104 protein-coding genes (1 of these 104 cut by a window edge) are annotated in these 115,343 nt (G+C 31.6%); 41 read left to right on the top strand and 63 right to left on the bottom strand.

The genetic code is table 11. From position 1 onward, the window contains the following. The 3 genes from Q0829_RS03585 to Q0829_RS03575 all read left to right on the top strand — a co-directional run. Window positions 1–1,221, top strand: the 3' portion of a protein-coding gene (locus Q0829_RS03585; RefSeq protein WP_298540017.1) for a hypothetical protein. Its footprint begins 879 nt before the window's first position; 1,221 of the gene's 2,100 nt are visible here — the last part of the coding sequence; its start codon lies off the left edge, out of view; it ends in the stop codon at window positions 1,219–1,221. A gap of 42 nt (window positions 1,222–1,263) precedes the next feature. Next, the gene (locus tag Q0829_RS03580; RefSeq protein WP_298540015.1) at window positions 1,264–2,550 is read left to right on the top strand and encodes a peroxidase, FMP-type; all 1,287 of its coding nucleotides are present in this window, start codon (window positions 1,264–1,266) and stop codon (window positions 2,548–2,550) included. 153 nt (window positions 2,551–2,703) lie between these two features. Further along, entirely contained in the window at window positions 2,704–3,789 is a 1,086-nt protein-coding gene (locus Q0829_RS03575) for a hypothetical protein (protein ID WP_298540012.1), read from the top strand. Window positions 3,790–4,010: 221 nt separating this feature from the next. Here Q0829_RS03575 and Q0829_RS03570 read toward each other — a convergent pair whose 3' ends face one another. Beyond that, complete coding sequence (locus tag Q0829_RS03570) at window positions 4,011–4,682, bottom strand: helix-turn-helix domain-containing protein (RefSeq protein ID WP_298540009.1); 672 nt, start codon at window positions 4,680–4,682, stop codon at window positions 4,011–4,013. Window positions 4,683–5,346: 664 nt separating this feature from the next. On the opposite strand from Q0829_RS03570, the gene Q0829_RS03565 reads away from it, so the two are divergent. After that, entirely contained in the window at window positions 5,347–6,990 is a 1,644-nt protein-coding gene (locus Q0829_RS03565; RefSeq protein ID WP_298540007.1) for a serine hydrolase, read from the top strand. A 145-nt stretch (window positions 6,991–7,135) separates the two neighbouring features. Here the strand turns inward: Q0829_RS03565 and Q0829_RS03560 are convergent, their stop codons facing one another. Together Q0829_RS03560 and Q0829_RS03555 are read right to left on the bottom strand one after the other, a co-directional pair. Then, window positions 7,136–7,831: a LytTR family DNA-binding domain-containing protein gene (locus tag Q0829_RS03560; RefSeq protein ID WP_298540005.1), complete on the bottom strand. Its 696-nt coding sequence runs from the start codon at window positions 7,829–7,831 to the stop codon at window positions 7,136–7,138. A gap of 1 nt (window position 7,832) precedes the next feature. Then, entirely contained in the window at window positions 7,833–8,825 is a 993-nt protein-coding gene (locus Q0829_RS03555) for a histidine kinase (RefSeq protein WP_298540003.1), read from the bottom strand. A gap of 182 nt (window positions 8,826–9,007) precedes the next feature. On the opposite strand from Q0829_RS03555, the gene Q0829_RS03550 reads away from it, so the two are divergent. From Q0829_RS03550 to Q0829_RS03525, 6 genes are all read left to right on the top strand, one after another. Beyond that, a complete protein-coding gene (locus Q0829_RS03550) occupies window positions 9,008–10,174 on the top strand; it encodes an alpha/beta hydrolase-fold protein (RefSeq protein WP_298540001.1) in 1,167 nt (388 codons plus the stop codon). 107 nt (window positions 10,175–10,281) lie between these two features. Then, the gene (locus Q0829_RS03545) at window positions 10,282–12,267 is read left to right on the top strand and encodes a serine hydrolase (protein WP_298539999.1); all 1,986 of its coding nucleotides are present in this window, start codon (window positions 10,282–10,284) and stop codon (window positions 12,265–12,267) included. A gap of 183 nt (window positions 12,268–12,450) precedes the next feature. Further along, window positions 12,451–13,050, top strand: coding sequence for a DUF6642 family protein (locus Q0829_RS03540; protein WP_298539998.1), 600 nt, complete (start codon window positions 12,451–12,453; stop codon window positions 13,048–13,050). Window positions 13,051–13,484: 434 nt separating this feature from the next. Beyond that, complete coding sequence (locus tag Q0829_RS03535; RefSeq protein WP_298539995.1) at window positions 13,485–13,742, top strand: type II toxin-antitoxin system ParD family antitoxin; 258 nt, start codon at window positions 13,485–13,487, stop codon at window positions 13,740–13,742. Beyond that, a complete protein-coding gene (locus tag Q0829_RS03530; protein WP_298539993.1) occupies window positions 13,729–14,019 on the top strand; it encodes a type II toxin-antitoxin system RelE/ParE family toxin in 291 nt (96 codons plus the stop codon). Before Q0829_RS03535 ends, Q0829_RS03530 begins: the two co-directional genes overlap by 14 nt. A gap of 593 nt (window positions 14,020–14,612) precedes the next feature. Next, the gene (locus tag Q0829_RS03525) at window positions 14,613–17,237 is read left to right on the top strand and encodes a hypothetical protein (protein WP_298539992.1); all 2,625 of its coding nucleotides are present in this window, start codon (window positions 14,613–14,615) and stop codon (window positions 17,235–17,237) included. 643 nt (window positions 17,238–17,880) lie between these two features. On the opposite strand, the gene Q0829_RS03520 is transcribed toward Q0829_RS03525, so the two are convergent. Continuing rightward, window positions 17,881–18,225, bottom strand: coding sequence for a helix-turn-helix transcriptional regulator (locus Q0829_RS03520; protein WP_298539989.1), 345 nt, complete (start codon window positions 18,223–18,225; stop codon window positions 17,881–17,883). A 351-nt stretch (window positions 18,226–18,576) separates the two neighbouring features. Between Q0829_RS03520 and Q0829_RS03515 the strand changes: the two genes are divergently transcribed. Both Q0829_RS03515 and Q0829_RS03510 read left to right on the top strand, forming a co-directional pair. Next, the gene (locus Q0829_RS03515) at window positions 18,577–20,403 is read left to right on the top strand and encodes a hypothetical protein (RefSeq protein ID WP_298539986.1); all 1,827 of its coding nucleotides are present in this window, start codon (window positions 18,577–18,579) and stop codon (window positions 20,401–20,403) included. A 6-nt stretch (window positions 20,404–20,409) separates the two neighbouring features. Then, window positions 20,410–21,081, top strand: a complete 672-nt coding sequence (locus Q0829_RS03510) for an ATP-binding protein (RefSeq protein WP_298539982.1) — start codon at window positions 20,410–20,412, stop codon at window positions 21,079–21,081. Here the strand turns inward: Q0829_RS03510 and Q0829_RS03505 are convergent. Further along, window positions 21,078–21,659, bottom strand: a complete 582-nt coding sequence (locus Q0829_RS03505) for a hypothetical protein (protein ID WP_298539980.1) — start codon at window positions 21,657–21,659, stop codon at window positions 21,078–21,080. The genes Q0829_RS03510 and Q0829_RS03505 overlap by 4 nt on opposite strands. A gap of 61 nt (window positions 21,660–21,720) precedes the next feature. Here Q0829_RS03505 and Q0829_RS03500 point away from each other — a divergent pair, with 61 nt between their 5' ends. Next, complete coding sequence (locus tag Q0829_RS03500) at window positions 21,721–21,957, top strand: helix-turn-helix transcriptional regulator (RefSeq protein ID WP_298539978.1); 237 nt, start codon at window positions 21,721–21,723, stop codon at window positions 21,955–21,957. A gap of 147 nt (window positions 21,958–22,104) precedes the next feature. On the opposite strand, the gene Q0829_RS03495 is transcribed toward Q0829_RS03500, so the two are convergent. Further along, window positions 22,105–23,013 (bottom strand): hypothetical protein, encoded by a 909-nt coding sequence (locus tag Q0829_RS03495; RefSeq protein WP_298539976.1) that lies wholly within the window; start codon window positions 23,011–23,013, stop codon window positions 22,105–22,107. Between the two features lie 316 nt (window positions 23,014–23,329). On the opposite strand from Q0829_RS03495, the gene Q0829_RS03490 reads away from it, so the two are divergent. Then, window positions 23,330–26,767 carry a caspase family protein gene (locus Q0829_RS03490; protein WP_298539973.1) on the top strand — a complete coding sequence of 1,146 codons (3,438 nt, stop codon included), beginning with the start codon at window positions 23,330–23,332 and terminating at the stop codon, window positions 26,765–26,767. A gap of 154 nt (window positions 26,768–26,921) precedes the next feature. Here the strand turns inward: Q0829_RS03490 and Q0829_RS03485 are convergent, their stop codons facing one another. Together Q0829_RS03485 and Q0829_RS03480 are read right to left on the bottom strand one after the other, a co-directional pair. Next, window positions 26,922–28,883, bottom strand: coding sequence for a caspase family protein (locus tag Q0829_RS03485; protein WP_298539971.1), 1,962 nt, complete (start codon window positions 28,881–28,883; stop codon window positions 26,922–26,924). Window positions 28,884–29,064: 181 nt separating this feature from the next. Next, window positions 29,065–29,754 (bottom strand): DUF4230 domain-containing protein, encoded by a 690-nt coding sequence (locus Q0829_RS03480; RefSeq protein ID WP_298539969.1) that lies wholly within the window; start codon window positions 29,752–29,754, stop codon window positions 29,065–29,067. A gap of 591 nt (window positions 29,755–30,345) precedes the next feature. Here Q0829_RS03480 and Q0829_RS03475 point away from each other — a divergent pair. The 6 genes from Q0829_RS03475 to Q0829_RS03450 all read left to right on the top strand — a co-directional run bounded on the left by Q0829_RS03475 (window position 30,346) and on the right by Q0829_RS03450 (window position 37,342). Further along, window positions 30,346–30,921, top strand: coding sequence for a recombinase family protein (locus Q0829_RS03475; protein WP_298539967.1), 576 nt, complete (start codon window positions 30,346–30,348; stop codon window positions 30,919–30,921). 144 nt (window positions 30,922–31,065) lie between these two features. Then, window positions 31,066–31,266, top strand: coding sequence for a helix-turn-helix transcriptional regulator (locus tag Q0829_RS03470; RefSeq protein WP_298539965.1), 201 nt, complete (start codon window positions 31,066–31,068; stop codon window positions 31,264–31,266). Window position 31,267: 1 nt separating this feature from the next. After that, window positions 31,268–33,532, top strand: a complete 2,265-nt coding sequence (locus tag Q0829_RS03465; RefSeq protein ID WP_298539963.1) for an ATP-binding protein — start codon at window positions 31,268–31,270, stop codon at window positions 33,530–33,532. After that, on the top strand, window positions 33,525–34,646 hold the full coding sequence (locus Q0829_RS03460) for a hypothetical protein (protein WP_298539961.1): 1,122 nt from the start codon (window positions 33,525–33,527) through the stop codon (window positions 34,644–34,646). Before Q0829_RS03465 ends, Q0829_RS03460 begins: the two co-directional genes overlap by 8 nt. Then, on the top strand, window positions 34,647–35,444 hold the full coding sequence (locus Q0829_RS03455) for a hypothetical protein (protein WP_298539959.1): 798 nt from the start codon (window positions 34,647–34,649) through the stop codon (window positions 35,442–35,444). It begins immediately after the preceding gene. After that, window positions 35,441–37,342: an N-6 DNA methylase gene (locus Q0829_RS03450; RefSeq protein WP_298539956.1), complete on the top strand. Its 1,902-nt coding sequence runs from the start codon at window positions 35,441–35,443 to the stop codon at window positions 37,340–37,342. The genes Q0829_RS03455 and Q0829_RS03450 overlap by 4 nt, the downstream gene beginning before the upstream one ends. An 825-nt stretch (window positions 37,343–38,167) precedes the next feature. Here Q0829_RS03450 and Q0829_RS03445 read toward each other — a convergent pair. The 5 genes from Q0829_RS03445 to Q0829_RS03425 form a co-directional block, all read right to left on the bottom strand. Further along, window positions 38,168–38,569 (bottom strand): antibiotic biosynthesis monooxygenase family protein, encoded by a 402-nt coding sequence (locus tag Q0829_RS03445; RefSeq protein ID WP_298539954.1) that lies wholly within the window; start codon window positions 38,567–38,569, stop codon window positions 38,168–38,170. 59 nt (window positions 38,570–38,628) lie between these two features. Next, window positions 38,629–39,063: a MarR family transcriptional regulator gene (locus tag Q0829_RS03440; RefSeq protein WP_298539952.1), complete on the bottom strand. Its 435-nt coding sequence runs from the start codon at window positions 39,061–39,063 to the stop codon at window positions 38,629–38,631. Window positions 39,064–39,204: 141 nt separating this feature from the next. Further along, window positions 39,205–40,893: a serine hydrolase domain-containing protein gene (locus Q0829_RS03435; RefSeq protein ID WP_298539951.1), complete on the bottom strand. Its 1,689-nt coding sequence runs from the start codon at window positions 40,891–40,893 to the stop codon at window positions 39,205–39,207. A gap of 48 nt (window positions 40,894–40,941) precedes the next feature. Then, window positions 40,942–41,355: a nuclear transport factor 2 family protein gene (locus Q0829_RS03430; protein WP_298539949.1), complete on the bottom strand. Its 414-nt coding sequence runs from the start codon at window positions 41,353–41,355 to the stop codon at window positions 40,942–40,944. A gap of 116 nt (window positions 41,356–41,471) precedes the next feature. Beyond that, window positions 41,472–42,530, bottom strand: a complete 1,059-nt coding sequence (locus Q0829_RS03425) for a helix-turn-helix transcriptional regulator (protein WP_298539947.1) — start codon at window positions 42,528–42,530, stop codon at window positions 41,472–41,474. Between the two features lie 171 nt (window positions 42,531–42,701). Here Q0829_RS03425 and Q0829_RS03420 point away from each other — a divergent pair, with 171 nt between their 5' ends. Then, entirely contained in the window at window positions 42,702–43,688 is a 987-nt protein-coding gene (locus Q0829_RS03420) for a hypothetical protein (RefSeq protein WP_298539945.1), read from the top strand. Between the two features lie 110 nt (window positions 43,689–43,798). Here the strand turns inward: Q0829_RS03420 and Q0829_RS03415 are convergent, their stop codons facing one another. Then, complete coding sequence (locus Q0829_RS03415; protein WP_298539943.1) at window positions 43,799–45,991, bottom strand: T9SS type A sorting domain-containing protein; 2,193 nt, start codon at window positions 45,989–45,991, stop codon at window positions 43,799–43,801. 452 nt (window positions 45,992–46,443) lie between these two features. On the opposite strand from Q0829_RS03415, the gene Q0829_RS03410 reads away from it, so the two are divergent. Then, window positions 46,444–47,019, top strand: a complete 576-nt coding sequence (locus Q0829_RS03410; protein WP_298539941.1) for a DEAD/DEAH box helicase — start codon at window positions 46,444–46,446, stop codon at window positions 47,017–47,019. Window positions 47,020–47,055: 36 nt separating this feature from the next. Continuing rightward, complete coding sequence (thiE, locus tag Q0829_RS03405; RefSeq protein WP_298539939.1) at window positions 47,056–47,700, top strand: thiamine phosphate synthase; 645 nt, start codon at window positions 47,056–47,058, stop codon at window positions 47,698–47,700. 66 nt (window positions 47,701–47,766) lie between these two features. On the opposite strand, the gene Q0829_RS03400 is transcribed toward thiE, so the two are convergent. From Q0829_RS03400 to Q0829_RS03390, 3 genes are all read right to left on the bottom strand, one after another. After that, on the bottom strand, window positions 47,767–49,926 hold the full coding sequence (locus tag Q0829_RS03400; RefSeq protein WP_298539937.1) for a DUF5916 domain-containing protein: 2,160 nt from the start codon (window positions 49,924–49,926) through the stop codon (window positions 47,767–47,769). Between the two features lies 1 nt (window position 49,927). Then, window positions 49,928–50,359: a nuclear transport factor 2 family protein gene (locus Q0829_RS03395; protein WP_298539935.1), complete on the bottom strand. Its 432-nt coding sequence runs from the start codon at window positions 50,357–50,359 to the stop codon at window positions 49,928–49,930. A 97-nt stretch (window positions 50,360–50,456) separates the two neighbouring features. Further along, complete coding sequence (locus Q0829_RS03390; protein ID WP_298539933.1) at window positions 50,457–51,512, bottom strand: AraC family transcriptional regulator; 1,056 nt, start codon at window positions 51,510–51,512, stop codon at window positions 50,457–50,459. 169 nt (window positions 51,513–51,681) lie between these two features. Between Q0829_RS03390 and Q0829_RS03385 the strand changes: the two genes are divergently transcribed. Genes Q0829_RS03385 through Q0829_RS03375 form a run of 3 tightly spaced genes read left to right on the top strand, consistent with a single transcriptional unit; the run spans window position 51,682 to window position 54,564 of the window. Continuing rightward, window positions 51,682–52,581 carry an EamA family transporter gene (locus tag Q0829_RS03385; RefSeq protein WP_298539931.1) on the top strand — a complete coding sequence of 300 codons (900 nt, stop codon included), beginning with the start codon at window positions 51,682–51,684 and terminating at the stop codon, window positions 52,579–52,581. 38 nt (window positions 52,582–52,619) lie between these two features. Further along, a complete protein-coding gene (locus Q0829_RS03380) occupies window positions 52,620–53,747 on the top strand; it encodes a hypothetical protein (protein WP_298539929.1) in 1,128 nt (375 codons plus the stop codon). Then, complete coding sequence (locus tag Q0829_RS03375; RefSeq protein ID WP_298539927.1) at window positions 53,719–54,564, top strand: hypothetical protein; 846 nt, start codon at window positions 53,719–53,721, stop codon at window positions 54,562–54,564. Before Q0829_RS03380 ends, Q0829_RS03375 begins: the two co-directional genes overlap by 29 nt. An 88-nt stretch (window positions 54,565–54,652) precedes the next feature. On the opposite strand, the gene Q0829_RS03370 is transcribed toward Q0829_RS03375, so the two are convergent. Continuing rightward, window positions 54,653–55,225 carry a DUF4251 domain-containing protein gene (locus Q0829_RS03370; protein ID WP_298539925.1) on the bottom strand — a complete coding sequence of 191 codons (573 nt, stop codon included), beginning with the start codon at window positions 55,223–55,225 and terminating at the stop codon, window positions 54,653–54,655. 257 nt (window positions 55,226–55,482) lie between these two features. Here Q0829_RS03370 and Q0829_RS03365 point away from each other — a divergent pair, with 257 nt between their 5' ends. Together Q0829_RS03365 and Q0829_RS03360 are read left to right on the top strand one after the other, a co-directional pair. Continuing rightward, window positions 55,483–58,485, top strand: coding sequence for a carbohydrate-binding protein (locus Q0829_RS03365; RefSeq protein WP_298539923.1), 3,003 nt, complete (start codon window positions 55,483–55,485; stop codon window positions 58,483–58,485). Window positions 58,486–58,620: 135 nt separating this feature from the next. Then, window positions 58,621–59,844: a multidrug effflux MFS transporter gene (locus Q0829_RS03360; protein WP_298539921.1), complete on the top strand. Its 1,224-nt coding sequence runs from the start codon at window positions 58,621–58,623 to the stop codon at window positions 59,842–59,844. Between the two features lie 3 nt (window positions 59,845–59,847). Here Q0829_RS03360 and Q0829_RS03355 read toward each other — a convergent pair whose 3' ends face one another. Next, the gene (locus Q0829_RS03355) at window positions 59,848–60,030 is read right to left on the bottom strand and encodes a hypothetical protein (protein WP_298539919.1); all 183 of its coding nucleotides are present in this window, start codon (window positions 60,028–60,030) and stop codon (window positions 59,848–59,850) included. Window positions 60,031–60,227: 197 nt separating this feature from the next. Between Q0829_RS03355 and Q0829_RS03350 the strand changes: the two genes are divergently transcribed. Further along, the gene (locus tag Q0829_RS03350; protein ID WP_298539917.1) at window positions 60,228–60,833 is read left to right on the top strand and encodes a YceI family protein; all 606 of its coding nucleotides are present in this window, start codon (window positions 60,228–60,230) and stop codon (window positions 60,831–60,833) included. A 73-nt stretch (window positions 60,834–60,906) separates the two neighbouring features. On the opposite strand, the gene Q0829_RS03345 is transcribed toward Q0829_RS03350, so the two are convergent. From Q0829_RS03345 to Q0829_RS03220, 26 genes are all read right to left on the bottom strand, one after another. Then, window positions 60,907–61,050: a hypothetical protein gene (locus Q0829_RS03345; protein WP_298539915.1), complete on the bottom strand. Its 144-nt coding sequence runs from the start codon at window positions 61,048–61,050 to the stop codon at window positions 60,907–60,909. Between the two features lie 155 nt (window positions 61,051–61,205). After that, a complete protein-coding gene (locus tag Q0829_RS03340) occupies window positions 61,206–61,748 on the bottom strand; it encodes a 4'-phosphopantetheinyl transferase superfamily protein (protein WP_298539914.1) in 543 nt (180 codons plus the stop codon). Next, window positions 61,745–61,999 (bottom strand): phosphopantetheine-binding protein, encoded by a 255-nt coding sequence (locus Q0829_RS03335; RefSeq protein ID WP_298539912.1) that lies wholly within the window; start codon window positions 61,997–61,999, stop codon window positions 61,745–61,747. The genes Q0829_RS03340 and Q0829_RS03335 overlap by 4 nt, the downstream gene beginning before the upstream one ends. A gap of 10 nt (window positions 62,000–62,009) precedes the next feature. After that, window positions 62,010–63,287: a beta-ketoacyl-[acyl-carrier-protein] synthase family protein gene (locus tag Q0829_RS03330; RefSeq protein ID WP_298539910.1), complete on the bottom strand. Its 1,278-nt coding sequence runs from the start codon at window positions 63,285–63,287 to the stop codon at window positions 62,010–62,012. After that, window positions 63,280–63,432, bottom strand: a complete 153-nt coding sequence (locus Q0829_RS03325) for a hypothetical protein (protein ID WP_298539908.1) — start codon at window positions 63,430–63,432, stop codon at window positions 63,280–63,282. The genes Q0829_RS03330 and Q0829_RS03325 overlap by 8 nt, the downstream gene beginning before the upstream one ends. 1 nt (window position 63,433) lies before the next feature. Continuing rightward, a complete protein-coding gene (locus Q0829_RS03320; protein WP_298539905.1) occupies window positions 63,434–63,865 on the bottom strand; it encodes a 3-hydroxyacyl-ACP dehydratase FabZ family protein in 432 nt (143 codons plus the stop codon). A 12-nt stretch (window positions 63,866–63,877) separates the two neighbouring features. Further along, complete coding sequence (locus Q0829_RS03315) at window positions 63,878–64,360, bottom strand: hypothetical protein (RefSeq protein ID WP_298539903.1); 483 nt, start codon at window positions 64,358–64,360, stop codon at window positions 63,878–63,880. A gap of 44 nt (window positions 64,361–64,404) precedes the next feature. Then, complete coding sequence (locus tag Q0829_RS03310; RefSeq protein WP_298539900.1) at window positions 64,405–65,457, bottom strand: type III polyketide synthase; 1,053 nt, start codon at window positions 65,455–65,457, stop codon at window positions 64,405–64,407. A gap of 19 nt (window positions 65,458–65,476) precedes the next feature. Then, window positions 65,477–66,187 (bottom strand): methyltransferase domain-containing protein, encoded by a 711-nt coding sequence (locus tag Q0829_RS03305; protein WP_298539898.1) that lies wholly within the window; start codon window positions 66,185–66,187, stop codon window positions 65,477–65,479. Beyond that, window positions 66,181–67,308, bottom strand: a complete 1,128-nt coding sequence (locus Q0829_RS03300) for an NAD(P)/FAD-dependent oxidoreductase (RefSeq protein ID WP_298539895.1) — start codon at window positions 67,306–67,308, stop codon at window positions 66,181–66,183. Before Q0829_RS03300 ends, Q0829_RS03305 begins: the two co-directional genes overlap by 7 nt. A gap of 79 nt (window positions 67,309–67,387) precedes the next feature. Continuing rightward, complete coding sequence (locus tag Q0829_RS03295) at window positions 67,388–67,999, bottom strand: OmpA family protein (protein WP_298539893.1); 612 nt, start codon at window positions 67,997–67,999, stop codon at window positions 67,388–67,390. 119 nt (window positions 68,000–68,118) lie between these two features. Then, the gene (locus tag Q0829_RS03290; protein ID WP_298539891.1) at window positions 68,119–68,601 is read right to left on the bottom strand and encodes a lipocalin; all 483 of its coding nucleotides are present in this window, start codon (window positions 68,599–68,601) and stop codon (window positions 68,119–68,121) included. 188 nt (window positions 68,602–68,789) lie between these two features. Then, window positions 68,790–69,482 (bottom strand): OmpA family protein, encoded by a 693-nt coding sequence (locus tag Q0829_RS03285; RefSeq protein WP_298539888.1) that lies wholly within the window; start codon window positions 69,480–69,482, stop codon window positions 68,790–68,792. Window positions 69,483–69,501: 19 nt separating this feature from the next. Further along, window positions 69,502–69,978, bottom strand: coding sequence for a lipocalin family protein (locus Q0829_RS03280; protein ID WP_298539885.1), 477 nt, complete (start codon window positions 69,976–69,978; stop codon window positions 69,502–69,504). 297 nt (window positions 69,979–70,275) lie between these two features. After that, complete coding sequence (locus Q0829_RS03275) at window positions 70,276–71,598, bottom strand: MFS transporter (protein WP_298539883.1); 1,323 nt, start codon at window positions 71,596–71,598, stop codon at window positions 70,276–70,278. 85 nt (window positions 71,599–71,683) lie between these two features. After that, window positions 71,684–72,505 carry a M48 family metallopeptidase gene (locus Q0829_RS03270; protein WP_298539881.1) on the bottom strand — a complete coding sequence of 274 codons (822 nt, stop codon included), beginning with the start codon at window positions 72,503–72,505 and terminating at the stop codon, window positions 71,684–71,686. A gap of 125 nt (window positions 72,506–72,630) precedes the next feature. After that, window positions 72,631–75,036 (bottom strand): glycoside hydrolase family 31 protein, encoded by a 2,406-nt coding sequence (locus tag Q0829_RS03265; protein ID WP_298539878.1) that lies wholly within the window; start codon window positions 75,034–75,036, stop codon window positions 72,631–72,633. A 197-nt stretch (window positions 75,037–75,233) separates the two neighbouring features. Further along, complete coding sequence (glgB, locus tag Q0829_RS03260; RefSeq protein WP_298539876.1) at window positions 75,234–77,144, bottom strand: 1,4-alpha-glucan branching protein GlgB; 1,911 nt, start codon at window positions 77,142–77,144, stop codon at window positions 75,234–75,236. 8 nt (window positions 77,145–77,152) lie between these two features. Further along, complete coding sequence (locus Q0829_RS03255) at window positions 77,153–78,781, bottom strand: phosphotransferase (RefSeq protein ID WP_298539874.1); 1,629 nt, start codon at window positions 78,779–78,781, stop codon at window positions 77,153–77,155. Window positions 78,782–78,789: 8 nt separating this feature from the next. After that, a complete protein-coding gene (locus tag Q0829_RS03250) occupies window positions 78,790–80,730 on the bottom strand; it encodes an alpha-1,4-glucan--maltose-1-phosphate maltosyltransferase (RefSeq protein ID WP_298539872.1) in 1,941 nt (646 codons plus the stop codon). Window positions 80,731–80,963: 233 nt separating this feature from the next. Next, the gene (locus Q0829_RS03245) at window positions 80,964–82,235 is read right to left on the bottom strand and encodes a glucose-1-phosphate adenylyltransferase (protein WP_298539870.1); all 1,272 of its coding nucleotides are present in this window, start codon (window positions 82,233–82,235) and stop codon (window positions 80,964–80,966) included. Window positions 82,236–82,240: 5 nt separating this feature from the next. Then, on the bottom strand, window positions 82,241–83,647 hold the full coding sequence (locus Q0829_RS03240) for a glycogen synthase (RefSeq protein WP_298539867.1): 1,407 nt from the start codon (window positions 83,645–83,647) through the stop codon (window positions 82,241–82,243). 216 nt (window positions 83,648–83,863) lie between these two features. Beyond that, entirely contained in the window at window positions 83,864–84,706 is an 843-nt protein-coding gene (locus Q0829_RS03235; RefSeq protein ID WP_298539864.1) for a DNA alkylation repair protein, read from the bottom strand. A gap of 24 nt (window positions 84,707–84,730) precedes the next feature. Further along, on the bottom strand, window positions 84,731–85,045 hold the full coding sequence (locus tag Q0829_RS03230; RefSeq protein WP_298539862.1) for a hypothetical protein: 315 nt from the start codon (window positions 85,043–85,045) through the stop codon (window positions 84,731–84,733). Window positions 85,046–85,183: 138 nt separating this feature from the next. Then, entirely contained in the window at window positions 85,184–85,864 is a 681-nt protein-coding gene (locus Q0829_RS03225) for a YafY family protein (RefSeq protein ID WP_298539860.1), read from the bottom strand. Between the two features lie 9 nt (window positions 85,865–85,873). Beyond that, a complete protein-coding gene (locus Q0829_RS03220; RefSeq protein WP_298539858.1) occupies window positions 85,874–87,193 on the bottom strand; it encodes a cation:proton antiporter in 1,320 nt (439 codons plus the stop codon). Window positions 87,194–87,354: 161 nt separating this feature from the next. Here Q0829_RS03220 and Q0829_RS03215 point away from each other — a divergent pair, with 161 nt between their 5' ends. Then, window positions 87,355–88,227, top strand: a complete 873-nt coding sequence (locus Q0829_RS03215) for a pirin family protein (protein ID WP_298539856.1) — start codon at window positions 87,355–87,357, stop codon at window positions 88,225–88,227. Window positions 88,228–88,233: 6 nt separating this feature from the next. On the opposite strand, the gene Q0829_RS03210 is transcribed toward Q0829_RS03215, so the two are convergent. The 3 genes from Q0829_RS03210 to Q0829_RS03200 form a co-directional block, all read right to left on the bottom strand. Then, window positions 88,234–88,803, bottom strand: a complete 570-nt coding sequence (locus tag Q0829_RS03210; RefSeq protein WP_298539853.1) for a hypothetical protein — start codon at window positions 88,801–88,803, stop codon at window positions 88,234–88,236. 247 nt (window positions 88,804–89,050) lie between these two features. Beyond that, complete coding sequence (locus tag Q0829_RS03205) at window positions 89,051–90,274, bottom strand: radical SAM protein (RefSeq protein WP_298539852.1); 1,224 nt, start codon at window positions 90,272–90,274, stop codon at window positions 89,051–89,053. Window positions 90,275–90,483: 209 nt separating this feature from the next. Continuing rightward, window positions 90,484–90,699: a hypothetical protein gene (locus Q0829_RS03200; protein WP_298539850.1), complete on the bottom strand. Its 216-nt coding sequence runs from the start codon at window positions 90,697–90,699 to the stop codon at window positions 90,484–90,486. 417 nt (window positions 90,700–91,116) lie between these two features. Between Q0829_RS03200 and Q0829_RS03195 the strand changes: the two genes are divergently transcribed. Continuing rightward, complete coding sequence (locus Q0829_RS03195; protein WP_298539848.1) at window positions 91,117–91,677, top strand: hypothetical protein; 561 nt, start codon at window positions 91,117–91,119, stop codon at window positions 91,675–91,677. 148 nt (window positions 91,678–91,825) lie between these two features. Here the strand turns inward: Q0829_RS03195 and Q0829_RS03190 are convergent, their stop codons facing one another. Together Q0829_RS03190 and Q0829_RS03185 are read right to left on the bottom strand one after the other, a co-directional pair. After that, window positions 91,826–92,116 (bottom strand): YchJ family metal-binding protein, encoded by a 291-nt coding sequence (locus Q0829_RS03190; protein ID WP_366892763.1) that lies wholly within the window; start codon window positions 92,114–92,116, stop codon window positions 91,826–91,828. Between the two features lie 319 nt (window positions 92,117–92,435). After that, window positions 92,436–93,104 carry a DUF2293 domain-containing protein gene (locus Q0829_RS03185; RefSeq protein WP_298539844.1) on the bottom strand — a complete coding sequence of 223 codons (669 nt, stop codon included), beginning with the start codon at window positions 93,102–93,104 and terminating at the stop codon, window positions 92,436–92,438. Between the two features lie 194 nt (window positions 93,105–93,298). Here Q0829_RS03185 and Q0829_RS03180 point away from each other — a divergent pair, with 194 nt between their 5' ends. Continuing rightward, a complete protein-coding gene (locus Q0829_RS03180) occupies window positions 93,299–93,550 on the top strand; it encodes a hypothetical protein (protein ID WP_298539842.1) in 252 nt (83 codons plus the stop codon). Between the two features lie 143 nt (window positions 93,551–93,693). Here Q0829_RS03180 and Q0829_RS03175 read toward each other — a convergent pair whose 3' ends face one another. The 3 genes from Q0829_RS03175 to Q0829_RS03165 are packed head-to-tail and all read right to left on the bottom strand — an operon-like array spanning window position 93,694 to window position 95,937. Beyond that, window positions 93,694–94,296 (bottom strand): hypothetical protein, encoded by a 603-nt coding sequence (locus tag Q0829_RS03175; RefSeq protein ID WP_298539840.1) that lies wholly within the window; start codon window positions 94,294–94,296, stop codon window positions 93,694–93,696. Window positions 94,297–94,327: 31 nt separating this feature from the next. Then, a complete protein-coding gene (locus tag Q0829_RS03170) occupies window positions 94,328–95,614 on the bottom strand; it encodes a type II toxin-antitoxin system HipA family toxin (RefSeq protein WP_298539838.1) in 1,287 nt (428 codons plus the stop codon). Beyond that, window positions 95,608–95,937, bottom strand: a complete 330-nt coding sequence (locus Q0829_RS03165; protein WP_298539835.1) for a helix-turn-helix transcriptional regulator — start codon at window positions 95,935–95,937, stop codon at window positions 95,608–95,610. Before Q0829_RS03165 ends, Q0829_RS03170 begins: the two co-directional genes overlap by 7 nt. A gap of 326 nt (window positions 95,938–96,263) precedes the next feature. Between Q0829_RS03165 and Q0829_RS03160 the strand changes: the two genes are divergently transcribed. Together Q0829_RS03160 and Q0829_RS03155 are read left to right on the top strand one after the other, a co-directional pair. Beyond that, window positions 96,264–96,587 (top strand): hypothetical protein, encoded by a 324-nt coding sequence (locus tag Q0829_RS03160; protein ID WP_298539833.1) that lies wholly within the window; start codon window positions 96,264–96,266, stop codon window positions 96,585–96,587. 25 nt (window positions 96,588–96,612) lie between these two features. Further along, the gene (locus tag Q0829_RS03155; protein WP_298539831.1) at window positions 96,613–98,226 is read left to right on the top strand and encodes an FAD-binding protein; all 1,614 of its coding nucleotides are present in this window, start codon (window positions 96,613–96,615) and stop codon (window positions 98,224–98,226) included. Between the two features lie 40 nt (window positions 98,227–98,266). Here Q0829_RS03155 and Q0829_RS03150 read toward each other — a convergent pair whose 3' ends face one another. After that, a complete protein-coding gene (locus tag Q0829_RS03150) occupies window positions 98,267–99,100 on the bottom strand; it encodes a DMT family transporter (protein ID WP_298539829.1) in 834 nt (277 codons plus the stop codon). 270 nt (window positions 99,101–99,370) lie between these two features. Here Q0829_RS03150 and Q0829_RS03145 point away from each other — a divergent pair, with 270 nt between their 5' ends. Then, on the top strand, window positions 99,371–100,336 hold the full coding sequence (locus Q0829_RS03145) for a hypothetical protein (protein WP_298539827.1): 966 nt from the start codon (window positions 99,371–99,373) through the stop codon (window positions 100,334–100,336). Window positions 100,337–100,355: 19 nt separating this feature from the next. Next, entirely contained in the window at window positions 100,356–100,760 is a 405-nt protein-coding gene (locus Q0829_RS03140; protein WP_298539825.1) for a hypothetical protein, read from the top strand. A 35-nt stretch (window positions 100,761–100,795) separates the two neighbouring features. Here Q0829_RS03140 and sulP read toward each other — a convergent pair whose 3' ends face one another. Beyond that, on the bottom strand, window positions 100,796–102,529 hold the full coding sequence (gene sulP / locus Q0829_RS03135; RefSeq protein WP_298539823.1) for a SulP family inorganic anion transporter: 1,734 nt from the start codon (window positions 102,527–102,529) through the stop codon (window positions 100,796–100,798). A gap of 131 nt (window positions 102,530–102,660) precedes the next feature. Between sulP and Q0829_RS03130 the strand changes: the two genes are divergently transcribed. Then, window positions 102,661–103,416, top strand: coding sequence for a TSUP family transporter (locus tag Q0829_RS03130; RefSeq protein WP_298539821.1), 756 nt, complete (start codon window positions 102,661–102,663; stop codon window positions 103,414–103,416). Between the two features lie 69 nt (window positions 103,417–103,485). Continuing rightward, the gene (locus Q0829_RS03125; protein ID WP_298539819.1) at window positions 103,486–104,289 is read left to right on the top strand and encodes an MBL fold metallo-hydrolase; all 804 of its coding nucleotides are present in this window, start codon (window positions 103,486–103,488) and stop codon (window positions 104,287–104,289) included. Between the two features lie 66 nt (window positions 104,290–104,355). Here the strand turns inward: Q0829_RS03125 and Q0829_RS03120 are convergent, their stop codons facing one another. Next, entirely contained in the window at window positions 104,356–104,805 is a 450-nt protein-coding gene (locus tag Q0829_RS03120) for a cold-shock protein (RefSeq protein WP_298539817.1), read from the bottom strand. 259 nt (window positions 104,806–105,064) lie between these two features. Beyond that, window positions 105,065–105,856: a hypothetical protein gene (locus tag Q0829_RS03115; RefSeq protein WP_298539815.1), complete on the bottom strand. Its 792-nt coding sequence runs from the start codon at window positions 105,854–105,856 to the stop codon at window positions 105,065–105,067. Window positions 105,857–106,048: 192 nt separating this feature from the next. Between Q0829_RS03115 and Q0829_RS03110 the strand changes: the two genes are divergently transcribed. After that, complete coding sequence (locus Q0829_RS03110) at window positions 106,049–106,642, top strand: pseudouridine synthase (protein WP_298539813.1); 594 nt, start codon at window positions 106,049–106,051, stop codon at window positions 106,640–106,642. A gap of 172 nt (window positions 106,643–106,814) precedes the next feature. Further along, window positions 106,815–107,405, top strand: coding sequence for a hypothetical protein (locus Q0829_RS03105; RefSeq protein ID WP_298539811.1), 591 nt, complete (start codon window positions 106,815–106,817; stop codon window positions 107,403–107,405). Window positions 107,406–107,552: 147 nt separating this feature from the next. Here the strand turns inward: Q0829_RS03105 and Q0829_RS03100 are convergent, their stop codons facing one another. The 6 genes from Q0829_RS03100 to Q0829_RS03075 all read right to left on the bottom strand — a co-directional run bounded on the left by Q0829_RS03100 (window position 107,553) and on the right by Q0829_RS03075 (window position 113,466). Then, on the bottom strand, window positions 107,553–108,455 hold the full coding sequence (locus Q0829_RS03100) for a DUF6268 family outer membrane beta-barrel protein (RefSeq protein ID WP_298539809.1): 903 nt from the start codon (window positions 108,453–108,455) through the stop codon (window positions 107,553–107,555). 41 nt (window positions 108,456–108,496) lie between these two features. Beyond that, window positions 108,497–109,135, bottom strand: a complete 639-nt coding sequence (locus tag Q0829_RS03095) for a chloramphenicol acetyltransferase (protein ID WP_298539807.1) — start codon at window positions 109,133–109,135, stop codon at window positions 108,497–108,499. Further along, complete coding sequence (locus Q0829_RS03090) at window positions 109,135–109,827, bottom strand: HAD family hydrolase (RefSeq protein ID WP_298539805.1); 693 nt, start codon at window positions 109,825–109,827, stop codon at window positions 109,135–109,137. The genes Q0829_RS03095 and Q0829_RS03090 overlap by 1 nt, the downstream gene beginning before the upstream one ends. An 84-nt stretch (window positions 109,828–109,911) precedes the next feature. Next, on the bottom strand, window positions 109,912–111,603 hold the full coding sequence (ettA, locus tag Q0829_RS03085; protein WP_298539803.1) for an energy-dependent translational throttle protein EttA: 1,692 nt from the start codon (window positions 111,601–111,603) through the stop codon (window positions 109,912–109,914). Between the two features lie 55 nt (window positions 111,604–111,658). After that, complete coding sequence (locus Q0829_RS03080; RefSeq protein ID WP_211073417.1) at window positions 111,659–111,841, bottom strand: CAL67264 family membrane protein; 183 nt, start codon at window positions 111,839–111,841, stop codon at window positions 111,659–111,661. A gap of 206 nt (window positions 111,842–112,047) precedes the next feature. Continuing rightward, entirely contained in the window at window positions 112,048–113,466 is a 1,419-nt protein-coding gene (locus Q0829_RS03075) for a DNA/RNA non-specific endonuclease (RefSeq protein WP_298539799.1), read from the bottom strand. 244 nt (window positions 113,467–113,710) lie between these two features. On the opposite strand from Q0829_RS03075, the gene Q0829_RS03070 reads away from it, so the two are divergent. Continuing rightward, complete coding sequence (locus Q0829_RS03070; RefSeq protein WP_298539797.1) at window positions 113,711–115,339, top strand: carboxyl transferase domain-containing protein; 1,629 nt, start codon at window positions 113,711–113,713, stop codon at window positions 115,337–115,339. Window positions 115,340–115,343: the final 4 nt, after the last annotated feature.

The raw sequence follows: 115,343 nt of genomic DNA, 5'->3' as shown, positions 1-115,343 counted from the left end.
GAAGAGACAGGCATCTGTTTTGAGTACTATCCAAATACAAGACTACGTTCTATTTTAGAGAATAAAAACGTAATTCATTATACAACAGCAAGTAGAAAAGAACCTACTAAAGAATTGGATTCAAAAACCTGTGATGCTGCATTTTTAGCCATGGGAAGGTATGCGATCGATTTAGTAGCGCAGGCTACACGTTACATGAACAAGAAAAGAGGTGATTTTGATGTTTTAAATGACAATAAAGTACAATTGTATTTAGAATCTGTTTTAATGCAACCTTCTTATAAAATTGGGATGTTTTTTGAATCTCCCTGGTGGAGAGACGATATTCCTTCCCCACCCAAATATCCTGCAAAATTAAATAGTTATTTTTTAACGCAGGAAGGGATTAAAGCGCTTAAGAAAGATAAATTTCCTGCTAAATACTTAAAAGCAATAGAAAAAGCAGCTTCAGAGGCTGCAAAGGCAAAGCAATTAGCAGAAAAAGAAAATAAAGCGTATGATAATTCAGTGACCTCCCTTATTGATGTTACTTATGATACTGAAGCTTCTTTTTTAAATGCAGCAGAAACAATTGTAGCAGCTAACTTTAGCTATAAAGAAGCACAACAAATTACAGGAGTAGCGCATTTAGATACGATCGGACCAAGTGCTACAGATATGCCTATTAGACAAGTAGTTTATTTTGGGGACAATGCACGTAATAAAAAAGGAAAGAAAATCTACGGTATTTTGGCCAGTTATGACGATATACAATACACTACTTTCTGGAAAGCCTTAGAAATTGGACCCAACAGAGAACGTAAAGTAGCGGAGTCTCAGAATACGCAACCCTTAGAAGGTCCCCGTAAAGCACCACCTATCATGGTAAAAATGTTGCGCAAACAATTAGCAAGCTTACATTTTGGCGATCAAGCAAGTTACACAGCGGTTCCAGAGCCTTTAGAAACTAAATATATGGATTGGTCTTTACCACCATTTAATGCAGGATATCATGCTTATTTTTCTCATTATAATATTGGAGATGTACAGCAAAAAATACGAAAACCATCATCCTTAGTAAAAGGTAAAGACAGTAACCTCTTTATTGTTGGATCCACATACTCTAACGATCAGGCCTGGGTAGAAGGTGCTTTTTGTACTGCAGAATCCGTTTTGAACGATTTCTTCAATATAGAAAAATTAATAGATGATAAGGAGTACCCTTTTATTTGTCCGAAGTAAACACAATATCAGAAAAGTAGTAATCTTATAAAGTAAATTATTATGAAAAAACCACAACAATCTTCGGTAAGACCTTACAAAGAGTGGGAGGAAGGACTCCCAAAAGGAAAGAACAATGGGACGCAATTCGGTATTTTGTCGAAACTTCATGGCACTTGGGTAAACTGGAAAGACGGTCCGACAGGATTGCATACAACACCTATGCCTTCACCTGGTTCATCATCAGAGACCATTTTTGGAGTATTCCACTTTAAATCTCAGGAGTACAGAGAGCAGCTCAAGTTCACTCAAGTTAATGCACCTGTCCGTAACCGTGCAGGATCTAATGAGCAGTTTAATGGAGCTGTTAAGTATGAAACTGCAATTATAGACAACGATAACGATCTTCAGCACTTTGAGGACGGAATGTACTTATGGCTGGGCGATCACCAGATGCCTTGGAGTGAAGAAAGTCCGTACCAAAACCCTACAACGATGTTCAAACATACAGCAGATGCTGAATCCGTGAAAACAGATGGTGCAGAACCTGTATTCGGACCAGGAGAATTGGGACCTCAATTTGTACCTCCATATCAAATTTCTCGTTCAGGTGTGATTCCTCATGGTACAACCATCCACTTAACAGGGAATATCACCGAGTCTGGAGAAGGAAAGGCTCCACATATTGCCGACCTCTGGGAGCAACAATATTTATCTGTATCACCAAGTATGGGAATCAATCCTGAGAAGGACTTAATCCCAGGATCTCTGGAGAAGCCAAAATGGACAGAACTCCCTCGCGAAGAACAAAATCCTGACGGAGGTATAGGTAACAGTGGCGTAAATAGTGGACGTGCTTACTTTGAAAAGATTTTTAACTATGACCAATTTGGTGCGAAGTTCCCATACACAGTACAACCTAATCTGAAGTTAAGTGAAGCCAATGAAAGGTTAGAGTTTAAAAAGTATGATATGATCGAGTTGGACTCGTTCCACAACACCGGTGTTCAAGGTGCTACTATAAACAACGTGATGATTGAGCGCTACTGTAGGGTTACCAGAATGCGCTATCGCATGTGGATTGAAGAGGTTTATGATGAAGATTTTGGAGGCGTGATCGAACAGCTACAGTACGAGCAGATCGTGGACTTTGAGTTCCAGTTTGGATCAAATGGAGGAACAACGCTATGGCCTCATATCCAGGTGAACACCTTACGTCGTGAGAAAGATATTCCTGTAGACAGACGCCTACCATCAATTAAATTACCAACAGAAGTACATGATGAGGAAGTACTTAAAAAATCTAATGCTGCTAGCATTTGTCCAGTGATGAGACATACTCGTCATTAAAAGTAAACCTTACTTATGTTAAAATGAGCTTCCTCCTTAGGCGGAAGCTCTGTTAAATATTAGTTGTTAATATAAAGTGGAGTCCGAAAATCACATTAAAAACGGGGCGTATTCTGAAAAGCCAAAAGAGTAGGAGTAATTAATTAAAAAATTATGGCAAAAAGTAAAACTAATGCAATAGAGAGAGTATTAAGTGGAGAGGTAATAGCTACTGTTAATGTAGGAGTAAGCCCCGCTGCAATGGCGGTAACATCCGATTCTACTAGTCTGTATGTCACGAATAGTAATAACTATAGTATAGGAGGTAGTGATACTGTGACTCTGATCGACTTAAACAGTATGATGCCAGCAAAGACTATTAGCCACGAATCATTCAATCAACCTTATACGGTTACCTTGTCAAGAAATGAAAAGAAAGCCTATGTAACCAATTCTAATAGTACAACCATTAGTATTATCGATACAAAATCAAATGAAGTTATTGGTGTAATTGACGGGTTTAACGGACCATCCGGAATGGTTATTTCTCCTAATGGAAAAAAGGCCTATGTAAATAATTATGGAGCTATAAGCACCATGCCTTCTGGTGAAGGTAATACTGTTACCGTAGTTGATTTAGAAAATGAAACAATTATTGAACATATACGACTCAGTGAATATGGAGAATTTCCAGCAGCTCCAGCAGCAATTGCCATAACCCCAAAAGGAGATTTTGTGTATACGGGCAATTATGTAACAGGAAATCCTAATTCAGGTACGGTATCGAAAATTTCTACCCATACAAATAAGGTCGTAGATAGCATTACCGGGTTTTTCGGACCTTTTTCAATAACGATTGATGCTGAAGGGAAACATGCGTATCTAACTAATTTTGGAAGTAATAATTTTGCTCCATATGGTGAAACTGTCGGAGTTTTAAACCTGAAAAACCATAAGATTACGGAGATCAACACCGGAGGAATTCAACCAGCTGGTTTTGCCATTACTACGGATGGCAAGTATGGTTTTGTATCTAATTATAACACATTATATCGTAGTGGAGCTCCTAATTTTACTGGATTAACAGCTGGACAAGGTACCGTAAATATCATTGACTTAAAAACAAATGCATTAGTTGCTATGACGATTAATGTAGGTCAAGCTCCGGGATCTATACTCATGACACCAGATGGTGAGCATGCCATTGTATCAAATTATATCGGTAATACTGTGAGTATTATTCGTGTTTATCAAGATTAATTATTATAAACCTCACCAAATGCACAAAACTGTATAAGCGGTCAATTCTAGTATCGCTTATACAGTTAATAAAAAATCTTTTCAAGATAATAATAGAATGTTTTTAGGAATTGAAACCTTTATATTTATTCCCAGTAATCACTAAGCCGTCTCAATGAGTTTGTTTACACTGAGCTTATTAATGGGGCAAAGAGATGGAGTATAGTTGAACTAAGTATTTATTAATATTCTTTAATATTTTGCAGGTTCTCAATCTTTCTAATATATTCTGTAGGAGTAAAATTTGTTATTTCTTTGAATGCCTTATAAAAAGTAGATTTAGAATTAAATCCAACATCAAACGCTATAGATACAACGGTGTACTCTTTATGTTTATTTTCTTTGATTCTTTGTAAAAAATCTTCAACTCTATATTCATTAACAAGTTCGTAAAAAGTTTTTTTATAGCTATTATTGAGAACCCAAGACAATTTATTGGTTGTAGTACTAATTTCATTGGCTAAAATAGATAAACTTAATTCTGGTCGACGATATCCTTTCTCTGTCTTTAAGAAGCTATCAATCAAATTTCGAATCTCATTTATTTCTTTTTCGTCAAGCCCACTCTTTTTTTTAGATTCATTTTGATTCTTTAGTGGAAACCGAATTTTGAATATTTCTGGATGTTTTAAATTATAAAACCCTACTATATAAATTTGTATACCAAAAATTAAACATGATATGTCCCAGATCATTCTAATATCGATTGGTAATTTAACAATAAAACGTTCTACAATACCTAACAACCAAAAAAACATATAAATAAACAAACAAATGAGCATGATTTTTATATACTTTATGATAGTTTGATTAAAGGATAGCTCTTGTTCTTCATTTTTCTTATAGTAATTCAATAGCCTATTAGATTTGAATAAATAAGCCGAGATAAAAACAAAAAATATAAGGTCGTTGTAAAACAGCAAAGTGTTAAAATAACTCCTTAGATCTTTTATGGAATCATAAATATAAATGTGAAAAAAGCAGTATGCTATGTATAATAGAGCAGGTATATAGTGATAGTATGCTAAGCGATAATGTCCGTTTTTATAAAAAAGTAACCTTCTAATATAGGTATAAACTAGAGGTCCAATAAAAAGATAAAAAGTATTAATGATATTACCATATAGCCTCAAAAAATCTCTTTCAAATTGATGGCCTATAGCCCTTTCGAATAGAAAAAGACTATAAATAGCTAATAAATACTGTATAACCCTGTTTGCTCCGGTATGCTTTTTAGGAATATACTGGATAGCAAAAATCAAAAAAATACACTGACCAATAATTAATACCAGGAAAAGCTCATATAACGATATATTCATCCGATTATAATTTTATCATTACTGCGTTTTAATACAAAAAAATGAGATTACTATTTTTTATCATTTAGTTAGCATGCGATCTTTATTTATGTAAGGACTAAAAAATAGTCTGATACTATAGTTTAGGACATCTAATAATGAAAATAGTTACATCTAATGACAAAAAATAATTTCCTTTACAAGAAATCAAATTACGAATATGAAACCTAATTATTTATTTACCCTTATTTGCTGTCTATTACTATCATGTAAAAACAGTGGTCAATCAAAATCGAGCAATACATCATCAAACGAAATTGAGAACTTATTTTATTCAACAGTAGACTTTACAAAAGGTAAAATTACAAGAGAGAATTATTCAAAAAAATTCAATCTATATAAGGACACTTCCTTAAGTATTGTTTTTAACTTAGATAAACCATTAATACAGAGTCTTCAAGAATTAGCTCCAACTTTATCGGAAGAAGAACTGTTAAGTAAAGGAAATTTTCAATTTACATACATAGTCGATGGGAAAATAATTTATGTAGAGAACCTAAACACAGGAGCGGGACCAAAAACCAGGAAAACAGAAAAACTTAGACAAGTAATACCACTAGTAACACCAGAACGAATAGGTTTTTGGGGTTGGTTTATGTGGCAACGATTTATGAAATTAAATGGTGGGCAAGATGTATTTACAGAAGGAAATCATACGTTAAGTATCGAAGTAAGACCCTATTTAAAAGAAGAAGTATTAAAAGTTGGACCTCTTTTGGCAAAAGGAAATATCGCTGTAGAAGTGCCTAAAATTTATATAGATGAAAATTTAGTTCCTGTTCAGAAAATACAGCCTAATAGTGGTTGGGAAATCTCTAAAGATAATTTTGATGACAATAAAATTGAAGCACTTAATAGAAAAATAGTAGAAGGTAGGTTTGAAGATATTAATGGAATTGTGGTGATAAAAGATGGTAAACTGTTAATAGAGGAATATTTTAACGATGCAACAAGAGATCATTTACACAACCCCAGGTCCGTAGGAAAATCATTTGCTTCTACAATAATGGGGATAGCCATTAAAGAAAAATTTATAAAAAATGAAAACGCTTTATTAAAAGACTTTTATGATTTAAGATTATATAAGAATTATAGTACCAAAAAAGATGCTGTAACCCTAAAATCGCTTTTAACCATGAGTTCTGGATTTCTAGGTGATGATTGGGATGATGAAAGTCCAGGTACTGAAGATAAGATGCAATCTACTGATAACTGGGTGAAGTTTACTTTAGATTTACCCATGCATAAAGACAAAATAATAGGTAAAGATTATAATTATTTTACTGCTGGGTCTAATTTGCTAGGTGATATTATTCATAAATCAGTTCCTGATGGATTGGTTTCATATGCTGATAAAAAATTATTTAAGCCATTAGATATTACCAATTATAAATGGTTTTATACCCCACAAAATGTTGCATATACAGGTGGTGGTATAGAACTACGAGCTATTGATTTTGCCAAATATGGACAATTATATAAAAACAAAGGACTTTGGAACGGGAAACAAATCCTAACTGAAGAATGGGTAGAAAAAAGTTTAGCCAAACAAGTATCTCAGGATTATGGAGGAATAGAAGGCTTGCATTACGGTTACCTTTTCTGGAATAGAGTATATACAGTCAATGATAAAGATTATGAAGTGTCTTTTGCCACAGGAAATGGTGGCAATAAGATTTTTATTTTCAAAGACATTCCTTTTGTTATTGTCATTACGGCTTCAGCATATGGTAAACCAGGTACTCACAGAAACATTGATAAAATGATGATTGATTATATTTTACCAGCTCTGTTAAATCCTTAAAATGTAGTGAATATTTAGGATGATCATACTTAATGCATATCCTTAACTGTCATATTGATTTTGTTTACACTGAGCTTGCAGAAGTGTCAAAGGAATAAGAGAGTAGGGGAACGCTACATAGCGTGAAGAATGGGTATTATCTATTTTATAATTTTGTTAAAACTTCCAGTTTTTCAAATACAATAACCTTATACATAGCACTAACAGGAACTTTATTATTTTCAATTAATAAATGGGTTCTAGTTGCTTTTGAAACTCTATTTAAATTAGCAATGTATGATTTATGTGTGCGTTGGAAATTTTTAGATAATAAAGTAGTGATATTAATTAGTGTCTCAGAAATAAGATACATTCGTGAATCGGTAAAGATTTTCAAATAATTTCCGAAACTCTGAATGTATAGAATTGATTTAAATGAAATGTTAACCGGCACGCCATCATGTTTTATTTGAAGTTCTTCACTTACACTATTTTTTTTAGAGTCTTTTATTTTTGAAGCAGAAACTTTATTTATGGCTTTTATAAAGCGTTCAAGTTTTATGGGTTTCAATAAATAATCCACAACACCATAATTATAACTTTCTAATGCATACTCAGAATAAGCCGTAGTTAAAATCACTTTAGGTGGTTTTAATAGAGAACGCAAAATTTCCATTCCATTAAGTTCTGGCATTTTTATATCAAGAAAAATGAGATCAACGTCATTTTGTTGAATGAAATTGATAAATTCAAGTGGATTCCCAGTACTAAGTACAATATCAAAGTTCTCAATTTTAGAGCAGTATTCTTCTAACACTCTACGTGCTAGTAATTCATCATCAACAATACCAATTTTTATCATCTTATATGGTTAAATCAATAGTTAAGTTAACATGATATTCGTTTCCTTTATCGGCGATATTTAATGTATAAGCATTAGGATATAATAGGCCTAAACGTCTTCTTACATTTTCAAGCCCTAATCCGTTTCTATTTGATGCAATAACCACCGTAGGCTTTGAATTAACCACAACAAAATGTAGCGTAGTATCTTTTATAGTGGCATAAATATCAATTTTACTTTGTTCATTAGTGCTTTGCGCTCCATGTTTAATAGCATTTTCAACAAAAGGAATTAACAACATGGGTGAAATTTTTAGTCCAGAAAGATTACCTTCAATTACTAATTCAACAATGCATCGTTTACTGAGTCTTTTTTCTTCAAGTAAAAGATAGTTTTCTATAAACTCAAGTTCTTCTTTTAATAAAACCGTTTCTTTTTTTGAACTCTCTAATTGATACCGCATTAATTCTGAAAGCTGCATAACAACATCAGGAGTTTCGGGTGATTGTTGCCTAGAAAGTGCATAAATACTATTTAATGAATTGAAAAAAAAATGTGGATTCACTTGCTCTTTTAAATAGTTAAGTTCCATCTCTTTTTGTAACTTTTCTTTGTCTTCTTTTTCTCTTTGAATGATCATATTTCTTCTTAAAAAAAAGACAGCCATTCCGGCTCCTGTAGTATAAATTAAAAAGAAGATCATTTTGTAAACACCATACCAGCCATCCTTCCAATACCCTTTCAAATATGCCACAAAAAACACACTCCCAATAAGAAGTATTGTATATAAAAAGTAGCGTCTCTTATCAAAAACAGATGGAATTAGAACGAAATGATTTATCCATATGATGGCCATAATTGCCATTGTATAATTAAAACCATGTAAGTAAAAATAAAAAGTAGTATCAAATCTATCCTTAATCGCCCACATACTTAATACTTCAAGTGTAAGTACCAATAAAAAGGCTCCAATATTAAGGAGTATTGTATGCTGTAAAGAGGTTTTAATCATAAACTATTTTAATAACTAATAAAGATACTATCTATAAATACAAATCGTCTTTATTTCTTTATGAAAGAGGTATATCAATGACGAAATGGTTTGATCATTTAATTATTGGGTTCATCCTATTAATAGATTTAGACATTGAATATACTATACATTTATTCAACATTTAAGTAAAAAAATAAATAATGACAAAACCACATTTTATTTTGACACTTGTATTTGCACTAGTATTAAATGCGTGCAATACTAAAAAACAGAAAGTAAACGAACCTGATTTCCCTCATTTAACAGAACACAATGAAGCAGCAGTCACCTTAGGTGAAATATCTTCACTTCATTCAAAAGTATTAAACAAAACTATTCCACTATCAATCCATTTACCTGCAAACTACGATAGTTCCAAGAAAACCTATCCCGTGCTGTATATGTTGGGTTCAGATTACCGTGCCCGATTTGCCATGTTAGCTGCTACATTAGATTACATGGGCGAAGGGCAAATTCCGGAGATGATACTCATTGGAATAGATCTACCCGAAGGAAATAGTATTTTGTTGCCAACAAGGGAACATAAGGACACAACTATTCCGGATAATTATATTAAATTCTTTGATACAGAGCTGATGCCGCACGTTGATAATAAATACCGGACTGCTCCGTTCAAAGTACTTTATGGCGCTTCTAACAGTGGGTTTTTTACTGTTTATGCGCTGCTCAATAAGCCCCATCTGTTTAATGGCTATTTTGCAAGCAGTCCATCAATTATGCACATACCAACAGTGCTTCAACAAAAAATAAAATCGGGTCCGTTAAAAACCCTTGCAGAAAACAGATCGCTACACATCATTTATAGCGATGAAGAGGGGTTAACAGATATTGTTTCTGAATTCTCTCTTGTTGTAGAAGATCATAAACCAGAGAGTTTTACCTATAAAGTAGATGAATTGGTGAACCAGGGTCATGTGCCAGCGATGGATTTTATATTGTTTCTTCTTGCGTTATATCCTGACTTCAATCCCTTCAATCCCGGTGAAAACCTGGAATCATTGGATAAAGTGACACAACATTTCGATAGGTTATCAAAACGATACGGGTATGAAATCAAGCCACCTATAGGCGTCATATTTAACCTTGGTTTTCACACGATACTAAGTAAGGATTTAATTGCCGCAGAAGAAATCTTTCAATATTCCATAGAAGTGTATCCTGAAGGGAAGGAATCTTATCTCGGAATGGGACTTGTACGCAGAGCTCAAGGTCAGCTTGAAAGTGCTAAGGTCATGATCGAAAAAGCACTGACAATTGATCCAGAATTTTCACTTGCTAAAAGATGGCTACAAAGACTCGAGAAATGAAACCTGGTTTTATTCATCAAAGATCTATTGGGTGGATTTATTAAATTAAAAATAGAAATAGTCAACTGGTTTAATCACAAATCAATTAGCTAGGAAAAACAGAAAATATGAAAATTATCAAATTATTAATACTGACATGTGCTTTATCGTTAAACACTGTCTTTGCTCAAGAAAATATCACAAACGGAAATTCGCAAATAGAGAATGGATCTGCCTTAGAATCACCTCAAATTAGGGTAATTCCGATAAAAGATTCTAATAATGAAAGAAATTATGAATTGTATATAGAGTTACCAGAAGATTATTCAGAGAATGAAAGCAAAAAATATCCTGTTCTTTATTATACAGATGCTATGTGGCATCTAGAAATGCTATCCGGATCTACAGAATTCATGCTAGAAGACGTTATTCTAGTTGGAATTTCCTGGCAGAAGGACGTTGCAGAAGATTTAAAGCAACAATATGGAGCTCACGCTAGCCGATTTACTGATTATTCTTTCTGGAAAAAATCCAATCCTAATCATCCTAAATTGAAATTTGGCCAAGCTAAAAATCACTTGGCATTTATTCGCAACGATGTTATTCAATATGTAGATGACAACTATCGTACGGATCCAGACAGTCGCACTTATTTTGGTTACTCACTAAGCGGTGCATTCGGGGCTTATATACTATTGACTCAACCTGATACTTTTGATAATTATATTCTTGGTAGTCCATTGAACAAAGGCTTAATTCCATACCTCTCTGAGATTAATACCAAATTAGGAGCTTCCGAGTCAAATGAGAACAATACATTACACGCTAATGTATATATCGCTTATGGTACATTAGAAAAAGAAAAGGACGAACCTATAGACGAATTTATTAAATTACTGGATAGTAGAAAAAATTTAGATTTATCCATTCAAAATAAAGTAATCGAAGGTGATCATCAAACTGCTTTCCCAAGGATTGCTGTACAAAGTGTCGCTTGGTTATCTTCCCTGATGAGTCATGTTTCAAGTGAAACCAATGAGGTGTCATTCTGGGATATTCCACACCTCAATAATCCATTTATTACTACAACTCCAGAGGACAGAAAAGATGGAATATCAGTGGATACATTAGCAGTGAGTAATAACAATCGAAATGCAATCCTTAAACTTTCTAAAGAGATTTTTGATGGCAAATATGGGAATTATGATGCCTTACTCATTTCACACAAAAATAAATTAGTTTTTGAATCCTATTATAAAAAAGGTCGTATCAACTTACCTCACGGACAAGCATCAGCAGTAAAAGCATATACTAGTTTGGTTTTGGGAAGAGCTATTCAAATGGGTTACCTATCTATGGAAGATCTAGACAAACCCTTGATTGGTTTTCTAAAAGATGTTGATCCTAAGAAGTTTACCAAAGGAGCAGAAAAAATTACACTTCATAAAGCATTAACCATGCACGGAGGACTGAATATAGATAGAGATAAGTGGAAAGAAATTGAGAATGATTCAGTTCGATTAAAAGGCCAAGGGCTTGTTCAGACGCTTCTAGAGCAGAGTGAACCTATAACTTCAGAATCTCAGACATATTTGTATGGTAATTTTAATCCTATGCTGGTGATGACGGTCATTGATGCCGTTGTTCCTGGTACGGCTGAGGAATTTATTAAAACTGAGCTTCTTGATAAACTCGGTATTACCAATTATAAATGGTCAAATAATATAAGCGGGTTACCAGAGGCTGGGTGGCGTGTACGTATGATGTCTCGCGACATGATCAAATTGGGTAATTTGGTTATTCATAAAGGAAAATTAAATGGTAAACAACTTATTTCTCAAGAATATCTTACTAAAGCTACCGCTGGCATAGTGAAACCAACTCAAGATTGGATGCCAAAAGACTATCGCTATGGCTATTTTTGGTATCAAACACTCCTAAAAGTAGGTGATGAAAGTTATGACACTACATTAGCTTGGGGAGGTGGTGGACAACGTGTTATAGTGATCGAAGAACTAGATTTGACCATTGTAATTTCTGGTCATGATGGTGAAGATGATAAAATAATGACTCAAATTTCTGAAATCATTATACCTACATTTATTACGAAATAACTCCTAAATCACTTGATTTCTCAGCTGTTACATTGATCTTGTCGAAGTGTTGTGGAATGGGATAGGAGCGAAGTTGACATGTGTATACAAAGGATAATTAAATTCTAGCGCAATATTTTTAAAAAAGAATAAAAGAGTTGCATTATTTTTGCTATTCATATACGTTGCATAAATCCTGAAAGTTTGTTAAAGAAAAGAGAGCAATTACCACAAGAGCAATTAATAGATGCAGATTATTTCATTTACTGTTTAGAAGCAGTTGATGATATAGAAACGAACGATATTACTGAGGCACAAAAAAAATTAGAACAATTGACCTCTCAGTATGGCGTAGCTAGTATTTATAAAACGTGTGATACCATTGAAGGTTTAGAAGCTAGCTTAAATGCATTGGTTTTAGATGATCATAATTTCAAAAACTACGAAATAATATACTTCATTATATCAGGAGGAGCAAATAGTATTTGTTTAAATGATTATTATTATAGTCTACAAGAAATTGCAGAAATTTTTGAAGGAAGGTTACAAGGAAAGATTTTACATTTTTCAAATGCAAAAGTTTTAGATTTAGACGAAGAAGAAGCACAATATTTTTTGGATATCACTGGCGCAAAAGGTGTTTCTGGATATGGTAGTGAATGTAATGGAATGACTAGCTCAAATCTGGATATTGCATTCTTTAACTTATTTAAAGAAGATGAGAATATGTTAGATGTCGTAGAAGAGTTGCATCAAAGACATTACAAAATCTGTAAACTACTTGATTTTAGGTTGTATTATTAAATCTGCGAGATGATGCGGCTAGAATTATGAATTACAATTTTGTATCATAATGTACTTGCGTGCCGCCTATCCGCCGAAATGTAATAGAAGTAATAAATTTTGCTTTGGGATGGTCGAATGAGGAAGGTCTAGTAGACCTTTTGAAGTAGGAGCGAGGTGGTGCGATGGCGTTTATTTGCTCTATAGTTTATTTTAAAAGTTTTCTAACGAAAAGTTTCTTTAAAAAAGGTAATGAAACACTTATTACCCGAAACTACGTGGTTCCTGAGCTGTCACACTGAGCTTGTCGAAGTGTTGTCGAAGGGATAGGAGAGTAGGGGAATGTGTGTGGAATGGGGGTTATTACCTATCACATAAATTGTACTCTTAAATTTTATGCATTTAACTAAATTCACTATATTACACCAATAGTATGATTATTTAAACACATAATAATGGCCACAATTAGAAAAACAATCACATTTACAGAGAAACAAGATAAATGGATAAAGTCTCAAATTAAGGCAGGAGAGTTCACAAATGATAGTGAGTATCTTCGTGATTTAGTAAGACGTGACCAAGCTAAAAAAGCAAAGTTCTCAGCACTTAAAGCTGCTATAACTGAGGGCATGGATAGCGGTATTAGTGATAAAACTGTTCCAGATATTATGAAAGAAGTCGAAGAGCGTATGCGAGCAGATGGGCGTTTATAAAGTATCAAGAAAAGCAGAGATGGATCTTGCCAAAATGTATGAATATGGTATTGAAACATTTGGGTTAAAAGAAGCTAAGGATTACTTATTAGGAATGCATACACTGTTTCAAGTATTAGCGGATAATACTAATCTTGGACGTGATGCATCAGAATTTATTCTATCATTAAAACGATTTTCTTATAAATCCCACACTATTTTCTATTTGTCTACCGATATTGGTATTTTAATTATTCGTGTATTAAACCAAAGCATGGATTATGAAAAGAATTTATAGTCTATAACGCACATCCGTATACAATAAAATGATAATTTTTAAAGTTTAAAGCAATTTTATATGAGTTTAATAAATTGATCCAGTGAATCAATTTATTGAATCTGCGAGAAGATGCGGCTGGGAATCGATATAAAACACCTGACGGTGTCGTTATATCTGCAATTATGTTAATCCGCCGCGGCGGACCGCTGTTGTGCTTCAATAAATACATTTGTACTATAATGTACTTGCGTGCCGCCTGTCCGCCGAAATGTAATGTAGGAGGATCACTTTGCTTTGGGACGGCCGAATGAGAAAGGTCTAGTAGACCTTTTGAAGTAGGAGCTAGATGGTGCGATGGCGTTTATTTCCTCTATAGTTTAATTTAAAAGTTTTCTAACGAAATGTTCCTTTAAAAAAAGGTAATGCAACACTTATTGCCCGTTCGACGATAGGAGAGTAGGGGAATGTGTGTGGAATGGAATTTGCGCCTATTTTTGTTTCAAAATGTTAATATAATTATTAAAAATCCTTATATAGTTTATAATTTAAAGAGGAAATTTACCTTAAATTGAAATTGTATTTTAACAGTAAATTTCAACTTAAAGATTATAATGTATAATAGAAAACTTAAAATATTAAAACAGATTTGGAATAGAAATTATATTGATAAAGAAGATTCTGATTCCACTTTTTTTTTATCATTAATGTACACTGGTGAATTATTAACAAAACTAATATGTTCTGGATTATTAGCTGGCGTCGAAGAGGATCCAAAAAAACAGAAATATACACAAATTTATAATCTTGTCAGAGCAGATGGTATTGGTGAATGGAGTAGGTCGATTGAAGAAATCTTAATTGGCCCAACGTCCCATTTGTTATTGATTCAACTAAAAAATGAACAACGACAACTTACACAGAAACTTAAAACCGGTACTTGGCAACATGATGCATTAACTAGTTTAAATAAATGTTTAAAATTAGTTGGAGAAGATGTAGATGATATTCCTACAAAAGCTGCAATGAAGAATTGGTTTAACTTATTTGCTCAATTAAGAAATAAAACTAGAGGTCATGGAGCCTTACAAAGCAGTATATGTACAAAAATATGTCCAGAATTAGAAAAATCCCTTTTACTTATTTGTAATAATTTTTCTCTTTTTGAATATGAATGGGTTTATTTATCGCAGAATTTATCAGGAAAATATAAGGTAACTAGTATATCAGAAAATAGTACAAGTTTTAACTATTTAAAATCAAATTCTGGAAAAAAAGAAAATCATGATAATGGCGTTTATATTTATTTTAATAGACCTGTTTATGTTGAATTGGTGAAATCCGATTCAGATATTACTGAATTCTTTTTCCCTAATGGTGGGTTTAATGGGAAAAGATACGAAGTTCTATCATATTCAACAGGAAATAGAGACAGTAAGGATAATTCGAAATATTTATTGCCACCAGGTGATCTACCATTAAGTGAAACCGAAGGAAAAAAAACACTTGACGTTATAGATAATTGTTTTACTAATTTACCAAAAGTTGATTCTATTTACATAAAAAGAGAAGAATTAGAATCCGAATTGACAAAAACTCTATTGAATGAGAGACATCCAATGGTAACCCTATTGGGTAGAGGAGGAATAGGTAAAACTTCATTGGCTTTAAGAGTGTTAACAAGATTATGCAAAGAAGAAAGGTATCAAACAATTTTATGGTTTAGTTCTAGAGATATTGATTTATTGGAATATGGAGCTAAATCGGTACAACCTCAAGTATTAGATATCGATGATATAGCAAGAGAATTTGTGAAATTGATTGATCCTGATAAACTAGAAACCAAAGGATTCGATTGTAGAAGTTTTATAGAAAATCAACTAAATGAACAAACGGAAGGAATTTCTCCTATTTTGATTGTCTTTGACAATTTTGAAACGGTAAAAAACCCGGCTGAAATGTTTGTTTGGTTGGATACTTACATAAGAACACCAAATAAAATATTAATTACATCTAGAATAAGCGAATTTAAAGCTGATTATCCGATTACGGTTTCTGGAATGACTGAACGTGAATTTAAAGAATTAGTAGTAACAGTTAGTGATAAATTAAATATTTCCAATATGATTAATGATAAATATTTGGAAAATTTATTTGAAGAATCTGGCGGGCATCCTTATGTAGCAAAAATACTTTTGGGCGTAGTTGCAATCGAAAAAAAAGCCGGAAATATCATAAGAATCGTAGCTAGTCAGGATGAATTATTAACTGCACTTTTTGAAAGAACTTATGGTATGTTATCCAGAGCAGCTAAAAAAATATTTCTCACTTTAGCCAGTTGGAGGTCAACCATTCCTAAAATAGGTCTAGAGGCAGTTTTAACTAAAACAGCTGATTCTTCATTGGATGTAGAATCAGCCATTGAAGAACTTTATAAATTTTCATTTATAGATGTTTATTCATCTAAAAAGGACTCTTCAAAATTTATATCACTTCCGCTATCAGCTTATTTGTTTGGGCAAAATAAACTAACCGTGAGTACCTTTAAACAGCAAGTTTTAGATGATAGGGAAATTTTAATGATGTTAGGGGTAGGTAAAGTGATAGATGTAGATGAAGGTATTGATTTGAGATTAGAAAAATTCTTTCGAAGTGTAGCTACTAAGGTAACAACAAAAAATAATCAGAAATTGGCTTTTTATAAGCCAATACTTGAATATTTATGTCGAAAACACTATCAATCTTGGTTGACTTTTGCTTCATTAATGGAAGAGTTTAATAACTATCCGGGAGCAATCTCAGCTTGTCAACAATTCATTCAAAAGGAAAATGACATTAATAAAACAATTCCCGTTTGGAAAAGGCTATCAATTTTATATAATAAACAAAATGATTTTTTTGGAGAAATTCATTCATTGATTGAGATGTGCGAAATAGAAAATACATCCGAAGCTTCTATGAGTTCTTGTGCCACTAGATTAATTGAATTACTTAGTTCGGGAGAATTAGATAGTAGAGAGGATGAAAGAAATGCCAATACAAATAGAATGATTAAAATAATGAATGATCGGATATCGGATAATTTTGATAACCTTGATGATAGGACAAAATTAGCTTGGTTATATGTTCATTTAGGGAAAATTGGCGAAGCAAAGAAATTAATCAAAATGATCTTTGAAAAAGATAAAAATCATCTTTACACCAAAAAACTAGCTAAAAATATTGGTTATAAACCTTAAACCAATATTTGAAATAATTATATTATGTAAAATAGAAGCGGTGCGTTTTTACCCAGATGAAACGTTGGCAAACCGGCCTCAAAAAGGAATGTTCGGGCGGGTTTTGGTGTGGCCAAGCGTTGGCAAATTGTGTGTAGAGACGAGTGAATATAATTTATCCTGTGGATGAATTATATGAAACTGTGAGATGATGTAGCGGCGAGCATTTTTATTTACAAAACAATAAAGCGGTTGGGCGCGGCAATTTTACATAACGGCAAATTATAGCTACAATTATGAGCAGAATGTTTCAACAATAGTTTTTTTAGAATTATGATGAACCCAGTAGCTAATATTGCTATGAAATAGAATTACTGTGGGATATTTTACACGAGTATTTACAATTGATCATAAAATCAATTTTAAATATCTGCGGGTTGATGCCGTTGAGAACATGATAGCTACGAATGTGGTAGGCGTGTCGCAAATTGACTTTTACATAATTACTGTCAACGTCAATTTAAAATATAGAATTTAGAAGAAATTGAATGTTCCTCAACTATATTGAAAACAAAAGAATCTCTATAAAATGGATTGTGAAACGAATTAATTAAAATGAAGAATTATTAACTTAAAGAGTTGGTTAGATCATTTAGAATATGAATTATTTACTGCTAAATTTTCTACGTGCTTCATTTTTAAAAATGATAGCTTCAAACATCATTTTGATTGTTTTAATTTCACTTTGATCATCAGATACCAGAGTCCTCATTTTCTCATATAATGAATCAATATCTTTTACTTTTATAAGTTCTTCATCTGATTGCAAAAAATCATCAATAGATATTTTTAGTGCATCAGCTAATTTTTTAATAATTCTCGAAGTTGGATTAGCAGTATTATTTTCATACCTCCCTATTTGTACATATGACACTCCAGAAATTTCACCTAATTCACTTTGTGTGAGCCCTTTTTGAGTTCTTATTTTTTTTAACTTATATCCTATCATTAAACTAAATTATACTTGTTAATAGTTTTATAATTAACCAAATAACATTTTATTATTAGTATTATTTAGTTATATTTAAATCCTTGTCGTCCAATATAATTAACTAAATATACTAAAGTTATGTATAATGAACGGCTCTTCTCTCTCGAAGATTTCAATAAAAAAACATTACGAGTTTATCTAGGAAAAATCCACCTATCAATATCTTTTTTAGTAACAAAAGGATTTAATAAGAGAACTTTAGAAAACCAAATTTATCTCGCTAAAAAGTATAATCATTTTAAATTTCAAGTTTTAAAAGTTGATAATGAAAAATGGATCTTATATGAGTCTATACCTATTAGATTACTTATGAAACATAAAATATTTCTAGAAAAACATGAAATTGAAGAAATACTTTTGAGTGATAAAAAATATATCGATGATAAAGAAGCATTTATAACATATAGGAAAATTCGATTTATATTAAATAATGCTTGCACAAATCCTGAATATTGGATGCAGTACAAGCCTTATTATAAAGATTATTTATTTGATAATGATAATTGGAATCTTATTGCTAAGACACACTCTGTATTTAGTGAAATTATTCAGTTAAAAAAGGAGTTAAAAATCATAGATATTCATAATGTATATATAACATTGAAATCTGTTATTTTTCAAACAAAAAATTACAAATATTTTACACAAAAAATACTAAGAGCTGAAAAAGAAGGAATTAACGAGACTTTAATTCATGACTTCAAAAGATTTGGTAGAGAACCATACAAATTAACCCCATTAATTAAGAATAGAATAAAGTATTATTATGCTTTACCAAGGAAATATTCTTATAAAAAAATTTCAGATTTGGTTAATAATGAATTAATCTCCAGGAATATAAAAACAATATCATATTCAACAGTTAAAAGAGTTATTTCAAATCAGGAATTGAAAAACATAGCGGATCCTTTACGGTTTGGGAAACAATATGCCAAAGACAATATTTATTCATATATAACAAGAAAAAAACCTAAAAACTCAGGAGATGTACTGGAAATTGATTCTACAGTATTGAATTTCCTGTTAAAAGATGAAAAAAATGAGTTTTATAAATTATGGCTTTGCGCAGTTATAGATGTTTCTTCTGGAAAAATTTTGGGGTATTCTTTTGATAAGTCTGAAAATACTGGAATGACTTTAAAATGTCTTAAAAAATCTTTTCAAACATTAAAAGTAATCCCTAAAATGATAGTACATGATCGGCATCAATGTTATTTATCAGAAAAATTTAAAACAATACTTTCAAAAATGTCTGATTTCGGAATTATTGCTAGGCAATGTAAATCAAGAAACCCTAGAGATAAGGGACATATTGAAAGATGGTTCGACACATTAAAAGGTGGATATTTAAAATATGAAATTGGTTATATTGGTGATAGTATAACATCAAGTAGAGAAGGAGGTAGGGTAAATTCTGACTTAGAAAAACTATATTCAAAAATACCTTTTATCAAAAATGAAAATGAAGTAAAACGACTAATCAGTCTAAAAGTAAAAGAGTACAATAATAGTATTTTGACAAAAGGAAAATCTCCAAATCAATTGTTTAAGAAACAATTTGATTCTAATCGTATTAAGTTTATTAAAGGGAATCTTTCATATATTTTTTTAGAAGAAAAATTTACTACGGTAAGAAATTCTAAAATTTTTATTAAACAACAAGGTAAAATTCATACATATCCTATAGATAATTCTTATTTATCAAATCGGATTAATAGAACAACAGTAATTATTCGTTATGATAAACTAGATCTATCAAAAATTGATGTATTTGATAAAACAACGGATAAATATCAAGGAACTCTTTATGTAGAAGAGGGTATAAATATCATTCTTGATTCTTCTGATAAATCGAAACTAAAGAAGCATATAGAGGCAAGAAATCAAAGGATAATTCAGAATCTAGATGATTTAAATTCTGATTTAGATGAAGGATGGGAAGAACTTAGATCAATTCCTATTATATCTATGGAAAAAGATTTCGAATCGTTAGAAAAAGCTTCTAGAGTAGAAAATGAAATACTTCTTTCTAATGTGTATCCAATCAAAAAAGTAAAACACAACAAATTCAAAACAAGGAAAAGCTCCAGCTTTTTAAAATTTAAAGGCAAAAATGAATATAAAGAGGTTAACTAGTTGAATATGCAAAAGTTCGAGAAAAGATTAGTTGAATTAGATAACTTTATGTCAATTCAGAAAGCTTGCAATTATGCTTTAGAAAACTCAAAGATGATTGCTGTTTTTGGATATGAAGGTGCTGGCAAAACTATTGCTTTAAGAAAATTTTATAAAGAAAATAGAAATACTCAATTCATTAAAGTTAGAAAATCAATGACAACAATGAATTTCTATAGTGAACTACTAGGTACTCAGTCTATATCAAATCGAGGATATAAATCTCTGTATGGAATAATGAATAGATTAAGAAGTATAAACTATGGTAATGAGAAAAGGTTACTAATAATAGATGAAGTTGGAAAATTTAAATTTTCTGATCTCGAATACCTTCATGAATTTAGAGATTTAACAGAGGAATCTTTAGGTATTATTCTAGCTGGTCCAGAATATTTTCATGATGATCTATTATTTGGTGTAAGAAATAAAGTAAAGGGGATACCTGAGTTTTACAGAAGAATAAATTTTAAAATATGGTTGGATAGACCCAAGAAAAAAGAAATAACAGCAATCTGTAATACGTATGAAATAACAGACAAAAAATTAATCAATAATCGATTTTGTAAAAATGAGAATTTTGCCTCTTTATCAGATGATATTGAATCATTTCTTATGTATGAAAGAGAAGATAGTTTTTAAAAGTTATTATCTTTTATTAGTTTTATAATTTCGGTTGGAAATTGGAATGATTTTATTTTGCAATCATTAGTTCTTTCAATAAAAATAAGACCCTTTTTTTCAAGTCCATTAATTAATTTCCAAAGATCTTTATCCTCTAAATTATTATTGAAGATATGTCTATAAATAAGCATTTTCGATTTTAAACTAACCAACCCTTTTAGAATAAACTTTTCAAATTCTGAAATTTCATCATATTGAGATTTAACATCTAGTTCTTTATTCTCATAATAACCAAGATAATTAGGGGAATATAATTCACAGAGCTCACATATCTTATTATCTGTATTAAGATTTTCAATTAGTACATCTCTTGATTTCGCAAGTATATTAAAAGAAGAATGACATAAGGCACAGTTCACTTTAATTAATGTGCTAGAAAATCTTGCTACGATCTCTTTAAATTTTCTACCATATTCTTCCCTCAGATCCTTTTCACTGTGGATAAATAATTTATTATCATTAATAGACCAGTATTTAGAAATCAAAGAGAAAAATTTCTCAGGAGTATTATTCGATGTAACTATATCAAAGTCCATAGTGAAAAAATAATAAACAAAGATACAGACATTTATGTCATTACGAAAATGATCAAATCTTATGACTTTGCCATTAATGGGAAGTCATTTAAAAAATACAGAATTACTACAGCAAATTACTTCAAAGCTTAAATACCTGAGGCAAGAGAAAGGGCTTACCCAAGAAGATGTATATAACGATACAGGTATACATATATCCCGAATTGAGAGAAGTAAAGTAAATATTACAGTGAGTACTTTATCTGCACTTTGTGATTATTTTGACATTAAGATTTCCGATTTTTTTAAGGGATTATAAATAATTACTATTTGATTTCCTTTTTAACTAAGTAAAACTCTATACAATCATATTACCTGGAGGCAGAAAAATAGTTTGAATAAGATAAATCTAGTTAAATCAGAAACGATATGAAATTTTTAACCCCTTGTTTTTAGAAGAAGTGTGTTATCTGACAGAAAAGTGAATATGGTTATGGTGACCTGGAATGACATAATCATATTCAGTCAATTTTTTTGTTTTTTTATCATATTTAGTATTAAGCAAGGGGCCATAATTTTCTCTTGTGAATTTATGATTTAAGATTGCCTTTTGTAATTTTTCCAATCTATTCCATAAAAAAATCTCGTCAAGATTGTACGGCATCTCTTCAATCAAGAGAAAATACTTGTTCTTGTAATCGTTGTAATTCAACTTATCCATATGGATTTTTAGCTTTTCTTTAATTCTAAAAGAAAAATGGTGATACGCAATCATCTGACCATTAATTCTACTTATATCAAGAGCTTCCTTTCTGTAATGATTACTATTTTTTGAATGCTTTCCATTGCTACTTGCGCTTATGTAGATTCTTTTTATTGGCGGAATAGAATCTTTTAAAAGCTCTTTATTGGCCTCATTCAATATTTCATTCAATGATGTGATAACTATTTTTTTTACTTTTTGATAAGAACTAGTAAAATCCTTTGTTCTACCAAAATCCACAACTACTGAGTCACCATTTTTCAGTTTAATTGGTATTGAAAAGTAATCAAGTTGACTTAAGGCATACTCGTCTGATGTTGTGTCATCTGCATCTTCAATATTATCATAAAAAACATTTTCCCTAATGTCGTAAGTTAAACCTTTTGCTAGGTTTTTATCTATGACATTCCCGAGATATTTTTCATATCCTTGTCTATCTATTATATATTGTTTTGTGAAACTCTCAACGGATGGTCCCCTATGAGAAGTGAAAATGGAATCATTTCGCTTTTCAAATTTTTCTAAGCTCCTGTTAACAATATCCTCATTTTGGGCATTTCCATATAAGCCAATTAGGAGTAGACTTAAGATTAGAGTAGTAGTTTTATTCATTTTATTGATATAATTTAGATTAAGAAAATTTATGAATTTTAGTTGAAATCCTGTTTTTTAAGTTAACTCTAGGTCTACTCATAATAAACACCAAAAAATACTCTTTTCATCATCTCATCATCGTTTCATTAGTTAATCTTATTTAAAACGGTCAATTGATCCCTAAAATGTTTTTGAGGAAGAATTACTATTTATACAAACAAAAACTATGGTCCCTTCTAAATGGAGGATTTTATAACTTAAAAATTTGGATTTCAAATAAATACTGATTGAAAGTATGCTTTTTTCGTTAATTATTGTAATTTAAAGAAAAAATATGGATTTGTCCATTATCCTTACGGCTTTGAGTTTTAAATCTCAATTTAGAAAAATTTTGCTGATCATATCACTTATAACTATTAAATGGGGATATTCTCAAAGTGAAGAGCAGATTATTAGCCAACTTATTGACATGAAAACTCCTCAGATCCAAAGTAATTATCTTCAATCTGCAATCTTAAATCCCGGTAGACCACATTTTCAGAATAAGCTAATGGTAATTACACATGGTACAATTCTAGAAATTTGGAATATTCAGGAAAAGAAAAAACTTCATAATATTAATTTTGAAAATGAAATTGGAGCATTCCTCAGTAAGGACGAATCATATATATTATTATTAGAGGCTAAATCTGGTAATGGTAGCTTTTCAATTGGTAAAATTAATCTTCAAAGTGGAAAATATTCAAGACAGTGGTATAGCTATGATTTGAGATTAAAAAATTGGTATGCTGCAACAGCCACTTTCATTCAAGATCCTGAAGATAATAACAAATGGGTTGGAATTGGAACTAAAGGTGAAATAGTATCTGTAAATTTAAACAGTTTTGAAATCCAAAATATCCAGAATGAAGAAAATGTAAGAACTGATTTTAGAGTTGAAGCAAGGTTAATCGATAATACAAATGAAGTTCTTCTTACATATCGACAATTCAAGACTCCATACGACCTTGTTGCCGTCAATAATGCAAAAATTTATAATTTTCAATCAGATAGAACTCAAGATATTTTATTACCTGAGCACAATGAAATTTTCCCATTATCAAATGGAAATCTGATATTTAGAAAGGATAAGAGCTTATTTGTTTATAACCTTAAAAGTAAATCCAAATATCTTGTAACTAATATTTTAGAAAATCAACTACTCGAAAATGCCTTAGTTTCTAATAATAAGTACTTGGTAGTACTTAGAACCACAATGTCAATAAAGGAAAATGAAATTTTAACACTAAACAAGGATAATTTTGAATTGATTTCAAAAAAAAAATATGAAGGAGGTAACTCTTACGGGGCCAAGAATAACAAGATTTACTTCTACGATAGTTTCAGATTCTATGAAATCAGCATCAGTAATATTAAAGATCTTATGGGAGATAAAATCACTTTCCCAAATTTGAACCGGAAAAGTGTATTTGCGGTTGAAAATAATGTAAGAGTTCGTTCAGATGGCCTTATAATGTTGCTAAAAACTTACTTATATGATTTGAAAAATCTTCAACTAAAAAAGGTATTTAATACCTACAACACTCAATTTCTTACATCAAAAGGTATAGTAATGCTAAAACAAGTTGATGGAACGGGAAATAACATTGAAATCTCCCTTGAAACCTACGATAACCCTTTAAATAGTAAACCATCAAAATCAAAAACTTTTAGGTTAAGTTATGTTCCTATTTTTTACAAGTTGAGTAGAAGTGAAAACTTTATTTGCGCTTACAGTAGAGAAAAATTAAATGAAATATATCTTTTCAATCATGCGGAGAATACATTAAAAACCTTTATGGTTGATAAGTGGAAAGAATTTGGAGTTCAGAATGTCGAATTATCTTCAGATGATAAAACTTTAATTATTTATAGGTATAAAAATGCACTAAATGATTCTCATCTAATCCAACACTATGATTTGGAATCAGGTCAACTTATCAGGGAGGTTTATCAAAACGATAATCGTTATAAACGTAACTCAGATTTTGGTGACTTGCATTACAAATTTGATTTTAGTGAAACGTATCTACTTTTTCATAGCAAACCAAATCAATTAAAACTTACTGATAAAATTACTGGTAGTGTACATTATTATTTATCCGGTAAGAATTTAACTCACGGAAGGTTGTTAGATTATAAGCAATTAATTCTTGGCTACTCTACCAACGATGGTTTTGTGCAATTTTGGAAAAAAAATCAATCAGTCCCAGAAGTAATAGAAATAGGGATTGGGCCAATTAGTGAAGTTCGAGAAGTTGATAACAAGTTATTTGTTTTTTCTAATTCAGGACAAATAGCCTTGATTAATCTTGACACATTAAAAATCGAAACTTTTATAAATATTTTTGCAAAAGGATCAGAAATGATATCTCTAATGTTCAGAACAGTAAACAACCATTTTTATTCTTCAAAAAGAGATTTAAGACAATTTTATTTTGTTAAAGGTTTAAGTACCTATTCTCTATTGAATTATGAAATATTTTTGAATAGACCAGACATCATACTTGAACGATTAGGGTTTTCGGACCAAACTACAATCGATATATATAAAAAGGCTTACCAGAAAAGATTACGACGAAATGGTCTGTCAGAGGAAATTGATATTTTAAGTTTACCTATTCCAGAGATTCAACTGATTAATTCGAATGAACTAAGCTCTTCTTCTAAGACAGGAGATGTCCAAGTGAAATTAAAACACTCTTCAGGCGCGAAAATAATTACTATTTATGTCAATGGTGTTCCTATATCCATAATTGAAACTACTCAAGGAAAAAACATTATTGAGCAAACTTTCAAACTTAGCAAGGGCAAGAATAATATATCCATAGTAGCAAAGAATAAAAACAGCGTTGAAAGCGATCCTATTTCTTTTGAAATTGTTAATACTAAAACTAAACAGAAAAACAAGACCTATTTTGTTGGAATTGGTGTGTCAAAATATCAAGATAGTACTATGAACCTTAAATATGCAGACAAAGATGTAGTTTCATTAACAAAGCTATTTAAGCAGCAATATGGTCAAAATTTAGTCGTAGATACTTTAACCAATGCTTCAGTCACCAAAACTAACTTGGCAAGAATTAAAGATAAATTACTAAAGACCGATATAGACGATACAGTTATTATATCTTTTTCTGGTCATGGACTAATTGATGATAATCTTAGTTTTTATTTTGCTCCTCATGATATGGACTTTTCATATCCATCGCTATATGGGATTTCATATGAAGAAATGCAAGATTTAATGACTGGTATACCGGCTCGAAAAAAATTGATGCTCATTGACGCTTGTCATAGTGGCGAGTTAGATAACGAACAGGATCTAAAAAATATAGTGGTCACTAATGAAAATGTTACTGCAATTTTACCCAGAGGTGTAAAAGGTTCTATTGCCGTTGGGAATAATAAAAGTCGTAACCTGCAAAGCAGCTTTGAATTAATGCAGAGTTTGTTCTATGATTTAGATAGGGGTAATGGTTCATATGTTATTTCTGCGGCAGGTGGTTTGGAATTTGCCTATGAGGATCGACAATGGAAAAATGGTGCTTTTACCTATAGCGTAATTCAAGGTTTTAAGGAATTGGGAAGAACACGATATGGGAATGATGGAATTATCACAATCTCCGAATTTAAAAATTATGTAGAAAACAAAGTTCAATTATTAACTAACGGTCATCAGAAACCAACTTCCAGAACCGAAAATATAGAGTGGGATTGGAGGTTGAAGTGATATAATTGTGCACTAAAAGTTTTAGGCATATTTAATCTTCCTCAAATGGCAGTCCGAATTTAGAACTCTTTTTGCTTTAAATTTAATAACCAATTTTGAGAATTCGTGAGCACTATAAGTCAAATAGGCTCGGTTCTAATGATTTTATTATCTATTATTTAACTACCTCATAAACAAGTTTATAACTAAAACCATCAACCTTTTCATCCGGTGTTACGGGAAGATTTCCTCTTTTTTTAGTATATGACTTATCAATAAATTTTTCTAAGGGACTCCTTGCTCTTATGGGTGCCGATCTAGTTATAATTGGGCTTAAGTCTAGCTGCTTATTAGAAGAAAAACCTTTCAATGTTAGCTTTTCATAAGGTGGGCCAAATCTGAAAGGTTTTTCCTTGAAAATCTTGGTTTGGTTTGGTAAAAGATATCTTTCATTATCTGTAAAAGTCTGTATTGGGTTAGGCATAAAAGGGGCTATTTCACCTTTACTATTGATCTCCACTATGCTAAAATAAACTGGTTTTTTACCGGTATTTGTAACTTTTAAAACAACATAATCTTTACCAGGTCTCACCTTAAAGTTTCCTTGTTCATCAATAAATGAATCCTTATCTAATAATCCAATAACTCTTTGGTTATCAGTGTTGATTTTAGCTGGAAGTAGTTCAAATTCAAAAGAATAGAATGAGTTATTTAGCTCCAAATTCTTTAAATACTTCCCTTGTGCATAATTGAATATTTTTTGTTTTAAGTCCTCAAGTGCCCATGGCCCACGGTTCTTTTCAAAGAATTTCAAACTTCCAGGGCTCAATAACTTATAGATACCCTTGTCATTAACAACGGCCAATTCGGCAGTCCAAGTATCCTTTACTACTGACCCCAAATTATTTTTTTGGAGAAATTCGGAAATAGAATCTTTTATGGTGTTTTCTTTAACGCTAGGATGAAAATATAATTTTACCGAAATATCCTCATAACTTAATTGATCAACAAAAACCCATATATCTTTTGCATTAGTAAATTTAAAATTGCTGTCTAAAACTATTGTGGATTCATTATATTTTGAACTTTCAATTTTTCCCTTAGCAATAATATTTCCTTCTTTTGGTTGGATAGTGCCTGCTTTACAAACAAAAACCGTCGTATTCACTAACAAATTTTGAATCTTGCCGCCCCTTATGCGAAGTTTATTAGGAGCTAAAATTTTTGTTATAGGAAAATAGGGCTTCTGAGTAACATATTCATTTTTGAACAATTTAAAATCAACACCATTACCTTCAATTGTAGGCCGTTGTGAAGGTGCAATGATATTCATTTTAGACTCAATTTTTGAAAAGACTTGCCTATAAGTATATTCGTCTGGTAAGCTAGTCATAGCCTTAGCAAAGGCAAAGGTCAACGAACCAACTCCATCGTATTCATAATTCAATTCCCTTGCGGCGGCCCCTGAAATAGCTACAAAAGGTGCGGCATTAGTAGCTGTTTTTTCCCTATCAATTATTGAAAATTCATTATCATCTTTAACTACGGGATCATAATCTTCTGGCTGAAAAGGGAAAAAACTACCCCTATGTATATCACCAATAGGACCCCTTGATGCGGTTCCTGAATGACAACTATCCATAAGTATCAATAACTGACCATCTTTGCCCAATTTATTTCTAATCTTAATGAACATATCACCCAATTCGTCATCTCTTAAATGGTTTTCCCCTTTATAGCCATAAACATCATAATTCGCCATGGCATCATAAGGTACCCAAGCTTCATCGTAACCATCTATTTCATCATTATTGGTATCCCATATGGGTTGGCCATGTCCTGAAAAATGAATTACTGCAATATCACCTAATTTTAGTTTTGAGGTGAATTCTGTTATTGTATTTTTGATATTCGCATAGGTAGCTTGATTATCCTTAAGCAGCGTAAAATTTGAACTCTTAAACCCATGATTCATTAATGCCTCTTTGATCAAAGGTACGTCATTTAATGAACTAATAAAGCCCCAGCCTGAATCTTTGGGGTAATCGCCAATTGCAATAATAAGAGCATGTTTTTCAGCATATATATTATTATTCGAAAAAAGCAATATTATAATACTTAATAATATTTTTCTCATTTTTGATATAGGATTACATTTCTACTCATCTTAATTTGTACTAAGATCGTTCTTAATATTAAAAATTATTATATGACCATTTACTATTATTTTCTTTAGCAATCAATTTTTAGAATCCAAATTTTCCATATAGTCTAAAGAGGAAGTTTTGCGAATGATTTTGTTGTCGTTTAGCTTTCTTTCAATGACCCTCCATTAGTTCTTCCAGATTCTCTATTTCTATGGTTATAAATTCAACCGAATCGTCTTCAGAAACTACACCCCTAGATATTTCTACTTTGTCCACCACACTCTGATCAATAACAACATCAATGTGCTCCATATCAAAACCTAGTAAAATAGATTTAAAGTATACTATAGCTTCTTCTTCTGTCTGCTTTAATATATTTCGCTTAATAGCTTTTTGCTTAATGGATTCTTTCCTTTTGTCCACAATTTCCTGCACATATTTCAAAACATCACTATAGAGATCACTACCCATATGGAACTGGAATTTTTTAACGGATTTTACAATCATTTTATCAATCTGGTAGTTAGGTTCATCAATTTGAGGTGAGGGTAATTGAATATGGTGAACAGAATCACTCTTCTTTATAATTTTAGCATCATTTAAATTGATAAATCCATTTATTTCCACAGGAACCTGTGCAATGGCTCGGACTGACTTATTAGGATTGTTTTTTCTATGTAGAAAAAACATATCTTCATAGACATGTTTAACTAAGTGTAACTCCTTTATTTTGAGAATTTTTTCTAATGTGGCTCTGTCAGATCTTGGCGGATCAAAATATTTTTTATAAATCACAATACCAACACTGGCCCCAATTATAAGCGTAAGACCCAACGCAATCCAAAGTAGATATTTATTCATAATACAAATTCTTAAATTTTATGTTAACCTCTAGGATATTACTAATTAAATAAGGAAGTTCTTGAATATAGATTACATCCTAATTTTTTTTTCTTGTTAAAGCTCAAACAAAATAACTTGAGCTTTATAATGATTCCTAAGATACTTATTTTTAGCATTTTAACAAAATAGTAAGCTGATTTCTAGATGGTTTATGGTAATTATCTCATAGAAAGAGTACCGAGCTAAACTAATCTTTATAGGTTATTTATTATAAAGTTGTAAGTATTAGGGTTTTGATGTACTAATGATGATAAATTAAACACTTAAAAATAAAGGATTAATAGAATGTTCGAGTTAAAAATTAGATAATAATTCTTCTACTGTATTGTGGAATTCAAAACTAGTTTTTATCATCTCATCATAAGCATCATTTTCAATTATAAAGACTTTGCTAGTTTCATCATTTGGATCCACAGAGGTAGCAAATAAATGGTATATTTTAACGATCGTTTTACAAGACTTTCCTGATAGGCTGGCATAAAATAAGTTTTCAGTAACATTCTTGGTCTTTTTTAGTAGTTTTGTAAAATAACCTTTTATGAGACGAACATGATAGTTGGATATGCCAGGGTATCAACTCCCGATCAAAATATAGAATCGCAAGTAGATCTTCTAAAGCAGGAGGGATGTGATAAAATCTACACTGATATAGCTAGTGGAGTGAGAGAAGATCGAGAAGGGCTAAAAGAAATGATTGAATACCTCAGAAAAGGAGATACGGTACTCACCTATAAGAATGACCGGATCTTTAGATCATTAAAGAATATGATAGAACTCATAGACACCTTTAATGAAAAAGGAGTTCATTTTAAAAGTCTAAGCGAACCAGAATTTGATACTACATCTGCTAATGGTAAATTCCTATTACAAATCTTTGCTGCAGTAGCAGAATTTGAGCGAAATTTGATTAGTGAACGAACCAAAGTAGGTTTGGTTAATGCGCGAAAACGAAAGAAACTTCTAGGGAGACCCAAAGGCCCAAAAAAAGAAACTATAGAGAAATACCAATATGCTAAACATCTCTATGATAACATGAATATACCCATATATCAAGCTTGTAAAAGGGCAGGAGTGAGCAAAGCTACTTTTTATAGGGTGGAAAAGAGTATAGTCAAGAAAGATTAAGTTTTCATCACTTTTTTTAGCAAGAATGTTTAATTATTATTCTAGCATAATGATAAATTGTTAATAAAAGCTAAATAAAATGCAATTAAATTATATCATAAAGTGAGATATTAAAGTTTATTTTTATGAAAATAATATTATGACATGAACCGTATTAAAGAAGTACTAGAGGATAAGGGAATTAAACAAGTTTGGCTAGCAGAAAAATTAGGTAAAAGTTATAATATGGTTAACTCCTATGTTCAAAATAGAAGGCAACCAAGCTTAGGAGTTCTTAACCAAGTTGCAGAAATATTAGATATTGATATTACGGAATTAATTGTTTCAAACAAAACTGATGGTTAGAATGACAGAAAAAGAATTAATAAAAAAACTAGGATCAGTTTTAGAGAAAGAACCAAATAATTATTCTAAAATATTAGAATTATCTTCATCAATTGCAGAGTTCGATAGAGAAAATGTAAGGTTTTCCGTTGATGCAGGTGTTATCAATAGGTTAGGAAAAGAACTTGTTGGAAGACATGAAACTGCTGTTTCAGAGCTAGTTAAAAATTCTTATGATGCTGATGCTTTAACTGTTGATTTATATTTTCAGGATTGTGATAAACCAGGAGGTACTCTAATTATTGAAGATTCTGGATTGGGAATGACAAGAGAGCAGTTAATTAAGGGTTTTATGACTATTTCATCAAGTGATAAAATACATAACCCTAAATCTCCAAGATATAATAGAACAAGAGCTGGACAAAAAGGAATAGGGCGTTTCGCAACGCAAAGAATTGGACAAGTATTAACAATAGTTACTCAAACATTAAATTCTGACAAAGCATTTAAAGTTACTATTGATTGGGATAAATATGAGATGGATTCTAATTTGCTTTTAATATCGAATACGATTGAAGAAGTTGAGAAAGAAAAGAAGGAAGGTACTACACTAACTATTGAAAATGTAAGAGATTCATGGTCTGATTCCATGATAAAAAGAGCTTATAAATACATTTCAGATTTATTACAGCCGTTTCCTTTATCTCATAGATTTGAGAAAAGTAAAAACGACCCTGGATTCAAGGTAGCTTTTTATAGAAACGGAAATATTGTGATTGATGAGGAAAGCGCCTTTTTTCAACATGCACTTGCAGAAATTGAAGCCTATGTGGATGAACATGGACAGGGTTATTACTCGTTTAAAAGTAAAAAACTATCAATACCAGAAGAAGTTTATTTAATAGGTAAAAAAGATAGAGAGACTAAGTATGATGAATTAAAAAATGTTCATATAAAAGCTTATTATTTTATATATAATTCAAATAAGACTTCTTTTATACCTAAAACTGTAAATACATATATACTAGAAAACGCTAAAGAAAATGGAGGTATTAGATTATATAGAAATGGTTTTAGAGTTTTACCATATGCAGAAAAAGATGATGATTGGTTAGGTTTAGATGCTTCAATGAGGAGAAGAAGTATTATTGCTCCTCACTCAAACCTTCATTTTTTCGGATTTACTGAAGTAATAGATAAAGAAGGTGATGATTTTCAAGAACTTTCTAGTAGAGAAGGACTATTAGAAACTAATTCTTTAAAAGAATTAAAGGATTTTGGCTATAAGGTTTTGACAGATGTAGCCATCAAAATCTCTCAAGTAAGAGAAAGAAAAGGAACTGCTGGACAAAAAGATTGGGATAAGAAAACTTCAACCGACATTTTAAAAGAAGTAAAGAAGGAATTTGATGAAATAAGTAAAGATGAAAAAGGAAATATATCTGTTAAATTAAAAACAATTAATGAAAAACTTGTTGAGTTAGAAGAAGTGCAAGAAGAAGAGACTTTAGAGAGAGAAATAAAAACTCGAGAACTATTAAAAGAAATCCAATTATTAAGAATACTTGCTGGTTTAGGATTAACAATTGGTGAATTTGTACATGAAGTAAGTCATTACGAACCAGCATTCAAATATGATGCAGAATTTCTAACAGACTTAATTAAGGATTCGGAAGGAAAAAAAGCTGGTATTCGATTACAGAAAAATTTAGATGCATTTACAGTTTATACATCATTCTTTAAAAATGCGATATCAAAAAATGTAAATAGAGAATTAGAACCTATTGAATTACGCGAACCTATTTCAAATTTTATGGAAATAATAACTCCTGATTTAATAAGGAGCAATATTAATTTTGACAAACCAGAATTTATAGGTTATAACTTATTCACTTGTCCAATGCATTCGTCTGAATGGGCTTCGATATTGTTTAATTTTTATACTAATTCAAAGAAAGCAATAGCAAAAAAAGCTATTGTAGGCAAAATAAATATTGAGGCAGGAAAGATTAAAGATAAAGTTTATTTAGAGTTTTCAGATAATGGCATTGGGATTACGCCAGAAAAGGAAGATGAGATTTTCGAAGCATTTTATACAACTAGTAATCCATCTGGAAGCAGCTCAACAGAACTTGAAGAATTGACAGGCACAGGTTTAGGCTTAAAAATAGTCAAAGATATTATAGAAGGTTATGGAGGTGAAGTTTTCGTAACTAAACCTAAACAAAATTTTGCAACTACTATAAGAATTGAATTACCAAAAACTGATATAGACGATTATGAGTAAATATAAAGTATTTTATTTAGATGACGAGAAAGACGATTTAACTCAACCCATCAAAAAAAAATTAGAGTCAAATAAGGTATTAGAGGTAAGTTTAGAAAAACCAAATAATTTTGAAATGGAATTAGATAGGTTAATTGAAGAACTTAAGGATTGTAAGGCTTTAATTTTAGATTTACAATTAAATGGGCCTCAAGAAGGTACATCTGACAAAAATGGTGAGAAGTTTAAAGTAAGATATCAAGCACCACCTTTGGCACAAATGATAAGGACACTAGCATCTGAAGGTACGATTCCAGATTTACCAATTATTTTATGTTCTACTGAAGACAAAATTAAAGATTCTTTTAGTAGGGATTTTACTAGTCATGATTTATTTGATTGGACATTTTTAAAAGATGATATTGATGAAGAAACAGTCAATAAAATAGTTTCTCTTATCAATGGTTATCATATATTAAACAAGAATAAAAAAAACTTCTCTTCATCTTTAGATAGAGATTACGATGAACTAGATGAAAGAATTTTGTCAAGATTTATAATCGAGGACAATCCACCTATACATGAAATTGCAAGGGTTATTTTTAAGGATATAGTACAACCTACAGGTGTTTTAATAAATGAACTCACTTTGGCCTCTAGATTGGGTATAGACATTTCTGAATCAAAAAAAAGTTGGAATGATTTACTTGATAAGTACTTCAATTCTGCAAAATATAATGGTGTTTTTAGTGAAAGCTGGAATAGATGGTGGAATGATAAAGTAATTGATGTATTTGAAGAACTAACTAATGAAAATCTTGCCAGTCTAGATGCGACTTCTAGAGTTGAATTATTAATTGAACATACAGAATTCAAAGAATTAATAGCATCCAAACCAATAGAACTTTTTGACAGTAATAACTTTTGGAATATATGTGAAATAACAAAAAAACCACTTGACCCATTTGAAGGATTTAAAATAAGCGGTAAGGAAGAACCAAAACCATGGCAGGACTACTCTTACGTGTCTTTGTTTGCAATTGTCACTGAACCTGATTTAATTAGTAAAAGTGGTATTAAGATACATCCAACAGATACAGGGAGATTAAGTTTTGAAAGAAAAAAAATAGACTAAATGACAATTGATAACTCAAATTACCAATATCGATTGAAGTTAGCAAAAGAATTAGAATTACTAAAAATGGCATTGGATAAATGTCGAGTTAATAGAAATTCAATTGGCACAATTGATAGAGCAATTAAAAAATTAAAGGATAAGAAGTTTCTGCCTCCTACAAAGATTGAGGAGAAAACCAATAAAGTTGTAGGAACTCCTTTAAGTTGGGGTTATAATGTAAGTAATTTTGCTATTGAAATAGACTTGTCCAATAATATTCAATATCCAAAAACTGTAAAAACAGCGATTTTAGAATTTAGTATTGATTTAAGAGGAGAGTATTATGATGCATCAAAAGAATTAAAAGACCCTTTTAAGCATTTAGAATTTAATATTGTAGTAGAAGGCAAATCTAGAAGTAAAAAAGATCATATACTTTCTTATCATTTAGACAGACACATTGAAGGAGGTAATCAATCCAATGAAGTACACCCAATATATCATTTTCAAATGGGAGGAAGAAAACTTGGAGTTTACAACACAGACGGTAAAAACTTTGGAAATCACTTAATTATAGATAATCCTAGATTTATGCATTATCCAATGGATTTCATATCTGGTTTGGACTTTGTTTTTTCAAATTTTGCACCTGATTTATGGCATAATTTAAAAAGAGACCCTAGATATTTAAAAGTACTAGGAAATGCACAAGAAAGAACCTTAAAACCATTCATCGCTAGTTTAGCTAGTCATTTTGGTTTTCATGATTTAAAAAATGATTGGAATACTACAGATATCTGTCCGCAAATTATATGAATAAGTCAAAATTAAATAGATACTTAAATAATTACTCTAAAGATATTTTGGAAGTAGACAGACTTTTGGTTTCTTCTTTTTTAAATTCTAATAATATTAGTTTTGTACAAAATAATTTAATTAATCAATATATTATTAAAGCTACAGATAATGATTTTTCTACATTTGTTGACTTTAATTCTAAAATTGATATAAATAGTCTTGAAGATTTAATTACAGCGTTTGAGTATGTTATATCTCCTGAAGAAAAAGTTATTACAGGAGCAATTTATACTCCTGAAAACATACGCAATTACATTACAGAAAGTACTTTTAGTAAATGGGAAGGAAATATTGAAAATGTATTATGTGCTGATGTAGCATGTGGTTGTGGAGGTTTTCTTTTGACAGTTTCGAATTATATTAAAGCGAATACCAATAAAGATTTTAGTGAAATTTATAGTGGAAATTTATTTGGTGTTGATATTGCAAATTATAGTATTAATAGAGCAAAAATACTATTAAGTTTAAATGCCATATTACAAGGAGAAGATTTTGATTTTGAATTCAATTTTCATAAAGGAAATACCTTATGCCTTGATATTAATAATGCATTTAATATACCTATTAATAGTTTCGACATAATTGTAGGTAATCCACCTTATGTCTGCTCTAGAAATATGGATGAAGAATCTTTGGCATTAGTAAAAAACTGGAGTGTTGGAAATAGTGGTCACCCAGATTTGTATATTCCTTTTTTTGAAATTGGTGTTGAAAACCTATCTCCAAATGGAGTTTTAGGTTATATAACGGTCAATTCTTTCTTTAAAAGTATAAATGGAAGAGCATTACGGGAATATATTTCTAACAAAAAACTATCTCTTAAAATTGTTGATTTTGGAGGCGAGCAAATATTTGAAGCGTACAACACTTATACTTGTTTATGTTTTATCACAAATGACACCTCTAATGGAATCTACTATAAAAGAATGGAAAGTAAATCACTATTTGAAATAAAAGAAAATGATTTTTATTTTATTGAATATGAAAGCATTGATGATTGGAATGGTTGGAATTTAGTTGATAACGAATATGCGGAGAAGTTAATTTCAATAATAGAAAATACAGGAATTCACTTTTTTGATAAATACCAAACAAGAAATGGTATAGCTACACTTAAAAATAAAGTTTTTAAGTTCACACCAGTTAAAGAAGACAATGAATTTTATTATAGAAAAGAAAAAGGGGAGGAGGAAGTTAGAATTGAAAGAGGAATTTGTCGTTCGATTATTAATTCTAATAGTATTGAAAGTCAAGAATCATTATTAGCAAATAATGAAGTTATCATTTTTCCTTATCATTATGTAAATGGAGTCAGAATAGTAATATTAGAAGATGAATTTAGAACTAATTATCCAAGTGCTTATAATTATTTAGAATCTAATAAAATTGTACTTTCTAATCGAGATAAAGGAAAAAGAGATTATGAAGCATGGTACGCATACGGAAGAACTCAATCACTAGACATTAAAGGACTTAAGTTATTCTTTCCACACATAACAGATTCTCCAAATTTTATTATTGCAGAAGATAGAGATTTATTGTTTTATAACGGTTTAGCTGCATTTTCAGAAGATATAGATGAATTGAGAATACTAAAATACATTTTAGAAACAGATATATTTTGGTTTTACATTTCTCAAACAAGTAAATATTATGTATCAAATCACAGGTCAATAAGTAAAAATTATATTAAAAAATTTGGAATCCCTGAATTTACTGAAGATGAAAAAAATTACATTTTAAATCATAATATCAAGGAAGATATAAAATACTTAATTGAATCTAAATATTATGAAAGACTTGACAACCCTGAGGAACAAATAAGTTTAGAAAATAAGAATGTAATAGCAATTTGAAATATTTAGATATATGGCTTATCCAGAAACGTAAACCGATATATTATGTAAAATAGAATTTAGACAAATAAATTACCTTAAAATCTAAGGTTACAAATTCAAGAGAATCGCATATTTGAAAATTTCTAGGGGATTATATAGAATATTAGATTTATGAGAATTAGAGATAAAAAACTAGGAAAATTATTTTTCACAGTATTTTGTAATGCTAAACTAAAAATGAAGCCAATTTTCACGAGTTTTTCACGAAATCTTTCACAGAATAAATTCGGATAGATATTGTGAATGCTTAGAAAGTGTTTTTAGAGTGTTAAAAAAGTTCCACATTTTAATTAATCACAATCCACATTTTAAATTGATAGTAACAATTACTATCGATATAAAACACTGGCTCGTAGTTATATCTGATATTATATCAAATACACGGTATCCGCCGTTTTACTTATAATAACATTTTTGTGCTATAATTTATATTATGTAAAATAGAATATTTTGCAACCACTCCATTCATTCATTCATTCATTTTTATTATTTCTATAATCTTCATATAAATTAGATATTCGAGACTTTGTTCAAGAAATTTTCAAATACTCGATTCTCAGCAATTAGGTGTTGCTAATATTTATGAAGCTATTTCTCCATGCAACTATTAATAAGTTGCTACAAGTCATATTCTTTCTGTTACTTATTGATTTAGTGATAGCTAAACTAAAAAGCATCTAGGTTCTTATGGGTTTTATAGAAGTTTATGAATCTTCGATTTTCTTTTTGATAGATATTGCATAATACCCATTCCCTGTGTACTATAATTACTATGATATAAAATTACTCACTAATCACAGTGTAAAGAGAAGGATTTGCTTTGAGACCTTCTGGTGGTGATACACCAAGTTCTTTTGCCATTTTTTGACTTGCTTCAGTAAATGCTTTTGGGCTTTCCCATACCGCAACATTTATTAGCATAAATTTTGCATCACCTTTTATTGATTGATGAAGTTTTGTAGAAACATAACCAGGCTGATTTTTAAGAAAATCTCTACAAGCCTCCCAATAAGTTACAGACTCGGCAAGTTTTCCTTCCGGTACTTCAAATGGGTTTATTAATGTAATATACTCTAAATCATTATTTTCCATATTTGATTTGTTTTCAGTTTCTTCTTTATTCAAGCAAGATGTTGCTATAAGAACTATTAAAATTTTAGTTGCTAATATTTTTAAATATTTCATGATTTTAATATTATAATTGCTTTAACAATATTTGTCATGACAAATATATACAAAAAAAATTATTCTGTTAGATTGCTGATTATTTTTTTCGAAATATCATTATAAAACTTTACATCTTCTTCAGTCAAACCCTTAGTAACATTTTTTAATATATTAATAGCTAGAGGTTCGACTAAATCACGTATTTCAATTCCTTTTTTCGTAATCGATAACTTCCATGTTCTGCGATCATTAGCGTCTTTATGCCGTATAGCCAAACCTTTATTTTCAAGTTTATCTACTATTCTAGTTATATTAGCATTATCTTTAAAAGTAAGTTTCGCAACCTCTTTCTGAGTTAAGCCGGATTTTTCATTTAGTCTATTTAAAATAGCCCACTGTTCAGGCGTAACATCAATATTATTACTTTTTATTGCTGAATTAAACTCTCTTTTTAATAAAAGAGCTGTCATATTAATTAAATAACCTGCTGATTGATCTAAAAATGACTCCATATTATTTGTTATGTAATTAGTTAACATGACAAATATATTGATTCTTTAATATTCTAGATAGAATTGAACATTTATTAATACAAGTTGATCACTCTACACCGTTATTTTAAGCTAAAGAAAGTTTGAAGACAGTAGTAGCAATTAAGTTTTAATTAGTTTTACTTTTTTGAAATACATATGTTTCACTCGTTGACCAGAAACTCTAAACCCATTAATTGATTCATCCTTATTCCTAATAAAAACTAATGAATTAAATATCCAACTAGTTCCTAAAAAGACGTCTTCTTTTAGTGAATTTATATTCACTGTGCCAATCCTTGAATTAAAAATGATTAGGTTATCGTTCTCAATTTTTAGTTCATAAGTTGTTTCTAATTCATCACAATAATACACACCTGTAAATTCTAGCAACTCATCAACAGTATATCTTTTAGGAAAATATTTAATGTATTTTTCTTCTTCTTTATTATCCACTAGTATTTTTAAAACTTCATCATTATTGAATAATACTTGCACATTTTCATTAGTTCCCAATACAAATCTCATTTTGTTTAAAGGCCTAAGTTCAGTCTTCCTATTTCCTTGATCTGGTCTTATATACATTAGCTTATCTTCTTCTAACCGAATATTTCTAATAACCTCATAATTTTCACTTAAATACGAACCAGTTAATTCTTCCTTCTGTTTTAATGACAGACTCGTATACATTGGTTTTTGTGTTATTGATATTCTTTCTTTTTTGTTTTTTTCAAAAAGGTGTTTTAAAAATAAATCTGCAACTTTTAAAGCTTCTCCCTCGGCGTATACACTTGCATTATTACTCAAAAGAATAAATGTTAGGTCTTGGTCTGGAAATCTTCCTATATATGATCTATAACCAGCATCAGCGCCAGAGTGCCAAATTCTTTTTAAGCCTTGATATTCCTGTATAATTTGACCTAATGCATAAAAAGATTCTTGACCATTATTGAGTACTCCTTTTTTATTCATTTCATCAAATATGTTTTTATTTCCAACTTTCATTTGAGTGAAATTAGTGGCCCATTTCGAAAAGTCTTCAATAGTTGTGTAAATACCTGATGCACCAACATATGAATAGTTAGAAGGTGCAAACACAAATTCATCATTTGATTTTTCATAAGATGAAGCTTTATTTTTTACGATTTTTTGATAATCGTCCATAACAAAAGAATCATGCATTTCAAGAGGATCAAATATGTTGTCTTTAATGTACTGAGAAAATGATTTTCCACTTACTTTTTCAATTACTTTAGCTAGTAAAATGAAGCCAGAGTTAGAATAATTGTACTCATCCCCTGGTTTGAAGTTTAATTCCTCTTGACGAAAAATAATTTCATCAACAATGTGTTGATTAATCATATCATCGGCTGTATATCCTTTTAATCCAAGCAACTGAAGATTACTCCTTAATCCACTAGTATTATTGGCTAAATGCCTTAATGTTATAATATTACCATAATCTGGTAATTCGGGTATATATGTATGAATATCATCATCAAGAGATATCAATCCCTCGTCAACTAATAACATTAATCCTAATACTGTAAATTGTTTAGAAACCGAACATAGTGTAAATACCGTTGCTTCAGATATTGGAATATCATATTCCAAATTCGCCAAACCAAATTGTTTGCTATATACTAATTGATTGTTTTTAATAACTCCAATAGAAATACCTGGTACATTAGTATAGTTTTTAAATAATGAATCTATCTGCGATTCAATACTTGATTTTTCTTCTTTATTGATTTGACAGATACTTTGGCCATAAACAGATAAAAATAGTAGTATTAAGATTATTCTTTTCATTGAGTTGTTTTTATTTATTTCATGACCTACATTTCTACTGAGACTAATTTAATAATTAACGTGAGTATATGATTTATGAATAATTTTCCATTTCCCCTCTACCTTCAATAACATCATATAATCTGTATACAATCGTTTTCTTGTTGGGACATCAATTTCAACTTTGGCAATGGCAGCGTTGTTAACCACATCTATAGAGATGATCTTCCCTACTCTATCTCGTTTTTGCCCTTCTTTAAAATAACTTATGTATTTTTTTCCAGATCTAATGCTAAGCGTATCGTTAGTAATAGAATATAAATTCAAATCTTTATGAAATGCATTTTTTATTCGTTCTGGTTTACCATTAGCTGTTCCTTCTATATAATCTAAAAGGGTTTCAGTAATTTGATCTTTGTCTGATTGTGCACGTGCGATTTCAAAACTGATTAGGCATAAGAATACTACAAATAGATTTTTCATTGTTCGTTTTTTTATAAAATTGATTTTGAATACTAATCTATTTGAAACCTTGAAAATCAACATACAAAAAAGGATGCATGTTCTTCGGATTTATAATTTCGAAGAAAAAATCGTGGTTACTGCCAAGATTTTTGAAACTGAGAAGGGGTCATACCTTCTTGTTTTTTAAAAGCAGCATAAAAAGTAGAATTTGATTTAAAACCACATTCGTTTCCAATAGCTTCTATTGTAAGTAATGTATTGGTTTTAATTAATTTTGTAGCTGTTTTTATACGATATGTATTGATATAATTGGAAAAACTTAAGCCCAAATTATCATTTAGATATTGAGAGAGTTCATGAGATTTTATATGAAGTTGATCGGCTACATCCGATAACTTTAAGTTAGGATTGCGATGTATTTCTTGTTCCTTAAACAAGATCTCTAACTTATCTGCAATCGAAGAAGCTTTTTCTTGATCAATCTTTCTATTGGCATATTTTACCGTTGGTGTAAGAAATGTCAATGTACTTTTTCTTCGTTTTATAATCCAAATAACTAGTGTGATATAAAAGGTAAAAGAAAATGATAAAGCACCTACAATATATGAGGTATACTTAGTGGTATTATATGCTAACCAAATAATAAAACCACCTGTAACAATATTAATAATCCAGAAATCCAGTGTAGTAATGTTTTTTGTTTTACTCCAAAGTGTTTTAAAAGTGTTTCTAGCCTGATAAACAGCAGCTATTGTATATAGCGTCCACTGTATAAATAATAACATTCCAAAAACTCTTGGAGGGCTACGCCACCACAAATGCCTATATTCTCTATAAGGATATTCGATACTTATAACAGTCATAAATACTAATACTGGAATAATATGAAACAACCAATTCCATTTATGGACTTTATGAGGTGTTATGGCAATCTTAGTATACAGGTATAAAAATGGACCGATTAAAAAACAAGCCGTTAATCCTATACTTACGAATAAAGAAGATGTGCCTGGATAAAACGTTAGGAAAACAGATTTGGTAACACGTACACTTATTACAAATAACAGCGCCGCTAGAAAGTAAGTAGCTCTGCTCCTATTCTTAATTAAAAACCCAAAATAGAGACTCAAAAAAAGCCCATTAAAAGCTCCTAATGCACTAAAAAAGAATAACAAGTTTTTACTGAATTCCAAACGATCATAGTTAGTTTCACAAATATAAGGAATGTTATTCTTGCTCTTTATTTGTAAATATTAGGAAAATTTTTGAGTGTGCTTTTTTTTAATTTTTAAAAAATTCAATTTTATTGGGTAACGTTTTAGCGTAAATAGGAACAGTGCTATTATTAACTCTAATTTTTTATTATGTTAAAAAGTATTTCAAATTTAGTGGCTGTCCTTTTGTTAGCCTGTATTTTTTCTTGTAGTTATGAAAACGAATCATTAGAAATTCCGAAATCAAGTGATTTAGATTTAATCAAAATTTTCGATGACTTTGAAGATTACCAAAGCACTCTAACTTTATTTAGTACATTCAAGGAAACTTCAGATTTCGAAAAATGGAGTCATCAGGTTAATTATGTTTCAGCCTACCATTCCAATAAAATTACTGTAGAGGATAAAAATAATATTCCTTTTACATTCTTATTTATTTTAAATGAAAACAAAGAATTCATTATAGGAAATAAATTGATACATTACTCAGAAGGTATTTTTTATGAGAATACTATCGATAGCTTTGGACGTATTATTACAAAAGATCAGAGTAAAGTTATTGGAACTTTTAAGCAAGAATCATCACCTGTAGAAGAAACTGAATTAGTAAATTATTCTAGCAAAGTAGGTTTGAGCACACAAAATGGTACTCTTTATAAACCAGCTAGTGGATGGAAAGAATTTGATAGAAATACATATCAAAGTTATTGCGGAACACCAATAAATAAAAGTTTAAAATACCGATTGGTACATTATCTGGCTGTTGAAACTATTGATTTAGGAGGTGTCATACAGACTTTTGTTTATTTCAAATTAAGAATGAGCCATAAAGGAGGAGCTAACTGGATATATAACAATACGACTACAGAGAGGTTATATAATATAAATATATCTGGCAATTGCAGAATAAAATATTACACAGGTACTCAATTTGGAAATACACAATACTTCAATTTTAATAGTAATAACAATTGTAGCAATCCACTAAAGGGAACAAAATATTTTCCATTAGCTGATTTTGTGTTTTTTAAACCTACTAATATTTCTTTGTATAAGTGGGAAGTGAGTTTGGGTGGTACCGTTTTTCATAAAGTAAATGGTGATAATCAAAATTTTAATACTACTGTTAATTGGTAATACAATCTGAGTAAACTAGTTTACACCTGCATGATATCGATTAAAAAAAAGATGCTTCAGTATTTTCACTGAAGCATCTTTTATATGTCATGAATCAATTATTTTGTTTATTATCTAACAATTAATTTTTTAGCAATTCCTTCTTCTCCTTCAGATTTAATTTTTACTACATAAACTCCAGAACTAAGTCCTAAGCTATTAGCAGAGAAATTATTTATACCTGATTGTAATCTAGCTTCATACTTTTTCTGACCCAATATAGTATAAATACTAATCATAGTTTCTACAGTGCTTTCTGAGTTTAGGTTTAAAGAAAATAGATCATTTGTAGGATTAGGAGTCATTTTAATAGCGCCTATACCTTCTCCTTCTGTACCTAATATTGGTGTTAAACTAGTAAAATCACTAGATCTTTCTGCTACTAGAGAACCTTCACAAGAGCCTTCATATATTTTTACATTCGAAAAAATGGAATTATTTCCTGAACCACTATCATTATCATTTATAAATACTAATCTATCCATAGATCCTGTATAGAAATTTCCAACAGGGATTACATAGGTAGTAGTACCAGATGAGTAGTTATCAAAGTTAGTTACTCCATAGTTCTGAGTACCGTGTACTTTAAAATAACGTGATGATGTTAGTGAATTATTGTCCTCAAAACCTACGGCATGAATCTCTCCCTGAGATGTACTGCTAAAGTCAAATTCGATCACTGTATTTGAGGTAACATTATAATTAAGACCAATATATTTCCAAGTATTATTAGTTAATGATAACGCATCTCCTCCACTTTCTATAGAGAAATTACCTGCACTATCTTGATTAGAAAAGGAAGTAATTGTAAAATCATTGAAATCTATACTGTCACAAGTTGGCCCTGGATCTACAGTACCATTCTGGATGGATACAGCATCAATTGCAATATCACTTTGCCAACCACTACCACCAGAACCAGTTACTACATTAAATCGTAGCTGTACACTTGGATTACCAGCATAATCAGATAGATTTATGCTCGTACCATTCCAGGTATTCCCTTGATCTCCAGATCTACTAAATACAGACAACCAGTTTCCTGTATTGTTTGTTCTTGCTTCTACTGTTAAACTATTGATAGCACTACCAAACATATGATACTGAAAGTTAAGTGTTGGAGTATCTACTGCACTAAAATCTAAACATGGTGAATTGAGTATAGCTCTTTTATTAGGAAAACCGTCTCCATTACCAGATGCTTCTACATAAAGGTAAAAATTGCCATCTGCTCCACTAGATGGTCCTGTATTATTAGAAGGCGTACCTCCAGAATCTCTTGTCCAATTGATATCATCACTTGTAGATTGTGACCATTGTCCTAAACTACTTTCGAAACTTTCACTAAAAGGGAAAGAAGATATTGTAGTACTACAGGCTGTAGGTGGCGGTGGTGGCGTACCATCTATAGCTCCATCTATATCAAATCGTGAAAAGAAATCCCAAACCTCTTGAGAAGTGTTGATATTTCCTCCGTTCCAGCTATGTCCTTTTCCTTGAACTCTAATAAATTCCGCTGTCACACCATTATCACCATTATCCCAAATAGAACGTGTGGATCCACCTCCTAATTGAATCACATCTGGTGTAGCGTCTCCATTATTAACTGCAGACCAGTACTCCATTACATCTTGTATAGGTTCATTACTTCCGTTACCGTTTATGGAAATTACATTGTCGTTAGTACCTGTTATTTGTAATACAGCCGTAGGATGTTGCGGTTGACATTGATTGTTATCTATCCATCTTCTGGTCATACTTCCTGCAACCGATGCTACTGCCGCAATTCTAGGACTTAATTCACAAGCGAGCCTATAACTAAAAAAACCTCCGTTAGAGAATCCTGTAGCATAAATTCGTTTCTCATTAATATTATAATCTTGTTGGATTCTATCTATCAAAGCATCAGAAAATCCCAGGTCATCTTCATTACCTCCAAAATTATTATTTATTGCCCATCCTGCAAGAAAACCAAGACCTTGTGGCGTTACAAATATAAATTGATTGTCTTCAGCTAGTTGTCTAAAATCACTCTGATTATACTGAGTATCAATATTGTTGGTGAATCCATGAAAATTTAAAATTAAAGGAGTTGGTGTATTGGCATCATAACTTGCAGGAATATACAAACGGTATTGTCTTGTTCTTCCATCGTTTTGTAAGGTGGCATTAATAACCTGCTGTGCTTCCATAGCGACAGTAGTCATCATTGTTATGGCCAATAGCCATAAAGTTCTTTTTGTAAAGCTTAGTTGAGTTTTCATTCTTAGGTTTTAGATTAATTGATTTGTGTTAAATAGTTTAAAAGTATTATGCGTGAATAATAAATTAATTGTGGCGCAAATATATTTAATTAATTATGTAAATGTTAATTTTATTCTTAAAAAAATACAATATTGATAATTTTGTTATATAAAAAATAGGATAAGCGTAAATTTTTAGGATATCTATAGCAGTTCAAAAGGATTTATTTGAGTTTAATCGATTTTTACTAAGCCTTTATCCTGCTATTTTTTTTAATTTTTGAGGACTCTATTACTACATTTCTTAAGGCTACTACTCTAATACTTCAGATTAGAAAAAGTAATTATCTGTTTATTCCGTTTCTAGGTAGTATCTTTGTTTCATACCAGAATAACAATTAAGAATCTTACGCTAAACAATCATTTCTTTAATTCCTATGCCTTTTAAAAAATTACACTCCCATATAAAAGATATGCTAGCGCATCTAGAAATTATAACGCCTACTTCTTTTCAGAGCAAAAGTATTCCTGTAATTAAAAGTGGTGCCAATGTCTTTTGTACTGCTTCAAAAGATAGTGGGAAAACGACTACCCTTATACTTACTACTTTGCAAAAGTTAAAATGTGAGGCGGTAGGAAATGCGCCAAGAGCAATAGTTCTTGTAGAAAATACAGAGCGCGCTTTAGACTTATATGATGCTTTTTTAGCCTATACGAAGCATAATTCTTTACGAGTCTATGTAGGACACGAGCAATTACATATTGATTTGCAAAAATCAGAAATATTTGAAGGTGTAGATATTCTTATTTCTACACCTATTTCAATGAATAAGTTATTGTTATCGAATGGTGTAAGTACTTCTCAAATAAAGATTTTTAGTGTAGATGATGCGGATTTTTTAATTCAAAACTCAGCTTATACAGCTATTCTTTCAATAACTCGAGGTATTAAAAAATGTCAATATGTATTATATTCGGAAAAAATGCATCCAAAACTAAAACGTTTTGAATCTAACTTTATGGAATATTCTAAAACAGTAGCTACCTAAATATCTGTTAACTATTTACTACAATATAATTAATATATGATTATACCTAAATTACATTATATTTCGCAAGGAAACTCTCCAAAAGAGCACATAGAGAACATCCAAAAAGCATGTACTTCTGGTGCAGAATTAGTGCAGCTACGATTGAAAAATATTTCAGAAAAAAAACTCTTAAAATTTGCTAAAGAAGCTAGAGAAATTACTTCTCATTTTCAGACGAGATTAATTATTAATGATCATTATAAAATAGCAAAAGAGGTTAAAGCAGACGGTGTGCATTTAGGAAAAACGGATTCTTGCCCTACTATTGCGCGAACGTACTTATATACTTGGCAAATTATCGGAGGAACAGCAAATACCTTGATAGATTGCGAGACTTTAATTAACAAAGAAGTGGATTATATTGGATTAGGTCCATATAGATTTACAACCACTAAAGATAATTTAAGTCCTGTTTTAGGTATAAGTGGTTATACTTCAATTATAGATGGCTTAAAAAGCAAAACTCCAATTATTGGTATTGGAGGGATCACCACAAATGATGTTACTGATATATTAAAAACCGGAATTTCTGGAATAGCTGTATCTGGAGAAATCACGAATAACTTTAATACTATTAGAACATTTAACCAATTATTAAATGCTTCTTCAACAGAAGAACAACGGTATACATTTAAATAAAATATGCGAGATAATCAGAAATAGTCTTTACAGGTGTTAATGTTTGTCTGTAATTCTATTATCTTATCAAAAATCTAATCTATAATTAATTTTAAAAGCCACTCCCCAATTTTCAGCTTCTATATCTTTATTATAATTATTAGTAACTACTAGATATGCATATGATAAAGGTTTGTACTCCCATTGTAACCTGCTATTTACATTAAAGTTATCTCCTTGGGTGTTGTATTGTACATAGGTAGTCCAATTTATTCTATTACTAAAAAATATTTGTCCAGTGAAGCGTGCTAAATGGAAGGTTTCTTTACCAAGTTCTTGTAAATCAATAGAATTTACGTCATAAGATACTTCTAAATTAGCAAAAGGCAATAATTGATAATTAAGATAAGCACCACCAACAGTTCGTTTTCCATTATAATAAGTTCCTCTTTGTAAATTAACACGATATCGGAATGCTTGATTATTAGCTGAATTATATCCTACTTTTAATATTCCAAAACGATAAATATCTGGGATTAGTGAATTTCCGTTTCCTAAAGGATCAAAACCATATTTTAGATCTATGTAATCATAGTTAATTACAAAATAGACCGCTGACAAATTTTTAAAGAAAATAGCGGAATTAAAGAAATTTTGTGATTGCGTTAATGCACCACTTTCATCAAAGTAATTGTTAATACCATAATTTACAAAGCGAATAGAATTTAAGATACTTGATTTTTCATAAAAAGCTTCATATTCTATACCAGAAGATGTTTGTAGATAACCTTCTCGTATTTGCACATCATTAATGGCATCATAATTAAATAATCTTGGGGTAAACCCTACATCTGTAGTATAGTTTTCTTCTACTTTCTTTATAGAAGTATTCCAATTTAACCCTCGTTTATTATACGATATCCCTACATTATAAAAACTAGTGTTTTTAGAAACACCATCGCTAAAACTTGTACTGTAATTTGTTTCACCTATCCATTTATTGTTCGAAGAGGTATATCGTAAATTTAAACCTGCTACTCTATTGTAATCATCAATGAATTCTAGTCTATCAGTTTCTTGTCTATTAATGAAGTATCCAGTTGTTGTAATGTTTTTTGTTACTTGTTGTTCGGTAACTAGTACGCCATAATTTTGTGAAGCTGTTTCTTCCTCTCTATTTGTTTGTACATTTAAAAGACCTATTCTGGTTTTCGGGGCTATATTTCCAGATAGTTTTGCTCCAAACTGAATATCGCTATCCGCTCCTATTCTTCTCGAATAAAACGGATTAACCCCAAAAACACCTAAACTAGAAAACAAATCACTATTCTCTAAAAAGAAGTTTCTTCGTTCAGGAAAAAAAATGGAGAAACGAGATAAATTAGTTACTTGTTGATCTACATCAATTTGAGAAAAATCCGGGTTTATCGTTAGATCTAATTTTAGGGATGATGTTAGATTATATTGTATATCCAAACTTGGTACAAATGTCTCCATTTCTTCATCTTCGAGAATATCTTTTTGATAGTTCATAGTAAATGAAGGAGTTACTGTAAATTTAGAAGGTGCTTTATTCGGTAGATGCTCTACGATAAATTTTTCAGTAAATCGTAAATCAAAATTTGAATAGTTTCGTTTTACATTTTTAAAAATAGTCCAAGAATTGTTCTTGATATCACGAACATAAAATTGAACACCAAAAACAGCATTATTAGTATTATAATTTAATGCTTTTAGTGGTATGGCCATTTCATATTGTTTTTTTGTACCATTTAATATTGCTTTAGATTTCCACACAGTATTCCAATTAAAGTTCATTGTATATCCTTCACTGTCCCGGCCTATCAAACCATCTGTTTGATTACCTAGAGAATTTAATCCAAAAAAAGAAGCATTCTGTTCTTGATTTTGGGTGTCCAAAACCAGTACAAAACCATCGCTTAAACCAATTGGCACATCTCTTTTTAAAGTACTTACCTGTGTTCTTTCTGTAGTGTCATTATAAATAGCGCTTACGAATAAATAAACACCATTATGAAATAATTTTACAGAAGTTTGATTTTCTGCGAGCCCTTCATCAGTAGGTAAATAATTATAGAAATTAGTGTATTCAGGTATTTGTTGCCAAACATTTTCATCTATATTCCCATCAACCTCAATGGTTGTGTCCTTGAATGTAATAACTGAATCTTGTGCAACTAAAGATATTGGTACTACTAATATTAAGAACAAAACGTAATACTTCATTTTACTTATTTTCATCAATTCTAGTAGCAGTTTTGCTAATAATTTTCCAGGCTTCATTTTCCTTTTTCAGTAAGAAAAGATCTATATATAGCATCCCTTTTTCAGGAAAAGAAATCTCCACCTTTGCTGTTGCAATATCTTTTACAATAGCTATTTCTAGAATTTTTCCAAGACGTCCATTAAACGTTCCTGGTGTTTTATTCTTGAAAAACCCGGAATATTCATCAGGGGTGAATCGATTAAACAAACCATCTTTGGTAGTAAGATAAAGTGTAGCGTTTTCCGCAAAAGCACTTTTTAGTTGGGGAATCTTGTTATAAGAACTCCCATCAATGTAGTTCTGAAGTGTTTTTTCTATAAGAGAAGTTTCAGATTGTGCGTTTGAAAATTGAACAATACATACAAGTATGAATGTAAATACATATGATTTCATAATAAAAGATTTAAAAGTTTATTCAAACCTCTTAAAATGACGTTAGTTTAAAATGATAGGTTATAATTTAGGTGTCCAGAATTATAAAATTGGAATCTTATTCTTGCGAAAACTCCTTTTGAAATTCTAAAGGAGTCTTACCAACTACTTTCTTGAAAGTTGCATAAAAGTTTGATTTAGAGGAAAATCCTGATTCAAAACCGATAGTTTCTAATGTAAACTGATTATTGGTTGCTAATAATCGTTTCGCTTCTTCTATTCTATGGTCATTAATAAAAGATGCAAAGCTTTTTCCTAGATTATCATTTAATAATTGAGATAATTTATGGGTAGAAATATGTATATTCTTAGCTACATATTGTAACTTGATATCAGTTTCTTTATATAATTCTTTTTCTTGCATTAATGTATTCAGTTGCTCAATTAAAAAATGTGCCTCTTTTGCATCTATCTTTTTAGCGCTATATTTTTCTGGAATATCTTGAAAAATGGTTTCTCTATTTTTCTTAAACAGAAAAAAGAAAAGCAATCCGTAAAATACTACAGAAAAGGTAATTGTTCCTATCAGGTATAAATAGAAATAACCAATCATATAGGCAATAAAAATAAGTACATTACCAATAAATACTGCTACTAACCAAAGTTCTGCAGTAGTACATTTTTGAGTGTTACTTGCTATTTTCTTAAAAATATATCGTAAAACATAACCCGAAAGAAAAAGGTACACTCCCCAAACGATATAAATAAAATGTATAAAATAAGTATGCCAAAAATATACATTCGATTCATAAGGCTTGAGAACACCTACAACAAGTACAATTAAAAATAATATCGAAAAGTGTATTTTCCAGGAATTTAAAACTTCTTTCGAATTGATTACTGAAGATTTTAAATAGTAAAACAATGAGACTCCAATCAAGAAACAAGCTGATAAACCTAACTGAGGAATTAATAAATCTTTTTCTTCAACAGGAGTAAAAATAATGTATACAGATTTACCAATACGAAGGCTTAGCATCAACACTAATAATCCGAAAAACAGGTTCTGAACTCGTTTTTGTTTACTCAAAAAAAGAAAATAAAAACTTACCAAAAATCCATTAAAAACACCTATCGCACAAATAAAAAATAGTAATGGATTATTGAAAGACATACATATATTTTAGGCTCAAATATATAACTATCTTACTAAAAATTCAATAGATTCTATAGTCATAAAACGTTAGTTGTACTCAAAAAAGCAAAGAAGGAATTCAAGGTAATTTTAAAAGATAATTTCGATATTATAATTACAAAATAGCTTAAAAAACTATATTCGCGGCATGTGGATGTATTTAGGTTTATTAGCCGCACTTTTTTTAGGATTACATAACCTGTGTAAAAAACATGCTGTACAAGGAAATGAAGTCTTCCCTGTACTTTTAGGAACCATAGGTTCAGGATTTTTATTACTTCTTCCATTTTTTATTGGTTCGCACTATTTTCCAGAATATACTAAGGAAATAGGGTTTCATATTACTAGTATCTCCTGGAAAACTCACGGTTTTATCTTTATAAAATCAATGATCATGACTACATCATGGGTTTTGGCATATCAAGCTTTAAAACATTTACCAATAACCATTGTAACACCCATACGTTCTGCGGGACCTTTTTTTACTTTTATCGGAGCCATTTTGATTTACCAAGAAAAACCTAACCTGCTGCAGTGGATCGGTTTTTTTCTCATCATATTCTCGGTAGTTCTATATTCTAAAATAGGAAAAAAAGAAGGAATCAATTTTAAAAGAAATAAATGGATATTTGCTATTATTGGAGCTACATTTTTAGGAGCATCTAGTGGTCTATATGATAAATTCCTAATTCAGAGTTTATCATTGAATCCACAAACCTTGCAATTCTGGTTTTGTTGGTACACCGTTTTAATATTGTTGGTAATTTTATCATTAACATGGTTTAACAATCCTGAAAAAAGGAAGAAGTTTAACTGGCGTTGGACAATTGTTGCCGTTGGTGTTTTACTGCAAGCAGCAGATTATTTTTATTTTAAAGCACTCCAAGATCCTGAGGCGTTAATTATGTTATTATCTGCCATAAAACGAAGTCAGATACTAATTGCTGTGGTTATTGGTGGGTTAGTTTTTAAAGAAAAAAATAAGAGGAAAAAATTAATTCCTTTATTTGGTATTATGATTGGTGTATTTTTGATTTTGTATTCATAAAATTAAATTACCTTTATTGCTAAACCATTACCAACTAAATGAATTACAAATTACTTCTATTGTTTTTATGTGTCATCTGTTATTCATGTAATAAAAAATCAGATAATATTGAGCGCTTTTTCATCTCACAAGGCGCTGGTGATCAGGGTGTCATTAACAAATGCTATATAAATATCTACCCTAAAAATCAACAGAGTAAAAAAACGCTTCTCGATTATTCTTTAATTGAAAAAATTAATGATTCTATTTATCGTAAAGAAACTTATAGCCCTTCGTATGGATTAAAATCTTCTAAGCAGTTTAAAATTGAAGATGGAGAAATTATGGAAATTAATCGCGAAAAATATTATCTATCGGATACACTAGTGGCTTTTTATACTGATAAAGAAGCTACAACCTACTTGACTTTTAGAAAAGATACAGTGTATTATAAAACAAAATTGAAAAACAAAGATTCTTTTTCCAAGGATATCTATCAGTCTACCAGAATGATTAAAGACACTATCATAAAAAATAAACCTGCTAAAATAGTAGAGCAAAATACGACCGACATTACCGTTTTTGGCGAAACCTTTAGAGATACCGTGCAATTACAGTCTCGTAGTATTTATGTGCAAGATTTGGGATTATATTCATCTATAATAAGTACAAATAAGGATGTAATAGAAAGAATTTTGGTAGAACAATTACTACCTTCAGAATTTGATAAACAATCTAAACATGGTATACAACGTGTTGGCTATATTAATTTTGATCAAACTATTGATAAAGACAAAGAATTGGATCTTTGCTTACCACATAAATTAATTGCCGATTATTATAATGGAGAAAATGATAGAGCAGGATTTATTGGTGGGAAAAGTAATCTAAAAAAGTTAATCAATAGTAAACTAGATGCTAGTAAGTTAACTAATGAATCAGGATACTTAACCTTTAGATTTGTAATTAATTGTAAAGGTATTGCCGGTAAATTCACCACTGATGAATCGGCGGATTTTAATTATAACAAGAAACAGTTCTCTAACGAAACAATCACCCATTTATATGACATACTTTCCAGTGTAAAAGAATGGAAACCAGTCATCATAAGAAACAAGAAGAGAGATTCATATTTCTATCTAACTTTTATTTTAAAAAATGGAGAAATTCAAGATATTTTACCGTAGTATTCTTTGTAGTTTTTGCTTGATAATTTCTTGTAGCAAACAACCAGAATTATATAAAAAAGAATTTGATGAAGCAGAGTCAAAAGCATATGCCAAACAGTTTATAGAAGGATTGCACGGATCTTATTATCAAGGTTCTCCAGAAGAGTATTTTTTAATTCAGGAAGCTATTAATATGGATGCTACTTTTTCTGACTCGTATAGAGAAATGGGTGCTTCTAGAGTAAAAAGAGGTATTAATACCGAGGCGATGAAGAAATATGCTACAGCTGTATCACTTGATCCAGAATCATGGCAAGGATATCGAGGATATCTATACTTATACTTTTATAGAGATTATGATAATGCTATTAAAGATTTTGATGAATTAGATGTACTCACTCCAAATTTTGTAGATTATCCACAGTCTGAGAATATTGACTTTATGAGAGGTATTGCCTATATGATGAAAAAAGAATACCCTAAAGCACAAACGTATTTTGAGAAGTTTTTCGAACACGAATCAAAATCTGGAGATCTAAAATATATAGAAAGTAGAGCATTTATGTACCACGGCATTACTTATTTTGAAACTGGTAATTTAGAAAAAGCACTAGAAAAATTTGATTTAGGAATTAAGAATAACAAAAATGCTGACCTTTTTTATTGGAAGGCAAAAACTATGAAAGCTCTTAATAAAAACCCTTCAGAGATTTTAACCCTTCTGAAAACATCAGAAGAACTTTTATCACAAGGATATAATACCAGAAGGCCTTATGTAGAAGAGTTTTATCAAACTTACATTGAAGATATTGAGGATCTACAGAATAGCATCTAGGTTTTGATTAACCTATTTGTTACTTACCCTTTTATTAGAAATAAACACAACTAGTAGTTTACTTATCGAATTATTCAAAAAGTCTAAACTAATTTGTTACTACAGCAGCATCCTCTTCAAGACCAGAGACCGTTCCTCTGTATCGGATTGTTGTTAAATATGTACTATTGATTACAATATTGCTATTCCAATTAGGGTACAATGTAATAATCCCTCGATAAGATTCACTATTTTTCTTTACAGTAAACTCGATTATATATCGTTGTCTCTTTTCATCTTTTGTTACTTCATATCGATCAGGTATTCCCTTAAAAACAATACCTCCTTCGTTTCCACCATATTGTCCAGATGATAATCGTCTTTCTCCGTAAAATGGTAAATCCAATGTAATACTATCTCCATGAACCTTTAGAGAATTCGGATTTCCTATAAGATTTATGCTATTCGTAGTACTTCCCGGAGGAAGTAAGCCACTGTTAGCAATAGCATTCATACTAGTTGTTGGTTGTGGATACATCCAATCTGATTCTATAGTAAATTCCTTATCGGCAATCATTGCTTCCAAAGCTTTACTTTTAGCAGTTGGTTCTACGGTTTTTTTTGCACCATTACATCCAATCAAAAAACCACCTATGATACATATAAAAACTAAACCCCTCATTTTTCTATCTTTTTGTTTTACAATTATTTAATCATCAATTTTCATACCGTAATTTACGAATTTTATTTTTCAATATTTAATGTGGATGGTTATTTTGATCAATTCTACAATTTAGATAGATCCATTTATATCGTATTCTAAAAAACTACTTACGAATTCTAAAGCTGTACCAACTTAAGCTCAATGATTGGATACATTTGATTAATTGGTTGACCAATTTAAATTCAATACACAAATAATAACCTAACACACTAACCATGAACAACTCTTATCCTTCAAAAAAAATAATCCTTTTCTTACTATTTCATTTTATAGCTATACATATTATGGAAGCTCAAATGGTACATCCAGGTATATCTCATAAAAAATCAGATCTTGACAGAATGAAATACATGGTAGAAGCAAAAATTGATCCGTGGTATACTTCTTACCAAAATATGGTGGCTGATTCTAAATCAAGTTACAACTATAATGTGCAAGGAAATGAAAGCTTTACTTTATTAGCAAGAGATTCTCCTCGAACCAACTATAATGCTTGGAATAGTGATATTCGAGCTGCATATTACAATGCTATTCGATGGTATATTAGTGAAGATACAAGACATGCAGAAAAAGCAATAGAAATTTTCAAAGCTTGGTCCAATTTAAAATCGGTAACCAGTAATGGAACAGAAGCACTCAGCGGCGGTATTGCCCATATCATGATTGAAGCAGCAGAAATTATAAAAAGTACCTACACTGGTTGGGAGGAATCTGATATACAGAAATTTAAAGATATGCTAGTATATCCGGGATACTCTAACACAACTGTCCCTTCTAACATCAGATCTAATAGTACATTTTATTGGAGTTCCTATCAAGGAGATCCTGGACGTCACGGTAATCAGGGATTATCAGGTTGGCGTACGGTTATGGCAATGGGAATCTTTTTGGATAACGAGATCATGTACGATCGTGCACTTCGATATATAAAAGGACAACCACACCGATCTGATGACTTATCGTATCCATCAGGTCCAAGAACGCACACAAATCTTATTGATTCAGGAGAACACGTAGACACTTACAATACTTCACAAGGAAATTCTATCCCTGATTATGGATATAATGAGGTATTGACCAATTATATTTATGAAACGGGACAATGTCAAGAATCATCTAGAGATCAAGCACATGTAATGTTTGGTTTAGGGTTATTAAACTCTATGGCAGAAATGGCATGGAATCAAGGAGATGATTTATACAGTTACGAAGATGATCGTTTGTTATTAGGGTTAGAATATTCATTACGTTATAATGTGTCATATGTAGCTTCATATCCTGATCAAACCTCCCCTTGGGAGCCTAGTACTTTTCTTCAAGGTTTTGATAGAACTGAAAGATGGTACAGTAAATCTATAAGCCCAGATGGTATTGGAGGCTTTACAAAAAATCGTCCTAATTGGGAGATGTCTGTAGGACATTATATCGGTAGAGGCTTTAAATCAGAAGATGAAGCTAAGTGGACATTACGCGCCCGAGACAAATCAATAGACATAGACGGATACGAACAAGCTGGTTGGACCAATGATGCGCTTGGTTGGGGAGGTCTTACATATAGAAGGCCATCCGGTTGTTATGGAGATCCAATCAGTGGATTTATAGCTGGATTGCCTAATTATAATATGAATGTTTTACCAATGACAATTGAGGCAGAAAATTATGATTACTCTCCAGTTATTGGAGACGGAAGAACCTATAAAGATTCTTCTGAAGGTAATTCTGGAAATCAATATCGTACTGACGAAAATGTTGACATACAAACTCGTACTGGAGGTGGTTATAACATAGGTTGGATAGCATCTGGAGAATGGTTGACATATACAGTGTATGTACCGGAAACAGCTACTTATGATATATCTATAAACTATGCAGCAAATAATGCTAGTGGGAAAATAAAGTTCGAATTTGGAGGCAATGATAAAACAGGAGAAATACCTTTAGCTATAACCGGAGGAATGCAAATATGGAATGATCTTACCATTAAAACAGGAATAACATTATCTAAAGGGGTGCAAAGCATGAAAGTTTTGGCGAGTGGAGTTTCCAATTCATTCAACCTTAATAGTATTAAAATTTCTATTAGTGACGATAATCAAGGAGCAGACAATCTCGCCTTAAATGGCACAGCTACGCAGTCATCCACTAGTCAGGCACATGGAGGTGCTGCCCCAAGAGCTATCGATAATAATACGAATGGAAAATGGTCAGCAGGATCTGTAACTCATACAGAAACAGAAGTAAACCCTTGGTGGCAAGTAGATTTAAAATCCAGTTATAATATTGATGAAATTGTTATTTTCAATAGAACAGATGGTTGTTGTACAAATAGATTATCCAATTTTACCGTATCCATTATAAATTCAGGTGGGGATACCACATTTTCTAAAACTTTTACCTCTGCTCCCAACCCTTCAATCCTTATAGATACTGATGGAGCTATAGGAGAAATAATCAAGGTACAGATAAACGGAACCGGTACTTTATCTTTAGCTGAAGTACAAGCGTATGGAGAAGTAGTAACAACCGAAGGAAGTAATTTCCAGTTAGTGAAAAGAAATGCTCCTGGTTTTGCTATTGATGGTGGTAGTGGTGCAGTTGTAGATAGAAGCATTGAATTGTATACTAATGTGCAACATAATAATCTAACTTGGACGGAAATAAATCGTGGAGGAGGTTATTATTCATATCAAAAATACAACACCAATCTATGCTGGGATGGTGGATCTGGAGGTGCTAATGGACAAGATGTAACACTACAACCTTGTAATGCATCAGATTATGGTCAGCAATGGCAAAAAATAGATGCAGGACATGGACATTATCGATTACAAAAACGAGGAACAAACTATTCATTAGATGGTGACCGTGGTGGTGCTATTGATCAAAATGTGTATTTGTGGTCCTCCAGTAGTACCAATCAAAATCAACAATGGAGATTTGACATGGTAAGAAACTCTAGGTCCGGAATCAGTGAAACTAAAAAGACTAATTTTAACCTTTACCCTGTCCCATTGTCAGATATACTTCATATCAGTATTGATAATTCAAAAGATGCTAAAATTGATATCTTTAACAGTACAGGTCAAGCAGTATACACTGAGCAAATAGAAAATGGAATAGGTTCAATCAGTTTAGGACATTTACCAATTGGATTATATATCGCAAAGATTACAAATGGAAAAGAGATATTTAATAGAAAGATTTTAATCGAAAAATGATCAAAAAAACTTTTGCAGGTTTTAAAATTAATAATAGCAAACATACCATAAACCATAACTAGTTTTACTATAAAAAATATGTCCTTACTAAATAAAGGTTAAATAGCAATAATCAATATTAGACTGTATTACTAAATGAGCTACTTTTGCCAGATGCTCAAAAAGAAATATGCACAGTTAGAATTTATAGTATTAATGGCATCTCTAATGTCTATTGTAGCTTTAGCAATTGATGCATTATTACCTGCTTTGGATATTATAGGGATTACTATTGGTACAACTGAATTAGCGGACAATCAATTATTGATTACCATGATTTTTTTAGGTCTTGGTATAGGTCCGCTTATTTTTGGTCCTATTTCGGATAGTATCGGTAGAAAACCAGTAGTCTATATGGGTTTTGCACTCTTTATTATTGCTAGTTTCATGTGTATTAATGCTACTAGTCTTACAGTAATGATTGCAGGAAGGATTATACAAGGTATTGGTCTTTCTGCTCCCAGGACTATTGCCATTGCCATGATTCGAGATATTTATAGTGGTGACTATATGGCACGCATTATGTCATTTATCACTGTGGTTTTTATTTTGGTTCCTATTATAGCTCCTGCTTTAGGAAAATCTGTATTAGACCAATATAACTGGCAAGCTATATTTTATATTCAGCTAATATTTAGTGGATTAGTTTCCTTTTGGTTTTGGAGACGACAAACCGAAACCTTAGAAGTTTCCAAGCGTATTAAGTTCTCTTCTTACATTTTTATAGATGGAGTTAAAGAATTATCAAAATATAAAAACACTATTGGGTATACTTTAATTTCTGGTTTTATTGTAGGTTCTTTTTTGGTATATCTTAGTAGTTCTCAGCAAATTTTTGAACAGCAATACCAACTTAAAGATGAGTTTCCATATATTTTTGCATTATTAGCAATATCTATTGGTACTGCTACTTTTATGAATGGTACCTTGGTTCTAAAATATGGAATGGAAAAACTAGTTTCTATTTCATTATACGCATTCTTTGGTATTTCTTTATTATATATTATATTATTTTATGGAGACACCAATCCTAGTGTAGTTATATTGCTGATTTTCTTTGGATTGCAATTCTTTTCGATAGGATTTTTATTCGGTAACTTAAGAGCACTAGCGATGGAACCAGTAGGTCATATCGCGGGAATAGCTGCTGCTTTAACGGGATTTATAAGCACAATAATGGCTGTCCCTATTAGTACTTACATAGGAAGATATGTTGAAAATACCGCACTACCGTTATTTTTAGGTTTTTCGATTTGTGCAGCAATTTCTATTGGGATTCTACTATACCTAAAAGCTTCCATGAGAAAGGTGAAACAATAACTTTTAGCTGATAGCATCAGTATCACCTGTTTTCTTTTTTCCGGGAACGGATAGTTCACCATCACCTGCGATAGCAAATTTATCCCTTTTGGAACCATACCCGAAATTAGAAGATCTACGATACTTGTTTTGGAAATCCGCAAACTTTCTTTTTGACCAGGATTTCTCTTTGTTTTGATTTTCCATATAAGAGTTTTTATGGTTTACTTACCTGATTAACAATTAATTTCTATTCTAAGTTAGATTTTTTTTTAGAATTTAGTAGAAACGTTAACATCAAATTATAATTATTTACTCAATTTTCATCTATTTTACAATCACCGATTTGCTCAAGCGGTTGGAACGATTCTTGATTATTGATATACCTATAAACGATATATATTATGAAAACCTACGTTAATCTAATTCTTTTTTTAATCTTGTTGATCCCTTTTGGATATGGACAATTTCCGGCTTCGCCTTCTGATATCACTAATGTATCTGACGGCTATATTGGTCATGAAGAAGCTTTAATCAATGATGTTATCAAGTTAGAGTTTGATAAGAAAAATGCTAAGATATCCTTTGATTTCATTTCTGAAGAAACCAATGGAACGATTAGCGGTTTGGATTTCAAAATATCATTTAACCCAGAAGATCCGGATAATGCTTATTTTAAAGGAACTGCACTTGTAAACACCTTGGATACAGATAATTTCTTAAGGGATGGTCATTTGATGTGGGAAAAGTTTTTTTATAAAAAGAAGCATCCAAAAATAGCTTTTGAAAGCAAAGAAGTAGTTCATTTTGGCGATAATAATTATAAAGTAATAGGAGATCTAACTATTAAAGGTATTACTAAAGAAATTATTATTAATTTCACCCTTGATATCACAAAAAACCTTCTAGGTAAGACTACTATTTACACTAGCGATTTTGATGTTAATATCCATGATGAAAGGGAGAAAAACAAACTGAATATTATATTTGATTTCCCTATTCTGAAGTGATATATAATTTTAAGTAAAAAACTACTCAATGCGCGCCCTGGAGTATTTAGATCTCAATTATCGAGTAAATTGATTACAAATTTATACTATACGCTTTTGCCAATCTTTCAGAAGTTGTCTTAAGTCCTGTATTTACAATATTAGTTTCTCTTAAACGTGTAATTTGAATTTTGTCATCACGTTTTTCTTCCCCTTGAGTTATTAATTGCGAAATCATCTTGTGTTATTTTTATGTATTCATTTTCCCTTATGCAAATATACAAGCAATTCATAAGCTATGTAAGGGTATAAATACTGTATTTCATTAGGGATAATGCCCCCTATTATTTTTTAGATAAAAAAGAAAAGAAATTAGAAAATACTTTTTCAGAACTATAAATCAACTGTAAAAGCAGAAAACGATCCATGACTGGATAAAGAAATAGCTATATCTGTTATCTTATTATGAATTTTGACGATTGGAATGCCATTTATATCTTTTTGTAAAGTGACAGCAGATAGATTTACATCCATCATATCAGCAATATAATATACAAGTTTGCTTTTATATTGTAATGATTCATCCACAAATACCTTTGAAATGAAATTCGTTTGATCTGTGAATGCAATTGTGTAGATATACTTTTCTGTTTGTTTTGAGACAGTACGATAATTATAATCTTGCACTGTGACATCTTCATCCGCACAAATAAAATCATACGGATTGTATTTAGGTGACAGCGAAAAAAGCCGTTGGTGTGCTTTGTACGCCGCTTCCTTCATACTCCACAGTTTCCATACCATATGATTAGAATCTTCTGCATCCCAGATCTTATCTTGTTCTGATTCATTAAAGATTTTTTGTAGCCATCCTTTTCTCCGCCAATTACTTTGTACAGAAGCAAGTTTAAGGTCTACAATATCGTTACCAATCATTTAGCTGCTAATTTATTTTGAATTACCTCTATGGAGGCCTTTACGGTAAGCATCTTATCCATTCCGTCATTATCTATCTCGATATCAAATTCATCTTCAACATCCAGAATTACATCCACCAAATTAGCGGAGTTAATCTCTAAATCGTCTATAAAGTTGGTGTCTTCAGACATATTTTCTAATCCCTCTTGATTCTGGACATAAGGTTCTATAATAGTTTTTAATTTAGATAGTAATTCTTCTTTTGTCATGAAATTTTGATTATGAATATTTTTTAAAGATAATACAAGCATTTACATCTCCAAACCCAAAACTCGCTTTTGCTGCAATTTGAAGAGGTTTAGATATTGTTTTACTAGGAATCCTTTCTCTGTCTACCATAGCAGCTATTTCTGGATGCAAATCCTCACAGTTTATATTGCCAAAAACGAAATCTTCTTTTAACTGAAGTACTGTGGCAACACTTTCTATACTGCCTGATGCTGCAAGACAATGACCTACGAGGCTTTTTAATGAATTTATATACGGAAAATCTTTTCCTTTTCTATCTAATGCATCACACCAATTCTCGATTTCCGTGGCATCTTTCGTAGTGGCAGTTAAATGACCATTAATTGTATCGATATCTTTTGCATCAATTCCAGAATTTATAACTGCTCGCTTAATACATTCTTTTACAGCCATACTGTTGGGAGCAGTCATGCTGCCTCCGTTTCTCTGACCACCACTATTTACATGTCCTCCTAGTATTTCTGCATATATGGTAGCTCCACGTTTCTTTGCATTTTCTAAACTTTCTATAACGAGTGCTCCTGCTCCACTTCCTGGTACAAAACCACTAGCAGTTGCGCTCATTGGCCTTGAAGCTTCCGTAGGATTATCATTATACTTATGCGGAAGAATTCTCATTGCATCAAAACCTCCCCAAACATAAGGCCCACTATCACTAGTGCTGCCGGCGAGTATAATTTCTGCTTTTCCGGATACTATACGATCATATGCCATTAAGATAGCTTCAGTACCAGTACTGCAAGCGGATGAATTAGTTGTAGTTATATTTCCACATCCTAGCATTCCACCCAAAAATGCACTAATACCGCTTGCCATGGTTTGTATTACAGAGGTACTCCCTAACCTTCTTACTTTTCCTGCATCGACTTTATAAATTGCTTCTCTAAATTTATCAACTCCTAATACTCCAGTTCCAAATATAATCCCTACGTCCCAAAGTGGATTTTCAGTTTTATCAGAGATTATCAATCCAGCATCTTTCCACGCATCTAATCCGGCAATGACACCATATTCTAAACCTGAAGCATTCAATCCTTTTAATTGAATGGTGTTAAAGTAATTATTTAAGTAATCATCCTTATAGAATGGTTTACCAGCTATTTGACAAGAAAATTTAAGTTGATTTAATTCATTTATATATTGAATACCAGAAATACCAGTTTTAATAGCATTACTAAATTCTGAAACGTTCGTTCCATTAGGAGAAACCACACCTAAACCTGTTATAACAACCCTCCTTTTATTCATAAAATTTGGAATAATTAATAAAATCCATCATTGTTCTAAACCTTGTTTTAACTCCAATTAACCCTATAACACTTCCTGAAACTTCATTAGTATCAATTGCTACTTTTATTATTGTATATCCAAAACTCATAGATAACTTAATCATTTCAAACCATCATCCCAGCAATTTCTCCTTTTGCAACTAACTTTTGTTCTTCATTGAACATTTCAACTTTACATTTTAATTTATTAAATCGAAAATATTCCTTTTCTGATTTTACAAATACCTTTTCTCCAGGGAGAACGGATTTATAAAAATTGATTGCGGTACTGGTCATGGCGACTCTAATTTTGTTTGCCTCTATTTCTTTTTTTAGTGTAAATATTCCAAAGCACACTAAACCAATCTGAGCCATAATCTCGGTTAGAATAACACCTGGTGTAATAGGATGACCCTTAAAGTGACCTTCATAAAAATATTCATCATGTTTTAAGGTATAACATCCATTAATGCAATCTTCGTCTACATCCAAAATTTCATCTACAAACAGAAAAGGAGCTTCATACGGCAATTTTTCTATAATTTGTTCTTTTGTCAAAATCTATATTTTTTAAAAAGCACATCCGTTCGGTAAAGGTGCTGTTGTCTCTAATTCACTTGCAAAACTAATATCTAATGTTTGCTGACTAAACCCAGCAGATACACTTCCTTTAAATACTACATCTCCATACCCTTTATTATTCATATGCGCTCTTATATAAACTGTCTGATCCTCAGTTATATTCACAGGACCACCAGATCTTGTAAAAGGTTGTTCATTTACGTGGCTATGCGCTAATATTCTTCGATATACTAATGTTTGATCTTCAGAAACGATTTCCCACCAATCTGCATATTGGTTACATCCTAGATCAGGACTATTTATTTCTACACTAAATGTATAGCTACCTTCTTTTTCAGATACAGAAACATTCGTAACTCCTGCAGTAACTTCTGGTATGGAAATATCAGTTTCAATAGCAGAGTCATCATTTTTTGTACAAGCTGAAGCCGAAATTGTACATAAAATAATGCATACCCATATTTTTTTCATTTTCACGTGGTTTTAGTTAATACTCATTATACCATTTTTATACTTTACCACTCTAACAATATTCTTTGCGCAGAGAATCCAGGACCGAAACTAAGCATAAGACCTGTTTCTCCTTTAGTTGGCTTTTTATTCATAAAGCGTTCTAATACATATAAAACAGTAGCGCTACTCATATTACCATATTCTTGCAAAACAGCTTTAGTATCATCAATGTTCTTACCAAGATCCCCAAAAAGACCTTCTACAGTTTGCACAATTTTTTTACCACCAGGATGAAAGATTAAATGATTAATCTCCTCTATAGTTTTTCCCTGTTTTTGCAAAAAAGGATGTATAATATCTGGAAAATGTCTTGCTATCTTTTCAGGAACTTCTTTATCCAACACCATTTGTAATCCGCCATTTGTTAGTTTAAATCCCATCATTGTAGTAGCATCATAAAAATGGTACATTTCATCTGCAATAATTTTAGGACCACTAGCTTCTTCTTCGGAAGAAAGTAGCACACAAGCTGCTCCATCTCCAAAAATAGCAGCACTTACAATATTTACCATACTAAAATCAGTATGCTGAAACGTAGCAGTCGGTGATTCAATAGCAATTACTGCTGCTCTTTTACCAGGGTTAGCTTGCAGAAAGTTTTTAGCATAAATCATCCCAGATACTCCAGCCGCACATCCCATTTCTGTAACAGGTAATCTCACGATATCCTGTCTAAGGCCTAATTCATTAATAATATATGCATCCAAAGATGGAATCATGATTCCGGTACAGCTTACAGTGATTATATAATCTAATGATTTTGGATCCCAATCTGCCTGACTCAAAGCTTTCTTGACTACAGCGTTTCCTAATTTTTTTACTTCACGAATATGAATATCATTCTTTTCTTCGAAAGAAGTTGCTGTAAAAACTTCTTCGATACTCATAATGCCATATCTCTTATCTACAGCAGCATTTTCAAAAATCTTAAGAACCTTTCGCCTAAAACGATCTTCCTGACCTATAAGCCATTGGGATACAAAAGGAAGTATTTCCTTTGTCTCTCTAACATATTGTGGCAACTCTTTAGCAACCGTCTTTATTTTTACACTCAATTTATTTCCCTTTATTTTTTTAATTTCTAATTACCCAACGATATCTGAACGCCCATTTCCAATCCAATTGATATGTGTTTAACTTTAATTCTTTTGCAAAACGCATTAATTCTTTTCGTTTAAAACCTCTTTTTATGGATACTAATCCATCATTTTTTGCGATATATCCTTTGATAAAAAAATAACTAAACATTCTAAATAGATAATAGGACCATTTGTTTCTATGGATATCATTTATAATTACAACTTCAGAAACTAACTCTAAACTTTTCTTAAGAACTCTTTTTATCTCTTCGTCTCCAAAATGATGTAATGTAAGTGTACAAATAATGATATCACAATGAAAATCTCCTTTTTCTAAAGTCAAAATATTTTTATCATGAAACTCTATCTCAATATATGATGTACTTAGTTTTCTTGCTTGTAATAGGCATTTATCATTATTATCGATTCCAATTAATTTTACTTTTATTTTATTTTCTTTAAAAACATCTGCTAATTTTCTAAGCATTTCGCCATCACCACAACCTAAGTCCATAATAACCCAGGTTTTTGTACTCTCATCCTTTTTTATTTCATCTAAAACTGCATTTATTGTTATATTATTTCCTCCGAGCAATCGATTAACTCTAGAGATATCTTCTAATGCTATTCCTAGATCTTTTTCATTCACTTCTGGATCATCCATAAGTTCTGCTTCATTGCTTCGATATTCTAGGTTTACTAACATACTATAGGTTTTCCGTGTGTTTGTTTGATAATTCCTGGTACAATCGAAGGAGCTATGGTAGCAATTTTTTGCGCTATTTGCTGAAATCTGTTACTTAACAATACTTTCTGAAGAATTCTTCCTGCTAGTAATCTTTTAGAAAAAGTGCTATCCCATTGTTTAACATACAGTTTTTCAAGCTCTATCGAAGAATACATTTTCGTACTATAATTCTCCACTAAGAGCTCGCATAGAATTTTGGAGCCTTGAATTGCCATTGCCATTCCATTACCACAGAGAGGATGAATTAATCCTGCTGCATCACCTAACATAAAAATATGATTTTCTACAGGTTTTTTTCTATCGAAGTTAATCTGGCTTATGGTTATAGGTTTTTCGAATACTGGTTTAGATTTTTCAAAAAAATCCTTTAGATTAGGGTTTTCATAAAGTACTTTCTTTTCAAATTCTTCAATGTTTTTATACTTCTTGAAGCTTTTATAATTAACAAGATAACATGCGTTTACAGTATTATTTTCTACCAGAGACAATCCACAATAACCTCCATCAAAATTATGTAATGCTACCGTATTAGCATCAAATTTAGCTTTATAATGCGCTTTTACAGCTAACCAAGGTGATTTTTTGTTGCTAAAATCTCGTTTTAAATTTTTATCTAAACCAGAACGTTTACCATAAGCTCCAATTACATAATCACTGGTTAACGTGTTATTATTAGTCGTTAATACTTGAAATATATTCTGATCATACTTAACATCTAAAACTTGATCATTTATCATGTGTACTCCTAAGGTTTTAGCCTTGTTCCATAGATAATGATCCAATGCATATCTACTTATCCCAAAACCGCCTAAAGGAAGTTTACTCTTGATCATTTTCCCCTTTTTGGTACTAATATTCAATTCCGAAATTTTCACAGGTTTTAATTCACTCATGTTAATTTCCAAAAAATCGAGATATGAAAGTACTTCATTAGAAATATATTCTCCACAAACTTTATGCTTAGGATAGATATCTTTTTCGATAAGGGTAACAGAGATTTGAGCCTTAGCCAAATGAATAGCACTGGTTAGACCTGCTAAACCACCACCGATGATTAGTATGTGCGTATGACTATTCATTTATTGAAGATACATAAATTTTGAGCATAAAAAAATCCCGATTGTTAGGTCGGGATTTATCATTCTCAATTACAACACCTTACTCTTTTATTTGTGCAACCGCCTGCTTTCTTAGTTCCTCATTTGGTGATATTGTTACTTCTACCCTTCTATTTTTAGTTTTACCTTCTGTAGTAGTATTGTCATATCTAGGTTGGGATTCTCCATAATACTTAACAGTAAATCTCTGTTCATCAACTCCTTGTAGAACAAGATAATCTCTTACCGATTGTGCTCTGTATTTTGATAATAGAAAATTTGACTCTTCTTTACCTACATTATCAGTATGTCCTTCAATAAGTATATTAGAATTAGGATATTCTGTGAGAATTGCTGCCAGTTTTTCAATTGTTGCTTTAGACGACTCGTTTAAGTCATGCTTATTGGTATTAAAATACACACCACTTTCTTCATCAAAAACAATATTAATGTCTTCTTCAACTCTTTGTACTGCGACACTTGGCATCTCTTCTTCAATCTTTTTAGCTTGCTGGTCCATTCGATTACCAATAACACTACCCACAGTTGCTCCAACAATTCCACCTATAACCGCTCCAAGTTCAGTTTCTCCTCCAACACGGTCTCCTATAACCCCGCCTATTACAGCACCACCTGCAGCCCCTATAAAACCACCTATTTCAGCGTTTTTCATAGACTTACAACTAACCATAGTTATTAATATTATTCCTAAATACACCAGTTTCTTTGAGTTTTTAATATTGTGTGATTTCATGTGTTTTAAATCTTTATTGGTTTTAATGTTAATGAGTTTTATTGTTTATCAAAGTTTAGTTTGATTGTAAATTTTTCTCCATCGACTATCATATCATAACTCCAAATCATTTTGGTGTTTTCCAATTCATACAATTGCATACGATACCCTTTATTATTAATATTGCTTTTCATTTTATGATTCACAGGCTTTAACATAATGCTATGATTAAACCCATACATTTCTTTTGGAACTGACCATATAAAATTTTGAACACCAGTGTCTGTGCAAGAAGTACCTGATAAGGCATAACTACCCGTGTTATTATTAGCAACAAACTCCCAATTAGTATTTTCTATACATTGTAACGAAATGTTGTTTAGAATAGTAATCGCGTAGGTTCCTTTACTATCGGTTTCATAGTCAACTTCTTTTAGGATCCAAACTCCATCAATCGAGTTTTTTGCTGCTCTGGTTAATTTATTTGATGCGCCACAACTAAATAAAAGAGTACATATTAATAGTATACAAATTGTTCTCAAGGCTTTTGGTTTAAAGAGATTATTCTGATTTTATAGTACAAATATCTTCAAACTACACTCCTTAAACTACATCATAAATAGTGAAAACAACATCACTGTTTTCAGGGTATAGGTTTATTTAGAAAACAAAAAAATCCCTAACAGCATAAAGATCTGTTAGGGATTTTTGATAAATTTTAATGTATTGTTTAGTCTACTTTTTTAGCATCATTGATCATTTTATCATTTGCTAATACTCCAAACTCGACTCTTCTGTTTTTTGCTCTACCTTCTGCAGTAGCATTATCATATTTTGGTAAAGTTTCACCGTGATAATAGGTTGTCAATCTTGATTTGTTTATTCCCTGAGAGATTAGATAATCCGTCACAGAATTAGCTCGTTTTCTAGATAACTCCATATTGTAAGCATCATCACCAGAACTATCAGTATGCCCATCAACTATAATGTTGGTATCAGGAAAATCCTTAAAAACACCTATCAACTTGTTAAGAGTTTCTTTTGATTTTGCATTGATATTATGCTTATTCGTTTCAAAATAAATACCACTATTTTCATCAAATATGATATCAATTCCTTCTCCTACTCTGGTCACTTCAGCACCAGGGATTTCTTCTTCTATTTTTTGAGCCTGTTTATCCATTTGTTTACCAATCACTCCACCAGCAACTCCACCGACAACTCCTCCAATGATCGCTCCAAGCACTGAATTTTCTTTGTTTCCAACATTATTTCCAATTACTCCACCAAGAACGGCTCCGGCAGTTGTACCAATTACAGCACCCTTTTGGGTATTATTTGCATTCTGAACTGCATCACAGCTACTTAAAATGACTAATGCTGTAAGTACTATAGCTATTTTATTAAAATTTGATTTGATCATCGTGTAAAGATTTGAGTTATTATAGTTTATTAAAATTCATTGTGATTACAAACGGTTTTCCCTCTAAACTTACGGTTTGGGTCCAGGTCATTGTTGTATCATCCAGGTGTTTTAGAGTCATTCGATACCCTTTATTGTTATTCGTACTTTTTTTCTTTTCATCAATAGGTTTAAAAAGAAAACTATAATCACCATTTTCTGAAGGTTTGGGAATAGTGAATCTAAAATTTCTAGCACCTGTAGAAGTACACTGGCTATCATTTACGGTATACTTACCAGTATTATTGTTTGGTATAAATTTCCAAACACCTCCTGTAAGACATTCTGCTGAAGCATCATTATACAAAGTAACTTCAAAAATTCCAGAACGGTCATAGGATATATTATCCAAGGACCACTCACCTTTTAATGTTTTTTTTGCGGCGATAATAGTTTTCTGACTAGCAGAACACGAAGCAAGCAGAATTACTGCAAGTAATAAGATCAGTTTTTTCATGGTTGATTTTATATTTATATGTGTAAAATTGGTTGAAAATTAATATTCAAATATCATCATAGTTGAACATTCTATGTTAAAAATACTTTTAAAATATTTCTATAAATTAGATAAAATGCAAAAAATTTAGATTAATATCATTTGGAGATTGTATGCCATCATTGTTAGGTTTTGGGTTTAATTGTTACATACGTAAGGTATACAAATTCAATAACGAAATAAAGGATATTATCATATATTAACTTTACACTGTTAACAGAATTTAACAGTATAAAACTCATAAAATTTTATATGAAGTTATTCTTGCTCTTTGGGTACTCTGAAAAGTAACAACAGTCCGATTACAAAAAATAAAATTAAGAAAAGTATAGAATACCTAATGCTTCCTGTAAGTTGAGCTACTAAGCCATATGAAAACATACCTATGACAATTCCTATTTTTTCAGCAACATCGTAAAAACTAAAATAAGAAGCTGTATCTACAGCATTTTCTGGTAAAAATTTTGAATATGTTGATCTGGACAAAGATTGAATCCCTCCCATTACTAAACCTACAATAGCAGCTGTTACATAAAATTGTCCAGGTGCAGTGATTGTATACGCAAATACGCATATACCGATCCAAATGAAATTAATAAAAATCAAAACCTTTATATTTCCATATTTTGCAGAAGCGATTGAAGTAAGAAAGGCTCCTAAAACAGCAACTAATTGAATTAATAAAATACTAATAATTAATCCTGTAGTTGCATCTTGATCGCCCCAATCCAATTCTTCAATTCCAAAATATGTGGCAATTAGCATAATAGTCTGTACTGCCATACCGTATACAAAAAATGCAGAAAGATATCTACGAAGTCTTAGGTTATGCTGCATAGCATTCCATATACTTTTAAGTTCTTTAAAACCATTAAAAACGACATCTTTGGTAAGCTTATCCTTTTTATTCCCTTTTGGTAAATAATAATAGGTGTACTGACTAAAACCTATCCACCATATTCCTACCATTACAAAAGATAACCTTGTTGGTACTCCTTCGTTCTCAAAACCAAAGGTTTCATAAAAGAATATCATTATTAAATTTATAATCAAAAGAATAACACTACCAACGTATCCAAGAGAATACCCCTTTGCACTAATAGCATCTTGCTGTTCGGGAAACGCAATATCCGGGAGATAAGAATTATAAAAAACCAAACTTGCCCAGAAACCGATTAATGCTAAGAAGTAGCATAATAACCCAAACCAAAGCTGATCCATATTAAACCAATATAAACCAATACAAGATAATGCTCCGAGATAACAGAAAAATTTCAGAAAGGTCTTTTTATTACCTATATAATCAGCAATTCCCGATAACAAAGGACTAAGAAGTGAAACTACTAAAAAAGCCAATGCTGTTACATAACTGATCAGAGAATCATTATTAAAATCAATACCCAGAAAACTAACAGTGTCACTAATAATTTTATCATCAGCATCTCTAACAATCGTTAAAGCACCCCAAAAAATAGGGAATATTGCGGATGCAATTGTTAAACTGTATACAGAATTTGCCCAGTCATAAAAAGCCCAGGCGTTTAGTAATTTTTTATGTCCTTTAGGTAATATTTCTCGCATGTTCTAAAATTAAAAAGCTGTTCCAGATTGTTCTGGAACAGCTCCTAAAATAGGTATAATCTTTTTAAGAATTAAAAATTTACAATTATTTAAAGCTAGTAACTCCAAATTTCTTTGCTTCTTCTTTTGCAGCGGGTGCCCAAGCAATTAAATTGGCAATACGTGTATCGTTTGATGGGTGTGTACTCATAAACTCTGGTGGTGCTTGTCCTCCACTATTTGCTTTCATACGCTTCCAAAGTTCTGCTGCTTCATCTGGATTATAGCCAGCTATCGCCATTAGTGTTAATCCAATTTTATCGGCTTCGGTCTCATGACTTCTACTAAAGGGTAACATAACTCCAAATTGGCTTCCTAAACCAAACGCTTGACCAACTATTTGCTGTGTTTGTTCATTTTGACCGCTAACAGCGACTGCTGTAGCAACACCTGCAACTTGCTGGATTTGTCCAGCACTCATACGTTGCTGTCCATGATTAGCAATTGCGTGCACTACTTCATGTCCCATAATAGCAGCAATACCTGTTTCGGTTTTAGCAATTGGTAAAATACCTGTATAAAATGCTATTTTTCCTCCAGGCATGGCCCACGCATTTACAGCTTTATCATCTATTAGATTATACTCCCATTTATAATCTTTTAAATAACCTTGATGACCATTTGCATTGAGCCATCTTTCTGCTGCTTTTGCAATCTTTTGACCAACACGTTTAACCATTTCAGCATCCGATGTACCTTTCAGTACCTTGCTTTCTTTTAGCACTTGATCATATTGAGCAAAAGCAGCTGGTAAAATTTGAGAATTAGGTACTAACGCCAATGTTTGTTTACCTGTAAAAGGGTTGGTTGCACAGGATAAGAAAAGTAAAATCGATCCTAGAGCAACTATTATTTTTTTCTTTTTCATGATATTTATGGATAGATGTGAATTTCGTATGTTAAAATTACAAAATTCAGCACATCCTTTTTAATAAAAGATCATCAATTTATGCAATAAGATCTATATAAAGCAATAATTATCGATAAGTTGTTTTATTTAGCTACAATATGAAGTTCGGCAAAGTCTTTTGGAACAATTACAGTATTTTCTTTCTTATCAAATTTTAACTCTTTTAGGGGTACCACCACATTATCGATTTCAATTTCATCAATATCAAAAGGTAATCCTATAAATTCAATCTTCATAGTATCATATTCCGTGATATAGGTTCCATTCTTATGTTGCTGAATGATAATTTCATTCTCTTTTCCTGTAAAAGCAAAACTTCTTAGGCTAAATCTACCTTTAGTATAATCATAGCCGTCTTGTGCGTCTTCATATACTTTGGATACTTCTTTATTTCCTAATTTATAATATACTTCTAATTTAAGCTCTTCAATCTTTTTCTCGCCTACATACTGCTGAATTGGGTATTTAGGTATGATAGCTCCCTCTTTTACAAATAACGGAATTGTATCTAACTCTGCATCTACCCATTGTTCCATGCCTCCTTTTACATATTCTCGGGTCCAGTAATTATACCAACTCCCACGAGGAATGTACAATCTTCTACCTTTTGCATTAGGTTCTTGAACCGGGCATACTAATATTTGATTACCAAATACAAATTCGTCTGTTCTATAATGTGTTTGAGGATCTAACTGATCGTATAATACCAAAGATTTTAACATTGGTATTCCTTCTTCGGCATACTCCCAAAACATAGTGTATAAATATGGAAGTAACTGATATCGCAATTCTACGTATTTTCTGGTAACATCTATAACTTCTTCACCAAATGTCCAAGGTTCCTGATTCCCGTGGTCTCCAGATGAATGTGTACGACAGAAAGGGTGAAATACTCCTAACTGTATCCATCTAGCATATAATTCTCCAGTAGGATGTTCTGCAAATCCACCAATATCACTACCGGTAAATGACATTCCGCTCATACTCATACGCTGCGCTTGGATATTAGCTATCCAAAGATGTTCCCAGGTTGCCACATTATCTCCTGTCCAAGAAGAAGTATATCGTTGCGCTCCAGAATATGCAGATCTAGTAATTACAAATGGTCTTTTAGGATATCCAAATCTTTTAATACCTTCATAAGTAGCTCTCGCCATTTGAGTACCATAAATATTATGAGCTTTTCTGTGACTACAAGGGTTTCCATCATAATTATGACGAACATCATCAGGGAATGTTTTTCCAGGAACCTCCATTACCGCAGGTTCATTCATATCATTCCAAACTCCTTTGACTCCTATTTCATCAATAAGTTCCTTAAATAATCCGGCCCACCACTCTCTAACTTCGGGATTCGTAAAATCTGGGAAGAAACATTCTCCTGGCCATACTTTTCCTCTCATATATGGTCCATCTGCTCGCTTACAGAAATAATCTTTTTCCATAGCCTCTTGATACACCCAGTAATCATCATCAATTTTGATTCCCGGATCTATAATTACTATAGTTTTATAACCATCTTCTGCTAATTCCTGAACCATACGTTTAGGATCCGGAAAATATTCTTTATTCCAGGTAAAGCATCTGAATCCTTCCATATAATCTATATCAAGATATATAGCATCACATGGTATTCTTAAATCTCTAAACTTTGTAGTAATTTCTTTTACCTTACTTTCGGGATAGTAACTCCATTTACACTGATGATACCCTAATGCCCATAATGGCGGTAGTTCTGGCTTACCCGTAAGGTCTGTATATCGAGTTATTACATCTTGCATATTAGGGCCATAAAAGAAATAGTAATTCATTTCTCCTCCATGCGCCCAGAAACTAGTAACATTACGGCGTTCATTACAAAAATCAAAGTATGTCTTAAACGAATTATCGAAGAAGATACCATAGGCTCTTTCTTCGTACATACCTATATAAAAAGGAACACTTTTATATAAAGGATCCTGATCTTTACCGAATGCATATTGATCCGTGGCCCAATTCTCAATTCGTTTTCCTTTCAAATTAAGATGCATTGGTTTATCTCCTAAGCCATAATAACATTCTCCTTGAGGAGCAGATTTACTCATTTTTACAATGTTACCACCATACTCATAGCTTTGTTCCCAATGGAAACCCCAATCATCCTTGCAAATAATGTTGCCTTCTTTATCCGTTATAGTGACATGGATATTGGCTTTAGCAATAAAGATCTTTATTCTTTTAGTAGTAATTTCATACGTATCTTCCAGTTCCTTGACTTCTAGCTCACTATAGCCTCTTACACCCTTTTCACTAATAGCATAAGAAAAATCTTTTTCAAAATTATTATCAGTGGCATATCTAAATCGTACAACACTTCCTCTCACAATCGTAACCTGAAGAATAACCCCATTTTCTGTGGTGAAATTGATCTTATCTACGTTCTGTGAAAAGGAGATGATTTTTCCGGGAAACAAATTCCCTTTTACTTCTAACTCAGTATTAGTAATCATAGCTGGTTGGTTTCTTTTACTTCTTTGTATTGTAAAAAAACAATATCTATCTCAATAAATAAACTCTTTTAATCAGTATTTATTAATAAAAATTAACGAAAACGTTTGAAACTAAATTCTATTAACAATTGTTTACCGTGTTATACTTAGAGTTTCAAAATAATATTCAAATACACATTGATTTTTACCTTTAGATTTTACTTATCAATTTTAAAAACAACAGCTCCTAATGGAGGAATATTTATTTGCGCAGCATAATTTCTATAATGCCAATCCATTTTTTCTATAGTCACTTGAGCGTCATTAAAATCTCCAGTTCCTCCATAATTTTTATTATCACTATTGAATAGTTGCACTAATTTCCCTGAAGAGGGTAATCCAATCCGATACTTAGTTCTGGGAACCGGGGTAAAATTACAAGCAACAACTAAAAAGTCTTCTTCTTTATTTCCTTTTCGAATATATGCTACAACAGAATTTTCATGATCATCATAACTAATCCATTCAAAACCATCTGCATTAAATTGTTTCTCGTATAACGCGGGGTAGTTTTTATATAATATGTTAAGATCTATAATTAGGTTTTTGATTCCTGAGTGATAATCATATTGTAGTAAATGCCAGTCCAAACTACTCTGGAAATTCCACTCTTCTCGCTGTCCAAATTCTGCTCCCATGAATAATAGATTGGTACCTGGATGCGTAAACATATAACTGTACATCAACCTTAGGTTAGCAAACTGCTGCCACTCATCTCCTGGCATCCTACCAATAATACTTTTCTTACCATATACTACTTCATCGTGCGACAACGGAAGCATAAAGTTTTCCGTAAAAGCATACGTCATACTAAAGGTTAAGTCATTTTGATGATGTTTTCTGTATATAGGTTCTTTTGCAAAATATTGTAAAGTATCGTGCATCCAACCCATCATCCATTTCATACCAAAGCCAAGACCACCAAGAAAAGTTGGTTTAGAAACCATTGGGAATGAAGTAGATTCTTCTGCTATTGTCTGTACATCAGGATAGCTTTTATAGACTTCTTCATTAAGTTCTTTCATAAAATCAATAGCATCGAGGTTTTCTCTTCCTCCGTACTTATTTGGCTCCCATTCTCCTTCTTCTCTAGAATAGTCCAGGAATAACATGGAAGCAACGGCATCAACTCTTAAGCCATCAGCATGATATTGATCTAACCAAAAAATTGCATTACTTATCAAAAAGCTTTTTACTTCATTACGCCCATAATTAAATATCAGGCTTTTCCAATCCGGGTGATATCCTTTTCTTTTATCTGGATGCTCGTATAAACAAGATCCATCAAAGAAACCTAATCCGTGAGCATCCTCAGGAAAATGAGATGGCACCCAATCTAACAATATCCCTATGTCATTTTGATGTAACTTATCAACGAGTACTTTAAATTCTTCTGGATAACCAAAGCGTGAAGTAGGTGCAAAATAACCAGTAAGTTGATATCCCCATGAAGGATCATATGGGTACTCCATTACTGGCATCAATTCTACATGTGTAAAGTTCATCTCTTTTACGTAAGACACTAATTCATCTGCTAATTCGATGTAAGAGAGTGATCTATTTTCTTCTATTTTTCTTTTCCAAGATCCCAAATGAACTTCGTATACAGAAAAAGGAGCATCAATAGCATTGTTTTTCTTTCTATTTTTCATCCATTTAGTGTCTTTCCAATCGTAAGAATCTTCCCAAACTACAGAGGCTGTTTTTGGTGGATGTTCACATCTACGAGCATAAGGGTCTGCTTTTTCGGTCTTGATATCATTATTATGAGAATGAATTTTATATTTATAAGTACTACCTTTTCCAACTTCTGGAATAAACCCTTCCCATATACCTGATTCATCCCAACGAACATTTAACTGATGTTCTCCTTCTATCCAAAAATTGAAATCCCCAATAACAGAAACTGATTTTGCGGATGGCGCCCAAACTGCAAAATATGTTCCATTTACACCATCTACAGTAGTAATGTGTGATCCAAATTTTTCATAAAGTCTATAATGCTTCCCGCCTTTAAAAAGATTGACATCAAATTCAGAAAATAAACTATGTGCTATTACTTTACTCATATTATTGCTTAGCTATTAATAATTTTTGAGATTCCTTTTAATGGAATTACCGCCCATCTGGGTCTGCTATTTAATTCATATCCTAATTCGTATACTGCTTTTTCCAGCAAGCAATATTCCAGCATAAATTTTATCTCTTTTAGATATCCAATACTCAGGTTATGTGACTGAACATATTTCACATATTTTCTAAGAAAAATAGCGGTCATATAGCTGTATAGAACATCTGCAAAATGAAATAGTTCTTCTTTAGAATAATTGAAGTTTTCTAGATTATTAAATATGGTTGAATACACTGCATAATTAAATGATCTAAAAACTCCAGCTACATCTTTAAGCGGAGATTGTTTTACCTTTCGATCACGTATGGTACTTTCTGGTTCTCCTTCGAAATCGATAATATAAAAATCTCCGTTATCTACCAGAACCTGTCCTAAATGATAATCTCCATGAATCCGAATACGCTCACCTTTTAGCTTAGATTCATCAAAATCTAATAGTTTTTTTCTAATTATCTTCTTGTTATCTAAAAACTCTTGTGCTAACTCAAGACGCAACCCCTCTAGTTTATGAAGATTGTTTTCTACTAGGCTTACCCGATTTTCGAATTGATAAATTAATCTATTTTTTAACCATACGGAATAATCGCTGCTATAGGTCTGAGGGGTAAATTGCATATTAACCCTTTCTAATCCTAATGCTACATGCATTTGTGCAGTTCTTAATCCTAGTTGGGCGATATCTTCAAAAAAGGATATAGGAACATATTGTCTTATTTCTTCTGGAATAGCATTTATATCGATCTTATCAAACATATCGATATGTTGTAATTTCATTACATCAGGATGTACTTCATTTAATGTTTCATAAATATCTTTAAGTTGATCCAGAAAATATTCCCAAGCATCTCCTTGATTAGGTACCAATTGTTGCATCAACGCTAAAGTGATCACATTTTTATCAGAAAACCGTAGTGTAATGCTACCACTATATTTAGGTGTGTTTTTAAATACTCCCTTATCTGTTAGATATTTATTAACTTCATAATCAGGGTTTTGATCTACAAAGATCCTTCTAAAAATTTTTAAAATGTATGTATCATTAAAAATAATCGAAGTGTTGCTTTGTTCTACCCCCATCGCTTTAGAAGATACATATTCATTATCAGCACAACCTCTACCTCTTCTAAATTCTAGACCCTCATATTTACTTTTAGCTCCTTCTAATATTTTTTCAAAGATTTGTTTTCTAAAAGATTCCAACAGCGTTGCATCAATCAAAAACCCTTGCTTATCGTTTAGCTCAATTTTAGCTATTATTTCTTCCTGAGCATAATTATGATCTGTTACAAGGGCCAGAGGAATAAAATAGTTTTGAACAAACGCTTCTCTAAAATTAACTTCTAATACTAAACCATAAAATAAATCATTTCCATCATCAATTCTAAAATGGTCAACTAATTCAATATATTTTAGCGCACTTGCTTTACCTCCATACCATCTCTTAGTAATGATATAAGGCTCTAAAATATCTTCGCAAAACTCTGTAACGAACTGAGGGTTTTCTAATAATCCAGACCATTCTGATTTATATTTATATACAGCATTAAGGTCGTTTTTTTGTTGAGTATCGGACATTTGTTACATCATTTAGTGATTTTAAATATGTGAAAAGGTAATGCTGGATGTAATTCCACAAAATTCCATTCATCGTGCCAATGATAACTACTTTTAGTAACCAAGTCATGAACCTGAATTGGATGACCTGCATGTATTCCTAATTCACCCAATGGTAATTGCACATGGCCTTTTTGTGAATAATGAGGATCTAGACTGATTACAATTAGCATCTCATTGGTTTTATCATCATTATATTTATAGAAAGCGATAATTTGATCATTTTCTATATGGCAAAATTTTACATTATTGGTTTGTTGTAAAGCGGAGTTCTCTTTTCTGATATGATTTAAACTACTTATAATAGTAGTGAGTTTATTTTTTTTATTCCAATCCCAGTGACGAATTTGATATTTTTCGCTGTCAAGATATTCTTCTTTTCCGGGAATGGCATCAGAAACCATTTGTTCAAATACTGGTCCATAAACACCTATATTTGAACTTAATGTACTAGCTAAAGCATATCTGGTTAAATGCATGGCTTCGTTTGCACCTTGCAAATGATAAGGGTTAATGTCAGGAGTATTAGGCCAGAAATTAGGTCTAAAATATTCTTTTTGATCTGTGGTAGTTAATTCACTAACATATTCTGTTAATTCATGCTTGTTCGTACGCCATGTAAAATATGTATACGATTGTGTAAACCCTTGTTTTGCTAATTGTTGCATTACTTTAGGTTTTGTAAATGCTTCAGACAAAAATAATACATCTGGGTGCTTCTTCTTAATTTCTTCAATCAACCAACCCCAAAAATGGAACGGTTTCGTATGTGGATTATCTACTCGATATATATTAATTCCACATTCTTCTATCCAAAAAAGTGCCGCATCGAGTAATTCCTTCCACATTTTCTTCCATTCCTTAGTGTCAAAATAAATAGGTTGTATATCTTGATATTTCTTAGGAGGATTTTCTGCATATTGCACAGTACCATCGGGTCTCCATTTAAAAAATTCAGGAAATTCTTTTACCCAAGGATGATCTGGAGCAGCTTGCAATGCATAATCCATTGCTATTTCTAGCCCCAATTCTTTTGCTTTCTTAACCAGTTTTTTAAAATCTTGTAACGTACCTAATTCTTTATGTACACTGGTATGTCCTCCATCTGCCGAACCTATTCCCCAAGGAGATCCTACATCTCCATCATACGCTTCTGTAGTATTGTTTTTACCTTTTCGATTTATTTCGCCAATGGGGTGGATTGGAGGAAAATATAATACATCAAATCCCATTTCGGATATTCTAGGTAATAACTTTTCGCAATCCTTAAAAGTTCCGTGTTTACCTTCCACTTCTGAAGCACTTCTGGGAAAAAATTCATACCAAGTACTAAACCTTGCTTTTTCTCGATCCACGTACACCTGCAGATCCTGATAAGTAGCCATTAATCCTTTTGATGGATATTTATAAAAAAGATCATGTAATTTATCACTTTTAGCTTCGATTATTGCGCTATCATATTGCTTTTCATCTTGAAATATATCAAGTAATTCCTTAATATATTTTTTCTCATCTGTTGTTGATTTCTTAAGTAAATCCTTCAAATATTCTCTACCTTCTAACAGCTCAGATTTCACATATTGATTATCATCTATTTTACGAATAGTTCCATGTTGCCAATTTAATGCGTAGTCGATCCATCCTAAAATCTGATATGTGTAATATCCTTGCTTTTTAACTTCAAATTCTCCTCTCCAAGAATCATTTTCTAACGAGTGCATTCTATTTTCAGACCAATTACGTTCGCTTTTATGCTTATATCGTATACTAGCCTGAACGATATCATGACCGTCACCAATAATATCAGCAGTTATGTGTACCTTTTCATTAACTACTCTTTTAATAAAAAATGCTCCATTATTAATTTCCGGAGATACATTTTCGATAATAACACGCTCTTGATTCAACATGAGAACTTTTAAATTAAAGTGATTTGATTTTAATATTTTAATAACAAGAGAAGCAATTTATTATTTATTATTTAAAATTTGCGTACGATTTTGTAAGATTTCATAGAGTTTTGTGAGAATTTATAAACAATAACGTTTTCGCAAAACACTACAACGATGTAGCGCCAACGGCACATTTTGAAAAAAACATATTTAATGCGAAAAATTAAGAAATAAAATAAAAATTCTTAGAGCTAAATTTTATATTCATTAGGAATTACAGCACCTTTTATAATAACTACAATACCATCTTTGATTACATACCGATCATTCTTGGTATCTTTTAGATGTGGACCTCCATTAATAATAACATCATTACCGATTCTACAATCTTTATCTATAATAGCATTATTAATAACACATCGTTCTCCTACTCCAATATATGGTCTACTTTCTTTATCATCTATTTCTAACTCACTCAAATCTTGATATCTATCGCTACCAATCATGTAGGTGTTTTTTATAACAGTATCTTTACCAATCCTAGATCGAATACCGATAACAGATTGGTCAATTTCTTTTGCTTGTATCAGGCATCCCTCGGCAATCATGCTTTTATTTAACAGAGTACCAGATATTTTTGATGGTGGTAATATTCTAGGCCTTGTTAATATGTTACGTTCATTATCAAACAAATCGAATTTAGGAATATCATTAGCAAGCTCAATATTTGCTTCAAAAAAGGAAGAAATAGTCCCTATATCTGTCCAATAGCCTTCATATTGATATGCTAAAACTTTATGACTTTCTATAGACTGTGGAATAATTTCTTTTCCAAAATCTATTCTACTAGGATCAGAAAGAATATCTACCAATAGTTGTCTACTGAAAATATAAATCCCCATCGATGCTAGGTATTCTCTATTCTCGCTTTTCATCTCATCACTAACTTCTGATTCCCAACCAGGTAATTTATCGGTACTTGGTTTTTCGATAAAAGAAGTTATAAAATGATTCTTATCGGTCTTTAAAATTCCAAAATCAGTTGCATCTTTAGGGTTTACTGGTAACGTTGCTATAGAAATATCAGCGTCTTTTTCTATATGTGCCTCGATCATATGATTAAAATCCATCTGATATAATTGATCTCCAGATAAAATTAGAGCATATTCAAAATCATGATTCAAAAAGTGATGCATCGATTGCCTTACAGCATCTGCAGTTCCCTGAAACCAGGTTTTGTTATCCGGGGTTTGTTCTGCAGCAAGTACATCTACAAAAGCCTGACTAAAAGAACTAAAAATATAAGTATTCTTAATGTGGCTATTTAATGATGCCGAATTAAATTGAGTTAGCACAAACATTCTTTTGATATCAGAATGTATACAATTAGTAATTGGTATATCGACCAACCTGTATTTTCCGGCAATGGATACAGCTGGTTTTGACCTACTCTCAGTTAATGGGGCTAATCTAGTTCCTTGTCCTCCTCCAAGGATAATTGCGAGGACCTTTTTGTTAATCATTGTGGTTATTTTAAAGATTCATATAATTCAATGTATTGCTTAGCTGAATTATTCCAAGAATGATCAATTTTTATTATTTCTTTTTGTATTCCCCTATATTGCTTTTGATTGTTATACAATTCAACTCCCCTTTTAATTGAATTATATACATCTTGAATGTTTACTTGATCATGACAGATTCCAAAACCATCATCGCCAATATCGATAACTGTATCCTTTAATCCTCCTATACGTCTAACAATTGGTATAAGACCGTAGCGTAATGCATACATTTGATTTAACCCACAAGGTTCTACTCGCGAAGGCATGAGTAAAAAATCAGCTCCTGCATAAATGATGTGCGATAATTTCTCATCGTATCCGATATATGTATTGTACGAATTAGGAAAATATTCTTTCAATTTCTCTAAACGTGATTCTACAGTTGGTTCACCAGATCCCAAAATTAAGATGTTAACATCCAGATGTTCTAATGTTTCAGAAATCATATCTGGTAATAGATCCGCTCCTTTTTCGTACACTAATCGACCTATAAAAGCAAACAATGGTTTATCTATATCAAAGTTGAACTCCTTACACAACCATTGTTTATTAGCTTTTCTTCCAGAAATTATATTTTTTGCGCCATAGTTCTGTATGATCATTGAATCTACTTCAGGATTCCAGATATCATGATCAATCCCGTTTAAAACACCTAAGCACTTAGCATTCTCATGAGACAAAAGTCCTTCTAAACCATTGGCTTGATGCTGTAATTCTTGCATATAACTTGGTGATACGGTCGTTACTCGCCAGGCACATTTAATACCCGTAGCCAATGGATTAATACAATGATCCCAATCTAACAAACCAATATTATGTAGGTCGAATTGTGGTATATAATCTAATTTGTCGTATGAGAACTGACCTTGATATTGCGCATTATGAATTGTTAATACTGTAGGTATATCTATTAAGTCTTTATACTTATCGACCTGCGAAACCAAAAAAGGTATTAATCCTGTATGATGATCATGACAATGGATAACATCTGGTTTTGTTTCAATATGTAATAACCAATTCAAAACCGCCAATTGAAAAGCTAAAAATCGTTCGGTGTCATCCTCATAGCTATAAACATTTGGTCTATACAGTAAATCTTCTTGATATACCAGATATATCTGAAATCCAACGTTTTTAGACAACATCTTTTTAATACTAAAATCATAGGTGTTTTTGCCTAAATCTAAAGAACCGTTATAAACCTCTTCACATGAAAGATGATTGATTTTTTCATTATTAAAAAAAGGTATAACAACCTCGGTAATGCAATCTAAATCAGTTAAATATTTAGGTAGTGAACCTACTACATCACCGAGACCCCCAACTTTTGCTAAAGGATAACATTCTAAACTCGTGTGAAGTACTCTCATAACCTATTCTTTAGTGCTAAAATTTATGAGATTAACCAATTGTTAATATCTTTTAAAAGGAGTTTAAATCTATAAAAAACTTGAAAATATTTCCTTATAAAAATTTTAAAAAGAATAAGAATTAATGATTATTTAATAATTATTTGATAGTATGATTTTTGATTTGATAATTATCGGATATAATGAGAAATACCATAAGAATGTTAATAAACTAAATTACTTATTAATTGTTCGTAATGCTTTCTTAACAATATAGGCTGTATCCTTGGTGGTAGAATCACTTTGCCATCGATCACAAACTTTTATCACCCAGTCAGGTCTGGTTTTACTGGCATCATTTAGCCAATTACCAACCGCATCTTTAACATATTTAGAAGTATCAGATTTTAGTGGTTCTAAAATATCTATTGCTTTTTCTGGAGATTCTTTCAGTATATCTATTTTTTTTGTCCAGACACCTACAGGCCGTGTCGCTTCTGCAGCATATCGTCTAATATTTTCATCGGTATCTTTTGTCCAATTAGATAATATCATAATGGCCTGGTCTAGATCCTTAATAATATATTCCTTGGCAGAGAAAATAGCAACTTCTCTAACCCCAAAATGCGTATCAGCTGCATACGGTTTAATCGTATGTAGTCTTTCTGTTATTGACATGTCTATAGCGGCATAATATTGTGCAGCCCAACATCTGGGAACATCAGAAACATGATTAGTCAAATAATTAATAATAGTGGTATCATAAGTAAGCTGTGCAAAAGTCGCACCTATCACTTTTGTATTACTATTAGCACTAGGTTTTTTTTGATTAGAAACGGCTTCGTAAAAACTATCATACCAATCAGATTTATCTAATTGGTCCAATATTTTTTTTAATAATTTTAATTGGTCTACTGCTAACCACTCCATTAAATTAGCGGTTTCGATAAGACCATTATTCAGATAATCGATAACTTCAGGATTGAGATCCTTAAGACTTCTGGCTCCTTTTCGGTTTAAAATATGATCTGGAATCATTTTATCTTGATATTGTGTAATTGGTTTTACGTCTAATAACATACTTAATGAGTTTTAAATATATAACTATTCTTCGAATTGATTAAAAACATCTAGATGGTACATTTGCATAGTCTCTGGTTTAATAACTTCAAAGATTGCTACTGCTTCCGGATTTTTCATAATATCTTCTCCCGCCTTTTTAGCTGCTTCTATATCTGTCCAATATAATAGATCTATATAGTTACCTTGCTCATTACGTGCGGTAGTTCTATCTATAAACCCATCGTATAATTTCACGATATTGTTTAACGAAATTAATGCAGTTTTTACTTCTTCTTTTGAATAATTAGGGTTTGCTTCGAATAATACAACCTCGATTGCGTACGGTTTGTTTTTCATAAGATTTTGGTTTTGACTAAATGTAGTTGCGCAGCATAAAAACATACTAAGCATAATTGTGTGAATTAGGTGATACATTGTTTTTGATTTTAGTCAAAACTACAAGTGACCTATGACAACCTTATGTCAGTAGTAAAATTAATTTCCGTAATATTTTTTAAAATAATCTTCTAACGTGAAAAATTTAGGAGGAAATAAGTCTGAAGTTTCAATTACATTAATGATTCTATCTGTTCTGAACTCGCGATAATCACTACGCAATCTACAGTAAGCAATCATTACCCAAATGGTATTAGTAAAATATACTCCAAGAGGTTCTATAGTTCGTTTGGTATATTCTTGAGATGCGGCGGTATATTCAATCTCCAGAACTCTTAAATCTGTAATCGCTTTTTGAATGACTGATAAGTGTGTACTTGAAGGAGATTTTTTATAAGGAGGGCTAACGATTCTTTTTTCTAAAAGTTCTAATTTTTCTTTTTGAGTTGTGTTCAGAATTGCTTTAACCTTTTCTATTGCTTCATTAAAGTCAGAAATTAGTGACTCATCATTATTTGTTTCTATTATTTTAGAAGCTGTTATCAGAGCATTGGCTTCTTTTTCGCTAAACATAATTGGAGGTAATGAATATCCATCAACCAAAAAATAACCAGTACCAGCTTCTGCTCCTATTGGTACTCCAGCATCGGATAATGCCAACATATCACGATAAATAGTTCGCACACTAACATTAAATTTATCAGCTAAATCTGAAGCTTGAACCACTTTTTTAGATTGTAATTTTACCAGAATCGCCGTTAACCGATGTAATCGTTTCATTATAATTACTTATTCAAGGATTTCTTCTTCATTATCATTTATAGAAGATTCTTCAATTTCACTGAGATCCGTAGTGGTGTTCATTATAAACTCTACTTCTGCATCAGCAGCTGCTTCGATTTCTTCTGGAGTAAGAACTGCTCCTTTTAATCGTTTATCTCGTATCATTCCACCAGTCATAATTAAACTTGTTCCAATAATTACAAATAATAAAATCCCTGGCTCAAATCCTGGAACCATTGCTTCTGCCGGAATTGCATAAAATAACAAAACTGTAATCAAACCTCTTGGTGCAATAAATAATTGCGGAGAAATATCTTTTCCAACAAACAATCGCAATAACCCATATCGAATGACGTAAATAGAAATAATAATCAATATGCTAATTAGTGCAACTTTTAGATTTAATAAAGAAGAAAGTGTTATAGTAATACCAAAGATCACAAAGAACAATGTTCTTACTACAAAAGCAGTTTCTGCGGTAATAACGTGTAGCTCATGATAAATGGCTTTTGCTTTTTCAAAATCTAAAAGACTTTCTAGTTTCCACTGAAAGAATAATTTCATGTTTGCAATTACAAGACCAAAAATCAGTATGATAATTAATGAAGATAAGTGCATTTTTTTACCAACACCATATAATAATAAGAGTACTGCTATTAAAAGAAATAATTTTACCTGGCTTTTAATTTTCTGAAAAATTAGTATGATTCCATAACTAGCAATTAAAGAAATGATAATTGTAATGATCAAATTGAAAGCAAAACCGCTTACACCAGCATCTTCTGCAGGGTTTAATTTACCAGTAAGAAAATAGAACATCATAATTCCCAAAATATCAGAGAAGGTACTCTCGTATACATGAAATTCCTTTTTGGCATCAGATAACCCTGCTACACTTGGTATAATGATCGCACTGGATAAAATAGATAATGGTGTAGCATATAATAATGCGGACTGCCAAGTCATTCCATCAATAAGTGCTTTTAATACTACTGCAGCAACATATGCTGAGGCAACAAGCCCAATTAAAGCAATTGCTAAAGACTTTAGGATTGGTACTAGTTTCTCTCTTTTTAGTTTTAATTCTAATGCAGCCTCTAATACAATCATAATCAAACCTACGATTCCAAGTACCTCTAACATCGGAAAGAAATTGAAAGATCCTTCTCCAAAAGCTTTGATAGCATACTGAATAATAATTCCTAGTATAATGAGCATTAATACTGCAGGAACGTTAGTTTTCTTAGCTATTCCGTTAAAAATAAAAGATAGAATAAGTACTAATGAAACTTCTATAATTAGGTTATACGAGGAGAATATTTCCATTGGTCAGTTTAGGTTGTTTAAGATTGGTTTGGAAAAGATAGTAAAATAATTTAAAGTAGAAACTTCTCACCTTGATACTATCTGTCCTTAATATTTATTTAACGAAATACTCTTTATAAAAAGTGTATTTTAGAAATTCTAAACCTAAAAAAACTCGTTTAATGTCTAACCAAGGATTAATAATAGAAGAACGTAGTCGTGATATTGGTGATTTTCTAGTAGGAAGACTTATTCCATTCAGAAAAAAAAGAATGGTTGGTCCATTTATTTTCATAGATCATATGGGGCCTACAATGATTAAAAAAGGAAAATATATGGATGTCGATCAACATCCTCATATTGGCCTATCTACTTTAACTTATTTATTAGATGGAGAGATGATGCATCGTGATAGTATAGGAACTAATCAACGTATTTCTCCAGGATCTGTAAATTGGATGGTTGCCGGTAAAGGAGTTACACACACAGAACGAACTCCAAGGGATATGCGAGATGGTTCTGAATTCTTAACCCACGGATATCAGATTTGGGTAGCATTACCAAAACATTTAGAAGATATCACTCCTGAGTTTCATCATTTAGACAAAACTGAATTACCAAACTGGGCAGACGGGACTACTGATTTTAAACTAATTGCCGGAAAAGGATATGGTAAAGAATCTCCGTTACCTGTACATTCAGAACTTTTTATGGTAGAAGTGAAAAATAAAGAACGTTATGAATTACAAATAAAAGGTGAATTACAAGGAGAAATTGGCATTTGTATTGTAGAAGGAGAAATACAAGCTTGTGAAAACACTATTACTAAAGGAAATATGTTAGTCTCGAAAATAGAAGATAGTTGTTCTATTATTCTAGAACCAAATACACATCTTCTTCTGTTTGGAGGTCAACCGTTCCCCGAAGAAAGATATATCTATTGGAATTTTGTATCCTCTAGTGAGAAAAAACTAGAAGAAGCAAAAGATCAATGGAGAAAAAAACAATTTCCTAAGGTTACGAATGATGATAGTTATGTGGTAATGCCAGAATAATGTTAATTAATAAGCTGCCAATTCCTGTCTTATCTCCTGCAACGATTTATTGGTGTTAACGAGTTCCATAATGACTTCTTTTCTGAACTCATCTAAATCATCATAGTCGTAATACTTAGCCCATTTATGATCTTCTAAGAGGTTTTTGATTTGTTTAATCAATTTACGAGTAGCATCTACAGGTCTAATAATTGCTATATAATCGTAAGCAGGATTATCCTTATGCTTATAACTCACTGTTTTTGTTTCGAAATCTACTGCGATATAATACGCATCTACATCTTCACTTAAATTTTCTCTAAAATCTGTCCAATCTGCATATCCTAATCGAAGATCATCAATTTCCACAGGAATTTCTGATACTAATCTCCAGTTACATTTAGCAGCTCTTCCCCAATGATTAGATAATCGATATACTCCATTAGTAGTATAATAATACGTACTACCGGATTCACTGCGATAATGGGGTTTTCTTCTGGAGATTTCTCTTAAACGTACTCCCTTAAACACGCAATAGGTGTTTTTAAAGAAATTATTTCGAGTAAATTTCTTAGTTACTATAACTTGTTCTTCCAATGACTTTTTTTTTCCGGAAACAAATAACTTGTTTTTTTAGGAGAAAAAGAAATGAAGTTTTTAACAGTTTATTGTTGGAAATTATATTTTAAACTGATTTTTAATTTAAATAAAAGTAATTCTTCTTTTGGTTCCTAAAAAGGTAAAACAATATCACCTATCAAATGATCAAAGAAAAACTTTATATCATTCTCTCCCAGAGATTTTTTATAACAGAAACCATATTTATCTGCGGTTGAGATTTTATTTAATTTTGTCCAAAAAACTCTAATTCATCAGTATAATTGATATCTACAATCCTTTTTTTATGTACATTAATGATATAATTCATGATTTCATCAGTTTTCATACTATCAATGTGCTCTTTAGAATATAGTTCTGGGAAAAGGTCCATTAACCTATTTTGAATATGAGCGATAAATTTTATTAGATCTTTGCAATATACAGATGGATTATTAAATCCATTTTCCTTTTTAAATCGATGTACCAATCTTCCGCCTTGACAGATATCTCGAATAGGACATTCTAAACATTTAACACATAATTTTGTAGTACTATCTTCGAAATATAGTTTTCCTAATGGTGAGCTTTTAATATCGGAGAAATTGTTATTCAATACATTCATTCCAGATTTAGTAAATCCATGGCCGCAAGCTTTTAAGGAATCAATTGCTTCAATTTCACCATTAGTTTCAATTACTAACACCGCTGATTCGTTGTTAAAAGTTTCTCTAATGCCTAATAACTTATTCATCATCCCAATAAACATTGGTATTTTATATCTATTTGGATCCTTTATCCAAATATCAAATAATGCGATCAACCAATCTGACATTTCACTTTTTCCTGTGTCAAATGGAAAATTATCATGTGTAAAATCAGGGATTAAAAAGTTTACAGAATTTACGTGCATCTTTTTAAAGCTTTCATAAATAGCTTTTGGTTCTTCTTCTATATTAATTACACAAACCGTGTCCGCATACCCTATTTGATTTCTAAGTAATCGTACTGCGTCAAAAACTTTATTATAGCTTCCATTACCTTTATGATCTACACGAAACATATCGTGAGCTTTTTTGGTGCCATCTACACTAATACTTGGATACATCTGTAACTCTCTAAATAATGCGCACCAATCTTCATCAATCAAAACCCCGTTGGTCTGAATATCATATCTAAAAACAACATCTTGCAATTCTTTTTTAATACTATTCGCTTTAGTGATAAAAGTTCTATAGAAATTCTTTTCTATTAATAAGGGTTCTCCTCCGTGAAATATAAATGAAAACTCTTTTTTATTATACTTTAGAATATATTTTTTAGTCTTTTCTAGAATCGAGTCAATCATATCATAAGACATGAATTTAGGTTGTCCTTTATAAGTAGTATCTCCTAGATTATACATAAAACAATAAGAACAATTAAGATTACATCTACTGGCAACTTTGAGTATTAAGGCATCGAATTGCATAATCTGTATTTTATTGAAGTTAAACGAGTTTATTAAATATACTAAGCGAAGTTCAGAGATAATATGGTGTACAAGTAAGTTCCCTCTGGCTTCGCCTAGTATTTTATGGATTGACAAATCAATCCTTTTCTATATCCGAATCTTAAATAGCTATCATTAGAGTTCTTTAGATATAGTTCTAAGAAAACAAATAACTATTTCTTAATCGTCTATCTACGCTCAATAGGCAGTCCGACAGCAATCGGAACACATTTCTTTAATGTTTCTGACCAAACCTGACCATCCGCACATCTTCTACCACCGCTAGTTGGATAATATATTACTACGGGTACATCAATTGTTCCTCCTAAAATAGTTTCCAAGTTTTTAAGCTCCTTTGTAGAAAATTTGTCTAAGCCACTGGGTAATAAGAATACCTTTTTCATTATTTGTATGTTTAGATTTTGCCTACTCTTTATGATTTTCGGCGACCTCAAGAAAGTTGTATTTATCAAGCGCGCTTTTTGATACTACACCTTTATATACACCGATCATTAATTTGTTACCTTTTATTATTAAAATTGAGAAAAACTACATTTATCAACAGCTTTGCAAAATCTGCTATCACATTCACTAACAAAACACTGTAAACAAGACGCTTAACAAAGGTTTTTAATAGAATTAATGTTGTTTAAAAACTCATAAAAACCTCAAAAACAAGACATTTAAATTAATTTACAATTACTTTTTTATTCTAGATTTTATCTTTAGGTAAACAATACATTCGAACTGAAAAATCCCTATTTTTTTAAATAATTTTGAACCATCATTAACCAATTTTATTTAATCAAAAAGTTCATAAAATGAAAAAAATCACATTAAAACTTAGTCTTATCGCTTGTTCGTTTGTATTTATTACAAGTTGTCAAAAAGAAGAAATCGAGACACCCGAGATTCAAAACTCTTCTAATCCTAAGCAGTTTGTTACTGTTAAAGATGTTTCTAATGAACAAGAAACAATGCTATTGCTAGAAGAATTACAAAAAAAACAAAAGAATGAAACATCATTAATGAAAAGAGTAGGTTGCACACTAGATAGCGATATTGGCTGCGGTAGTGATGCTGCTTTAGAAATAGAAGAATATATTAATGCTTCAGGATGTATTAGTTATCCTGTAGGAGTTATTATATTTCCAATAGAGGCTCAACAATTTACTTATAACTATTCTTATTATATAGATGGCGATTCTGATATTAATATGGATAGATATCAATTTCAGTTCGAAGCTCATATTGCTGATATCCAGAGACAAATCAGACCAAAGAAAATTTCTTTTATAAATGCTGATGCTTCTAATAGATGTTTTAATGAAAGAGGTTGGAACGTAGACAATGTTGTATATACCGTATTTTTAGGAAATTAATACTTTATCTTCTTTATAATACACCTACCAGATACAGTACATAAACAAACCCTGCGAGATTCTATCGTAGGGTTTCTAGGTTTAGAAACTTAAAATGAATAGATCTGATTTCTATATAAAATATTTAGAAGCCTGACTTAAGCGTGCATTAGTTTTCTCCAAGATACACCCAATGACCATTTTCTTTAACAAATGCGGAATTTTCATGAATAACTTCTAACGTGCCATTTTCAAAGTAAAATGCCTTGAACTCCACGGTACCCTCTTCATCGGATGCTAATCCTTTAGAAGTATGTAACACTTCTAACTTGATCCATTTTACAGATTTTGCCCACTTTACAATAGATTTCTTTTCTTTAATAGGGCGGGTCGAGCTGTGGTGGCTTTTCATTAAATAATCACCGTTCGCTAAGACAAAAGCGGTATAACGAGATCTCATTAAGTCTTCTGCTACTAATGCTTGTGTTATATCTTTATGGACACTGCCACAACAAACATCATAACCCTGTAATCTTCCGCAATAGCATTTACTCTTTCTCTGGTTCATTTTGCTTAGACTCATTAACTTTTTGTACAATTGCCTTTAACCGTTGTGCTCTAAGTTCTTTTTCTTTTCTGAGCTTATTTTTTTTACGATTCATAAGTTTTGTATGCTTCGCCTTATTCTGAGTATTTTTTTCTCTTCCTTTTTTAGCCATTTTACTTAATACCAGATGGTTTAATCCTTAAAAATAGAGAATAAAATTTTCTTAATTCTATTATTTCCATTTTTTCAAAACAGCGTTAATATCGGATCGGATATCTGATCTAATTTCTTTTTTCCCTTTTCCTTTACCAAACTGTTGATCATAGCTGGTTTCAGTATGTCGAATATGTGCTTCTACAGCCAAATCGATCATCTTCGGATCAAATTCTTTTGCATTTGCAGTCCTTCCTACTCTACCACTATGTTTTTCACAGGCATGCATGGCAATCGCGAATTCTCTTTTCTCTGGGCAATTGGGATACTGAGCTCTAATTGCTAATGCAAAATTAAATACAAACTCACGATCCTTTTGCTCCCTTACCACTGCAGCTTTCTTATTTTTAAGATCTCTAGAAGCTTGATCTTTTTCACATTCTAATCGAGCTTTTTCTATAGCAATTTCCTCTACCAACTGTCCCCTACGTTCATATCGTTTTCTACGTTGATTCCAGGCAAGAACAACTCCACAAAGTGTGGAGTGTTTTTTAGATCTTCTGGTCATTGCTACATTTCCTGGCGGTAATAGCACATATCCTACAAAAGGAGAGCAACTAAAACAAGTGCCTTTATGATTTTCACTTTCTGCAACAAAGGATTTACCTAATGGAATTTTTTTGTGACAAGAAATACAACGTAGTTTTTCTTTTTTAGTAAGAAAGATATTTTGAGAAACAGTAGCCAATACTATATACTTTTCTGTTGCGAAAATAAGATATTATTCTATTTTTTTATTAATTATCAAGACTAGTTTAGTTGTTTTTTTGATGAATTTACAAGTAATAAATGGGGAATTATTAGCTTTTTTGTGTTTTTATGTTTGTTTTCTTACGGTTTTTCCGTAGATTGTGCTTGCCTTAAATCTTAAAAACCCTGCTTATGCAAAAAACTACCTTAGAAAAACGTTTTAATTCACAAGACTTATCGGAAAAATATCATCACATTTGGAATAAAGGAATTCATTTGTTTTCTATCAATGATGCCAATCGTGATTTTTATTACAGTGTCTTTTATATAGATTTCTTATTTGCTGAAATAATATATAATAAACTGAATGGTGAAATTCTAGCTATAAAAAGTTTTACAGATAAAGCTAAATTAATGTTCTATTTACGAGAAGATTTTAATTAAGCTTTCATTATTTTTTTGAGCGTATGAGTACAATGAGACTTAGTTTAGTTTCTTTATTAGAACATTTTACCCCACTTATTGTAATCAAATTTGAATATTTTGCCCTAAATAATTCACCAAATTTCTCAGTACTTATATGCTCATTAATAGTATTTTAAAAATTCTGCTATTACAATAATGATATAGATCCAAAAATTATATAATAAAGTATAACCCAGTCCAAAGCCCATACTTTTTACTAGGTTTCCCTTACAAATTGGAGATTTTTTAAAAACCAAACGTAACGCTCTAAAAAAAATCCAATATAGCATTGCTAAAAATATAAGTACCATCGTCCATAATATGCCCCCAAATAACCATAATAATACTCCTATTATTATGGTTATTAAAATCCACAGTAAAATACCTAATACCATTTCTTCTATTCCATCAGTAAAATCAGGTAACTCTGGTGATGAAACATCAAAAACATCAGATATACCTTCCGTACCAAGATCTAAACGATCTGTTATTTTTCCTAGATTATCTTTTAATTTTATACCATTATACAATCCAATGGTTATAAAAAGAAAGAATACTAATGATAGTATCGTTGTTGATAGTATCGAATTTTCGATAATTGTTCTTTCTTTCCCCAGTCCAAATTGCCAGACAGATAGTATTGTAAGAAAAATTACCAATAGAGTGATATAAAATATTCCCTTAGTAGTTATGTAATTTAGTCTAGGCTTCTTTTTAAGACTCATATACTCACAAACTATAATTATCCATATAATGTTATAAATTGGTTCTAAATGCTTTTTGCAATTTAGCGGCCTGTTCAGTAGGAATTCCTGCTTTATTAGCGTAGTGACTCCAATTATGTACTACTTCTAAAATTTGTGTTATTTCGGCCTTACTATTTTTATAACTTATTTTATCTCCTACTTTAAGCAAGTCACTTAATCTAAAATCATCTCTTTTCCCATTGATGGACATCTGGTGCATACTAGTCCATATTCCCGTAGGGTTATAGGAATACGTAATATCATATGCTGGAGCTAGTTTCCAGACTCCTTGTTTATCCATTAAGAATGAAATATTTTTGGTATGGTCATCTTGATTTCTGGCAATAACATTTAGCAACATCCTTTTATATAATTGAATAGCATCCTGATGAGGTAACCTAAGCTGTCTCATAATTTCGAAAGCATTTTCATAGGAATATGCTCCTGGCGATTTATAATCAAAATGAGCTAGTGAGCATAAGGTCTGCATATGCAGCTTCTCATTATTAGGTAATCGATCAAATCTTTTGGTCATAAAGTGCGCGCGATTGTGTTCTTCAAACAATCGAGAATGTTCCATATCAATTCCACAATCCAATGCCATCAAATAATAGGCGTACTCTATCCTTCCGTATCCTTGTGGATCACCAAGAGATACATCATTTACTCCATCAAATTTAAAAAGGTAATGCTCGAATCCTTTAGGAACATTGGTTTGTCCAGATCTAATTTCATTCGTTGCTGAATTAAACGCAATAATTGCTTTTGCTCTTTGTCCTCCTGCAGAAGTACCTACTTTAATTAATTCATTCAGATGTTCAGTTTCAGAAATATTTAATTCTATTTTTTCACGCGAGCTCAATACTTTTTGGGCAAGCGTTACGAGTTTATCTATTTCTACAGTACTTGATATTTTTTTACCAATATTTCTTGCTGGTTGAAACTCCAAAGCTCCCATTCCACGAGTTCCAATATAACATAATCGATCCAAGGGTGTGAATTGCGCTTTAGGAATATCATTAAGTAATAACCATTGATCAATCAAGCGATTCCCAAAATCATCAGGTAATACATCTGATAACATTCCGGGCAATCCTTTATAAGTATCTTCATTAAGACGAGGAAAGCTATATATTCGCTTCTCAGCATTAAGGATGGGCATATGTATAGGTGAAACATCTAAATTGCTTCTTAAGAAATCAGAAAAAAACTCAAAAGAAGCATATTTTTTATCTGCATCCCAACTTAAAGCACCTAATTCTTGCCCCCAAAGTGTTATTTTGATAACATCTACCATGATGATTTATTTGGTTTACTTTTAGAGCTTCCTGAAGCCCTTTCTCTTTCTTTTCCTTTTAATTTTAGTAATTCAATAGGACTAATTCCCGGATCCGGCAAAAACAAACTCAACGCATCAAGTTCCCCTAAAGCCCTTAAAATCTGAACAAAAGTGAGTAACGTTGTTGCTTTACCAGATTCAAAATTTTTAATCGTCTGCACATGGACTCCTGCCCTTTTAGAAAGTTCTTCTTGAGTAATATTAAGATTGAGTCTTCTTTTTTTTACACGTTGTGTAAGTTCAGATAACACATCATCATCAGAAAATCTACTTAAATCCATATTCTTAATTTAACGTATATTAAAATATACTTTGTAATTCTTTAAATATTTTTAAGTATAAAAAATTATACTTAATAAAATTATCTATTACAAATATAACAAAGTATATAATAATATACGTTAAAAATGAAATAATATTTCAAAGTATATAAAAGTATACTTTAAAGTTAGGTGTTGATTGATATAAATATATTAACCACCAACAGATTAAGCACTAATAAAAACAGTTAAAAACCCCTTTTTAAACATATTTTATATGCTTATTTTTAACTAATAACGTATTCACTCCTAAACACCCGTCTAAATTGCCTCTAAAATAACGAGGTATGCAAAATTATGTTCGATTACGAAGTATAAGTTTATTCATTATACTCATTCTATGTTGTCAAGGTTGTATGTCAACCCGCGTTGTCAGCGAGTATGATAATGATTCTGTCGTAAAACACACTAAAACTTCCTGGAGTTATGCCTGGGGATTGGTAACACCAAAGGATATTGATCCCGATTGCGAATCTAAACGAATGAGCTCGGTTACCAGCTCTACTAATTTAGGTTATATTCTTATATCAGCAATAACAATTGGTATCGTAGTACCACAGACTGTAGCATGGGAATGTGCTCCAATAGACACTCCTATTGAAGACTTGTAATTCACACAAATTAAAAACAATCAAAATGGCATTACCAAAAGGTATAGAAATACTACCAATCACATCCTGGGAAAACAGACATCAGAATTTTACCCAAAAACTTACTAAGGACGCTTCTTTTAAAATTAGAAATGATCATTCCTTATCTAAAAGCTCTGAAAAATACAAAGCAACTACTAAAAATATTCAATGGCTGATTGGCCATGCAATCAAAAACAAAATCCGACTCAGAGCAATGGGTAGTGGTTGGTCTTTTTCTAAAGTTGCAGTGTCTGAAGGGGGTATCATTGATACTAAATCATTACGTCTCTCTTTCTCTGTTTCCAAATCGTATGTTGCAGATAATTATTTAAACAAAGGCGGAACACCAGAAAACTTATTTTTCACACAATGTGGGATGTCAATACTACAATTAAATTCAAAACTTGAAAAGGAAAAAAGACCCAATAGATCTATCAAAGCTTCTGGAGCGAGTAACGGGCAAACCATTGCCGGTGCTTTATCAACAGGAACACATGGGGCAGCATTTAATGTTGGATCATTACAGGATTTTGTGGTTGGATTACATTTAATCGTTGGTAAGGGCAGACATATTTGGCTAGAACGTCAGTCTAATCCGGTAATGTCAGATAAATTTGTTGATTGGTTAGGAGCAGAACGAATTCAGGATGACACTATGTTCAATTCGGCTATAGTAAGTTTTGGTAGTTTTGGCTTTATTCATGGAGTATTGATAGAAACAGAACCTAAGTTTTTATTAGAAGAACATCGTATTGATAAAATTGCCTATAACGATGCTTTGAAACATACGATGACTACACAGGATTTTTCTGCTATTCAGAATTTACTTCCTTTTCCGCAGTTTTCTTCTGATCGAGAATTATATCATTTTGAAGTACTTGTTAATCCTTATGATTTTAAACCTAACGATATAGATAAAGGAGTCTTCATCAAAGTCGCGTATAAACGAAAATACAGAGATGATTATATTCGCAGAACTAGAGACAGTAACGGATTAACATACGGCGACGATCTATTAGGGCTTATACAAACTATGATGGATAGCTTAGGAGCTTTGTCTGTAAAATTAGTACCAAGTTTAGTTAACCTATTGTTTCCTCTTGCGTACAAAGAAACAGCAGCATTAGAAGGTACTATAGGTGAGACTTATAACAATACGAAGTTTAGAGGAAAAGTAGCAAGTGCAGCGTTAGGCATAGATATTAAAGATAGCGTAAGAGTTACGCAGGAAATATTAAATATTATTGAAGGAGGTGATCCTTTTCCTGGCGGGATTTCCTTACGCTATGTAAAAGGAACTAAGGCATTATTAGGTTTTACAAAATTCCCAAAAACCTGTGTATTAGAATTGGATGGTGTAGATTCAGAAGTTACTAGAAATTTCTATAAAAAAATATGGAATCGACTTGAAGCAAAGAATATTCCTTACACATTACATTGGGGCAAAATAAATTTCAATCTCAATTTTAACAGGATACAAAAAATGTATGGTGCTGCTACTGTACAACATTGGATAGATTCTCGGAATGAATTATTAAATGATGATACAAGAGAAGTATTCACAAACAAGTTTGTAGAGCAATGTGGACTGAACAAAAAACCTGGAGTGATAGTTTAGGTGATTTGTTTTAAAAAACTACAAATCAAATATTTGTAATCTATTTTGTTTTATAAAACATATTAAGAATCAATCCAATAATTACCATAGCAGTACCCAACACACTTAACAAAGGATACTTATCACTAAACAAGAAAATTCCTGCAATCATGGTAAAAATCACTTCCATATATTTTAGAGAAACCACTTTATTAGTAACCTGCGATTGAAAAGCTTTTGTCATAAACAATTGACCAAAATAACCAAAAACACCTAAACTTAATAACAACGCCCACTCCATCCCTTCTGGTGTTTTTTTCCAGTTAAAAACGGAAAGAACTCCTCCTAAGATTGTTGCAATCCACATAAAATAATTAACAATGACCACTGGATGATCTCGTAAACCTATCTTATTAATTAAGACATACACAACACCGCTAAATAAAGCAGATAAAACAATTAGCAACAACCCAAAAGAATTAATATCAGCATCAAAACCTTTAATGATCAAAACACCACAAAAGGCAAGTAAGAAAAATAACCATTGTATATTTTTTACCTTTTCTCTTAGAAATATAACCGCCAATAAGGTTGCGAAAATTGGAGAAAGATATCTAAGAGAAACTGCAGAACCTATTTTAAGATACTCTACAGACATAAAAAACAATCCCATAGAGGTCACTCCTGCTAAACCACGAAATATGAGTAATCCCTTTTGATTACCAAGAATAGAAATCTTATGATAGAACAAAAATGGCATTGTAAAGAACAATGTACCTATTGATCTAAAAAACACAAGCTGATATGCACTAAAACCAACTAGATATTTAACGAGTAAATTCATAGCCGTAAAGGATATGGTACTCAGGATCATGAAATAGATGGCTTTTTTCAAATATTTTTTGTTTTAATATATATTAGATACACGCTACAGGAATCAAAGATAAAACTTGTTACACTATCATTGTACCAAATCAAAATACATTATTCTAAAAAATAGATCTGGTTTACTAATAATTTTCATTTTTTTGGCTTTCTTTTTGATAATAAAAAAACAGGAAATGTAATGATGAAAACAATATGACATTATGAGATTGGTTAAATCAACTGTCGTTTTAAATTATTTTCATTAATTTGACCCTGTATTTAAAGCCCCTAATCACCTATGAAAAAAGTGTTCTTCATACTTGTATTACTACTATTTAAAGGCATTTATGCTCAGGTATACACGATTCAGGATGCAGAACAAAAATTCCCCATATCATACGCAACTATCTCATTTGGAAATGGTAATGGGTTATTTGCTGATGCTGATGGAGTTTTTAAATTTTCTAAAAAAAGATATAAGGATATTGATTCTTTATTTATATCAGCACTTGGATATAAAGAAAAAGGACTGAGCACTAAAAGCTTACCTAAAACAATTATACTAACGCCAGATATAGCAGAGCTTCAGGAAGTAGTAGTAAAAGCAGAAAATTTAGGTAAATACAGAACAAAAAGAAAGAGTTCTAAAGTACATGATGATTATTTTAGATGCTGGCTACCAACTGTTGAGTCCGAAATTGCTGTATTTTTTCCCAGAGATCCTTTAAAATCAACTAAAATAGCTTCGGTATTTTTACCAGTTATGATGGAGTCTTCGCGAGGTTCTTCTTCAGGAAAGAAACAATCTTTCTCTACCTTGTTTAAGATGCAGTTTTATGAAAACAACAACAATTCTCCAGGTAAAAGACTTCCTAATGAGGATATTATTTTTAGAATAACAAACAAGGATAAAACCAATTTTGAACTTGATATTACTGAATATAAAGTTTTTATCCCTAAAAATGGAATATTTGTTTCTATTCAAGTATTAGGATACACTGATAAAGATGGAAAATTACAACATACTAAAAAATATCATGAAGTAGAAACTCGTAAAGGTATTGTGAAAGTTTCTACCACATTCAGACCTTTACTTCCATTCACTGACAAGATTGAAGATAACATTACCTTCACAAGAAGAATATTCTTTAAAAATCGTAGCTGGCAACGTTTTGATGAAAAGTATAGTGAAAATAACATTTTGATTCAAAAAGGGTTTATGAATTACGGTATGGGCATAAAAATGCACGTATATGAGAAATAATTTTGAGGATAATTAAAATATGGTAATTGTACTATTCTTTGCAATACTGTTGGCTCTATGTTTTGTGTTCGTTTTGCTGAGGTATAGTATTGCATATCCTGAAATTATTAAAGGTACATCCATTGTTAAATACAAATTAATCGATTTAGGACAACATGACTTATTCAAATATTCAATTGAATCTATCATTTTAAAAAAAAGAAGAGTCTTTCTAAAAACCCCTGTAAGTGATATCGAATGGATCTACGTCAATACCTTAGATTACAAAAAGTTATATCCAGAAAGTCCTTTAAAAATGAAAGAAAAAAACTATTCTATTAGGTTTAATTTCCAAACAAAACGTTTAGTTTTTGGTGGTTACAGAAGTACTAAAATTATCTCTACAGAAAAGATTAATAAAAAACCTGAAATACTCAAATCTTAAAAAAACAAAGTATTAGAGATAAATTACTGATATAGCTAATCCAAAAAAGATCGTTTCTTATTATACTGAACAGCAACTTCTAACAAGTTTTCCTGAACCGTTTTGTTTTCTGTATATCCTACTGCATCTTCAATATTAAGAAAATTATGATGACTACCTAAAGTATCTGTAAACCCAGATCTTTTAAGAAAATCTCTTACCGGTCCAATAGTGCCTGAGATTAATAATTGAATCCCAAGCTCTTCTAAATATTGATGTACATCTTCCAAAATATGTAATCCTGTACTATCGATATCATTAATATTCGTACTATCTAATATTAAAAACTCAGGTAATGTATCTCGTTTCTCTACACGATTAAGAATTGCATCCTTAAAATAACCCGTATTGGCAAAATATAATTGATCATCAAAACGGATAATCAAATATTTGGAAGATCGTTTTGCTTCAGGAAACCTATGGATGTTACGGTAATAATTGGTTCCCGGAATATTTACTAACTCTGCGACATGAGGTCTGGAGCTATAATATTGAAGGAAAATATAAGATAATATGACACCAATAAAAATTCCATTTTCTACCCCAAAAACTAAGGTTCCTACAAAAGTAATAATCATTACAATGAATTCTCTTCTTCGAAGTTTCAGAAGATACCTGGCTTCACTAAAATTAATCAAACCAAAAACCGAAACTAATATAATAGCTGCCAAAACCGCTTTCGGTATATAATAGAAAAAAGATGTTAAAAACAATAAAGAAATAACCACCATAATCACGGTAATTATAGAAGAAATAGTCGTCTTCCCTCCTGCTTCATCATTAATAGCGGACCTACTATAACTCCCAGACGATGGAATAGCCTGAAAAAATGCTCCTACCAATTTAGCAATCCCTAAGGCTAATAATTCTTGATTAGGTCGAACCACATGATCTCTGTTCTTCATTTCTAAAGACTTAGCAATACCAATGCTACCTACATACCCTATAAAAGTAACTGTAAATACTGAGGGTATTAAAGCTACCATCGAATCATAATTCATTTCGGGAATCGTAAAAGATGGCAACCCTTTTGGAACATCTTCAATTACTGAAAGACCTAAATTTTTTAGATCAAAAAAAATGGTGATAACTGTACTAATAATCAACACAAAAAGCGCTCCTGGAAACGATTTTTTCCATCTCTTTAAGATAAGCATTATTAGTATTGAGCCTACACACATAAAGAATGTTATGAGATGTATTGACGAAACATTTTGTACGACATACCATAATGATTGATGGGTATAATCAAAATTTGGAATGTCTATGCCTAGTGATTCACCAAGCTGAGAAATAATAATAATGATAGCTGCTGCAGATATAAACCCAGAAATTACTGGTTGAGAAATAAGATTAACTAAGAACCCCATTCTTAATAAGCTTAATACTATTTGCAATATCCCAATCAACAACCCGGAAAAAACAACTAAATTGGTGAATTCCTGAGTAAATGGAGTGGCAATCTGGCTAACGCCACTCATTACTAAAATTGCAGTAACAGCTACAGGGCCAATACTTAATTGTCTTGATGTGCCAAAAAAAGCATACAAAATCAAAGGGATTAAACAGGCATATAACCCATAAATCGGAGGAGTTCCCATTAATAGAGCATATGCAATAGCTTGAGGAATGAGAATTACTCCAACAGTAATACCTGCGATAGCATCAGAATTAAAAGTAGTTTTATTATAACCTTTAAAAGAGGTTAAAATAGGAAGTATTTTGTGCAAAGCTTTGACGGTTATTAAATTTTGAATTGTATGGTAAATCTACGATAGTTTAAGATTTTATACTATAAATGAATTACAAAAAGCATTCATGTTTTTTGGATTTACTTATTTTTGGCAGGTAACACGACCAAATGAACGAATCACTACTTCTTATTCTTCTGGCATTTGTAGGTTTCCTTGCAGGAGTAATAAATACTATTGCAGGAGGTGGGTCCCTATTAACATTGCCAATGCTAATTTTTATGGGATTACCTCCATCAATGGCAAATGGAACAAACAGAATTGGAATTTTTATTCAGAGTATTACTTCTGTAGCGGGTTTTAAAAGTAAAGGAATACAACCAACTCTTTTTAGTGTATATTTAGGAATATCAGCTTTAGTAGGATCCTTAATCGGAGCAAGAATAGCGATTGATATAAAAGGCGAAACTTTTAATAGGATATTAGCCATAGTTATGCTGATTGTTGTATTATTTATGGTTTTTAAACCTAAAATGAATGTTGAGGATTTTGTAGAACGTGTACAGGGTAAATATCGTCTAATAGGAATTCTTACATTCTTTGTTATTGGTATTTATGGAGGGTTTATACAAGCAGGTGTAGGAATATTTATTCTCTTAGCACTTACCTCTATTAATAGAATGGGTTTAGTGAAATCTAATGCTGTAAAGGCAGTAGTCGTTTTTATTTATACCATAGGTGCATTAGCGATCTTTGCTTTAGATAATCAAATTAACTATCTATATGGATTTGTTCTGGCTTTTGGCAATGCTACAGGCGGCTGGATAGCTAGTAGATGGTCTGTAAAAAAGGGAGATGGTTTGGTTAAGATCTTTTTAATAATTATGGTAATTGCTATGGCTATTAAATTATGGATAGATAGTTAATCTTACATTAAAATGTTTCTGATTTTACAGTCATTTTATACCTTGTTAAAGTAACTAAAACTAAATACAATGAAAGCACATACCCTGTTTCTTTTAACTATTTTACTTTTTATAGTAAGCTGCAAGGATACTAAAAAAGAAATAACTGCAAATACGGATACACAAGAAGCTGTTACTACCGATCAATCTACGGAAAAACCAATTTCTGATTTAAAAATCACTCCTATTACGCACGCTACCGCAGTATTAGAATACAAAGACAATATTATCTATATAGATCCAACCGGAGGAGCTAAGGCATTTGAAAATCAAAAACAGCCAAATTTAGTTCTTATAACTGATATCCATGGGGATCATATGAACATTGAAACTCTAAATAGCCTTGATCTAGAGAATTCAAAATTAGTGGTGCCACAAGCGGTTGCAGAAAAACTTCCAGCTAGTTACACAAAACAATTAGTTATTATAAATAATGGAGAGGTTAAGGACATAAACGGAATATCCATTGAAGCAATCCCAATGTACAATTTAAGAGAAGAAGCACTAAAATTTCATGACAAAGGACGCGGTAATGGATATGTAATCACCTTAGGAGATGAGCGCCTATATTTCTCTGGAGACACTGAGGATATTCCAGAGATGAGAGCCCTTAAAAATATAGACAAAGCATTTGTATGTATGAACTTACCATATACCATGACTGTAGAAAGTGCTGCCGATGCTGTTTTAGAGTTTAAACCAAAGCAAGTTTACCCATATCATTACAGAGGTAGTGATGGGTTAAGTAATATTATTAAATTTAGAGAAACCGTAAATAAAGGAAATAGTGAAATAGAAGTGGTACAGTTAAATTGGTATCCTACAATAAAATAAAAAACGAAAAAAGCATTTGCAGTATATTACCGCAAATGCTTTTTTTAATATTATAACAAAACGTTATTAGATCTTTTTTACACGTACAGCGTTTAATCCTTTCATTCCCATTTCTAACTCAAACTGCACTTTGTCACCTTCTCTTACTTCTTGCATTAGACCATTTACGTGAACAAAGTATTTTTCCTGAGACTCCTGTTCAGTAATAAATCCATATCCTTTAGAGTCATTAAAAAATGCTACTCTACCTTTTTTAATTGGATCTTCTTCTACATGCTCTCTTTTAGGTATACCAATCTCTATATTTTCAGCTTTTACCTTTTTCTTTTTTGAAGGATCCGGTGGAGTATCAGTTAAGTGGCCATTTTCATCAACATACGCAATCATACTATCGAAACCGCTTCCCTTTTTAGAATTCGCTCTTCGTTCTTCTTTCTTCTTCTGCTTTTCCTCGCGCTTTTTTATTTTCTTTTTTTCTTTTTCAATCTTGCTAAATGTCTGTTGTGATTTTGCCATTCGGTAAACTTCTATTTTTTTTATTAAACATAATTGTCATCGAAATACTAAACGAATGATTGGAAAATGACAATTCTTAGAGATTGATTTACCGAATAATTAACCCAGTTGTTGCAACGACCAAGCACATACAACTTAAAACAACTTAGTATGTACTTATTTTTACAAAGATAGATGATCCATTTTAATTTAGGTAATGATATAGGTAATTTAATCTATATCCTCATAGAAGTAGCTTATAATTAAAAACAATAATTGGTTAGCGTTCTCTAAAACGTGTTATTTCTGATGAAGAAAGCATACGTGATGAAAACCCTGGACATCTCCTAAGAGCGGCCCTGGTCTGGCGACTTCGCTCCAATATTAGAGGTCTGCTCCCGAAGAGTCGTATTGCAGGAGTTGAACTAGCATAACAAATAAAATACATATAGGCATTGCACAAAGCCTCTAAACTTCCTGGGTTTCTTGAAACTCTCGTATTAGACAAGGTTATCCTGTCTCTTTCAGAAAAATATCGATAACTGATCTTACCAGCATGTGTCATTACATGACCAATTTCGTGAATCAATGTTGGTGAAATACCTAAATTTTGATATCTCCATAATGCTCCATACGTAATTATAATTCCTTCACTTTCATCAAAAAATGGAGTACTCCTATCATCATACCCAGGATTTAAACCACCAGTATATCGCTCCGATCTTCCTCGTCCTGCAGAATTTGCAAAAATTATTCCTTCTGGTTTACGTTCTTTTAACCATCTTAAATGTCCTGAAGGCAATAAGTCCAGTGTTCTTTCCACAAACAATACTTCGGATTGTTTTACAGCGTATATATTAATCGAAACATTTTCGTTTGATCTATAATAATGTATATCTATTAAGTTTTCATCACGCATTACTTGATAAAAACCTCTTACACGATCTTGTTCCCAAGGATCTAAAAAATTAGGAGCAAAATAATTAGGCTCTCTGTTTCTCCTTCTTCCTGAGCCATATCCTCCTACTATAATATCTTGACTGTATGGCTGTCCTATCATATGAATTGACATAACAAAATTATTTAAGTTAACGTAAAAAAGCATCTAACTATCAAAATATTGAAAACCAATTTTGATTATCAATTAGTTAAAAATAAAGCGCAAAGGTTAACCTAAAAGCGATAAAACTTTCTTATAATGTTGCACAATTGTTACATTTGATCATGTCTAATTATGTTAATCTCAATAAAAGTTTATTAAAGAATGCTAGAAGACAATAAGACAAATGATAGGCATTTTATGATCTATAAACCTTATGGATATTTAAGTCAGTTTGTGAATAATGGACAAAAACAAAATTCCAAAAAATTACTCGGCGAACTATTTGATTTTCCTGATGGAATTATGGCGATAGGACGATTAGATGAAAAATCAGAAGGTCTATTATTACTCACTACCAATGGAAAAATTAGTAATTATATATGTAGTAATGGAATTGAAAAAGAATATTATGCTCAAGTAGATGGTGATATTACCAATGAAGCGATATCCAAACTATCTAATGGTGTGGAAATTGGTTTTGATGGAAAAAAATACACAACTATTCCTTGTAAAGCATTTAAAATAGATAGTACTCCTGAATTCCCAAAAAGATCAAAAAAAATACGAGATGAAAGACATGGTCCTACTAGTTGGGTTTCGATAACTCTAAAAGAAGGTAAATTCAGGCAAGTCAGGAAAATGACTTCTGCTGTAGGATTTCCAACTCTCCGATTAGTAAGAGTTAGAGTGGGAAATATCCAACTAAAAGACATGAATATTGGTGAGGTAAAAGAGCTGCAAACAGTATTGCTGTAAAACAATTATGGTAATACTTCAATAAAATTTACATTCAAAAAAACAACTTAAAACGCACATCACTTAAATAACGACAGTAATCCACAATTTCCCTTAAAAACACCACAAAATGATTTAAGAAAATGAGATAAGCAACACCTTTGACTTATAACATATTAATCATTCTTAAATTATGAAAACTACATTAAAATTATCAATTATGTACACAGCAATACTTGCTGTATTGACATTAACATCTTGTGAAAAAGATGAAATCAATTCTGAAAGCACGGTATCCGAAGACGTAAGTGCAACTTCAGATATTAACGCCAAAGCAAGTACAATATCACCTGTAAGTCGCTATTATTCTGGCGGATCGAATACTGTACACACTTATAGGGTATTAAATCTGGGAGTTGGTATAGGAACCTTTGAAGGTAGACCTTTTAAATTGGGTACTTATGATTTTATCTCTGCACCTCCTTCAGGAACTAAACAAATTTTCTTCCTTCTTGCACCAGGAAATAGAGATTTTGTAATGACCACAAGTGGTTCAGAAAAAAACAATCTATTAAGAAGAGGGTTTAGAGACTATAGTGTTAGAACCTTATATGGTAATATTAAAAAAGCCGCTTATATTCATAACAGTGGAGGAAGCGGAAGAGTAAAACTGTATAGGTTTTATGGATCTTCTAATACGGATCATTTATACACAACAAACTATAACGAAGGTGTAAATGCTGGATATGCATATGAAGGTGTTGTAGGATATGTATATCGATAAACAAACAATTATATTAATATAACAACTGTTATTTACATAGAAAATAGGATGCTTAATTATTAAGCATCCTATTTATCACTTCGAGTTTTATAAGTTTATAACAAACCCTACTTATTCCTTAAAAAACAATTGACATAGTAGTGATTATTATTTTGTTGATATATCGAATCTATAAATAAAATCTAACCCAAAGAACAAATTACTGTCAAATTCATTATTGAGACGTGTTCTATCATCCTCATTTACTGTAAAAGTAAGCACCTGAAGTCCAGATGTATCGTTTGCCTCATATACTCCGTAATCAGTAGTATCAAATCCTATTTTTGCTCTTACTAATAAAGAATCGCTAAGAAAACCATAGGATCCATATAAAGCTGCTCGTACTGACTCTTCTTGAACATAAAAATCTACATCTTGAGCAATAAAATTGTAAGATTTTACAGAAGTTCTTAAATCCAAACCAAGACTAAAATGATCTGCAAGTACATAATTAGCTTCCATGCGGATTGGTAAAACAGCATCCAAATGAAATTTCTTATTCTGTGATCTATAAAAAAAACCTAAAAGTGGAGTAATGATCGTACCGAAATTTTCTGATGAAGAATAAAGTCCAAATTTAGCCCTTACTTTTTCATTATACTGAAAATCCAAAAGTGCTATTGCTCCTATTTGAAAATCTCTGGACTCAACACTTTCGAAGTTTGATGCTAATTTTGGTAATACAACATACGTACCAGACCATTTTTCTGAATGCTTTACCTTAAGACCGGCATTTATACGTGCCATTGTTAGGTTTTCGTTTGCTGTAGATGCAAAAAGATTTAGATTTGTATTTTCTAACGTTACTCCTGCTAATAAAACTAAATTGTCATTTAAAATTTTAGGATATAAAACCTCAAAATTTATATTGGTTACATCCGTATCAAAAGTTCGTTCTACATCCTCTAGATTTACTCTAGACATATTCAATCTTACGATATCAGTATAATCTTGAGCATTCATTAGAAAAGAAAGTAAGACTGAAAGAACAATTAGGATTCGTTTTTTCATAAACACTATTAAAATATTACATTAAGTTTCATTTAACTCAATTAAGAATTCTCATTTAACAACCTTTGAAACTCCTCTAGATACAAGCCTACATGGTAACCATCCATTAATGCATGATGCACGTGAATAGATATCGGTAAGCTAATCTTACCACCTTCCTTTGTGTATTTCCCAAAAGAAATTTTTGGTACACTATCTCGATATTGAAAATGTCTTGCATGAGAGATGCTGGTAAAATCATACCAGGGAATTGAAGAAATATGTAAACTGTCCATTCGTTTTGCGTTATCATTATAACGTAATCCTGTTGAATTTTTAACAGCCTCTATTTCTTTTTGCGCATGTGCCTTAAAAATTTCAAAATCTTCATCAAATTCTATAAAGGAAAAACCAAAAGTATGATCCTCTCTTCCTATAGTAGCAGAAGCATGTATACGATCATATATATAGACTTTTTCTTCTTCAATCCTATAACGAAAAGGCATCACTTTATTGGCTGCTTTTACTGCCTTATGCAAGTAATAGAGAAAATATGGATACCCATTGTCTTTGATCTTTTGATATCCTATGGTAAAATCTACCTTTGATACAATGCCAAAAAACGGCTCATCAAAACTACTAAAGAACTCATAATGTTCTCTTCTGTTCCAAGTAGTTAGATCCAATACCGTTTTATTCATTATAGATATTTCAATAGTTCTTTTGAATTGGTTAAACTCTTAAAATTAGGATGATCAATGGTGCCATTATGTACTTCGTGAGCCCAAGTGGTATGAAAAGGGATATGACATGCATACGCGCCTATATTCAAAACCGGTAAAACGTCAGATTTTAAGGAATTACCGACCATTAAAAACTCCGTTTCACGGATATCCAAATGATGCACTAATTTTTGGTATTGCTTTTCGGTTTTATCAGAAACAATTTCTATATGATGAAAATAAGTTGATAATCCAGATTTAATCAATTTACGTTCCTGATCCAATAAATCACCTTTGGTTGCCATTACCAAACGGTACTTCTTAGATAAATATTTAAGTGTTTCTTCAATACCATCAATCAATTCTACTGGTTCCTGAAGCATCTGCTTTCCTTTTTCGATAAGATTCTCCACCAATTGGATGTTCATATTTCCATTAGTAATCTTAATAGCCGCTTCGATTAAAGAAAGTGTAAAAGGCTTAATACCATAACCATACAATTCAAGATTTTGCATTTCTATTTCGAAAAGAAGTTTATTTGCTTCTTCTTTTGGTAAATGCTCAGATACAAGTTCACAAAACTCTTCTTCAGCTTTTCTAAAAAAAGTCTCATTTACCCACAGAGTATCATCTGCATCAAAAGCTATAGCCTTGATATTTTTTAATGGCATATTTTCAGTATTTATAGTATATTTAGAGATGAGGGTATTACGATGAGAAAACCAATTTACTCAAGTACGTATATACAAAATTCTCTATCTTACTAATTTCTTATACTTAATACGTTTAGGCATTAAATCTCCTCCTAAACGTTTCTTCTTATTTTCCTCATAATCAGAAAAACTACCTTCAAAGAAATATACCTGAGAGTCTCCTTCAAAAGCTAAAATATGAGTACAAATACGATCTAGAAACCAACGGTCGTGAGAGATCACCACAGCACAACCTGCAAAGTTCTCCAACCCTTCTTCTAATGCTCGTAACGTATTAACATCAAGGTCATTAGTAGGTTCGTCTAAAAGTAATACATTACCTTCTTCTTTTAGAGTCATTGCTAGATGCAATCTATTACGTTCTCCACCAGAAAGCGTAGAAACTTTCTTATTTTGTTCGCTTCCTCCAAAATTAAAACGACTTAAATATGCGCGTGAATTTACTTCCTTACCTCCCATCATTACCAAATCCTGTTCATCGCTAAAGTTTTGCCAAATCGATTTGTCAGGATCAATATTAGAATGCGCTTGATCAACGTATGCAATCTTAGCAGTTTCTCCTACAGAAAAATCTCCTTTATCAGGAGTCTCCTCACCCATAATCATTTTAAAAATGGTAGTCTTTCCTGCTCCGTTAGGCCCTATAATCCCAACAATACCTGCTTGCGGAAGTTTAAAATTTAGATCTTCATATAATAATTTATCTCCGTAAGCTTTACTTATCCCAGAAGCTTCTAATACATTAGTTCCTAAACGTGGTCCATTAGGAATATATATTTCTAATTTTTCGTCAAGTTGTTTTTGATCTTGACTCATTAATTTATCGTAATTCTTTAAACGTGCTTTTTGTTTAGTTTGTCTTCCTTTTGCTCCTTGACGCACCCATTCTAACTCTCTTTCTAAAGTTTTTTGACGTTTTGAAGCAGACTTACTTTCTTGTGCTAAACGTTTTGATTTTTGATCTAACCAAGAAGAATAATTTCCTTTCCAAGGAATTCCTTCTCCTCTATCCAATTCTAAAATCCAACCAGCAACATTATCTAAGAAGTACCTATCGTGAGTTACAGCAATAACAGTTCCTTTATATTGTGCTAAATGGTGCTCTAACCAATGAACTGATTCAGCATCCAAATGGTTTGTAGGCTCATCTAATAAAAGTACGTCAGGTTCCTGAAGTAATAAACGACAAAGTGCTACCCTTCTTCTTTCTCCTCCAGACAATACTCCAATTTTTTTATCAGAGTCCGGAGTTCTTAGCGCATCCATAGCAATTTCTAGTTTGGTATCCAATTCCCAACCATTACCAGCATCAATCTGGTCCTGCAAAACAGCTTGTCGATCCATTAATTTTTGCATTTTATCTGCATCACTGTAAACTTCTTCTAAACCGAACATATCATTAATCTTGTTATATTCGTCAAGAACAGCGACAATTTCAGCGGCTCCCTCTTTTACAACTTCCAGTACTGTTTTTTCTGGATCCAACTGTGGTTCTTGTTCTAAATACCCAACAGAATAATCAGATGAAAACACAACATCGCCTTGATAGTTCTTATCTATACCTGCTATGATTTTTAATAATGTAGATTTACCAGATCCATTAAGACCCAGAATTCCAATTTTTGCACCGTAGAAAAAACTTAAATATATGTTTTTTAGAACTGGAGTATTTGCGCTTTTATACGTTTTTGTTACTCCAGACATAGAAAAGATGATTTTTTTATCGTCTGACATAAGCCCCTAAATTGTTTTAAATAATATTATTGATATCCGAATAATATGTGATTAATTACACTCTACCTTTTAAAGCATTAAACACCCAAGCATTTGCTAGAAATCCTACACCAACTGCTGCAAATCCCCATCCAGAAACATCTCTATATCTAAATGCTCCCAAAGCTATCAATCCTAGTCCAGCTAGAATCATTATAAATGTAGCCCACGCTAATACCGTATTTTTATTCATTCCCATAGCAAGTTATTTAGTTAAATGTTTTTAATATTAAATCAAAAACAGCGTACAAATATCGGTATTTTATCGTCAAAAAACAGCTTTTTAGAGAGATCTTCGACTACTTTATAACCTTATCTATTGTTAAACAATAAGTTATACAATAGAATTCATAAAAAAACAGGAACTTAGATGTTAAGTCCCTGTTTTGTTTAGTAAATCACATTTTAATTAGAAGGTCCGTTATCTATTCTAGATTCTAAAACAGATTCGACAGAGTTCGTAATATTTTCCAAAAGATCATATCCGGTTAAACTTTCGATAGCATTCACAGAAGTTCTAAATTGAGTCCAATTACTACTAATTCCTTGATCATTTGGGACATTTATCGCAATAACTCTAGTAGATGTAGTAACTCGATTAATATCATTGGTTCCATTTGGTAAAATCAAAGCAACCTTCCAGAATGAATCAGGGACGGTAATATTCCCTCCATCTATTGTAGATGCAAAACCATTCCTGCCTGTTCCTCCACTTCCTACTACCCCTGCAACTATATGAATTTCATTACCTTCTAAGGTTAATGATCTAAGGTAGTTTTCAAAATTTGCCCAACTCCTTTGATTATTATCTGGTGCCTGTGGAGCTATATTGCTCATGAAATAAGTATTTTCATTAGAATCTGCAGAGCCGTTTCTATCTGCTGATGGACATAAATGACCTCTATCAAAACCTGAATTCGTATAATCACTAGATGTAGCGCGGAAAAAATTACTTGGTAAAGATGTATCTCTTTTGAAACAATTACATCTTGGTGTACTACCTGTCCAGGCATCACTTAAATGCCAGCTTACCCAATTGGCCGTTCCTCTATTATTATTATAAGACAGCACAAAATCAGGTTTGGACAAATAATAATTGTTGGAACTAGATCCTGCATTAGACGGGTTACCAAAAGTAATATTACTATCCCTAGAAGCAGAACCGCCTCCGCCTCCTGTAGTTCCTGTTATAATTTCTACATTATCTATATTTATTCGATTAGAGCCTCCAGAAGTTTTGTATACTCCATAACGTACGCTTCTGGTTTCATTTAAATTGAATGTAACCGTATTTAATGTTGTAGAACTAGTGGTAATCGTTGACCCTACATAAGACCAAGAAGAACCATTATTGTAAGAAGCAATCAATCGCCAAGTTGAATTGTTATCACTTCCATATTTAGCATGACGGATTCTAATAGTTTGCACTCCATTATCCATATTAAAAGACATAATTGCGTATCCTGTATTTCTAATTCTAACGGATTTCGCCCCAAACTTTCGATCATTAGATAAAGTTCCGATTAAAGCATCACTGAGATACCAGCTACCAGAAGATGATAGCGAAACACTACCAGCTGCATAGCTACCTTTTGATCCGGATTCATAAGTTTCAGTAAAACCGTCTGCTCTTTTTTCTGAAAAATTATGATCGTGAGGACCTTCATTATCATAGTAACTTGTTTCTACTTTGATTTCTCCATCTATTTTAAGTGGAACGGATTCGATATCTTGATAAAAAGATTCGTCTTCCACGCTACAACTCACAATTGCGAGTGTGCTAAAAATTAAGAAAAACAACGTGTTCAATTTTAATAATTTCATAGTTGAGTTAGATTTAAATTAATATTTAATTAGTTGGATTTTAAGTTAGATATAAAACTACCCGACAATTGTTAATTATCTGATAATCAAATGTTAGAAAACTGTTATAAAAGCACTTGTAGATGAATAGACTGTTAATGTTTAGGAAACCTAAATTTTGAAAATAAGGTTATGATGTTGCTTTTGATTTTAATGATTTAAAAATTCTTTGATTTTTGTATTTTCGTGCAAACAATACACACAAATGGATATAAACTTCAATAAGAATGAAGATCACAATAAACTTTTGGTCTCTTCATTACGCCAGAAACTAGGAAAGGTAAAACTTGGTGGTGGAGAAAAGCGTATAGAAAAACTACACGCTAAAGGTAAACTGACTGCTCGAGAGAGAATAGCATATTTATTAGATGATGACAATGAAGCAATAGAAATTGCTGCATTTGCTGGTGATGATATGTATGCTGAACATGGAGGGTGTCCTAGTGGTGGAGTCGTTATAAAAATTGGACATATTAGTGGTAAACAATGTATCGTAGTCGCTAACGATGCTACGGTAAAAGCTGGTGCATGGTTTCCTATTACTGGAAAAAAGAATCTTAGAGCTCAGGAAATATCAATCGAAAATAAGTTACCTATTATTTATCTTGTAGATAGTGCTGGGGTATATCTTCCTATGCAGGATGAGATTTTTCCAGATAAAGAGCATTTTGGAAGAATTTTTAGAAATAATGCAGTCATGAGTAGTATGGGTATTACGCAAATCTCTGCTGTCATGGGAAGCTGTGTTGCCGGAGGCGCTTATTTACCGATAATGAGTGATGAAGCATTAATTGTAGACAAAACAGGAAGTATTTTTCTAGCTGGTAGCTATCTAGTGAAAGCTGCTATCGGTGAAAGTATTGATAATGAAACCTTAGGTGGAGCAACTACTCATTGTGAAATTTCTGGTGTAACCGATTATAAATCTAAAGATGATAAAGATGCCCTAGATACTATAAAAAATATAGTGTCTAAAATTGGAGATTTTGACAAAGCAGGATATAACAGAGTTAAACCTTCTAAACCTAAAAAAGACCCGAAAGATATTTACGGAATTTTACCGAAAGCTAGAAACGAACAATATGATATGATGGAAATCATTCATCGATTGGTGGATGGTTCTGATTTTGAGGAATATAAATCTGGGTATGGACAAAGCATTATAACCGGTTATGCTCGTATCGATGGTTGGGCCGTTGGTATTGTTGCTAATCAACGTAAACTGGTAAAAACCAAAAAAGGTGAAATGCAATTTGGAGGTGTGATCTATTCTGATTCTGCTGATAAGGCAACTCGATTTATTGCAAATTGTAATCAAAAAAAAATTCCATTAGTCTTTTTACAAGATGTTACCGGGTTTATGGTAGGTAGTAAAAGTGAACACGGCGGAATTATAAAAGACGGTGCCAAAATGGTGAATGCAGTTAGCAATAGTGTAGTACCTAAATTCACTATTGTTATTGGTAATTCTTATGGAGCTGGTAATTATGCAATGTGTGGAAAAGCCTATGATCCAAGATTGATATGTGCCTGGCCAAGTGCTGAATTAGCAGTTATGGGAGGTGCCCAAGCGGCCAAAGTATTATTACAAATTGAAACAGCATCATTAAAGAAGAAAGGAGAGCAACTTTCTGAAGAGGATGAAAAAGCACTATTTGATAAGATCAAGGCTCGATACGACAAACAGATTTCTCCATATTATGCGGCAGCTAGAATCTGGACAGATGGTATTATTGATCCATTAGACACTAGAAAGTGGGTTTCTATGGGTATTGAAGCAGCAGACCACGCTCCTATCGAAAAGCCTTTTAATCTTGGAGTAATTCAGGTATAAGATG

Source organism: uncultured Aquimarina sp. (assembly GCF_947492405.1).
Classification (GTDB): domain Bacteria; phylum Bacteroidota; class Bacteroidia; order Flavobacteriales; family Flavobacteriaceae; genus Aquimarina.
Note: the sequence above shows the minus strand (reverse complement) of the source record. Positions and strands in the feature narration are given on the sequence as shown.

Bases quoted from the DNA above. Each gene is read 5' to 3' on its own strand.
- Q0829_RS03580 (WP_298540015.1), top strand. From the start codon at position 1,264: ATGAAAAAACCACAACAATCTTCGGTAAGACCTTACAAAGAGTGGGAG.
- Q0829_RS03575 (WP_298540012.1), top strand. From the start codon at position 2,704: ATGGCAAAAAGTAAAACTAATGCAATAGAGAGAGTATTAAGTGGAGAG.
- Q0829_RS03565 (WP_298540007.1), top strand. From the start codon at position 5,347: ATGAAACCTAATTATTTATTTACCCTTATTTGCTGTCTATTACTATCA.
- Q0829_RS03560 (WP_298540005.1), bottom strand. From the start codon at position 7,831: ATGATAAAAATTGGTATTGTTGATGATGAATTACTAGCACGTAGAGTG.
- Q0829_RS03555 (WP_298540003.1), bottom strand. From the start codon at position 8,825: ATGATTAAAACCTCTTTACAGCATACAATACTCCTTAATATTGGAGCC.
- Q0829_RS03550 (WP_298540001.1), top strand. From the start codon at position 9,008: ATGACAAAACCACATTTTATTTTGACACTTGTATTTGCACTAGTATTA.
- Q0829_RS03545 (WP_298539999.1), top strand. From the start codon at position 10,282: ATGAAAATTATCAAATTATTAATACTGACATGTGCTTTATCGTTAAAC.
- Q0829_RS03535 (WP_298539995.1), top strand. From the start codon at position 13,485: ATGGCCACAATTAGAAAAACAATCACATTTACAGAGAAACAAGATAAA.
- Q0829_RS03530 (WP_298539993.1), top strand. From the start codon at position 13,729: ATGGGCGTTTATAAAGTATCAAGAAAAGCAGAGATGGATCTTGCCAAA.
- Q0829_RS03525 (WP_298539992.1), top strand. From the start codon at position 14,613: ATGTATAATAGAAAACTTAAAATATTAAAACAGATTTGGAATAGAAAT.
- Q0829_RS03520 (WP_298539989.1), bottom strand. From the start codon at position 18,225: ATGATAGGATATAAGTTAAAAAAAATAAGAACTCAAAAAGGGCTCACA.
- Q0829_RS03515 (WP_298539986.1), top strand. From the start codon at position 18,577: ATGAAACATAAAATATTTCTAGAAAAACATGAAATTGAAGAAATACTT.
- Q0829_RS03510 (WP_298539982.1), top strand. From the start codon at position 20,410: ATGCAAAAGTTCGAGAAAAGATTAGTTGAATTAGATAACTTTATGTCA.
- Q0829_RS03505 (WP_298539980.1), bottom strand. From the start codon at position 21,659: ATGGACTTTGATATAGTTACATCGAATAATACTCCTGAGAAATTTTTC.
- Q0829_RS03500 (WP_298539978.1), top strand. From the start codon at position 21,721: ATGACTTTGCCATTAATGGGAAGTCATTTAAAAAATACAGAATTACTA.
- Q0829_RS03495 (WP_298539976.1), bottom strand. From the start codon at position 23,013: ATGAATAAAACTACTACTCTAATCTTAAGTCTACTCCTAATTGGCTTA.
- Q0829_RS03490 (WP_298539973.1), top strand. From the start codon at position 23,330: ATGGATTTGTCCATTATCCTTACGGCTTTGAGTTTTAAATCTCAATTT.
- Q0829_RS03485 (WP_298539971.1), bottom strand. From the start codon at position 28,883: ATGAGAAAAATATTATTAAGTATTATAATATTGCTTTTTTCGAATAAT.
- Q0829_RS03480 (WP_298539969.1), bottom strand. From the start codon at position 29,754: ATGAATAAATATCTACTTTGGATTGCGTTGGGTCTTACGCTTATAATT.
- Q0829_RS03475 (WP_298539967.1), top strand. From the start codon at position 30,346: ATGATAGTTGGATATGCCAGGGTATCAACTCCCGATCAAAATATAGAA.
- Q0829_RS03470 (WP_298539965.1), top strand. From the start codon at position 31,066: ATGAACCGTATTAAAGAAGTACTAGAGGATAAGGGAATTAAACAAGTT.
- Q0829_RS03465 (WP_298539963.1), top strand. From the start codon at position 31,268: ATGACAGAAAAAGAATTAATAAAAAAACTAGGATCAGTTTTAGAGAAA.
- Q0829_RS03460 (WP_298539961.1), top strand. From the start codon at position 33,525: ATGAGTAAATATAAAGTATTTTATTTAGATGACGAGAAAGACGATTTA.
- Q0829_RS03455 (WP_298539959.1), top strand. From the start codon at position 34,647: ATGACAATTGATAACTCAAATTACCAATATCGATTGAAGTTAGCAAAA.
- Q0829_RS03450 (WP_298539956.1), top strand. From the start codon at position 35,441: ATGAATAAGTCAAAATTAAATAGATACTTAAATAATTACTCTAAAGAT.
- Q0829_RS03445 (WP_298539954.1), bottom strand. From the start codon at position 38,569: ATGAAATATTTAAAAATATTAGCAACTAAAATTTTAATAGTTCTTATA.
- Q0829_RS03440 (WP_298539952.1), bottom strand. From the start codon at position 39,063: ATGGAGTCATTTTTAGATCAATCAGCAGGTTATTTAATTAATATGACA.
- Q0829_RS03435 (WP_298539951.1), bottom strand. From the start codon at position 40,893: ATGAAAAGAATAATCTTAATACTACTATTTTTATCTGTTTATGGCCAA.
- Q0829_RS03430 (WP_298539949.1), bottom strand. From the start codon at position 41,355: ATGAAAAATCTATTTGTAGTATTCTTATGCCTAATCAGTTTTGAAATC.
- Q0829_RS03420 (WP_298539945.1), top strand. From the start codon at position 42,702: ATGTTAAAAAGTATTTCAAATTTAGTGGCTGTCCTTTTGTTAGCCTGT.
- Q0829_RS03415 (WP_298539943.1), bottom strand. From the start codon at position 45,991: ATGAAAACTCAACTAAGCTTTACAAAAAGAACTTTATGGCTATTGGCC.
- Q0829_RS03410 (WP_298539941.1), top strand. From the start codon at position 46,444: ATGCTAGCGCATCTAGAAATTATAACGCCTACTTCTTTTCAGAGCAAA.
- thiE (WP_298539939.1), top strand. From the start codon at position 47,056: ATGATTATACCTAAATTACATTATATTTCGCAAGGAAACTCTCCAAAA.
- Q0829_RS03400 (WP_298539937.1), bottom strand. From the start codon at position 49,926: ATGAAGTATTACGTTTTGTTCTTAATATTAGTAGTACCAATATCTTTA.
- Q0829_RS03395 (WP_298539935.1), bottom strand. From the start codon at position 50,359: ATGAAATCATATGTATTTACATTCATACTTGTATGTATTGTTCAATTT.
- Q0829_RS03390 (WP_298539933.1), bottom strand. From the start codon at position 51,512: ATGTCTTTCAATAATCCATTACTATTTTTTATTTGTGCGATAGGTGTT.
- Q0829_RS03385 (WP_298539931.1), top strand. From the start codon at position 51,682: ATGTGGATGTATTTAGGTTTATTAGCCGCACTTTTTTTAGGATTACAT.
- Q0829_RS03380 (WP_298539929.1), top strand. From the start codon at position 52,620: ATGAATTACAAATTACTTCTATTGTTTTTATGTGTCATCTGTTATTCA.
- Q0829_RS03375 (WP_298539927.1), top strand. From the start codon at position 53,719: ATGGAGAAATTCAAGATATTTTACCGTAGTATTCTTTGTAGTTTTTGC.
- Q0829_RS03370 (WP_298539925.1), bottom strand. From the start codon at position 55,225: ATGAGGGGTTTAGTTTTTATATGTATCATAGGTGGTTTTTTGATTGGA.
- Q0829_RS03365 (WP_298539923.1), top strand. From the start codon at position 55,483: ATGAACAACTCTTATCCTTCAAAAAAAATAATCCTTTTCTTACTATTT.
- Q0829_RS03360 (WP_298539921.1), top strand. From the start codon at position 58,621: ATGAGCTACTTTTGCCAGATGCTCAAAAAGAAATATGCACAGTTAGAA.
- Q0829_RS03355 (WP_298539919.1), bottom strand. From the start codon at position 60,030: ATGGAAAATCAAAACAAAGAGAAATCCTGGTCAAAAAGAAAGTTTGCG.
- Q0829_RS03350 (WP_298539917.1), top strand. From the start codon at position 60,228: ATGAAAACCTACGTTAATCTAATTCTTTTTTTAATCTTGTTGATCCCT.
- Q0829_RS03345 (WP_298539915.1), bottom strand. From the start codon at position 61,050: ATGATTTCGCAATTAATAACTCAAGGGGAAGAAAAACGTGATGACAAA.
- Q0829_RS03340 (WP_298539914.1), bottom strand. From the start codon at position 61,748: ATGATTGGTAACGATATTGTAGACCTTAAACTTGCTTCTGTACAAAGT.
- Q0829_RS03335 (WP_298539912.1), bottom strand. From the start codon at position 61,999: ATGACAAAAGAAGAATTACTATCTAAATTAAAAACTATTATAGAACCT.
- Q0829_RS03330 (WP_298539910.1), bottom strand. From the start codon at position 63,287: ATGAATAAAAGGAGGGTTGTTATAACAGGTTTAGGTGTGGTTTCTCCT.
- Q0829_RS03325 (WP_298539908.1), bottom strand. From the start codon at position 63,432: ATGATTAAGTTATCTATGAGTTTTGGATATACAATAATAAAAGTAGCA.
- Q0829_RS03315 (WP_298539903.1), bottom strand. From the start codon at position 64,360: ATGAAAAAAATATGGGTATGCATTATTTTATGTACAATTTCGGCTTCA.
- Q0829_RS03305 (WP_298539898.1), bottom strand. From the start codon at position 66,187: ATGTTAGTAAACCTAGAATATCGAAGCAATGAAGCAGAACTTATGGAT.
- Q0829_RS03300 (WP_298539895.1), bottom strand. From the start codon at position 67,308: ATGAATAGTCATACGCACATACTAATCATCGGTGGTGGTTTAGCAGGT.
- Q0829_RS03295 (WP_298539893.1), bottom strand. From the start codon at position 67,999: ATGAAAAACGCTGAAATAGGTGGTTTTATAGGGGCTGCAGGTGGTGCT.
- Q0829_RS03285 (WP_298539888.1), bottom strand. From the start codon at position 69,482: ATGATCAAATCAAATTTTAATAAAATAGCTATAGTACTTACAGCATTA.
- Q0829_RS03280 (WP_298539885.1), bottom strand. From the start codon at position 69,978: ATGAAAAAACTGATCTTATTACTTGCAGTAATTCTGCTTGCTTCGTGT.
- Q0829_RS03275 (WP_298539883.1), bottom strand. From the start codon at position 71,598: ATGCGAGAAATATTACCTAAAGGACATAAAAAATTACTAAACGCCTGG.
- Q0829_RS03270 (WP_298539881.1), bottom strand. From the start codon at position 72,505: ATGAAAAAGAAAAAAATAATAGTTGCTCTAGGATCGATTTTACTTTTC.
- Q0829_RS03265 (WP_298539878.1), bottom strand. From the start codon at position 75,036: ATGATTACTAATACTGAGTTAGAAGTAAAAGGGAATTTGTTTCCCGGA.
- glgB (WP_298539876.1), bottom strand. From the start codon at position 77,144: ATGAGTAAAGTAATAGCACATAGTTTATTTTCTGAATTTGATGTCAAT.
- Q0829_RS03255 (WP_298539874.1), bottom strand. From the start codon at position 78,781: ATGTCCGATACTCAACAAAAAAACGACCTTAATGCTGTATATAAATAT.
- Q0829_RS03250 (WP_298539872.1), bottom strand. From the start codon at position 80,730: ATGTTGAATCAAGAGCGTGTTATTATCGAAAATGTATCTCCGGAAATT.
- Q0829_RS03245 (WP_298539870.1), bottom strand. From the start codon at position 82,235: ATGATTAACAAAAAGGTCCTCGCAATTATCCTTGGAGGAGGACAAGGA.
- Q0829_RS03240 (WP_298539867.1), bottom strand. From the start codon at position 83,647: ATGAGAGTACTTCACACGAGTTTAGAATGTTATCCTTTAGCAAAAGTT.
- Q0829_RS03235 (WP_298539864.1), bottom strand. From the start codon at position 84,706: ATGTTATTAGACGTAAAACCAATTACACAATATCAAGATAAAATGATT.
- Q0829_RS03230 (WP_298539862.1), bottom strand. From the start codon at position 85,045: ATGAAAAACAAACCGTACGCAATCGAGGTTGTATTATTCGAAGCAAAC.
- Q0829_RS03225 (WP_298539860.1), bottom strand. From the start codon at position 85,864: ATGAAACGATTACATCGGTTAACGGCGATTCTGGTAAAATTACAATCT.
- Q0829_RS03220 (WP_298539858.1), bottom strand. From the start codon at position 87,193: ATGGAAATATTCTCCTCGTATAACCTAATTATAGAAGTTTCATTAGTA.
- Q0829_RS03215 (WP_298539856.1), top strand. From the start codon at position 87,355: ATGTCTAACCAAGGATTAATAATAGAAGAACGTAGTCGTGATATTGGT.
- Q0829_RS03205 (WP_298539852.1), bottom strand. From the start codon at position 90,274: ATGCAATTCGATGCCTTAATACTCAAAGTTGCCAGTAGATGTAATCTT.
- Q0829_RS03200 (WP_298539850.1), bottom strand. From the start codon at position 90,699: ATGAAAAAGGTATTCTTATTACCCAGTGGCTTAGACAAATTTTCTACA.
- Q0829_RS03195 (WP_298539848.1), top strand. From the start codon at position 91,117: ATGAAAAAAATCACATTAAAACTTAGTCTTATCGCTTGTTCGTTTGTA.
- Q0829_RS03190 (WP_366892763.1), bottom strand. From the start codon at position 92,116: ATGAGATCTCGTTATACCGCTTTTGTCTTAGCGAACGGTGATTATTTA.
- Q0829_RS03180 (WP_298539842.1), top strand. From the start codon at position 93,299: ATGCAAAAAACTACCTTAGAAAAACGTTTTAATTCACAAGACTTATCG.
- Q0829_RS03175 (WP_298539840.1), bottom strand. From the start codon at position 94,296: ATGAGTCTTAAAAAGAAGCCTAGACTAAATTACATAACTACTAAGGGA.
- Q0829_RS03170 (WP_298539838.1), bottom strand. From the start codon at position 95,614: ATGGTAGATGTTATCAAAATAACACTTTGGGGGCAAGAATTAGGTGCT.
- Q0829_RS03165 (WP_298539835.1), bottom strand. From the start codon at position 95,937: ATGGATTTAAGTAGATTTTCTGATGATGATGTGTTATCTGAACTTACA.
- Q0829_RS03160 (WP_298539833.1), top strand. From the start codon at position 96,264: ATGCAAAATTATGTTCGATTACGAAGTATAAGTTTATTCATTATACTC.
- Q0829_RS03155 (WP_298539831.1), top strand. From the start codon at position 96,613: ATGGCATTACCAAAAGGTATAGAAATACTACCAATCACATCCTGGGAA.
- Q0829_RS03145 (WP_298539827.1), top strand. From the start codon at position 99,371: ATGAAAAAAGTGTTCTTCATACTTGTATTACTACTATTTAAAGGCATT.
- Q0829_RS03140 (WP_298539825.1), top strand. From the start codon at position 100,356: ATGGTAATTGTACTATTCTTTGCAATACTGTTGGCTCTATGTTTTGTG.
- Q0829_RS03130 (WP_298539821.1), top strand. From the start codon at position 102,661: ATGAACGAATCACTACTTCTTATTCTTCTGGCATTTGTAGGTTTCCTT.
- Q0829_RS03125 (WP_298539819.1), top strand. From the start codon at position 103,486: ATGAAAGCACATACCCTGTTTCTTTTAACTATTTTACTTTTTATAGTA.
- Q0829_RS03120 (WP_298539817.1), bottom strand. From the start codon at position 104,805: ATGGCAAAATCACAACAGACATTTAGCAAGATTGAAAAAGAAAAAAAG.
- Q0829_RS03115 (WP_298539815.1), bottom strand. From the start codon at position 105,856: ATGTCAATTCATATGATAGGACAGCCATACAGTCAAGATATTATAGTA.
- Q0829_RS03110 (WP_298539813.1), top strand. From the start codon at position 106,049: ATGCTAGAAGACAATAAGACAAATGATAGGCATTTTATGATCTATAAA.
- Q0829_RS03105 (WP_298539811.1), top strand. From the start codon at position 106,815: ATGAAAACTACATTAAAATTATCAATTATGTACACAGCAATACTTGCT.
- Q0829_RS03100 (WP_298539809.1), bottom strand. From the start codon at position 108,455: ATGAAAAAACGAATCCTAATTGTTCTTTCAGTCTTACTTTCTTTTCTA.
- Q0829_RS03095 (WP_298539807.1), bottom strand. From the start codon at position 109,135: ATGAATAAAACGGTATTGGATCTAACTACTTGGAACAGAAGAGAACAT.
- Q0829_RS03090 (WP_298539805.1), bottom strand. From the start codon at position 109,827: ATGCCATTAAAAAATATCAAGGCTATAGCTTTTGATGCAGATGATACT.
- ettA (WP_298539803.1), bottom strand. From the start codon at position 111,603: ATGTCAGACGATAAAAAAATCATCTTTTCTATGTCTGGAGTAACAAAA.
- Q0829_RS03080 (WP_211073417.1), bottom strand. From the start codon at position 111,841: ATGGGAATGAATAAAAATACGGTATTAGCGTGGGCTACATTTATAATG.
- Q0829_RS03075 (WP_298539799.1), bottom strand. From the start codon at position 113,466: ATGAAATTATTAAAATTGAACACGTTGTTTTTCTTAATTTTTAGCACA.
- Q0829_RS03070 (WP_298539797.1), top strand. From the start codon at position 113,711: ATGGATATAAACTTCAATAAGAATGAAGATCACAATAAACTTTTGGTC.